100 protein-coding genes and 2 pseudogenes (1 of these 102 cut by a window edge) are annotated in these 114,289 nt (G+C 70.6%); 71 read left to right on the plus strand and 31 right to left on the minus strand.

Annotated features, from left to right (window positions below; genetic code table 11):
* The 3 genes from NMN56_RS09645 to NMN56_RS09655 all read left to right on the plus strand — a co-directional run.
* Positions 1 to 1,188: vitamin B12 dependent-methionine synthase activation domain-containing protein (locus NMN56_RS09645; RefSeq protein WP_283742480.1), on the plus strand; the 1,188-nt coding region annotated here is incomplete at its 5' end.
* A gap of 98 nt (positions 1,189 to 1,286) precedes the next feature.
* The gene (locus NMN56_RS09650) at positions 1,287 to 1,991 is read left to right on the plus strand and encodes an HAD family hydrolase (RefSeq protein ID WP_274038763.1); all 705 of its coding nucleotides are present in this window, start codon (positions 1,287 to 1,289) and stop codon (positions 1,989 to 1,991) included.
* 410 nt (positions 1,992 to 2,401) lie between these two features.
* Entirely contained in the window at positions 2,402 to 4,003 is a 1,602-nt protein-coding gene (locus tag NMN56_RS09655; protein ID WP_274038764.1) for an ABC transporter substrate-binding protein, read from the plus strand.
* Positions 4,004 to 4,041: 38 nt separating this feature from the next.
* Here NMN56_RS09655 and NMN56_RS09660 read toward each other — a convergent pair whose 3' ends face one another.
* Positions 4,042 to 4,722, minus strand: a complete 681-nt coding sequence (locus NMN56_RS09660) for a response regulator (protein WP_274038765.1) — start codon at positions 4,720 to 4,722, stop codon at positions 4,042 to 4,044.
* Positions 4,723 to 4,765: 43 nt separating this feature from the next.
* A complete protein-coding gene (locus NMN56_RS09665) occupies positions 4,766 to 5,752 on the minus strand; it encodes a RecB family exonuclease (protein ID WP_274038766.1) in 987 nt (328 codons plus the stop codon).
* 67 nt (positions 5,753 to 5,819) lie between these two features.
* Here NMN56_RS09665 and NMN56_RS09670 point away from each other — a divergent pair, with 67 nt between their 5' ends.
* The 3 genes from NMN56_RS09670 to NMN56_RS09680 all read left to right on the plus strand — a co-directional run bounded on the left by NMN56_RS09670 (position 5,820) and on the right by NMN56_RS09680 (position 9,212).
* The gene (locus NMN56_RS09670) at positions 5,820 to 7,448 is read left to right on the plus strand and encodes a site-2 protease family protein (protein WP_274038767.1); all 1,629 of its coding nucleotides are present in this window, start codon (positions 5,820 to 5,822) and stop codon (positions 7,446 to 7,448) included.
* A 61-nt stretch (positions 7,449 to 7,509) separates the two neighbouring features.
* Positions 7,510 to 8,415, plus strand: a complete 906-nt coding sequence (locus tag NMN56_RS09675) for a tRNA (adenine-N1)-methyltransferase (protein ID WP_274038768.1) — start codon at positions 7,510 to 7,512, stop codon at positions 8,413 to 8,415.
* 233 nt (positions 8,416 to 8,648) lie between these two features.
* Positions 8,649 to 9,212, plus strand: a complete 564-nt coding sequence (locus NMN56_RS09680) for a hypothetical protein (RefSeq protein WP_274038769.1) — start codon at positions 8,649 to 8,651, stop codon at positions 9,210 to 9,212.
* 48 nt (positions 9,213 to 9,260) lie between these two features.
* Here the strand turns inward: NMN56_RS09680 and NMN56_RS09685 are convergent.
* Positions 9,261 to 9,508 (minus strand): annotated as a pseudogene (locus NMN56_RS09685) (ferredoxin); the annotation flags it as partial.
* Between the two features lie 274 nt (positions 9,509 to 9,782).
* Here NMN56_RS09685 and arc point away from each other — a divergent pair.
* From arc to prcA, 6 genes are all read left to right on the plus strand, one after another.
* Positions 9,783 to 11,549: a proteasome ATPase gene (gene arc, locus NMN56_RS09690; RefSeq protein WP_274038770.1), complete on the plus strand. Its 1,767-nt coding sequence runs from the start codon at positions 9,783 to 9,785 to the stop codon at positions 11,547 to 11,549.
* Between the two features lie 238 nt (positions 11,550 to 11,787).
* On the plus strand, positions 11,788 to 13,299 hold the full coding sequence (gene dop / locus NMN56_RS09695) for a depupylase/deamidase Dop (RefSeq protein WP_347178583.1): 1,512 nt from the start codon (positions 11,788 to 11,790) through the stop codon (positions 13,297 to 13,299).
* A 144-nt stretch (positions 13,300 to 13,443) separates the two neighbouring features.
* Positions 13,444 to 13,662, plus strand: coding sequence for a ubiquitin-like protein Pup (locus NMN56_RS09700; RefSeq protein WP_274038771.1), 219 nt, complete (start codon positions 13,444 to 13,446; stop codon positions 13,660 to 13,662).
* Between the two features lie 353 nt (positions 13,663 to 14,015).
* Complete coding sequence (locus tag NMN56_RS43015) at positions 14,016 to 14,273, plus strand: endonuclease VII domain-containing protein (protein WP_347178584.1); 258 nt, start codon at positions 14,016 to 14,018, stop codon at positions 14,271 to 14,273.
* Complete coding sequence (gene prcB, locus NMN56_RS09710) at positions 14,225 to 15,070, plus strand: proteasome subunit beta (RefSeq protein WP_274038773.1); 846 nt, start codon at positions 14,225 to 14,227, stop codon at positions 15,068 to 15,070. The genes NMN56_RS43015 and prcB overlap by 49 nt, the downstream gene beginning before the upstream one ends.
* Before the next feature lie 31 nt (positions 15,071 to 15,101).
* The gene (prcA, locus tag NMN56_RS09715) at positions 15,102 to 15,863 is read left to right on the plus strand and encodes a proteasome subunit alpha (RefSeq protein WP_274038774.1); all 762 of its coding nucleotides are present in this window, start codon (positions 15,102 to 15,104) and stop codon (positions 15,861 to 15,863) included.
* Positions 15,864 to 15,981: 118 nt separating this feature from the next.
* Here prcA and NMN56_RS09720 read toward each other — a convergent pair whose 3' ends face one another.
* Positions 15,982 to 17,028, minus strand: a complete 1,047-nt coding sequence (locus tag NMN56_RS09720; protein ID WP_274038775.1) for a LacI family DNA-binding transcriptional regulator — start codon at positions 17,026 to 17,028, stop codon at positions 15,982 to 15,984.
* Between the two features lie 101 nt (positions 17,029 to 17,129).
* On the opposite strand from NMN56_RS09720, the gene NMN56_RS09725 reads away from it, so the two are divergent.
* The 12 genes from NMN56_RS09725 (at position 17,130) to NMN56_RS09780 (ending at position 30,897) form a co-directional block, all read left to right on the plus strand.
* On the plus strand, positions 17,130 to 18,449 hold the full coding sequence (locus tag NMN56_RS09725; RefSeq protein WP_274038776.1) for an MFS transporter: 1,320 nt from the start codon (positions 17,130 to 17,132) through the stop codon (positions 18,447 to 18,449).
* Positions 18,450 to 18,458: 9 nt separating this feature from the next.
* A complete protein-coding gene (pafA, locus tag NMN56_RS09730; RefSeq protein WP_274038777.1) occupies positions 18,459 to 19,820 on the plus strand; it encodes a Pup--protein ligase in 1,362 nt (453 codons plus the stop codon).
* Positions 19,821 to 20,004: 184 nt separating this feature from the next.
* A complete protein-coding gene (locus tag NMN56_RS09735) occupies positions 20,005 to 20,988 on the plus strand; it encodes an FKBP-type peptidyl-prolyl cis-trans isomerase (RefSeq protein ID WP_274038778.1) in 984 nt (327 codons plus the stop codon).
* 58 nt (positions 20,989 to 21,046) lie between these two features.
* Positions 21,047 to 21,421: an FKBP-type peptidyl-prolyl cis-trans isomerase gene (locus tag NMN56_RS09740; RefSeq protein WP_274038779.1), complete on the plus strand. Its 375-nt coding sequence runs from the start codon at positions 21,047 to 21,049 to the stop codon at positions 21,419 to 21,421.
* A 115-nt stretch (positions 21,422 to 21,536) separates the two neighbouring features.
* On the plus strand, positions 21,537 to 22,529 hold the full coding sequence (locus tag NMN56_RS09745) for a helix-turn-helix transcriptional regulator (RefSeq protein ID WP_274038780.1): 993 nt from the start codon (positions 21,537 to 21,539) through the stop codon (positions 22,527 to 22,529).
* 16 nt (positions 22,530 to 22,545) lie between these two features.
* The gene (locus NMN56_RS09750; RefSeq protein WP_274038781.1) at positions 22,546 to 23,508 is read left to right on the plus strand and encodes a helix-turn-helix transcriptional regulator; all 963 of its coding nucleotides are present in this window, start codon (positions 22,546 to 22,548) and stop codon (positions 23,506 to 23,508) included.
* Between the two features lie 33 nt (positions 23,509 to 23,541).
* Positions 23,542 to 23,772, plus strand: coding sequence for a hypothetical protein (locus NMN56_RS09755; protein ID WP_274038782.1), 231 nt, complete (start codon positions 23,542 to 23,544; stop codon positions 23,770 to 23,772).
* Positions 23,773 to 24,008: 236 nt separating this feature from the next.
* Positions 24,009 to 24,302 (plus strand): Sec-independent protein translocase subunit TatA, encoded by a 294-nt coding sequence (tatA, locus tag NMN56_RS09760; RefSeq protein WP_274038783.1) that lies wholly within the window; start codon positions 24,009 to 24,011, stop codon positions 24,300 to 24,302.
* A gap of 51 nt (positions 24,303 to 24,353) precedes the next feature.
* Positions 24,354 to 25,313: a twin-arginine translocase subunit TatC gene (tatC, locus tag NMN56_RS09765; RefSeq protein ID WP_274038784.1), complete on the plus strand. Its 960-nt coding sequence runs from the start codon at positions 24,354 to 24,356 to the stop codon at positions 25,311 to 25,313.
* A gap of 152 nt (positions 25,314 to 25,465) precedes the next feature.
* Entirely contained in the window at positions 25,466 to 28,285 is a 2,820-nt protein-coding gene (locus tag NMN56_RS09770) for a DEAD/DEAH box helicase (RefSeq protein WP_274038785.1), read from the plus strand.
* Between the two features lie 120 nt (positions 28,286 to 28,405).
* Positions 28,406 to 29,539: an epoxide hydrolase family protein gene (locus NMN56_RS09775; protein ID WP_274038786.1), complete on the plus strand. Its 1,134-nt coding sequence runs from the start codon at positions 28,406 to 28,408 to the stop codon at positions 29,537 to 29,539.
* Between the two features lie 182 nt (positions 29,540 to 29,721).
* A complete protein-coding gene (locus NMN56_RS09780) occupies positions 29,722 to 30,897 on the plus strand; it encodes a phosphatidylinositol-specific phospholipase C1-like protein (protein WP_280842580.1) in 1,176 nt (391 codons plus the stop codon).
* Between the two features lie 243 nt (positions 30,898 to 31,140).
* Here NMN56_RS09780 and NMN56_RS09785 read toward each other — a convergent pair whose 3' ends face one another.
* Together NMN56_RS09785 and NMN56_RS09790 are read right to left on the minus strand one after the other, a co-directional pair.
* The gene (locus tag NMN56_RS09785) at positions 31,141 to 31,989 is read right to left on the minus strand and encodes a siderophore-interacting protein (RefSeq protein ID WP_274038788.1); all 849 of its coding nucleotides are present in this window, start codon (positions 31,987 to 31,989) and stop codon (positions 31,141 to 31,143) included.
* 66 nt (positions 31,990 to 32,055) lie between these two features.
* Positions 32,056 to 32,961, minus strand: coding sequence for a 5'-3' exonuclease (locus tag NMN56_RS09790; protein WP_274039346.1), 906 nt, complete (start codon positions 32,959 to 32,961; stop codon positions 32,056 to 32,058).
* Between the two features lie 315 nt (positions 32,962 to 33,276).
* On the opposite strand from NMN56_RS09790, the gene NMN56_RS09795 reads away from it, so the two are divergent.
* The 4 genes from NMN56_RS09795 (at position 33,277) to NMN56_RS09810 (ending at position 39,870) form a co-directional block, all read left to right on the plus strand.
* Entirely contained in the window at positions 33,277 to 34,389 is a 1,113-nt protein-coding gene (locus NMN56_RS09795) for a quaternary amine ABC transporter ATP-binding protein (protein WP_274038789.1), read from the plus strand.
* Complete coding sequence (locus NMN56_RS09800) at positions 34,382 to 36,994, plus strand: ABC transporter permease/substrate binding protein (protein ID WP_274038790.1); 2,613 nt, start codon at positions 34,382 to 34,384, stop codon at positions 36,992 to 36,994. The genes NMN56_RS09795 and NMN56_RS09800 overlap by 8 nt, the downstream gene beginning before the upstream one ends.
* A 211-nt stretch (positions 36,995 to 37,205) precedes the next feature.
* Entirely contained in the window at positions 37,206 to 39,005 is a 1,800-nt protein-coding gene (locus NMN56_RS09805; protein WP_274038791.1) for a BCCT family transporter, read from the plus strand.
* A 139-nt stretch (positions 39,006 to 39,144) separates the two neighbouring features.
* Positions 39,145 to 39,870 carry a helical backbone metal receptor gene (locus NMN56_RS09810; protein WP_274038792.1) on the plus strand — a complete coding sequence of 242 codons (726 nt, stop codon included), beginning with the start codon at positions 39,145 to 39,147 and terminating at the stop codon, positions 39,868 to 39,870.
* Here NMN56_RS09810 and NMN56_RS09815 read toward each other — a convergent pair.
* Positions 39,836 to 40,924, minus strand: coding sequence for a TDT family transporter (locus tag NMN56_RS09815; RefSeq protein ID WP_274038793.1), 1,089 nt, complete (start codon positions 40,922 to 40,924; stop codon positions 39,836 to 39,838). The two genes, NMN56_RS09810 and NMN56_RS09815, sit on opposite strands and share 35 nt — an antisense overlap.
* Before the next feature lie 119 nt (positions 40,925 to 41,043).
* Here NMN56_RS09815 and NMN56_RS09820 point away from each other — a divergent pair, with 119 nt between their 5' ends.
* Complete coding sequence (locus NMN56_RS09820; protein ID WP_274038794.1) at positions 41,044 to 41,988, plus strand: LysR family transcriptional regulator; 945 nt, start codon at positions 41,044 to 41,046, stop codon at positions 41,986 to 41,988.
* Here NMN56_RS09820 and NMN56_RS09825 read toward each other — a convergent pair.
* From NMN56_RS09825 to NMN56_RS09835, 3 genes are all read right to left on the minus strand, one after another.
* Positions 41,958 to 42,695: a gamma-glutamyl-gamma-aminobutyrate hydrolase family protein gene (locus NMN56_RS09825; protein ID WP_274038795.1), complete on the minus strand. Its 738-nt coding sequence runs from the start codon at positions 42,693 to 42,695 to the stop codon at positions 41,958 to 41,960. The genes NMN56_RS09820 and NMN56_RS09825 overlap by 31 nt on opposite strands.
* A gap of 47 nt (positions 42,696 to 42,742) precedes the next feature.
* Positions 42,743 to 44,209 (minus strand): ethanolamine permease, encoded by a 1,467-nt coding sequence (gene eat / locus NMN56_RS09830; protein WP_274038796.1) that lies wholly within the window; start codon positions 44,207 to 44,209, stop codon positions 42,743 to 42,745.
* Positions 44,210 to 44,544: 335 nt separating this feature from the next.
* Positions 44,545 to 45,288: a FadR/GntR family transcriptional regulator gene (locus NMN56_RS09835; protein ID WP_274038797.1), complete on the minus strand. Its 744-nt coding sequence runs from the start codon at positions 45,286 to 45,288 to the stop codon at positions 44,545 to 44,547.
* A gap of 106 nt (positions 45,289 to 45,394) precedes the next feature.
* Here NMN56_RS09835 and NMN56_RS09840 point away from each other — a divergent pair, with 106 nt between their 5' ends.
* The 5 genes from NMN56_RS09840 (at position 45,395) to NMN56_RS09860 (ending at position 51,415) form a co-directional block, all read left to right on the plus strand.
* On the plus strand, positions 45,395 to 46,762 hold the full coding sequence (locus NMN56_RS09840; RefSeq protein ID WP_274038798.1) for a glutamine synthetase family protein: 1,368 nt from the start codon (positions 45,395 to 45,397) through the stop codon (positions 46,760 to 46,762).
* Positions 46,763 to 46,908: 146 nt separating this feature from the next.
* Positions 46,909 to 48,264, plus strand: coding sequence for an aldehyde dehydrogenase family protein (locus NMN56_RS09845; RefSeq protein ID WP_274039347.1), 1,356 nt, complete (start codon positions 46,909 to 46,911; stop codon positions 48,262 to 48,264).
* Complete coding sequence (locus tag NMN56_RS09850; protein ID WP_274038799.1) at positions 48,261 to 49,052, plus strand: 3-oxoacyl-ACP reductase; 792 nt, start codon at positions 48,261 to 48,263, stop codon at positions 49,050 to 49,052. Before NMN56_RS09845 ends, NMN56_RS09850 begins: the two co-directional genes overlap by 4 nt.
* A gap of 109 nt (positions 49,053 to 49,161) precedes the next feature.
* Positions 49,162 to 50,457, plus strand: a complete 1,296-nt coding sequence (locus tag NMN56_RS09855) for an HAD family hydrolase (protein ID WP_274038800.1) — start codon at positions 49,162 to 49,164, stop codon at positions 50,455 to 50,457.
* A 55-nt stretch (positions 50,458 to 50,512) separates the two neighbouring features.
* A complete protein-coding gene (locus NMN56_RS09860; protein ID WP_274039348.1) occupies positions 50,513 to 51,415 on the plus strand; it encodes a DUF2510 domain-containing protein in 903 nt (300 codons plus the stop codon).
* 172 nt (positions 51,416 to 51,587) lie between these two features.
* Here NMN56_RS09860 and NMN56_RS09865 read toward each other — a convergent pair whose 3' ends face one another.
* Complete coding sequence (locus tag NMN56_RS09865) at positions 51,588 to 52,802, minus strand: amino acid deaminase/aldolase (RefSeq protein WP_274038801.1); 1,215 nt, start codon at positions 52,800 to 52,802, stop codon at positions 51,588 to 51,590.
* A 593-nt stretch (positions 52,803 to 53,395) separates the two neighbouring features.
* Here NMN56_RS09865 and NMN56_RS09870 point away from each other — a divergent pair.
* Both NMN56_RS09870 and mycP read left to right on the plus strand, forming a co-directional pair.
* Positions 53,396 to 54,619 carry a hypothetical protein gene (locus NMN56_RS09870; RefSeq protein ID WP_280842581.1) on the plus strand — a complete coding sequence of 408 codons (1,224 nt, stop codon included), beginning with the start codon at positions 53,396 to 53,398 and terminating at the stop codon, positions 54,617 to 54,619.
* Positions 54,616 to 55,884, plus strand: a complete 1,269-nt coding sequence (gene mycP / locus NMN56_RS09875) for a type VII secretion-associated serine protease mycosin (RefSeq protein ID WP_274038803.1) — start codon at positions 54,616 to 54,618, stop codon at positions 55,882 to 55,884. The genes NMN56_RS09870 and mycP overlap by 4 nt, the downstream gene beginning before the upstream one ends.
* A 256-nt stretch (positions 55,885 to 56,140) precedes the next feature.
* On the opposite strand, the gene NMN56_RS09880 is transcribed toward mycP, so the two are convergent.
* Complete coding sequence (locus NMN56_RS09880) at positions 56,141 to 57,001, minus strand: serine hydrolase (RefSeq protein WP_274038804.1); 861 nt, start codon at positions 56,999 to 57,001, stop codon at positions 56,141 to 56,143.
* A gap of 57 nt (positions 57,002 to 57,058) precedes the next feature.
* On the opposite strand from NMN56_RS09880, the gene NMN56_RS09885 reads away from it, so the two are divergent.
* On the plus strand, positions 57,059 to 57,802 hold the full coding sequence (locus NMN56_RS09885) for an SseB family protein (protein ID WP_274038805.1): 744 nt from the start codon (positions 57,059 to 57,061) through the stop codon (positions 57,800 to 57,802).
* A 133-nt stretch (positions 57,803 to 57,935) separates the two neighbouring features.
* Positions 57,936 to 58,700 (plus strand): MIP family channel protein, encoded by a 765-nt coding sequence (locus NMN56_RS09890; protein ID WP_274038806.1) that lies wholly within the window; start codon positions 57,936 to 57,938, stop codon positions 58,698 to 58,700.
* Between the two features lie 133 nt (positions 58,701 to 58,833).
* Here the strand turns inward: NMN56_RS09890 and NMN56_RS09895 are convergent, their stop codons facing one another.
* Positions 58,834 to 59,205, minus strand: coding sequence for a DUF1844 domain-containing protein (locus NMN56_RS09895; RefSeq protein ID WP_274038807.1), 372 nt, complete (start codon positions 59,203 to 59,205; stop codon positions 58,834 to 58,836).
* Positions 59,206 to 59,552: 347 nt separating this feature from the next.
* Between NMN56_RS09895 and infC the strand changes: the two genes are divergently transcribed.
* The 8 genes from infC to NMN56_RS09935 all read left to right on the plus strand — a co-directional run bounded on the left by infC (position 59,553) and on the right by NMN56_RS09935 (position 68,883).
* The gene (gene infC / locus NMN56_RS09900; protein ID WP_274039349.1) at positions 59,553 to 60,179 is read left to right on the plus strand and encodes a translation initiation factor IF-3; all 627 of its coding nucleotides are present in this window, start codon (positions 59,553 to 59,555) and stop codon (positions 60,177 to 60,179) included.
* 108 nt (positions 60,180 to 60,287) lie between these two features.
* Entirely contained in the window at positions 60,288 to 60,482 is a 195-nt protein-coding gene (gene rpmI / locus NMN56_RS09905) for a 50S ribosomal protein L35 (protein ID WP_274038808.1), read from the plus strand.
* 80 nt (positions 60,483 to 60,562) lie between these two features.
* Positions 60,563 to 60,946: a 50S ribosomal protein L20 gene (gene rplT, locus NMN56_RS09910; RefSeq protein ID WP_274038809.1), complete on the plus strand. Its 384-nt coding sequence runs from the start codon at positions 60,563 to 60,565 to the stop codon at positions 60,944 to 60,946.
* Positions 60,947 to 61,119: 173 nt separating this feature from the next.
* Positions 61,120 to 61,920: a TrmH family RNA methyltransferase gene (locus NMN56_RS09915; RefSeq protein ID WP_274038810.1), complete on the plus strand. Its 801-nt coding sequence runs from the start codon at positions 61,120 to 61,122 to the stop codon at positions 61,918 to 61,920.
* A gap of 79 nt (positions 61,921 to 61,999) precedes the next feature.
* A complete protein-coding gene (locus NMN56_RS09920; protein WP_274038811.1) occupies positions 62,000 to 63,160 on the plus strand; it encodes a sensor histidine kinase in 1,161 nt (386 codons plus the stop codon).
* 174 nt (positions 63,161 to 63,334) lie between these two features.
* Positions 63,335 to 64,480 carry a phenylalanine--tRNA ligase subunit alpha gene (gene pheS / locus NMN56_RS09925; protein WP_274038812.1) on the plus strand — a complete coding sequence of 382 codons (1,146 nt, stop codon included), beginning with the start codon at positions 63,335 to 63,337 and terminating at the stop codon, positions 64,478 to 64,480.
* On the plus strand, positions 64,480 to 67,059 hold the full coding sequence (gene pheT, locus NMN56_RS09930) for a phenylalanine--tRNA ligase subunit beta (protein WP_274038813.1): 2,580 nt from the start codon (positions 64,480 to 64,482) through the stop codon (positions 67,057 to 67,059). The genes pheS and pheT overlap by 1 nt, the downstream gene beginning before the upstream one ends.
* Positions 67,060 to 67,401: 342 nt before the next feature.
* Positions 67,402 to 68,883 (plus strand): MFS transporter, encoded by a 1,482-nt coding sequence (locus NMN56_RS09935; RefSeq protein ID WP_280842582.1) that lies wholly within the window; start codon positions 67,402 to 67,404, stop codon positions 68,881 to 68,883.
* A 207-nt stretch (positions 68,884 to 69,090) separates the two neighbouring features.
* Here the strand turns inward: NMN56_RS09935 and NMN56_RS09940 are convergent, their stop codons facing one another.
* The 3 genes from NMN56_RS09940 to NMN56_RS09950 all read right to left on the minus strand — a co-directional run bounded on the left by NMN56_RS09940 (position 69,091) and on the right by NMN56_RS09950 (position 71,501).
* Positions 69,091 to 69,963 carry a 3-hydroxybutyryl-CoA dehydrogenase gene (locus NMN56_RS09940; RefSeq protein WP_274038815.1) on the minus strand — a complete coding sequence of 291 codons (873 nt, stop codon included), beginning with the start codon at positions 69,961 to 69,963 and terminating at the stop codon, positions 69,091 to 69,093.
* Between the two features lie 153 nt (positions 69,964 to 70,116).
* Positions 70,117 to 70,308 carry a DUF1918 domain-containing protein gene (locus NMN56_RS09945; RefSeq protein ID WP_274038816.1) on the minus strand — a complete coding sequence of 64 codons (192 nt, stop codon included), beginning with the start codon at positions 70,306 to 70,308 and terminating at the stop codon, positions 70,117 to 70,119.
* A gap of 116 nt (positions 70,309 to 70,424) precedes the next feature.
* Positions 70,425 to 71,501, minus strand: coding sequence for a DMT family transporter (locus NMN56_RS09950; RefSeq protein WP_274038817.1), 1,077 nt, complete (start codon positions 71,499 to 71,501; stop codon positions 70,425 to 70,427).
* On the opposite strand from NMN56_RS09950, the gene NMN56_RS09955 reads away from it, so the two are divergent.
* Positions 71,500 to 72,957: an aminotransferase-like domain-containing protein gene (locus NMN56_RS09955; protein ID WP_274038818.1), complete on the plus strand. Its 1,458-nt coding sequence runs from the start codon at positions 71,500 to 71,502 to the stop codon at positions 72,955 to 72,957. The genes NMN56_RS09950 and NMN56_RS09955 overlap by 2 nt on opposite strands.
* Before the next feature lie 148 nt (positions 72,958 to 73,105).
* Entirely contained in the window at positions 73,106 to 73,672 is a 567-nt protein-coding gene (locus NMN56_RS09960; RefSeq protein ID WP_274038819.1) for a histidine phosphatase family protein, read from the plus strand.
* Positions 73,673 to 73,690: 18 nt separating this feature from the next.
* Here the strand turns inward: NMN56_RS09960 and NMN56_RS09965 are convergent, their stop codons facing one another.
* Positions 73,691 to 74,758, minus strand: coding sequence for a DUF6461 domain-containing protein (locus NMN56_RS09965; RefSeq protein ID WP_274038820.1), 1,068 nt, complete (start codon positions 74,756 to 74,758; stop codon positions 73,691 to 73,693).
* Positions 74,759 to 74,863: 105 nt separating this feature from the next.
* Here NMN56_RS09965 and NMN56_RS09970 point away from each other — a divergent pair, with 105 nt between their 5' ends.
* Entirely contained in the window at positions 74,864 to 76,213 is a 1,350-nt protein-coding gene (locus NMN56_RS09970) for an acyltransferase family protein (RefSeq protein WP_274038821.1), read from the plus strand.
* Here the strand turns inward: NMN56_RS09970 and NMN56_RS09975 are convergent.
* From NMN56_RS09975 to NMN56_RS09985, 3 genes are all read right to left on the minus strand, one after another.
* Complete coding sequence (locus tag NMN56_RS09975) at positions 76,177 to 77,190, minus strand: aldo/keto reductase (RefSeq protein ID WP_430542514.1); 1,014 nt, start codon at positions 77,188 to 77,190, stop codon at positions 76,177 to 76,179. The two genes, NMN56_RS09970 and NMN56_RS09975, sit on opposite strands and share 37 nt — an antisense overlap.
* Before the next feature lie 227 nt (positions 77,191 to 77,417).
* Positions 77,418 to 78,119, minus strand: coding sequence for a class I SAM-dependent DNA methyltransferase (locus NMN56_RS09980; RefSeq protein ID WP_274038822.1), 702 nt, complete (start codon positions 78,117 to 78,119; stop codon positions 77,418 to 77,420).
* Between the two features lie 130 nt (positions 78,120 to 78,249).
* Entirely contained in the window at positions 78,250 to 79,179 is a 930-nt protein-coding gene (locus tag NMN56_RS09985) for an ArsR/SmtB family transcription factor (protein ID WP_274038823.1), read from the minus strand.
* Between the two features lie 335 nt (positions 79,180 to 79,514).
* On the opposite strand from NMN56_RS09985, the gene NMN56_RS09990 reads away from it, so the two are divergent.
* A complete protein-coding gene (locus NMN56_RS09990; protein ID WP_274038824.1) occupies positions 79,515 to 80,990 on the plus strand; it encodes an FAD-binding oxidoreductase in 1,476 nt (491 codons plus the stop codon).
* Positions 80,991 to 81,076: 86 nt separating this feature from the next.
* Positions 81,077 to 82,375 carry a GDSL-type esterase/lipase family protein gene (locus NMN56_RS09995; RefSeq protein WP_274038825.1) on the plus strand — a complete coding sequence of 433 codons (1,299 nt, stop codon included), beginning with the start codon at positions 81,077 to 81,079 and terminating at the stop codon, positions 82,373 to 82,375.
* 182 nt (positions 82,376 to 82,557) lie between these two features.
* Here NMN56_RS09995 and NMN56_RS10000 read toward each other — a convergent pair whose 3' ends face one another.
* Entirely contained in the window at positions 82,558 to 83,667 is a 1,110-nt protein-coding gene (locus NMN56_RS10000; protein WP_274038826.1) for a cation diffusion facilitator family transporter, read from the minus strand.
* A gap of 86 nt (positions 83,668 to 83,753) precedes the next feature.
* Between NMN56_RS10000 and NMN56_RS10005 the strand changes: the two genes are divergently transcribed.
* Positions 83,754 to 84,113, plus strand: coding sequence for an ArsR/SmtB family transcription factor (locus tag NMN56_RS10005; protein WP_274038827.1), 360 nt, complete (start codon positions 83,754 to 83,756; stop codon positions 84,111 to 84,113).
* Between the two features lie 224 nt (positions 84,114 to 84,337).
* Here NMN56_RS10005 and NMN56_RS10010 read toward each other — a convergent pair whose 3' ends face one another.
* A complete protein-coding gene (locus NMN56_RS10010; protein ID WP_274038828.1) occupies positions 84,338 to 85,156 on the minus strand; it encodes a maleylpyruvate isomerase family mycothiol-dependent enzyme in 819 nt (272 codons plus the stop codon).
* A gap of 245 nt (positions 85,157 to 85,401) precedes the next feature.
* Between NMN56_RS10010 and NMN56_RS10015 the strand changes: the two genes are divergently transcribed.
* On the plus strand, positions 85,402 to 85,869 hold the full coding sequence (locus NMN56_RS10015) for a hypothetical protein (RefSeq protein WP_274038829.1): 468 nt from the start codon (positions 85,402 to 85,404) through the stop codon (positions 85,867 to 85,869).
* 222 nt (positions 85,870 to 86,091) lie between these two features.
* Here the strand turns inward: NMN56_RS10015 and NMN56_RS10020 are convergent, their stop codons facing one another.
* Together NMN56_RS10020 and NMN56_RS10025 are read right to left on the minus strand one after the other, a co-directional pair.
* The gene (locus NMN56_RS10020) at positions 86,092 to 86,961 is read right to left on the minus strand and encodes an SDR family oxidoreductase (RefSeq protein WP_274038830.1); all 870 of its coding nucleotides are present in this window, start codon (positions 86,959 to 86,961) and stop codon (positions 86,092 to 86,094) included.
* Positions 86,958 to 87,557: a TetR/AcrR family transcriptional regulator gene (locus NMN56_RS10025; RefSeq protein ID WP_274038831.1), complete on the minus strand. Its 600-nt coding sequence runs from the start codon at positions 87,555 to 87,557 to the stop codon at positions 86,958 to 86,960. The genes NMN56_RS10020 and NMN56_RS10025 overlap by 4 nt, the downstream gene beginning before the upstream one ends.
* A 244-nt stretch (positions 87,558 to 87,801) precedes the next feature.
* Here NMN56_RS10025 and argC point away from each other — a divergent pair, with 244 nt between their 5' ends.
* The 5 genes from argC to NMN56_RS10050 are packed head-to-tail and all read left to right on the plus strand — an operon-like array spanning position 87,802 to position 92,752.
* The gene (gene argC / locus NMN56_RS10030; protein WP_274038832.1) at positions 87,802 to 88,830 is read left to right on the plus strand and encodes an N-acetyl-gamma-glutamyl-phosphate reductase; all 1,029 of its coding nucleotides are present in this window, start codon (positions 87,802 to 87,804) and stop codon (positions 88,828 to 88,830) included.
* Positions 88,827 to 89,978, plus strand: a complete 1,152-nt coding sequence (argJ, locus tag NMN56_RS10035; RefSeq protein WP_274038833.1) for a bifunctional glutamate N-acetyltransferase/amino-acid acetyltransferase ArgJ — start codon at positions 88,827 to 88,829, stop codon at positions 89,976 to 89,978. The genes argC and argJ overlap by 4 nt, the downstream gene beginning before the upstream one ends.
* Positions 89,975 to 90,982, plus strand: coding sequence for an acetylglutamate kinase (gene argB / locus NMN56_RS10040; protein WP_274038834.1), 1,008 nt, complete (start codon positions 89,975 to 89,977; stop codon positions 90,980 to 90,982). The genes argJ and argB overlap by 4 nt, the downstream gene beginning before the upstream one ends.
* Positions 90,979 to 92,172 carry an acetylornithine transaminase gene (locus tag NMN56_RS10045; RefSeq protein ID WP_274038835.1) on the plus strand — a complete coding sequence of 398 codons (1,194 nt, stop codon included), beginning with the start codon at positions 90,979 to 90,981 and terminating at the stop codon, positions 92,170 to 92,172. The genes argB and NMN56_RS10045 overlap by 4 nt, the downstream gene beginning before the upstream one ends.
* A gap of 52 nt (positions 92,173 to 92,224) precedes the next feature.
* The gene (locus NMN56_RS10050) at positions 92,225 to 92,752 is read left to right on the plus strand and encodes an arginine repressor (protein WP_274038836.1); all 528 of its coding nucleotides are present in this window, start codon (positions 92,225 to 92,227) and stop codon (positions 92,750 to 92,752) included.
* Positions 92,753 to 92,838: 86 nt separating this feature from the next.
* Here the strand turns inward: NMN56_RS10050 and NMN56_RS10055 are convergent, their stop codons facing one another.
* Both NMN56_RS10055 and NMN56_RS10060 read right to left on the minus strand, forming a co-directional pair.
* Positions 92,839 to 93,858 (minus strand): bile acid:sodium symporter family protein, encoded by a 1,020-nt coding sequence (locus NMN56_RS10055; protein ID WP_274038837.1) that lies wholly within the window; start codon positions 93,856 to 93,858, stop codon positions 92,839 to 92,841.
* A gap of 109 nt (positions 93,859 to 93,967) precedes the next feature.
* The gene (locus tag NMN56_RS10060) at positions 93,968 to 94,864 is read right to left on the minus strand and encodes an SCO6745 family protein (RefSeq protein WP_274038838.1); all 897 of its coding nucleotides are present in this window, start codon (positions 94,862 to 94,864) and stop codon (positions 93,968 to 93,970) included.
* A gap of 71 nt (positions 94,865 to 94,935) precedes the next feature.
* Between NMN56_RS10060 and NMN56_RS10065 the strand changes: the two genes are divergently transcribed.
* The 7 genes from NMN56_RS10065 to NMN56_RS10095 all read left to right on the plus strand — a co-directional run bounded on the left by NMN56_RS10065 (position 94,936) and on the right by NMN56_RS10095 (position 103,237).
* On the plus strand, positions 94,936 to 95,310 hold the full coding sequence (locus NMN56_RS10065) for a DUF488 domain-containing protein (RefSeq protein ID WP_274038839.1): 375 nt from the start codon (positions 94,936 to 94,938) through the stop codon (positions 95,308 to 95,310).
* A gap of 512 nt (positions 95,311 to 95,822) precedes the next feature.
* Positions 95,823 to 97,016, plus strand: a complete 1,194-nt coding sequence (locus NMN56_RS10070) for an argininosuccinate synthase (RefSeq protein WP_274038840.1) — start codon at positions 95,823 to 95,825, stop codon at positions 97,014 to 97,016.
* A 287-nt stretch (positions 97,017 to 97,303) separates the two neighbouring features.
* Entirely contained in the window at positions 97,304 to 98,728 is a 1,425-nt protein-coding gene (argH, locus tag NMN56_RS10075) for an argininosuccinate lyase (RefSeq protein ID WP_430542516.1), read from the plus strand.
* Between the two features lie 121 nt (positions 98,729 to 98,849).
* The gene (locus tag NMN56_RS10080) at positions 98,850 to 99,821 is read left to right on the plus strand and encodes an aldo/keto reductase (protein WP_274038842.1); all 972 of its coding nucleotides are present in this window, start codon (positions 98,850 to 98,852) and stop codon (positions 99,819 to 99,821) included.
* An 88-nt stretch (positions 99,822 to 99,909) separates the two neighbouring features.
* Positions 99,910 to 101,010, plus strand: coding sequence for an alpha/beta fold hydrolase (locus tag NMN56_RS10085; protein WP_274038843.1), 1,101 nt, complete (start codon positions 99,910 to 99,912; stop codon positions 101,008 to 101,010).
* A 113-nt stretch (positions 101,011 to 101,123) separates the two neighbouring features.
* Positions 101,124 to 101,675, plus strand: coding sequence for a TetR/AcrR family transcriptional regulator (locus NMN56_RS10090; RefSeq protein ID WP_274038844.1), 552 nt, complete (start codon positions 101,124 to 101,126; stop codon positions 101,673 to 101,675).
* Positions 101,672 to 103,237 carry an MFS transporter gene (locus NMN56_RS10095; RefSeq protein ID WP_274038845.1) on the plus strand — a complete coding sequence of 522 codons (1,566 nt, stop codon included), beginning with the start codon at positions 101,672 to 101,674 and terminating at the stop codon, positions 103,235 to 103,237. The genes NMN56_RS10090 and NMN56_RS10095 overlap by 4 nt, the downstream gene beginning before the upstream one ends.
* 19 nt (positions 103,238 to 103,256) lie before the next feature.
* Here the strand turns inward: NMN56_RS10095 and NMN56_RS10100 are convergent, their stop codons facing one another.
* Positions 103,257 to 103,829 carry a TetR/AcrR family transcriptional regulator gene (locus tag NMN56_RS10100; RefSeq protein WP_274038846.1) on the minus strand — a complete coding sequence of 191 codons (573 nt, stop codon included), beginning with the start codon at positions 103,827 to 103,829 and terminating at the stop codon, positions 103,257 to 103,259.
* Between the two features lie 121 nt (positions 103,830 to 103,950).
* Here NMN56_RS10100 and NMN56_RS10105 point away from each other — a divergent pair, with 121 nt between their 5' ends.
* Positions 103,951 to 105,042: an NADH:flavin oxidoreductase/NADH oxidase gene (locus NMN56_RS10105; protein ID WP_274038847.1), complete on the plus strand. Its 1,092-nt coding sequence runs from the start codon at positions 103,951 to 103,953 to the stop codon at positions 105,040 to 105,042.
* A 43-nt stretch (positions 105,043 to 105,085) separates the two neighbouring features.
* On the opposite strand, the gene ngcE is transcribed toward NMN56_RS10105, so the two are convergent.
* Together ngcE and NMN56_RS10115 are read right to left on the minus strand one after the other, a co-directional pair.
* Entirely contained in the window at positions 105,086 to 107,746 is a 2,661-nt protein-coding gene (gene ngcE, locus NMN56_RS10110) for an N-acetylglucosamine/diacetylchitobiose ABC transporter substrate-binding protein (protein WP_274038848.1), read from the minus strand.
* A 168-nt stretch (positions 107,747 to 107,914) separates the two neighbouring features.
* Entirely contained in the window at positions 107,915 to 108,625 is a 711-nt protein-coding gene (locus tag NMN56_RS10115) for a lysophospholipid acyltransferase family protein (protein WP_280842603.1), read from the minus strand.
* A gap of 244 nt (positions 108,626 to 108,869) precedes the next feature.
* Between NMN56_RS10115 and NMN56_RS10120 the strand changes: the two genes are divergently transcribed.
* The 3 genes and pseudogenes from NMN56_RS10120 (at position 108,870) to NMN56_RS10130 (ending at position 111,420) form a co-directional block, all read left to right on the plus strand.
* Positions 108,870 to 110,048: a glycerophosphodiester phosphodiesterase gene (locus NMN56_RS10120; protein WP_274038850.1), complete on the plus strand. Its 1,179-nt coding sequence runs from the start codon at positions 108,870 to 108,872 to the stop codon at positions 110,046 to 110,048.
* A 142-nt stretch (positions 110,049 to 110,190) separates the two neighbouring features.
* Positions 110,191 to 110,700, plus strand: a pseudogene (locus NMN56_RS10125) (RNA polymerase sigma factor); the annotation flags it as partial.
* 144 nt (positions 110,701 to 110,844) lie between these two features.
* Positions 110,845 to 111,420 (plus strand): GNAT family N-acetyltransferase, encoded by a 576-nt coding sequence (locus NMN56_RS10130; protein WP_274039351.1) that lies wholly within the window; start codon positions 110,845 to 110,847, stop codon positions 111,418 to 111,420.
* Between the two features lie 168 nt (positions 111,421 to 111,588).
* Here the strand turns inward: NMN56_RS10130 and NMN56_RS10135 are convergent, their stop codons facing one another.
* Positions 111,589 to 112,020: a hypothetical protein gene (locus NMN56_RS10135; protein ID WP_274039352.1), complete on the minus strand. Its 432-nt coding sequence runs from the start codon at positions 112,018 to 112,020 to the stop codon at positions 111,589 to 111,591.
* A gap of 4 nt (positions 112,021 to 112,024) precedes the next feature.
* A complete protein-coding gene (locus NMN56_RS10140) occupies positions 112,025 to 112,396 on the minus strand; it encodes a hypothetical protein (protein WP_274038851.1) in 372 nt (123 codons plus the stop codon).
* 71 nt (positions 112,397 to 112,467) lie between these two features.
* On the opposite strand from NMN56_RS10140, the gene NMN56_RS10145 reads away from it, so the two are divergent.
* A complete protein-coding gene (locus NMN56_RS10145) occupies positions 112,468 to 113,121 on the plus strand; it encodes an HAD-IA family hydrolase (protein WP_274038852.1) in 654 nt (217 codons plus the stop codon).
* Positions 113,122 to 113,607: 486 nt separating this feature from the next.
* On the plus strand, positions 113,608 to 114,289 hold the 5' portion of the coding sequence (locus NMN56_RS10150) for a methionine ABC transporter ATP-binding protein (protein WP_274038853.1). It continues 410 nt past the right edge of the window; only the first 682 of its 1,092 coding nucleotides appear in the window; its start codon is at positions 113,608 to 113,610; the stop codon falls past the right edge of the window.

Genomic DNA, 114,289 nt, shown 5'->3' on the forward strand with positions numbered 1-114,289 from the left:
GCGATTCTGGATGCGGCGGCCGAGCATCGTGCGGATGTGATCGGGATGTCGGGGCTGCTGGTGAAGTCCACGGTGATCATGAAGGAGAATCTGGAGGAGCTCAACCAGCGCAAGATGGCCTCCGATTTCCCTGTCATCCTCGGTGGTGCGGCTTTGACCCGCGCCTATGTCGAGCAGGATCTCCACGAGGTCTACGAAGGAGAAGTCCGCTACGCCAAGGACGCCTTCGAGGGCCTGAGCCTCATGGACACGCTCATGGACGTCAAGCGCGGTGTCCCCGGCGCCGAACTGCCCCCGCTCAAGCAGCGCAGGGTGGCCAAGCGGGACATCCAGATCCCCGAGCCCGAGGCCAACGACGGCTCCGTGCGTTCCGATGTCGCCGTCGATAACCCGGTGCCTGAGCCGCCGTTCTGGGGGACGCGGGTGATCAAGGGGATCGGGTTGAAGGAGTACGCGTCCTGGATCGATGAGGGTGCGCTGTTCAAGGGGCAGTGGGGGCTGAAGGAAGCGCGTAAGGGTGGTGGGCCCTCGTACGAGGAGCTGGTCGAGGCGGAGGGGCGTCCGCGGCTGCGGGGGTGGCTGGAGCGGCTGCACACCGAGAACCTGCTGGAGGCGGCCGTGGTCTATGGCTACTTCCCCTGCCAGTCCAAGGGCGATGATCTGATCCTGCTGCACGAGGACGGCTCGGAGCGTACCCGCTTCACCTTCCCGCGCCAGCGGCGCGGGCGGCGGCTGTGTCTGGCCGACTTCTTCCGCCCCGAGGAATCGGGGGAGCGGGATGTGGTGGGGCTGCAGGTCGTGACGGTGGGGTCGAGGATCGGGGAGAAGGCAGCGGAGCTGTTCGCCGCGGATGCCTACCGGGATTATCTGGAGCTGCACGGGCTGTCGGTGCAGCTGGCCGAGGCGATGGCGGAGTTCTGGCACGCGCGGGTGCGCTCGGAGCTGGGGTATGCGGGAGAGGATCCCCAGCAGATGGCGGGGATGTTCGATCTGGCCTATCGGGGGGCGCGGTTCTCGCTGGGTTACGGGGCGTGTCCGAACCTGGAGGACCGGGCGAAGATCGCGGAACTGCTGGAGCCCACCCGTATCGGGGTGGAGCTGTCCGAGGAGTTCCAGCTCCACCCCGAACAGTCCACCGACGCCATCGTCATCCACCACCCCGAAGCCAAATACTTCAACGCACGCTGATATCGACCGACGTACACTGTTCGGTCCGGTACAGGCCGGTTGTCCCTTCCCGCAGGGGAAGGGGCGACCGGCCTTCTCGTCCCTCTGGAGGTATGCGGATGGACAGCTCGCTCCCCGCTGTCGGCACTCTTACGGCGGAAGGGCCGCCCGCCCTGCAAGCCGTGCTGCTCGACATGGACGGCACCCTGGTCGACACCGAGGACTTCTGGTGGAGCGCGGAGGTCGAGGTCTTCGCCGAGCTGGGCCATGTGCTGCGCGAGGAGTGGCGCACGGTCGTCGTGGGCGGGCCCATGTCGCGCAGCGCGGGGTTCCTCATCGAGGCCACGGCGGCCGACATCGCGCTGGAGGAGCTCAGTACGCGGCTCAACAACAAGTTCGTCGAGCGCCTCGAAGCCGGCGTACCGCTGATGCCAGGAGCCCGCAGGCTGCTCGCCGAGCTGGCGGCGCACCGGATCCCGGCAGCACTCGTCTCCGCCTCCCACCGCAGGGTCGTCGACCGGATGCTGGGCTCGCTCGGCCGCGAGAACTTCGCCCTCACCGTGGCGGGGGACGAGCTGGCCCGTACCAAGCCTCACCCGGACCCGTACCTCACCGCGGCACGCCGGCTGGGCGCCGATCCCGCGCGCTGTGCGGTGCTGGAAGACACCGTCACGGGTGTCGCCGCGGCCGAGGCGGCAGGCTGCCGTGTGGTCGCGGTGCCTTCCATCGCGCCCATCCCGGCCAAGTCGGGCCGCACGGTGGTCAGTTCGCTCGAAGAAGTCGATCTTCCCTTTCTCCGATCCCTGGTCATGGTTCCGCACTGAACGGGCCTCCTCCATGATCAGGAAGGGCGTTATTCCGGCCGCGCGATAAAGGGATCAACTGAGGGCACCGGTACGCTTATTTTCCGTGACCGGGAATCGCGAATTCGGGTGTCCGGTACGAGAGTTGCCGCCGTGATGTTCGTCACGCGCCCGCCTCTCGACAGAACTCCGGTCGTGTGGTGTGCCGGTGACGATACGTGGGATTCGGGTTCCCTTGTGTCCACATTGGTGGAACGACGCGGGATACGTTCCCACGTCCGGATTGCGGACAGGAAGCTTTCGGTTTCTGTGGGTGAAACCGCCTACCTGACCTGCCCTTCCTGACCCACCACGACAGGCGATTAATGTCAGTCCCACCGGCCTATTCCACCTCTGAAGCAAACCCCGGCCGGACGAGGAGATCGTCGACCATGAACCGTAAAACTGTGGTGCTGCCCGTGCTGGCCGGGCTACTCGCGCCCGTTCTCGCCGCCTGCGGGTCCGAGGGAAGCGGGAACGGCGATGGCGACCCCATCGTCGTCGGCACGACGGACCACTTCGTGGCCAGCAAGGACACACCGGCGCCCTTCGACCCCGCCGCGGCGTACGACGTCGCGGCCTGGAGCGTCATGCGGAACACCCTCCAGACGCTCGTACGGCTGCCACGCAGCGGTACCGAACCCGAGATGGACGCCGCCCGTAAGTGCGGCTTCACCGACGCGCAGAACGAGCAGTACCGCTGCACCCTGCGCAAGGGCCTCACGTTCTCCAACGGCCATGAACTCGAGGCCAAGGACGTCGAGTTCTCCCTCAAGCGCCTTCTGCGCATCAAGCACGTCGGCGGGCCTTCCTCGCTCTTCGCCAACCTCGACAAGGTCGAGGCGACCGGAGCGCGCCAGGTCGTCTTCCATCTGAAGAAGCCCGACGCGACGTTCCCGTACAAGCTCAGCACTCCTGCCGCCGCCATCGTCGACAGCGAGACCTACCCCGCGAATGCCCTTGCCAAGGGATTCAAGATGACCGGCTCGGGCCCCTACGCGCTCGACGACTTCGACTCCAAGGACGGTAAGGCGACGCTGAGCAAGAACCCGCACTACAAGGGCGGGTTGGAGTTGCACAACAGCAAGATCGAATTGCGGTTCTTCGACAGCGCACGCGGTATGGAGAAGGCTCTCAAGGCCGGCGACATCGACGTGATGGGCCGCACCATCTCTCCCGAACAGGTCCAACGCCTCGGCAACGCCAAGGACAAGGGCATCGAACTCGTCGAACAGCCGGGCCAGGAGATCCGCTACCTCGCCTTCGACACGGACGCGCCGATCACCGGCAAGAAGGCCGTCCGGCAGGCGATGGCACAGATCGTCGACCGCCAGAAGATCGTCAGGGACGCCTACAACCGCAGCGCCGAGCCGCTCTACAGCCTCGTTCCCGCGGGACTGCCCTCGCACCGCAACTCGTTCTTCAACACCTACGGCGGAGAACCCGACGCCGCGGCGGCCAAGCGCACCCTCGCCAAGGCCGGCATCGACACCCCGGTGAAGCTCACGCTCACCTACACCACCGACCACTACGGCGAGGCCACAGCCAAGGAGTTCGCCACCCTCAAGAAGCAGCTCAACGGCAGCGGCCTCTTCGACGTCGACACCAAGGGCGTCAAGTGGGACAGCTTCCGCCCCGCGGCCACCAGCGGCAAGTACGAAGTCTACGGCTACGGCTGGTACCCCGACTTCCCCGACGCGGACAATTTCATCGCGCCGTTCTTCGAGAAGGACAACTTCCTCGGCTCGCCCTACAGCAACAGGGAGATCCGCGAGAAGCTGCTGCCGCAGACCCGCCGCCAGACCGAGCGTGGCAGCACCACCAACGCGTTCGGCCGCGCCCAGGACATCATCGCCGAGGACGTCCCCGTTCTCCCGCTCTGGCAGGGCAAGCAGTACCTCGCCGCGCGTGACGACATCACGGGCGTCGAATGGGCGCTCAACTCCGCTTCCGTGCTGCAGTTCTGGGAGCTGGGCCGAGGCGCCGAAGGCTGATCAGCCCACCCGGCCGGGAATACCGCAACGGCGGCGCCTCAGCTGCTTCCCGGGGCTCCCGGCCGGACCAGCCCGCTCTCGTACGCGTACACAGCGGCCTGTACGCGGTCGCGCAGCCCGAGCTTCGTCAGTACGTGACCCACGTGCGTCTTGACCGTCGTCTCGCTCACGAACAGGTCCGCCGCGATCTCCGCGTTCGACAGCCCCCGCGCCACCAGCTTCAGCACCTCGACCTCACGCTCGGTCAGCTGGTGCAGCGTGTCCGGCATCGGGTCCTCGCCGGAGGGCAGCTTCCCCGCGTACTTGTCCAGCAGCCTGCGCGTGATGCTCGGTGCCAGCATCGCCTCGCCCGCCGCCACCACCCGGATGGCCTGCACCAGCTCGCCGGCGGGCGCGTCCTTCAGCAGAAAACCGCTCGCCCCGGCACGCAGCGCCTCGACGACGTACTCGTCCAGGTCGAACGTGGTCAGGACCAGCACCTTCGCGGGACCGTCCTTCGCGGGGCCCGTGATCCTGCGGGTGGCCTCCACCCCGTCCATCCTCGGCATCCGGATGTCCATCAGCACCACATCGGGCTGGAGCGCCCGCACCTGGTCCAGCGCCTGAAGACCGTCCCCGGCCTCGCCCACCACCGCAAGATCCTGCTCGGCCTCCAGAATCATCCGGAAGCCGGTACGCAGCAGGGGCTGGTCATCGACCAGCAGTACGCGGATTGCCACGGAAACTCCTTCGTGGGGCGGCAGCGGAAAGCCCCATTCTTGCCTAATCCCGGGGAGCGGGGTCCGCTGCCCCATCCGGAGACGGCGTCACACCCTCCCCGGCAGGCCGCGGCTCAGGCAGCCTCGGCTGGATCATCAGCGGATACGGCGGGGGAGTGCCACCGAACTCGGGGCAGCGCGCCTGGTGGTCGCACCAGTCGCACAGCCGGCTGGGCTTCGGCCGCCAGTCACCCGTCTCCGTCGCCCGCGTGATCGCGTCCCACAGCGCCAGCAGCTTCCGCTCCACGCCCCGCAGGTCGTCCTCGTTCGGGTCGTACGTGAGTACGTCACCGCTGCCGAGGAACACCAGCTGGAGCCGCCGCGGCACGACGCCGCGCAGCCGCCACAGGACCAGCGCGTAGAACTTCATCTGGAACAGCGGTCCGTCGGCGTACTCCGGCCGCGGGGCCTTCCCCGTCTTGTAGTCGACGATGCGGACCTCGCCCGTGGGGGCGACGTCGATCCGGTCGATGATCCCGCGCAGCCGCAGCCCCGACTCCAGCCGCGCCTCGACGAACAACTCCCGCTCGGCGGGCTCAAGACGCGTCGGGTCCTCCAGCGTGAACCAGCGCTCGACCAGTTCCTCGGCCTCCGTCAGCCAGCGCGCGAGCCGCGCGCTGTCCACGGCGGCCTCAGGCCCGGAGCCCGAACCCCCGGCTTCCGGTGCACCGTCCGCCGGGGGTTCGGCTTCGGGGTCCCCGGTGGCCGTCTCCTTGGCGAACAGCTGTGCCAGCTCAGGGCGTTTGGCCAGCAGCCGTTCCCATTCGCCGGCCACCAAGGAGCGCGCACGCGGCGCACTGCGCTCGCCGGCGGGAGCGTCGAAGAGTCTCTCCAGCACGGCATGCACCACCGTGCCCCGGGTGGCAGCGGCTGAAGGCTTCTCCGGCAGTTTGTCGATCACCCGGAAGCGGTAGAGCAGCGGGCACTGCATGAAGTCGGACGCGCGCGAGGGCGACAGCGAGGTCGGCGGTGTGGCCGCGCTGGTTCTCATGGGGAAAGACCCTACGGCCCGCCACTGACAACAGACACTTACCATCGACGGCAGACCCTCGCACTGCATGATCGTCAGGACCGCGCAGCGCAGCGGGGTACGAGGCAGCAGCAGAGGGGAACCCGTGGCGGACACGGACAATGACGGGAAGCCGCGGACCGACGGCTCAGACGAAGAGAGCGGCGACGAGCGCCGCTCATCAGCCACACCCCCACACGCCCCCCACGCCCCTCAGGACTCCCCGAAGCACCCGGAGGAGCCCACGGAACCCACCCGACCGACCGGGCCCGCTGAACCGGCGAAGCCCGCCGAGGCCGGACCCGAGCCGGAGTCCGAGATCGAGCGCTCAGAGCCCGAGCCCGAGGAGCCTGAAGCCGTACGGGAGCCCGAGGCCAAGGAGCCCGAGCCCGAGGCCAAGGAGTCCGAGCCGGAGGAGTCCAGGCCCTCCCTCTCCAAGGACGAACAGCCGGTCGCCCCGCCCGAAGCAGCCGACCCCACCGCGAACCTCGGCAAGACGGGCAGCGGCAAACCCGTACGCCCCCGGGAGAGCGGCGGCGGCATCCTCATGGGCCGCCCCTTCGGCGTACCCGTCTACGTCGCCCCGTCCTGGTTCCTCGTCGCGGCCCTCATCACCTGGGTCTTCGGCGGCCAGCTCGACCGTGTCCTGCCTGACCTCGGCGGCGCCCGCTATCTGCTCGCGCTCTTCTTCGCCGTCGCCTTCTACGCCTCGGTCCTGGTGCACGAACTGGCCCACACCGTCGCGGCGCTCCGCTTCAAACTCCCCGTACGCCGCATCCAGCTGCAGTTCTTCGGCGGCGTCTCCGAGATCGAGAAGGAGTCCGAGACCCCCGGCAGGGAGTTCGTACTCGCCTTCGTCGGGCCCCTGCTCTCGCTCGTGCTCGCGGGAGTCTTCTTCGCCGGCATGCAGGCCGTCGAGCCGCGCACCGTCCCCGGCGTGCTCCTCGCGGGGCTCATGGTCTCCAACCTCATCGTCGCCGTCTTCAACCTCCTCCCCGGCCTTCCGCTCGACGGCGGACGCATGCTCCGCGCGGTCGTCTGGAAGATCAGCGGCAAGCCCATGACCGGCACCATCGCCGCGGCCTGGACGGGCAGGGCCCTCGCCATCGCCGTCCTCATCGGGCTGCCCCTCGCCACCCACGCCGGCGGTCTCGCCAACGGTGGCGTCAGCGGCATGGACTCCCTCACCGACGCGCTACTGGCCGCGATCCTCGCCGCCATCATCTGGACCGGAGCGGGCAACAGCCTCCGCATGGCCCGCCTGCGCGAACGCCTCCCCGACCTGCGGGCCCGCACCCTCACCCGCCGCGCCGTCCCCGTAGAGACCAGCACACCCCTCTCCGAGGCCCTGCGCCGAGCCAACGAGGCGGGCGCGCGCGCCCTCGTCGTCGTCGACGCCAGGGGCGACCCGCTCTCCCTCGTCCGCGAGGCCGCCATCGCAGGAGTCCCCGAACACCGTCGCCCCTGGGTCGCGGTGAGCACCCTCGCGCAGGACCTCAAGGAGGGCATGCGCGTCCCCGCCGAGCTGGCGGGAGAAGACCTCCTGGAGTTCCTCCGCGCCACCCCCGCCACCGAATACCTCGTCGTCGAGGAAACAGGCGAGATCTACGGCGTCCTGTCGACCGGCGACGTCGAACGCGCCTTCGTCGCCGCCATGGGCAAGCAGCCCGCCACGTAGCCAGGACCGGCATCCGGGCCCACCGGGCGGCAGCACCCCCGGGACCAGCTACGCTGTCCACATGTCCGAACCGACCGGTGCCGCCCGCCGTCGCGGCCCCTTCAAGGTCGGGGACCAGGTCCAGCTCACCGACCCCAAGGGACGCCACTACACGATCACCCTCGAAGAGGGCAAGAGCTTCCACACGCACAAGGGAGCCTTCCCCCACGACGAGCTGATCGGCGCCCCAGAGGGCAGTGTCGTCCGCACCACGGGAAACGTCGCCTACCTCGCGCTGCGCCCCCTGCTCCCCGACTATGTCCTGTCCATGCCGCGCGGAGCCGCCGTCGTCTATCCGAAGGACGCCGGCCAGGTCCTCGCGATGGCCGACATCTTCCCCGGCGCACGCGTCGTCGAGGCAGGCGTCGGCTCGGGCTCCCTCAGCACCTTCGTCCTCCGCGCCATCGGCGACCAGGGCATGCTGCACTCCTATGAGCGCCGTGCCGACTTCGCCGAGATCGCCCAGCGGAACGTCGAGCGCTACTTCGGCAGCCCGCACCCCGCCTGGACCCTCACTGTCGGCGACCTCCAGGACAACCTGTCCGACACCGAGGTCGACCGCGTCATCCTCGACATGCTCGCCCCATGGGAGTGCCTGGAGGCCGTCTCCAAGGCCCTCGTCCCCGGCGGCATCCTGTGCGCCTACGTCGCCACCACCACACAGATGGCACGCATGGTCGAGTCACTGCGCGAGTTCGGCACCTTCAACGAACCCCAGGCGTGGGAAACGATGGTCCGCAACTGGCACGTGGAAGGTCTCGCCGTACGCCCCGACCACCGCATGATCGGGCACACCGGCTTCCTCCTCACCGCCCGCCGCCTCGCCGACGGAGTCGAACCGCCACTGCGCCGCCGCCGCCCCGCCAAGGGCGCCTACGGCGACGACTACACGGGGCCCGGCAGCCAGTCCGGCGGTCGCGCGAGCTGAGCCGGCGCTCCCACGGACGAGCACCGCAGAGACGCACCACGGAGACGCACCACAGGCGCACAGCACCACACAGGACTGCCCCGCACCCGGAACAGAACCCGGGTGCGGGGCAGTCCTGTTGAGGCTCCGCGCCGCGGGACGCCGGTGGGGACCCGGCCGTTCCCCGCCGATGTGACATATGGCACGATGCTGAGCACCTCCTCGCACCCCGCCACACACAGGAGTCGCCCCGCGTGACGCAACTGCCCCACACCCGTACCCGTACGGTGCACTGGCTCGCGACCACCGCCGCGCTTGCCGCCGTACTCGGCGCCTCCGCCCTCCTCCAGCCGGCCGACGCGACGGCCAACCCCGCGGAGAGCACGGCACGGGCCAGCGGCGCACCCGATCCCGGAGCCGCGCACTACCCCATGGACTGCGGCGGCGCCTCCGCCCGCACGGACGTACTCGACAAGGGGACAGCGGACTTCGACGGAGACGGGCTCGCCGAGACGGTCGCCGTCGTCCGCTGCAAGGCGGAGGGCGGCACTCCGCCCAGCGCCGTGTTCGTCCTCGCGCACCCCGCGCACAAGGGCGCCCCGCCCCGGATCGTCGCCACACTCGTGCGGCAGAAGGAGCGCATGTCGGTCAAGGACTTCACGACGGGCGCCGGCACCGTCTCCGCCACCCTCCTCGGCTACTCCTCGCCCGACGTACCGCGCTGCTGTCCCGACAAGCAGCGCAAGGTCAAGTGGGAATGGAAGAACGGGAAGTTCGCGCTCACTCCCGCACCCGTCGCCGGCAGCGTCAGCGTCTGAGCCCGCCGTCAAGCGGGTCAGGCACGACGGCGGCCAACCGCCTCGCCCCGCCTCGGGACCGTGCGTGCCGACCTTGTCCGAAACTCGACGTACGGGGACGCGGTCCCCTGGGCACTCCTTGGCAGAGTCCGCCACATCACGCGACAGCGGAAGCGGAACGGCCGTGGCCGCACGGGGCTCCTGGAGCACCCGTCGGCCGCGCCCTTGACGTCAGCGGGCCCGTCGGTGTCCAGCTCGAAGACCTCAGGAGCGCCATGTGCGCATACCCCGTCCCCGGTGCGAGGATCCAGGCCGATCCGGCCCTCGGACGATCCGTCCTGTGCGCCCTTCCAGCTGCCCGGCGACCCCGCGCTCGTGACGAAATAGGGCCGCCCTTGAAGGGTGTTGAACATCTTGAGGATGCAACCGGTCGCTTTCAGATGGTGATGGGTGGGTATTCCCCAGTCGTGAGGGAGTGCGCAAGGGTGAAGATCGGACACAGTCCGACCGTCTTTGTGATCTAGGGGTTTCAACCCGCACCAGCACAGGTAGGGTCGAAGCGTCCAGCTCCCCCTGGAGGAGGTGAGGACCGTGGCAGCCCACGACGACGACATCAACCGCGGCATCCGGCCCGGTCGGGGTTCCGAAGACCCGTCCGGGCAGATCGCCTATCTTGAGCAGGAAATCGCCGTCCTGCGCCGCAAGCTCGCCGACTCTCCGCGGCACACTCGTATTCTCGAGGAGCGGATCGTCGAGCTGCAGACCAACCTGGCCGGCGTGTCCGCCCAGAACGAGCGGCTCTCCAACACTCTCCGTGAAGCGCGCGACCAGATCGTGGCCCTCAAGGAAGAGGTCGACCGCCTGGCACAGCCGCCGGCGGGCTTCGGTGTCTTCCTGCAGGCCAACGAGGACGGCACGGCGGACATCTTCACCGGGGGCCGCAAGCTCCGGGTGAACGTCAGCCCCAACGTCGAGCTCGAAGAGCTGAAGCGCGGCCAGGAGCTGATGCTCAACGAGGCGCTCAACGTGGTCGAGGCCATGGAGTTCGAGCGCGCCGGCGACATCGTCACCCTCAAGGAAGTCCTTGAGGACGGCGAGCGCGCCCTGGTCGTCGGTCACACCGACGAGGAACGCGTGGTCCGGCTCGCCGAACCCCTGCTCGCCGCCACACTGCGCGCCGGCGACGCACTGCTCCTGGAGAGCCGCTCCGGATACGTCTTCGAGGTCGTACCGAAGAGCGAGGTCGAGGAACTCGTCCTCGAAGAGGTCCCGGACATCGACTACACCAAGATCGGTGGACTGGGCGGCCAGATCGAGCAGATCCGGGACGCCGTTGAGCTTCCGTATCTCTACCCCGACCTCTTCCGTGAGCACGAACTGCGCCCGCCCAAGGGCGTTCTGCTCTACGGACCCCCCGGCTGCGGCAAGACGCTCATCGCGAAGGCCGTCGCCAACTCCCTGGCCAAGAAGGTCGCCGAGGTGACCGGTCTGCCCCAGGGGAAGAGCTACTTCCTCAACATCAAGGGCCCGGAACTCCTCAACAAGTACGTCGGTGAGACCGAGCGGCACATCCGCCTGGTCTTCCAGCGCGCACGTGAGAAGGCGAGCGAGGGCACCCCCGTCATCGTCTTCTTCGACGAGATGGACTCCCTCTTCCGCACCCGTGGCTCCGGAGTCAGCTCGGACGTGGAGAACACCATCGTCCCGCAGCTGCTCTCCGAGATCGACGGCGTGGAGGGCCTGGAGAACGTCATCGTCATCGGCGCCTCCAACCGCGAGGACATGATCGACCCGGCGATCCTCCGCCCCGGCCGCCTCGATGTGAAGATCAAGATCGAGCGCCCCGACGCCGAGGCAGCAAAGGACATCTTCTCGAAGTACCTCACCGCGAACCTCCCGCTGCACTCCGACGACGTCTCCGAGCACGGCGGCAGCGCAGCAGCCGCGGTCGAGGCCATGATCCAGTCGGTCGTGGAGCAGATGTACGCGGAGTCCGAGGAGAACCGCTTCCTGGAGGTCACCTACGCCAACGGCGACAAGGAAGTCCTCTACTTCAAGGACTTCAACTCCGGCGCCATGATCGAGAACATCGTCGGCCGCGCCAAGAAGATGGCCATCAAGGCGTTCCTCGATCACAACCAGAAGGGCCTCCGCGTCTCCCATCTGCTCGCCGCCTGCGTCGACGAGTTCAAGGAGAACGAGGACCTGCCGAACACGACCAACCCCGATGACTGGGCCCGTATCTCCGGCAAGAAGGGCGAGCGGATCGTCTACATCCGCACACTCGTCACCGGCAAGCAGGGCGCGGACACCGGCCGTTCCATCGACACGGTCGCCAACACCGGTCAGTACCTGTAGCGAGGATCCAGTCCGGCTGCGGGTCCCGCGAGGGCACCCGCAGCCGGATTGTTTCCCGGAGCGCCATTCCGCAGAAGGAAGTCCGCAGAGTGATCTCCCCACTTCAGCCTGTGCGTCATAGGCTCTTCCGTACCGCCGCGACGCGCAGTGCGGACGAGGGGATCGCACACGGGCCGGATGCGCAGCGGGACTTGAACGGTGGTCCAACGGCTGGCCGCCGTCAGGCAAGGAGGGCCGCATGACCGTACGGCGAGTAATGGGCATCGAGACCGAGTACGGCATCTCCGTGCCCGGGCACCCCAACGCCAATGCCATGCTCACCTCGTCCCAGGTCGTCAACGCGTACGCGGCGGCGATGCACAGGGCGCGTCGCGCCCGCTGGGACTTCGAGGAAGAGAATCCGCTGCGGGACGCCCGCGGCTTCGACCTCGCACGTGAGGCAGCCGACTCAAGCCAGCTCACCGACGAGGACATCGGCCTGGCGAACGTCATCCTCACCAATGGCGCACGGCTGTACGTCGACCACGCCCACCCCGAGTACAGCGCACCGGAAGTCACCAACCCACGCGACGCCGTGCTCTGGGACAAGGCCGGCGAGCGCATCATGGCCGAGGCGGCGGAGCGCGCTGCCGACGTCCCCGGCACGCAGCCCATCCACCTCTACAAGAACAACACCGACAACAAGGGCGCCTCTTACGGCACGCACGAGAACTACCTGATGAAGCGGGAGACCCCGTTCTCCGACATCGTGCGCCACCTCACGCCGTTCTTCGTCTCCCGTCAGGTCTTCACCGGAGCCGGCCGCGTCGGGCTCGGCCAGGACGGCAGTGAGCACGGCTTCCAGCTCAGCCAGCGTGCCGACTACTTCGAGGTCGAGGTCGGCCTGGAGACCACCCTCAAGCGCCCGCTCATCAACACCAGGGACGAGCCGCACGCCGACGCGGAGAAGTACCGCCGGCTGCACGTGATCATCGGCGACGCCAACCTCTCCGAGGTCTCCACCTATCTCAAGCTCGGCACCACCTCGCTCGTACTCTCCATGATCGAGGACGGCTTCATCGCCGTTGACCTCGCCGTCGACCAGCCTGTGAAGACCCTCCACCAGGTCTCGCACGACCCGTCGCTGCGGCGGTTGATCACGCTGCGCAGCGGTCGCACACTCACGGCCGTACAGCTTCAGATGGAGTACTTCGAGCTGGCACGGAAGTACGTCGAGGAGCGCTGGGGCGCCGACGCGGACGACCAGACCAGGGACGTGCTCACCCGATGGGAGGACGTGCTCAACCGGTTGGAACGCGATCCCATGGACCTCAGTGACCAGCTGGACTGGGTCGCCAAACGCTCGCTCATGGAGGGTTACCGCCGCAGGGACAACCTCGGCTGGGACGCGGCCAGGCTGCACCTCGTGGACCTCCAGTACGCCGATGTGCGCCCCGACAAGGGCCTCTACAACCGGCTGGTGGCGCGCGGCAAGATGCAGCGCCTGCTGACCGACGAGGAGGTCACCAGGGCGGTCACCAAGCCGCCCGAGGACACCCGGGCCTACTTCCGGGGCCGCTGCCTGGAGCAGTACGCCGACGACGTGGCCGCCGCTTCCTGGGACTCCGTCATCTTCGATCTCCCCGGCCGTGACTCCCTGCAACGTGTACCGACGCTGGAGCCGCTGCGCGGGACGCGCGACCACGTCAAGGAACTGCTGGACCGCTGTCGTACGGCGGAAGAGCTGGTCAAGGTACTTTCGGGCAGCTGATTCGCGGCTGCGCCGTGCCCGGTCCGGGAATCATCGAGGTGGTTCCCGGACGTTGTACCAACAGAGGGGCCGATGTCAGTCCCTGCTTGTAGGGTCTGATCTTGTACGTTCCGCGTACCCACCGAACCGAGCGGGGTGAGGGAAATGGCGACCAAGGACACCGGCGGCGGACAGCAGAAGTCGACGCGCCAGACCGAGGAGACCGAGGAGCAGGCGCAGGACGCGCAGGTTTCCGAGGACCTCAAGGAGCGCCAGGAGGCACTGTCGGACGACGTGGACTCCGTGCTGGATGAAATCGATGACGTACTCGAGGAAAATGCCGAGGATTTCGTGCGCTCATTCGTGCAAAAAGGCGGACAGTAACGGACATGTCCGGCGCTCGAAATGCGAAGTATTGCGCGAAGTGTGAGAGCACTCTCCCGATGACTTCTTTCGCGGCGGACAAGAACCGCAGCGACGGACGACAGTCGCGGTGCCGGAAGTGCGTGGCGGAATACTCTGCCGCGCACTACCGGCGTCGCCGGGCAGCTCTCGGCAAGAAAGTACGGGAGAAAGTAACTGTCCCCGCAGGGCATAAGCTCTGTCGTATCTGCGACAAGATCAAGCCGCATTCCGAATGGCACCGGAACGCGACTGCCACGGATGGCCTCTCGACACGGTGTAAGGCGTGCCGAGCGGAGCAGGGGCGGGCCAGGCATCTCAAGCGTCAGTACGGCATGACGATTGAGGAGCGACAGGCGCTCGTCGACGGTCAGTTCGGGATCTGCCCGATCTGTCTCAAGCCGGAGCCGCAGCATGTGGATCACGACCATGTGACGGGTAGGGTCCGGGGCGTACTGTGCTTCAGTTGCAATGCGGCACTGGGGCAGTTGAAGGACCGGCCGGACGTCATGCGCCGGGCCATCGCCTACGTGGAAGGAAACGTGTGGAAGCCAACACCCGTAGCACCGGGCGTCTACCTGCTGCCTTCCTGACGCCAGGATCGTCGTCGTTCATGGACTTTCTGTCCGACCACGCCCCGGGACAGCTCCCGGGGAACCGGCCGCTGCCTCCCGTCGAGGGTGCCGTTCAGGTGCCGCACGGCACGACCATCGTGGCCGTGACCTTCCCCGGTGGGGTGGTTCTCGCGGGTGACCGGCGGGCGACGATGGGCAACGTCATCGCGCAGCGGGATGTGGAGAAGGTCTTTCCGGCCGATGAGTACTCCGCCGTGGGAATCGCGGGCACGGCGGGTCTGGCCGTGGAGATGGTGAAGCTGTTCCAGCTGGAGCTGGAGCACTTCGAGAAGGTCGAGGGCTCCACGCTCTCTCTGGAGGGCAAGGCGAACCGCCTCTCGACGATGATCCGCAGCAATCTCGGAATGGCGCTTCAGGGACTGGCGGTTGTCCCGATCTTCGCTGGTTACGACGTGGACCGTCAGCGGGGCCGCATCTTCTCGTACGACGTCACGGGCGGTCGCTCGGAGGAGCTGGGCTTCGCCGGCGTCGGTTCGGGTTCGGTCTTCGCGCGGGGAGCCCTCAAGAAGCTGCACCGCGACGATCTGACGGAGGAGCAGGCGGCGACGGCCGTTCTCCAGGCGCTCTACGACGCGGCGGACGACGACTCGGCGACCGGTGGTCCCGACATGGCCCGCCGTATCTACCCGATCGTCATGTCGATCACCGAGGACGGAATCCGTAGGCTGCCCGATGACGAGGTCGCGGAGCTCGCCAGGACAGTGCACGAGGGCCGTCTCCAACTGCCCAACGGGCCGCAGGCCCCTGTCTCCTAGGACCCAACGGACAGGAAGGGACGGATAGCCGGTGTCGACGCCGTTCTATGTCTCACCTCAGCAGTTCATGGCCGACCGCGCGGAGTACGCCCGGAAGGGCATCGCGCGCGGGCGCAGCGTGGTCGTGTTGCAGTACGCGGACGGCATCGTGTTCGTCGCCGAGAACCCCTCTCGCGCACTGCACAAGGTCAGTGAGATCTACGACCGGATCGCTTTCGCGGCGGTCGGTAAGTACAACGAGTTCGAGAATCTCCGTATCGGCGGCGTCCGGTACGCCGATCTGAGGGGTTACACGTACGACCGTGAGGATGTCACGGCGCGTGGTCTCGCGAATGTCTACGCCCAGACGCTGGGCACGATCTTCTCGGCGAACGCGGAGAAGCCGTACGAGGTCGAGCTGATCGTCGCCGAGGTGGGGCCCGCTCCGGAGGACGACCAGATCTACCGGCTGCCGCATGACGGTTCGATCGTGGACGAGCACGGTTCGGTCGCTGTGGGCGGTAATTCGGATCAGATCGGTACCTACATGGACCAGCGGCACCATGAGGGCATGTCGCTGGGCGAGGCGCTGAAGCTGGGTGCCGAGGCGCTGGGCAGGGACAACAACGGGGGTGAACGCGCGCTGGCGGCCGAGCAGTTGGAGGTCGCCGTGCTGGACCGTGACAGGCCGCAGATGCGCAAGTTCCGCCGGATTCCCGGCAGTCAGGTCGCGAGTCTTCTGGAGGAGACGCCGGACACGGCGGCTCCGGCGGAGGAGTCGTCCACCGACGAGGGTTCCGACACCTCCGAGTAGTTCTTTTCTTACGGCTCTCTTTGTTTCCGGGCGTCGGCCCGGCCGGGTTTCCGGCCGGGCCGACGTTTCGTGTGTCCGCTGCCGCTGTGCGTGCGTCAGCCTCGGGAGGGCCGCCGTGTCAGCGTGCGGCGGTGGCGGGCGGCCCGGTGGAGGTGCGGGGGACCAGCGTCACGGGGAGCAGTTCGGTGTCCGCCTGGCGGCCGTCCAGGACCGCGAGCAGTGCGCGCATGCCGGCCGCTCCGGCCTCGGCTGCGGGGAGGTGGACGGTGGTGAGTTCGGGTTCGACGGCTGTGGCGAGTGCCAGGTCGTCGAAGCCGGTGACGGAGACGTCTTCCGGTACGCGCAGGCCGAGCCGTCGGGCGGCCTTGAGGGCGCCGGTGGCGAGGAGGTCGTCGTCGCAGACGACGGCGGTGGGCGCGGGGGCGGTCGTGCCGGTGAGGGCGCGGGTGGTGGCTTCGAGCCCGCCGGCGACGCTGAGGGGCGCGTGTTCGGTGCGTACGACGGAGCCGCCTGTGCCGTGGAGCGCCTGGTGGAGGCTGTCGGCTCGGGTGGTGAAGGTCCAGGAGTCGATGGCGGAGGCCACGTGGGCCAGGTGCCGGTGGCCGAGTGAGAGCAGGTGGCCGGCGATCTGGCGCATGCCGTGTGCGATGTCGAAGTTGACGGTGGCGTCGGACCCCGGGTCGTCGCTGTCGAGCATGACGAGGGGGAGCCCTTCCCCGCGCAGCGCGCTCAGCGCGCCCGGGGCCATGGAGGAGGCGATCACGCCGTCGAGCGCGGCACTGGCGGAGGCGAAGGGGACGGGCGCGGCCGTGACGCCTTCGGGGGAGGGGTACAGGAGGAGCCCGAAGTCGTGGTCGGAGGCGATGCCGACGGCGCCCTGGTGGACGGCGGCGAAGAACTCGTTGGTCAGCGCGGGAACGACGAGGAGCGCCGTGCGGGTGCGGCCGAGCCGCAGATGGCGTGCGGCGAGGTTCGGCCGGTAGCCCATCTCGCGGGCCGCTTCGCGTACCTTCTGCGCCGTCCGTGCGGAGACGCGGCCCTCCCATTTGCCCCCGAGGACGAGGGAGACGGTGGCCTGGGAGACGCCGGCCGCGCTCGCCACGTCGTGCCCTGTGGGGCGGGTACGTCCGGGGGTTCCGGGTCCGCCGGGGCGGGCTTCTGGCACGTCTGCTCCTTCACCGTGGCTCGCTGCGCATGGTACGTATAACGGCGGTGGTTATACGTACAACTCCCGGGGGAGCCCTCCGGGCGGAGGGGAGTGGGCGGATGACGAGAGGCTATGCGGAGCTGCTGCGGGCCAAGCACGCGATGCGGTTGCTCGGAGGCACGCTGGTGGGCAGGCTGCCGAACGCGACGGGGCCCATCGCCATCGCACTGTTCGTCCGTGCCGAGGGCGGGAGCATGGCGCTCGCCGGGGTGTTGTCGGCCCTGTACGGGCTCGCGACGGCGTTCGGGCAGCCGATGCTGGGGCGGCTGGTCGACCTGTACGGGCAGCCGCGTGTGATGTTCCCGGCTGCGGTGCTCTCCGCGCTGGGCGCGGCCACGCTGGCGCTGTCCGGGGTGGGGTCGCTGCTGGTCGCCTACGGCGCCGTGCTGGCCTTCGGGCTGTTCACGCCGCCGCTGGAGGGCGGGCTGCGGGCCCTGTGGCCGAGTGTGCTCAAGCGGGAGGAGCGGGTGCACGCGGCGTACGCGCTGGATGCGGTGGCGCAGGAAGTGATGTTCGCCGCGGGGCCGTTGCTGGTGACGCTGCTGGTGGCGCGGTGGGACGAGACGGCTGCGCTGCTGGTGGTGAACGCACTGGGCGTGCTGGGCGCCCTCTCCGTCGTCGTGTCGCCGCCGTCGCGCGCGTGGCGTTCCTCGCCGCGTACGGCGCACTGGCTGGGGGCGCTGCGGTCCCCGGGGCTGAAGGCGCTGCTGGCCGCTTTCTTCTTCGTGGGGCTCGCGTTGGGGACGTTCGCGCTGGCGGGAGTGGCCTATGCGCAGGACCACGGGGACAAGCTCATATCGACCTATCTGCTGGCGGGGCAGGGTGCGGGGGCCCTGGTCGGCGGTGTGCTCTACGGGGCACGCCAGTGGCCCGGTGTGTACGAGGTGCGGCTGCGGGTGCTGGTGGGGCTGTTCGCCGCGGGGAACCTCCCGCTGGTGCTGGTGCCCGGCATGCCGGTGATGGTGGTGCTCGGCGGTCTCTCCGGGCTCTTCCTGGCGCCCGCATTGGCGTGTGCCTTCGTGGTGGTGGACCGCCATGCGCCCACCGGCACGGTGACGGAGGCGTTCTCGTGGCTGGTGACCACGTTCGGGGTGGGCGCCGCGGCCGGGACGGGGGCGGTGGGCAGCGTCATCGAGTGGGGCGGTTCTGGCGCCGGGTTCGGGCTGGCGGGGGCCGGCGGTGTGGCGGCGCTCGCGGTGATGCTGGCGACGACGCGGGTGCTGAGGCCGCCCGGCGGCGCCGTCCCCGAGGCGGCCGGCGCGGTCCGGGAGCCCGCTCCCGCCGCAGGTCCCGGGGGTGCCCCAACCCCGTTGACGGGTGCCGAAAATGATCGCAACGGTGCCGCCGAACCCGGTTTCAGATCCGGCCATCAGGCGTAATGTTCAGTCATGGACCGCCGAATCTTCGGGCTGGAGAACGAGTACGGCGTCACATGTACGTTCCGGGGACAGCGGCGGCTGTCCCCCGACGAAGTGGCGCGGTACCTCTTCCGCCGTGTTGTGTCATGGGGCCGCAGCAGCAATGTGTTCCTGCGGAACGGCGCGCGCCTCTACTTGGACGTGGGTTCGCACCCGGAGTACGCCACTCCGGAGTGCGACAACGTGACCGAGCTGGTCACCCACGACAAGTCCGGCGAGCGCATTCTTGAGGGCCTCCTCGTCGATGCCGAACGCCGCCTGCACGAGGAAGGAATCGCGGGCGACGTCTATCTCTTCAAGAACAACACCGACTCGGCCGGAAACTCCTACGGGTGCCACGAGAACTATCTTGTGGCGCGGCACGGGGAGTTCTCACGCCTGGCGGACGTACTGATTCCGTTCCTTGTCACCCGACAACTCGTATGCGGCGCCGGCAAGGTGCTCCAGACGCCGCGTGGAGCCGTCTACTGCGTCAGCCAGCGCGCCGAGCACATCTGGGAGGGCGTCAGCTCGGCGACGACCCGTTCGCGACCGATCATCAACACCCGGGACGAGCCGCACGCCGACGCGGAGCGCTACCGCAGGCTGCACGTCATCGTCGGGGACTCGAACATGTCCGAGACGACGATGCTGCTCAAGGTCGGCGCGACCGATCTCGTGCTGCGCATGATCGAGGCGGGCACGGTGATGCGGGACCTCACCCTGGAGAACCCGATCCGGGCGATCCGTGAGGTCAGTCACGACATCACGGGCCAGCGCAAGGTGCGTCTGGCCAGTGGCAGGGAGGCGTCGGCGCTGGAGGTGCAGCAGGAGTACTTCGACAAGGCTCTGGACTTCTGCGACCGCCGCGGCATCCGGTCGGGCCGGGTTGAGCAGGTGCTGGAGCTGTGGGGGCGCGCGCTGGAGTCGATCCGCTCCCAGGAGCTGGACAAGATCAACACCGAGATCGACTGGGTGATGAAGTACCAGCTCATCGAGCAGTACCGGAACAAGAACAACATCACCATGTCCCATCCCCGTATCGCGCAGATAGATCTCGCGTACCACGACATCCACCGCCGCAGGGGCCTCTACTACCTGCTGGAGCGGAACGGCAAGGCCGCCAGGATCTGCAACGACCTCAAGATCTTCGAGGGCAAGTCGGTGCCCCCGCAGACCACCAGGGCGCGGCTGCGGGGCGACTTCATCCGCAGGGCGCAGGAGCAGCGCCGTGACTTCACGGTGGACTGGGTGCATCTGAAGCTCAATGACCAGGCGCAGCGCACGGTGCTGTGCAAGGACCCGTTCCGCTCGGTGGACGAGCGGGTGGAGAAGCTGATCGCCGGCATGTGACACACGCGGATGCGAGTGTCGGGCGCGGGCGGTCCGGGTGGATACGGGCCGTTCGCGCCTTCCTCGTCAGCACAGGTTGACCGGGGTCAGGGCCGTTTCCGTGTCGCAGGTGGCGGGGGTGCAGGGGCGTAGTCGTAGGGTGTCAGAACTGCCCGGACACCCCCTACACCCACGAGTGGGACACATGCTGCATCTCTCCGGGGGTTCGAACCCCCGTACCTCCCGCGTTTCCCGGCCCCTCTCCCGGAAGTTCGCGCGCGCCTCGGCCGCCGCGCTGGCCGTGCCGCTGTTGGTCGTCTCGGCCGCTGCCTGCGGTTCCGAGGACGGTTCGAGCTCCGACTCCAAGGGCGGCCTGCCCAGCGTCAGCGGTCAGCTCGGCAAGAAGCCCAAGATCGAGAAGGGGCAGGGCGACCAGCCCGACAAGCTCGGCGTGAAGGTCCTCAAGCAGGGCGACGGGCAGAAGGTCCAGAAGGGCGACGCTGTCAACGCGCACTACGTCGGCCAGCTCTGGAAGGGCAAGGAATTCGACAGCAGCTGGAAGCGCGGCACCCCTGCCACGTTCCAGATCGGCAACGGCAAGGTGATCAAGGCCTGGGACGAGGCGCTGGTCGGCAAGAAGATGGGCAGCCGCGTCGAGATCGTCGCGCCGCCCGGTAAGGCGTACGGCAAGCAGGGCCAGCCGCCGACGATTCCCGCCAATTCCACGCTGGTCTTCGTTGTCGACCTGAAGAAGATCATGCCGAGCCAGATCGATGGCAAGCCCGTTGACAAGCCGCAGAACCCCGACCTGCCCAAGGTCAGCACCAAGATCACGAAGAACAAGGCGCCCTCTGTCGAGATGCCCAAGGACAAGTCGGCTCCGGACAAGCTGATCAGCGAGCCGGTCGTGGAGGGTGACGGCAAGGCCGCCACCGAGAAGAGCACGATCCTCGCCAACTTCACGGCGAAGCAGTGGAAGACCGGCAAGCAGCTCGACAACACCTGGGCGCAGGGCGGACCGCAGGAGTTCCCCGTCTCGCAGATCCCGGGCTGGAAGGAAGGGCTCAAGGGTGCCAAGGCGGGCAGCCGCGTGGTGATCTCCGTGCCGCCGGAGACCTTCCCCAAGGAGCAGCGGAAGCAGTTCAAGGACGGCGTCGTCTTCTCGGTGGACGTCCTTGACGTGAAGTGACCGCTTCCGTGGCAGACTGGCGCGGTTGTCCCCAAGATTCGTTCGTAGGAGCAATTTCGTGAGCATCGACAAGCCCGAGGTCGACTTCCCTGAAGGCGAGGCGCCGACCGACCTGGAGATCCAGGACCTGTGGGAGGGCGATGGCCCCGAGGCCAAGGCCGGGGACAATGTCTCCGTGCACTACGTGGGTGTCTCGTTCTCCACCGGTGAAGAGTTCGACGCGAGCTGGAACAGGGGCAAGCCGCTCCAGTTCCAGCTGGGTGCCGGACAGGTCATCGAGGGCTGGGACAAGGGTGTGCAGGGCATGAAGGTCGGCGGTCGTCGCCGTCTGACGATCCCGGCCCGCCTGGCCTACGGGGAGCGCGGTGCCGGCGGCGGACGGATCAAGCCGAACGAGTCGCTGATCTTCGTCTGCGATCTCATCGCCGTCTGACGGACACGGAACCACCGGGAGCCCCGCCCACGGCGGGGCTCCCGGCTTTTGCCGTCCGCTCCGCGGGCGGTACGGTCGACAGCCGGAACAGCAGCAGAGAGGGCACGAGGAACCCATGGCGATTGCCAAGGCCGAGCGGCTGATGAATCTGGCGCTGTGCCTCCTGGGTGCCCGGCGTCCGCTCACCAAGCGTGAGCTGCGCGACTCCATCGAGGCGTACGTCGAAGCCTTCGGGTCAGGCGAGGGGCACACCGGCAGCGAGGAGTCCTTCAGCCGGATGTTCGAGCGGGACAAGGACGACCTGCGCGAGCTGGGCCTCGTCATCGACACCGTGGAGAACCTCGACGGCGAGACCGGCTATGTGGCCCGGCGCGACAGCAACACCCTGCCGCCCGTCACCCTCGACGCAGCCGAGGCCACGGCGCTGGGCCTCGCGGCCCGCGTCTGGCAGCAGGCGAGGCTCGCCGCTGCCGCCAGCGGAGCGCTCCAGAAGCTGCATGCCGCCGGCGGCATGCCGGGTGTGAGCGTTGCCGAACAGGACGGGGAGCGGCGGCACAGCACGCTGGAGCCCCATATCCCCGCGCGGGAGGCGGCGTTCGAGCCGCTGATGCTGGCATGCCGCGACCGGCGGCCCGTCGTCTTCGACTACCGCAAGTCCAACGCCGCACGTGCCGAGAAGCGCCAGGTCGAGCCGTGGACGCTGGAGTGCTGGCGCGGCCACTGGTACCTCGCCGGCTACGACAGGGACCGGGGCGCCGAGCGCGTCTTCCGGCTCTCGCGCATCACGGGCGCCGTGCGCTCACGTGCGGCGGCCTTCACCGCGCCCGTCCCCGACCAGGTGACGGTGCGCGAGACGGTGGAGCGCTGGGCAGGCGAGGGCGCCACCAGCAGCGCCCGTATCCGGCTGCGCGCGGGCTCTGGCTACCCGCTGCGGGCCAGGGCGCTGTCGACCAGGGAACTGGGCGACGGCTGGGACGAGTTGGAGATCCCCTACGGTCATGGACTCGACGCCTGGCTGGTGGAGTTCGGGCCCGATGTGATCGTGCTGGAACCCGCTGAGCTACGGGCCGACGTGGTCGACCGGCTGCGCGCCGTGGCCAAGGGCTGAGGGGGAGGAACGCCATATGGCCGGCAACGCCATCGACCAGACCCGCAGGATGCTCTCGCTGGTCACCTACCTGCGGGACAGGCCGGGTGCCCGGGTCGACGAGGTCGCACGGGCCTTCGCGATCACCGCTGACGAGCTGATCTCCGACCTGAACGTGCTGCCCATGTGCGGGACCAGCTTCCGCGGCGGCGACCTGCTGGAGATCGACACCGACGGCGAGCGCATCTGGTGGCGCAACGCGGACGCGCTGGGCAGCGACACGGCCCAGCCGCTGCGGCTGGCAGCGGACGAGGCCACCGCGCTGCTGGTGGCGGCGCGTGCCGTCGCCACGCTGCCGGGGCTGCGCGAGAGCGACCGCGACGCGCTCCAGCGGGCAACCGCCAAGCTGGAGACGGCGGCGGGGGAGAGCGCGGGCGCCAGCTCGCGGCTGTCGGTGACCTTCGAGTCCGAGGGCGGCGTCTTCGCCGATGTCGACCGCGCCATCGCCGAGCGGCGCAGGCTGTGGCTGCGCTACTACTCTCCGGCACGCGACGAACTGACCGATCGCGAGGTGGACCCGATCAGGCTGTTCGCTGTCGGGCACACCTACGTGGAGGCGTGGTGCCGGCTGTCGGAGGCGCGGCGTACCTTCCGCCTCGACCGGATCGCCGAGATCAAGCTGCTCGACGAGCGCTCCGACCCGCCCCCGATCGAGCCCCGGGACCTGAGCGCCGGGCTCGTACAGCCCGCCGCCGGCGACCCTGAGGTCGTCATCGAGGTGGGCCCCGGCGGGCGTTGGGTCGCGGAGTACTACCCGTACGACAGCGCTGAGGAACTGCCCGACGGCGGGCTGCGGATCACGCTGCGTACGCCCGACCCGGCCTCGCTGCGCCGACTGGCGCTGCGGCTCGGCAAGGACGGGCGGATCACGTCGCCCCCCGAGCTGGACGACAGCGCGCGGGAAGCGGCGAAGAAGGCGCTCGCCGCCTACGGGGAGTGAGAGCGGGCTCTACGAGCCACTAGGCTGCTCCCCATGTTGTGGCCGATGTTCTTCCTGGTCCTGGCCTTCTGCGGGATCGCCGTACTCGGGGTGCTCGCTGTCCGGGTGGGGCTGGAGGTGCGCCGTTTCTCCCGTGCGGTCGGTGACAGTTCGGAGCGGATCACCAGGGCCGCTGAGAATCTGGAGCGTGCCGCCGTACCGCTCGCGGCGCGTGCCCCGCGTGTGCCGTCCTCCAGCGAGACACAAGCTCCTTACGAGACATAGGAGACGCGAAGGCGGTCTGCTGGTATGGACAGCGGAGGGGTAGGCTGCCTGGCGTGCCGTGTCGACGGCGGCTGGAGCACGCAATCGGGAGGATGCACGGGGATTGCCTGGTGTTCACTCCACAGGGTTACGATCGCTGCCAGTACGTCAGCTCGACGCGGTATGTCAGCACGACGCAGGCAGCCAAACACACGGCAGGCAGGACACACGCCGCCCCGGCGAGAAGGTAGTGGCACATGATCGGCAATCTGAGGCCCATGGAAATTGTCCTGATCATCCTTGTCATCCTGCTGCTGTTCGGAGCCAAGAAGCTTCCGGACATGGCCCGTTCGCTGGGCAAGTCGGCCCGCATCCTCAAGAGCGAGGCCAAGCAGATGAAGAAGGAAGGCGGCTCGACCGCCGAGGGCGAGGCGGAGGCCAAGTCCGGTGAGGCGCAGCAGTCGGCGCCCAGGACCATCCAGGCAGCCCCCGGTGACACGGCGACCGCGCGTCCCGTCACGGAGCCGGACCAGCAGCAGAAGAGCAGCTGAGACACGCAGCTGACCAGGATGCCGCCGACACTTCGAGACTGAGGACGAGGGTTGCTCAAGTCCGCCCGTAACCAGGGTAAGCGGGAAAGAGATCCCGAGGGCCGGATGCCCCTCGCGGATCATCTGCGTGAGCTGCGCAACCGCTTGATGAAGTCCGTGCTGGCGATCCTTGTCGTCACCATCGTGGCGATGGTCTATTACAAGCAGATCGCCGACTTCCTGATGGACCCCGTCCGCGACTCGGTGGGCTGCACGAAGGGCTTCGGCGAGGCCGCCAAGGAAGGCGAGACCTGCGCCGAGATCACCATCAACGGCCTGATCGCGCCCTTCACGATCATGCTCAAGGTGGCCCTCACGGCGGGCGTCGTCGTCGCCTCGCCGATCTGGCTCTACCAGCTGTGGGGCTTCCTCGCCCCCGGCCTGCACAAGCACGAGAAGAAGTACGCGCGCTCCTTCGTCGGAGTCGGCGTGCCGCTGTTCCTCGCGGGTGCCTGCCTGGCCTACGTCGTCCTGCCGACGGCTGCCAAGACCTTGCTGGACTTCAGCCCCGAGGGCACGGGCAACCTGATCCCGCTGGACGACTTCCTCGACATCGTCACCCGTCTGGTGATCGTCTTCGGGCTCGCCTTCGAACTGCCGCTGCTGCTGGTCCTGTTGAACCTCGGCGGCATCCTCAGCGGGAAGCGTCTGCTGGGCTGGTGGCGAGGGATGGTGCTGGGCATCACGATCTTCGCGGCCGTCGCGACACCGACAGGTGACCCGCTGACGATGTGCGCGCTGGCGGCGCCCATCGTCCTGCTCTACTTCGGTGCCGTCGCCATCTCGCTCTTCAACGACCGCCGCCGCAGGCGCGCCAGCCCGTACGCGGGCCTGGACGACGACGAGGCGTCCACGCTCGACGACGTTCCGGAACCCGTCGCCTCCACCGACTCCGTACCGGCGCCGCGCTCCGTCTCCGACGACGGCGCGGGCGGACCGAACCGGATGAACGGTTACGACGACGCCACCTGAGCGGCCCCCTTACGCAGCTGAGCAGCCGGTCACCCGCTGCCCTCTCCTGCTGACCCCGCGTATGCGCGGAACGCTCTGACCATGGGTTTTGGGCCATGTGCCGGTAAAGATCGTGAGTTCTGTCAGACGTGGCCGGTACGCTCGTAGACACGATGACCGAGGACCTGTCCCCAGCAGAGCGATACTCGGCGGCCCGTCGGCGTGCGGCCGACCAGGCCACCGCCCTCGCTCCCTTCCGTGACATGTACGACTTCGATCTCGATCCGTTCCAGATCGAGTCGTGCCAAGCCCTCGAAGCAGGAAAGGGAGTGCTGGTCGCGGCGCCGACCGGCTCAGGCAAGACCATTGTGGGCGAGTTCGCCGTCCACCTGGCCCTGACGCAGGGCCGCAAGTGTTTCTACACCACCCCGATCAAGGCGCTGTCGAACCAGAAGTACGGCGACCTGGTCAAAAGATACGGCGCCTCCAAGGTCGGTCTGCTGACCGGCGACAACAGCGTCAACTCCGAGGCCCCCGTCGTCGTGATGACGACCGAGGTGCTGCGGAACATGCTCTACGCCGGGTCCAAGTCCCTGCTGGGGCTGGGCTACGTCGTCATGGACGAGGTGCACTACCTCTCGGACCGCTTCCGGGGCGCCGTGTGGGAGGAAGTCATCATCCACCTCCCCGAGTCGGTGGCCCTCGTCTCGCTGTCGGCCACGGTCTCGAACGCGGAGGAGTTCGGTGACTGGCTGGACACCGTGCGCGGTGACACCGAGGTGGTCGTCTCCGAGCACCGGCCCGTTCCGCTGTGGCAGCACGTGCTCGCGGGCCGGCGGATGTACGACCTGTTCGAGGAGTCGGGGGAGAAGCGCGAGGTCAACCCCGACCTCGTGCGCATGGCCCGGATCGAGAACAGCAGGCCGGGCAACCCCAGGGACCGCCGCGGAGGCGGCCGTCCGAAGCGGGAGGCCGACCGGGAGCGTGAGCGCCGCCAGCGTGCCCGTACGTGGACGCCGAGCCGTCCTGAGGTCATCGACAGGCTGGACTCCGAGGGCCTGCTGCCCGCCATCACGTTCATCTTCAGCCGCGCGGGCTGCGAGGCCGCCGTCCAGCAGTGCCTGTACTCGGGCCTGCGGCTCAACGACGCTCCCGCGCGTGCCAGGGTCCGGGAGATCGTCGAGGAACGCACCGCCGACATCCCCGACCAGGACCTGCACGTGCTGGGCTACTTCGAGTGGCTGGAGGGCCTGGAGCGCGGTATCGCAGCGCACCACGCGGGCATGCTGCCGACCTTCAAGGAGGTCGTCGAGGAGCTGTTCGTACGGGGCCTCGTGAAGGCGGTCTTCGCGACCGAGACCCTCGCCCTGGGCATCAACATGCCGGCGCGCTCGGTGGTGTTGGAGAAGCTCGTCAAGTGGAACGGCGAGCAGCACGCCGACATCACGCCCGGCGAGTTCACGCAGCTCACCGGCAGGGCCGGGCGGCGCGGCATCGACATCGAGGGGCACGCCGTCGTGCTGTGGCAGCGCGGCATGGACCCCGGAGCGCTCGCGGGGCTCGCGGGAGCGCGTACGTATCCGCTGCGTTCCTCCTTCAAACCGTCGTACAACATGGCGGTCAACCTCGTCGCGCAGTTCGGCAGACACCGCTCGCGGGAGCTGCTGGAGACCTCGTTCGCGCAGTTCCAGGCGGACCGCTCCGTCGTCGGCATCTCGCGGCAGGTGCAGAAGAACGAGGAGGGCCTTGAGGGGTACCGCGCCTCGATGACCTGCCACCTCGGCGACTTCGAGGAGTACGCGCGGCTGCGGCGCGAACTGAAGGACCGCGAGACGGAGTTGGCCAAGCAGGGCGCGGCGCAGCGCCGAGTGCAGGCAGCCGCGGCGCTGGAGAAGCTCAAGCCCGGCGATGTCATCCACGTGCCCACGGGCAAGTACGCGGGCCTCGCCCTCGTGCTGGACCCCGGCGTCGGCTCCGGGCGCGGCCCGGGCCACCGCAGGGGGTACGACCGGCACTCGGAGCCCGAGGGGCCGCGCCCGCTCGTGCTGACCGCGCAGCGGCAGGTCAAGCGGCTGGCCGCGATGGACTTCCCGGTGCCTGTCGAGCCGCTGGACAGGATGCGCGTCCCCAAGTCGTTCAACGCGCGCAGCCCGCAGTCCCGCCGGGACCTCGCCTCCGCGCTGCGGACGAAGGCCGGGCACCATGTCGCGCCCCGGCACCGCAAGGAGCGCTCGGAGGCGGCTGACGACACCGAGATCACGCGGCTGCGCGCCGAGATCCGCCGGCACCCGTGCCACGGCTGCGACGAGCGGGAGGACCACGCACGCTGGGCCGAGCGGTATCAGCGGCTCAAGCGGGACACGCGGCAGCTGGAGCGGCGCATCGAGGGGCGTACGAACACGATCGCGCGGACCTTCGACAGGGTGTACGCGCTGCTGAGCGAGCTGGACTACCTCAGCGGCGACCATGTCTCCGAGGACGGCCGGGTACTGGGGCGGCTCTACGGAGAGCTGGACCTGCTGGCCTCCGAGTGCCTGCGGGACGGGGTGTGGGAGGGCCTGCCGCCGGCCGAACTGGCCGCCTGTGTCTCCGCTTTGGTGTACGAGTCGCGCAGCGCCGACGACGCGCTGCCGCCCAAGCTGCCCGGTGGCAGGGCCCGTACGGCGCTCAGCGAGATGGTGCGGATCTGGGGCCGGCTGGACGCTCTGGAGGAGGACCACCGCATCACCGCTGCCGAGGGCGTCGGCCAGCGCGAGCCCGACCTGGGATTCGCCTGGGCGGCGTACCGCTGGGCCGAAGGCCACGGGCTCGACGAGGTGCTGCGCGAGGCGGACATGCCGGCGGGCGACTTCGTGCGCTGGTGCAAGCAGGTCATCGACGTGCTGGGCCAGTTGGCCGCCGCAGCGCCGGATGTCGGCACCGTGCCGAAGAACGCGCGTAAGGCGATCGACGGCATGCTGCGGGGAGTTGTCGCCTACTCCAGCGTCGGCTGACGCGCCTGCGCCGGAGGGCGTACGTGGGTGCCTGCGTGGACGGGGCATCGTATGCGCGTGAAGTCGCCGGGGGAGCCCTTGCGGACGGTAGCTGTCCGCAAGGGCTTCTACCGTGCTGCCATGACCTCACAGATCCGGCCCTTCCGTATCGACGTCCCGCAGACCGACCTGGATGATCTGCGCGAGCGCCTGGCCCGTACCCGCTGGCCGCGTGAGCTGCCGGGCGAGGGCTGGAGCAGGGGTGTGCCCGGCACATGTCTGCGCCGGCTGGCGGCGCGGTGGCGCGACGGTTTCGACTGGCGTGAGCGGGAGGCGGAGCTGAACCGCTTCCCGCAGTTCATGACCGGGATCGACGGCCAGGACGTGCACTTCCTGCACGTACGTTCGCCCGAGCCCGACGCGCTGCCGCTCGTGCTCACCCACGGCTGGCCCAACTCCTTCGTGGAGTTCGCCCGTCTCATCGGACCGCTGACCGATCCCCGGGCACACGGTGGGGACCCGGCGCAGGCGTTCCACGTCGTCGTGCCCTCGCTGCCGGGGTTCGGCTTCTCCGCGCCGCCCGCTGAGGAGGGCTGGAGCGCGCGGCGCGTGGCAGAACTGTGGGCCCGTCTGATGCGGCGCCTGGGGTACGAGCGCTACGGCGCCCAGGGTGACGACTTCGGGGCCTACGTCGCACCTGAGGTGGCCGCTGCCGACCCCGCGCGGGTGGCCGGGGTGTACCTCATCGGCGGGCTCGGTTTCCCCACGGAGGAGGACCTGCCGGAGCTGACGCAGGAGGAACGGGCCTCCTACGAAGCGCTCATGGGCCAGGACTGGATGCACGGGGTCGACCACCACGCGCTGCTGCGCGCGGCCCCGCAGACCTTCGCGTACGGCTGGCACGACTCGCCCGTGGGGGCACTGGCGTGGATGGCGCAGAAGTTCCACGAGTTCAACGCCTCGGGCAAGCCGCTCGACGAGGCCGTCGACACGGACCTGTTCCTGACCAACCTGAGCCTCTACTGGCTGACGGGCACATTCGGTTCGTCGGCGTGGCCGTACTACGAGAGCGCCGGGTTCGCCTGGCCCCGGGGCAACCGCGCGGCGCCGACCGGCGTCTACAGCGGGCCTCCCGGCATCCGCCGCCTCGCCGAACGGCACACCGAGATCCCGCACTGGCCCACCGGCAACCCCGGGGGGCACCACTTCCTGGCCATGGACCGGCCGGACGCGCTGGCTGCCGACATACGCGCGTTCTTCGCCAGGGTGCGCTGAGCCGCGGGCACCGAACCGCGCCGAGCCGTGGGCGCCGGGGGCACGCGGTGTTGACGGGTGGTGCGCCGGGCGGGATGTTCAGCGGTGCGTCAACTGCCGGGCACGTACACGCCGTACGGGCCCGGCAGCGTTTCGTGTGGCGCGCGGCCTCCCGCGCGTCCCGTACCCGACAGGGGGCCGATGTGCGTACGAAGAGCAGATCCCTGGTCCGCCGCTGGGCCTCGGCCGTGTTCGCGGTCGCCGCTGTCGCGGCGCTCTCGTCAGCCGCGCAGGCACAGCCAGAAGGAGCCGCTCATGGCGGCGATCCCGCACGGGACCTGCGGCTCACGCAGGTTCAGTCGATGGCCACGCACAACAGCTACCACCGTGAGGCGTCCTTCGCCGAGCAGCAGATCATGTCCCAGCACGATCCGAACTGGCAGACGCTGCTCTACAGCCATGCCTCGCTGCCCGTACAGTTCGAGCGCCAGCGTGCGCGGGGCATCGAGCTGGATGTCTTCCCCGACCCCCAAGGCGGCCTGTACGCCGACCCGTTGATCCGTAAACAGGCCGGGCTGCCCGCGCTTTCCGACCCCGACTGGAAGAAGCCCGGCTTCAAGGTGCTGCACTGGGCGGACTTCGACTACCGCACCACCTGCGTGACGCTGCGCGGCTGTCTGCGGCAGGTCAAGGAGTGGTCCGACGAGCAGCCGGGGCACGTGGCCGTGCCGATCCTGCTCGAACTCAAGCAGACCGACCCGCGCCTGGAGGAGCGGGGCGGTGCCAAGAGCCCGCCCTGGGACACCGCGATGCTCGACGCGCTCGACGCGGAGATCCGCACCGTCTTCCCCGACCGCGATACGGTCACGGCCGACGACATCCGGCGCCCGGGCAAGAGCCTGGAACGTTCAGTTCTCGAACGGGGCTGGCCCAAAGTACGGGATACCCGGGGCAAGACCATGTTCTTCATGGACAACGATGCACAGGGCATTCAGGACGCGTACCGCGCGGGGGGTCGCGAGAGCCTTCAGGGGCGGGTGCTGTTCACGGACTCCGAACCGGGGCGCGCGGACGCGGCGTTTATGAAAGTGAACGATCCGACCGGCGCGAACAAGGCGGTGATCCGGGATCTGGTGAAGCGCGGCTACTACGTGCGGACCCGTTCCGACGTGCCGCTCGCACAGGCCACGTCCGGTGACACCGCGATGCTGCGGGACGCGCTGTCGTCCGGGGCGCAGATGGTGAGCACGGACTTCCCCGTTCCGGGGCTCGCGGCGCGGTACGGGTCCGACTACGTGGCGGAGCTGCCGCGTACCGACGCCGCCGTGCGCTGCAACCCCGTCACGGTGCGTACATGCCCGCGGGGCGCGCTGGAGTGAAGTGCCGCGGGGCGAGCCGGACTTCGGCCGGCCCCGGATGCACGTTCCGGGCGAACGCCGGGTGCGGCGGGGGAGGGGCGCGAGGCCGCACGAGCCCGCCTGCGCACGAGCCCGCCTCCGCGCGAGGCCCGCGCAGAACGAAGCCGCCTCGCGGGAGGCCCGCAGTACGGGGGCGTCTCGCGAGGCGGCACACGGGGACGAGGGACGAGGGCGGCACCCGGGGAGAAGGCACGCACGGGACCGTCAGGCGACGGCCTGTGCCTCCTGCTCGGCTTCGACCTGTGCGTTCCAGTCCCGCTTGGCGGCCTGCCAGCCGTCCTCGTCGGAACCGAGGCGCCAGTAGCCGGAGATGGACAGCTGCTCGCGGGGGATGCCCTGGTCCAGGCGGAGGAAGCGGCGGAGTTCCTTGACGAAGCCGGCCTCGCCGTGGACGAACGCGTGCACGCGCCCGGGCGGGAAGTCGAGGCCGAGGACGGCGGCGGTCAGCTTCTGTCCGACCGGTGTGTTCCCCCGGTGCAGCCAGACCACCTCGGCGCCGAGGGGAACGTCGAGCGGCTGCTCCTCCTCGGGGCCCGCGACCTCGATGAAGGCGCGCACGGGTGCTCCCGCGGGCATCCGGGCGAGCGCCGCGGCGATGGCGGGCAGCGCGCTCTCGTCGCCGGCGAGCAGGTGCCAGTCGGCGTCGGGGGAGGGAGCGTACTCGCCGCCCGGGCCGAGGAGGCGCAGGGTGTCGCCGGGACGTGCGTCGCGTGCCCACGGGCCCGCGAGACCCGAGTCGCCGTGCACGACGAAGTCGACGGTCAACTCCCGTGCGGAAGGCTCCCATTCACGCACGGTGTACGTACGCGTCGCGGGCCACTGGTCGCGGGGCATGTCGGCCCTGATCTGGGCGATGTCGAAGGGCTCGGGGTAGGAGACACCGGGCACGGGGAAGAGGAGCTTGACGTAGTGGTCGGTGCAGTCACCGGCCGTGAAGTTCGCCAGGCCCTCACCGCCGAGGACGACCCGCACCATGTGGGGGGTCAGCTGCTCGGTGCGCACCACCTGGGCGTGATGGAGCTGGGGCTTCTTTCGAGCCGGACGGTCTGCCACGAGGGCCTCCCTGAGCACTTCGGTGTCGTCGCCATCTATTCAGTTAGGCATGCCTAACCTAACAGATCATGCGGCCAGGGTGGAGAGAAGACGGCTCAGCGAACCGCCCAGGCCCCAGCGTTCGGCGAGCTTCTCCAGCGCCGCCGGGTCGCGCGGCGCGGTCGGCAGCGCCGGGTCGAAGGCGGGCAGCTCCACGTCGTCGGCGACCCGCACGACCTTCGGCGCTACGGCGAGGTAGGGGCGTGCCTCCTCGAACCTCTTGCGCTGCGCCGGGGTGATCCGCGAGGTGGGGTCCCCGACGGCCGCCACGATCCCGGCGAGATCCCCGTACTCCGTGAGCAGCTTGGCCGCGGTCTTCTCGCCGACGCCACGCACCCCGGGCAGCCCGTCGCTCGGGTCGCCGCGCATGAGGGCGAGGTCCACATAACCGGCCCCGTCGACGCCGTACTTCTCGCGGAGCGCTGCGCCGTCGTAGATGTCCAGGTTGCCCACGCCCTTCACGGGATAGAGCACCCGCACGGCGCGGGCGTCGTCGACGAGCTGGAAGAGGTCGCGGTCGCCGGTCACGACATCGACCGGTCCCGTCGCACGTGCGGTGAGCGTGCCGATCACGTCGTCCGCCTCGTAACCCGCGGCTCCCACGCGGGCGATGCCCAGTGCGTCGAGCACTTCGTCGATCACCGGGACCTGGGGGGAGAGCGCGTCGGGGATCTCCTCCGTGTCGGGGTCTTCCTGGGCTTCTTCGGCCACGCGGTGCGCCTTGTACGAGGGGATCAGCTCGACCCGCCACTGGGGGCGCCAGTCGAAGTCCATGCAGGCAACGAGCTGGTCGGGGTGGCGGTCCTGGACCAGGCGCGCGATGAAGTCGAGCAGTCCGCGCACGGCGTTGACGGGGGTGCCGTCGGGCGCGCGGACGGTGTCGGGGACTCCGAAGTACGCGCGGAAGTAGAGCGAGGCGGTGTCGAGGAGCATCAGACGGTTACCGTCCGTGTCCGCGTGGGGCGTTGGGTTCGCTGTGTGCATCGTCACGGACCGATGATGCCGCACGGCACCGACAGCGGGACCGGCCCGTGATTCCCGGCCCTGGGTGGCCGGCGTTTCCGGATTCGCGGTTATGAACAGCGTCACGAACGGTTTGAGATCGCGATCTCTGAGCAGGAGCCCCCTCGGTGAAGCCTGGTGTAGGGTGCACTTTTCTGGTATGCGCCGTTTGAGTGTTTTATATGCACCGCTCCATCAACAGCGTGCGGGGATGCCGGTCAACTGTTGTCAATCCAAGAGGTGAATGTGTCCAGGCTGAGAGCTGAACACTTGTACAAGGTGTTCGGGAGGAGATCAGACCAGGCCGTATCCCGGCTGGAGGCCGGTGCCGACCGTGACGAGTTGCGTGCACAGGGCACCACAGCGGCCGTGATCGACGCCTCCTTCGAGGTCGAAGAGGGGCAGATATTCGTGGTCATGGGGCTCTCCGGCTCCGGTAAGTCCACGCTGCTGCGTATGCTCAACGGCCTCCTGGAGCCCACCTCCGGACGCGTCCTGTTCGACGGTGACGACGTGACGGCCCTCAAGCCCCGCGAACTGCGTGCGGTACGGGCCCGGAAGATCAGCATGGTCTTCCAGCACTTCGCACTCTTCCCCCACCGCAGCGTCATGGAGAACGCCGGATACGGGCTGGAGGTGCAGGGCGTACCTCGCGAGGAGCGCGAGGAGCGCGCCACAGAGGCACTGCATCTGGCCGGGCTCAAGGGCTGGGAGAACTCCTGGCCCGACGAGCTGTCCGGCGGTATGCAGCAGCGCGTCGGCCTCGCCCGCGCGCTCGCCACCGACGCTGACCTGCTGCTGATGGACGAGTCCTTCAGTGCGCTCGACCCGCTGATTCGGCGGGACATGCAGGACCAGCTCCTGGAGCTGCAGAAGACGCTGAAGAAGACCATCGTCTTCATCACCCACGACCTCAACGAGGCCATGCGTCTCGGCGACCGTATCGCCGTGATGAAGGACGGCAGGATCGTCCAGAACGGCACTGCCGAGGACATCCTCGTCCGCCCGGCCACCGACTACGTCGCCTCCTTCATCCAGGACGTGGACCGCTCGCGGGTGCTCACCGCCGGTTCGATCATGGAGGACACCAAGTCCGACAGCGCCGCGATGCAGAGCGGCGGCGAGCTGGAGGACGCCTCGACCGTCACGGCCGAGACCCCCATCGCCGAGCTGTTCACGCCGTTCTCCAACAGCGAGGACGCGATGATCGTCACGGACGAGTCGGGCACCCCTGTGGGCGTCATCGACCGGGAGCGGCTGTTGTCGGCGCTGGCCGAGGAGCCCCAGGTGAACGGCATCGCGGAGCCGAACGACACCGAGCGTGGTCCGGACGCAGCCGGGGTGACCGCACGTGCCTGAGTTCCATCCCGGTAACTGGGTCGAGAGTGCTGTCGACTGGCTCCAGGTGCACTTCTCGGTTCTGTTCGACTTCATCAACAAGGTCCTGACGGGCCTGTACGACGGCATCAACGCGGTGCTCGGCGGCGCTGAGCCGCTGCTGTTCGCCGCGATCCTCGCCGTGATCGCCTTCTGGCTGCGCGGGCTGCTCGCCGCTGTGGCCACCCTGATCGGATTCGCTCTGATCGACTCGTTCGGCTTGTGGAACGAGGCGATGCAGACGCTTTCGCTGGTGCTCGCCGCAGCGGTGATCACCATCGCGATCGCCGTACCGCTGGGTGTCTGGGCCGCGCGCAACAAGGCGTTCAGCACCTTCATGCGGCCGGTGCTCGACGTGATGCAGACGATGCCCGCCTTCGTCTACCTCATCCCCGGCGTCATGTTCTTCTCCGTCGGCACGACCCCGGGTCTGCTGGCGACGATCGTCTTCTCCATGCCGCCCGGCGTGCGCATGACGGAGCTGGGCATCCGGCAGGTCGACGGGGAACTGGTCGAGGCCGCCGAGGCGTTCGGCACCAGCCCCAAGCACACGCTCACGCGCGTGCAGTTCCCGCTGGCGCTGCCGACGATCATGGCCGGTATCAACCAGGTCATCATGCTGGCGCTGTCCATGGTCGTCATCGCCGGTATGGCCGGTGCCCCCGGCCTCGGTGAGAGCGTCTACGCGGCCGTCACCCAGGTGCAGGTCGGGCTCGGTGTCGAGTCCGGTATCGGCGTGGTCATCCTCGCCATGTACCTGGACCGCATGACCGGTGCCCTCAACGCCCGTGTCTCGCCGCTCGGCCGCCGCGCGGCGGCCAAGGCCACAGCGGCGCTGGGCCGTATGCGCTTCGTGCGCTACCGCCCCGGTACGGCCGTCGCCCTCTGCGGTGTCGTCGTCCTGGCGCTCGTCGCGGGCGGTATGAACCTCGCGGGTACGGGTGACAGCAAGACCACCGCCTCCACCGACGTGGGCAAGGGCAAGAAGCTCAACATGGGCTACATCCCGTGGGACGAGGGCATCGCGACCTCGTACCTGTGGAAGGAGATGCTGGAGGAGCGCGGCTACAAGCCGGACCTCAAGCAGCTCGACGCCGGTCCGCTCTACTCCGGTATCGCCAAGGGCGACGTCGACTTCCAGACGGACGCCTGGCTGCCCACCACGCACAAGCAGTACTGGGACAAGTACCACTCCAAGATGGAGAAGCTGGGCGACTGGTACGGCCCGACCTCCCTTGAGCTGACCGTTCCCTCGTACGTCAAGGGCGTGAAGTCCCTTGAGGACCTCAAGGGTCAGGGCAAGAAGTTCAAGGGCAAGATCATCGGCATCGAGTCCAGCGCCGGCGAGATGAAGATCCTCAAGGACAAGGTCCTCAAGGACTACGGCCTGGAGGGCGAGTACAAGGTCGTCTCCTCCAGCACCTCCTCGATGCTGGCCGAGCTGAAGCGCTCCATCCAGAAGCACGAGCCGGTGGTCGTCACGCTCTGGTCGCCGCACTGGGCGTACAACGCCAACGACCTGACGAAGCTCAAGGACCCCAAGGGTTCCTTCGGCAAGGGCGAGAAGCTCTACAGCGTGGGCCGTAAGGGCTTCTCGAAGGACGAGCCGACGGTCGCCAACTGGCTGAAGAACTTCAAGATGTCCGAGAAGCAGCTCACCTCCCTGGAGGACCAGATCCAGGGCGCTGGCCAGGGCAAGGAGCAGGACGCCGTCCGCAAGTGGCTCAAGGATCACCCCGGCTTCCTGGACAAGTTCGCCCCCGTACCGGGCGGCGAGAAGGAGAAGGGCAAGGACGCGGGCAAGCCGGTCAAGATGGGCTACTTCCCCTGGGACGAGGCCATCGCGACCACGTACCTGTGGCAGAACATCCTTGAGGACCGCGGCTACAAGCCGAACGTGAAGCAGCTCGACCCCGGTCCGCTGTACACGTCCATGGCGCAGGGCCAGACGGACTTCCAGACCGACTCCTGGCTGCCGACGACGCATGAGCAGTACTGGAAGAAGTACAGATCGAAGCTCACGGACGTCGGTGCCTGGTACGGGCCCACCTCGCTGGAGCTGTCCGTGCCCAAGAGCGTCAAGGGCATCGACTCGCTGGCGGACCTGAAGGGCAAGAGCGACAAGTTCGGCGGCAAGATCACCGGTATCGAGTCCAGCGCGGGCGAGATGAAGGTGCTCAAGTCGGTCCTGAAGGAGTACGGCCTGGACAAGGAGTACAAGGTCGTCTCCTCCAGCACCTCCTCGATGCTCTCGGAGGTCGACCGCTCCGTGAAGCAGGGCAAGCCCGTCCTGGCCACCACGTGGTCGCCCCACTGGGTCTACAGCAAGTACCCCATGAAGAAGCTCAAGGACCCCAAGGGTGCCTGGGGCAAGGGTGACAAGATCCACGTGACCGCCAAGAAGGACTTCGGGAAGGACTTCCCCGAGCTGAACGGCTGGCTGAAGAACTTCAAGATGTCCGAGAAGGACCTCGGTTCGCTGGAGGCGGCGATCCAGAAGGGCGGCAAGGGCAAGGAGAAGCAGTCCGTTCGCAAGTGGATGGACAAGCGGCCCGGTCTCGTCGACGAGCTGGCTCCGGTCAAGTAAGGCGCAGGCACGGCCGTCCCGTACGACGGACAGCGGACCCCCGCACTCACACACGTGAGGGCGGGGGTCCGCTTCGTGTAACAGCCCGTTGCCGGTCGGAAATCTTTCTGTGACGAGTGATCCTGCTTGTTCGGGGAAGGCGCGCCAACCCGAGCCGGGTGTGTTCCTGGCTCCGTCGTCAACTGCCCCTGACCGCAGAAAGGTTGAGTGCGTGGCCACGCAACCGAAGGCAAACCCACCGAACGAGCAGGACCTGCAGGAGGTGACGGGGATCGGGCGGTTGTCTGCCTCGGTCTCGTTCCGGGTCTTCGTACCCGCCGCTGTGATCATCCTGGCTTTCGTCCTCTACGCCGTGCTCGGCCAGGAGGACGCGGCGAAGCAGGTGGCCAGCGTCCAAGAGGGCATCGGGGACAAACTGGGCTGGTACTACATGGCCCTGACCTCCCTGTTCGTCGTCTTCGTCCTCTGGATCGGCCTGGGCCGGTTCGGGCGGATCAAGCTGGGCAAGGACGACTCGAAGCCGGAGTTCTCCACCGGCTCCTGGTTCGCGATGCTCTTCGCGGCCGGCATGGGCATCGGTCTCGTCTACTGGGGAGCGGCCGAGCCCCTGAACTTCTTCACCGCGCCCAAACCGGGCACGGGTTCCGGCGACGCGGCCAAGTCCGAGGCCGCGATGGTGCAGACGTTCCTGCACTGGGGCGTCCACCCCTGGGCGATCTACGTGGTCGTCGGGCTCGCCGTCGCGTACGCGGTGCACCGCAAGAACCGGCCCGTCTCGATCCGCTGGGCGCTGGAGCCGCTGCTCGGCGACCGGGTCAAGGGCTGGTGGGGCGATGTCATCGACATCATCGCCGTCGTGGGCACGCTGTTCGGCGTGGCGACCTCGCTCGGTCTTGGTGTGATGCAGATATCCAGCGGCCTCGGCTTCCTGGACTGGGTCGACAGTCCCGGCAAGCCGCTGCTGGTCGTCCTGATCGCCGCCATCACCGGTCTGGCCACGCTCTCCGTGGTGACCGGTATCGGCAAGGGCATCAAGTGGCTGTCGAACATCAACATGGTTCTGGCCGCCGTCCTGCTGCTGTTCGTGGTCGTCGCCGGTCCCACGCTGTTCATCGCCAACGGCTTCGTCCAGAACCTCGGCGGGTACTTCCAGAACCTCCTGCGGCTGAGCTTCGACACGGGCGCCTCCCAGGGCGACGACGGCACCAGCTTCGTGAACACCTGGACCGTCTTCTACTGGGGCTGGTGGATCTCCTGGGCGCCCTTCGTCGGCGTCTTCATCGCCCGTATCTCGCGGGGCCGTACGGTGCGCGAGTTCGTCTGCGGCGTGCTGCTCGTGCCGACACTGCTGACGTTCTTCTGGTTCGCGGTCTTCGGCGGCACCGCCGTGCAGGGGCAGTCGTCCGGCAAGGAGGACTACCTGGTCGACGGGGCCGTCAGTACGGACAACGCGCTCTTCCAGGTGCTGGAGACGCTGCCGGGCGGCACCTTGTTCGCGGGTATCGCCATCCTGCTGATCGTGCTGTTCTTCGTCACGTCCTCCGACTCCGCCTCGTTCGTGGTGGACATGCTGTCCTCCGGGGGTGCTCTCAACCCGCCGGTGTGGAGCCGGGTGTTCTGGGCGCTGATGGAAGGAGCCGTGGCCGCAGCGCTCTTGCTCGCCTCCGACCTGGCCAGCGCGGATTCGCTCAACACACTGAAGACATCCGCGATCATCATCGCGCTGCCGTTCAGCGTCATCATGATCGGCATGTGTCTTGCCACCGCGATCGCCTTCACGCGTGAGCGCCACGCGTACATGGCGGCCGAGCGTGCCGCCGAGCACGACCGGCTGGTCGACCATGCCGTCGCGCTGATCGAGGACGGCGGCAACGAAGCGGATGGCGGCCCGCCGAAGGAGAAGGCGGCGGTCGGCGCGGCGGGAGAGCCCGCTGTGGGAGAAGGCGAGGTGCGGAAGGAAGACGCCACGGACAGGCTGTCGAAGGAGACACCGCCGGAACCCAACGGCTAGCGTTTCACCCCGAGTTGCTCACTGCTGTGCGGTGCCGGATCGCCCTCCGGCACCGCACAGTGCCGTTCGCGGCCGGTTCGCCGTGCCCGGACTGTGCGCGGCCGGTCGGGCGTGCCAGGGCGGTGCGTATCGTGCCCGTATGACCTCGACCGTTGTTTCGCTCGTGCCCTCGCTCACGGAGGCCATCGCGGTCACCGCACCCGGGTTGCTGGTGGGCGCGACCGACTGGTGCACGTATCCCGGGGACCTGGACGTCGTACGGGTACGGGGCACGAAGAACCCGGACGTGGAGCGGATCGCCGGGCTGGCTCCGGATCTCGTGGTGGCCAACGAGGAGGAGAACAGGCCGCAGGACCTGGAGGCGCTGCGCGCTGCGGGGCTGCGGGTGATGGTGACCGAAGTGCGGGGCATCGAGCAGTCGTTCACGGAGTTGGAACGGGTGCTGACGCAGGGGTGCGGGGTGCGCAGGCCCGGGTGGCTGGACGAGGCGGAGACCGCGTGGCGCGAGGCGCGGGCCGAGTTCGACGTACGGGCCGTGGTGCCGGTGTGGCGCAGGCCCTGGATGGTGCTGGGGAGGGACACGTTCGCGGGAGCCCTGCTGGCACACCTCGGCGTGCGCAACGTGTACGCCGCGCACGCCGAACGCTATCCGCGTGTGCCCATCGGGGAGTTGGCGGCCGAGGGGAGCGCCGATGTGGTGGTGCTGCCGGACGAGCCGTACGCGTTCGCGGCTGACGACGGGCCCGAGACGTTCCCCGGCATGCCGGCCGCGCTCGTCAGCGGGCGCCATCTCACGTGGTACGGGCCTTCGCTGAGCGAGGCCCCGGAGGTCATCGGCGCGGCGCTCCGAGCAGCGCTCCGCTGAAGAGCCCGCCGGCCGTGCGTACGGCGGCTGCGGCCCAGGCGAGGATGAGCCCGGCGTAGAGCGCGACCGACAGCCAGGTGAGCGCGTCGAGTCCGGTGTGCTTCGCCAGGGAGGCGGCGCCGGTCACGCAGGTGCCGACGGGGAAGGTGAAGGCCCACCACGTCATGCCGAAGCCCATGCCCTGCCGGGTGGCGCGTACGACCATGGCGACGGAGAGCCCGAGCCACAGGAGGGCGAACCCGATCACCGGGACTCCGTAGAGCACGGCCAGCGCGGAGAAGGTGCCGGGTGCGGCGTCGGCGAGGTTTCCCAGCGCGGTGGTGGACTGGCCCAGCGGGCCGAGCACGAGGAAGAGGGTCGGCGTCAGCATGAGGGGCAGCGGGCCGTGGTGGGCGAGCCGGGAGAAGACGACGGGCAGGATCACCAGCGTCATCAGAAGGCTCGCGCCGAACATGGCGAAACAGCCCAGCAGCAGCGCCGAGCGGGCCTGGCCGTCGGGCATGTGGGCCGCGAGGGGCGGGCCGACCGCCGCCGAGACCATGGGCGCGACGATGGGCAGCAGCCATACGGGGGTCGCTGTGCCCGGTTCGATGGTGTGCCGGGTGACCATCAGATAGGGCACGGCGATGGCGGCCAGCAGGCCGACGAGGGTGCCGGCCGACCACAGCACGATGTCGATGCCGAGGCCACCGGGAACCTGGAGGGCCAGCGCACCCGCGCCGACGGCGAGCATGGCCATCGACAGGCAGCCGTAGAACGGCGCGACGGCCGGGTCCAGCAGGTGTGCGCGTGCCTGGTCCGTGTGGCGCGTCCAGTGGCCCGTGCGCGCCACGAGCAGGACGGCGAGCATCACGGCCGACAGCGTCCACACGGCCACGAGCGGGGCGCGCGGAACGTGTACGGGCAGTGCGGCTCCGGCGTTCCCGATGATCGCGGTGCCCATCACGGCCGCGTACCAGTTCGGGCCCAGGGCGCGCAGCCTGGCCGGGGCGAGGGGCTGGGGGACGGGTTCGGCGGGGGGTGCTTCGGGGACGGCGTGCGCGGAAACGGTCATGGGACCACGCTCCGCCCGCACCGACCCTCCCACCAGGGACCCTGTCCCTATGAGGGCATAACCTGGTCCTATGACTCAGCGGGAGAGGCAGTCGGCAGGCGCGGCCATCAGGGAATCCGATGCGTGAGGGCGGTGACGGGCGTGCGGGCGGGGGGCATCCGCCCGGGCTCGCGCACCGTGTGCCCGACCTGGGCGCGCTGGAGCTGCTGCTCGCCGTCGCCCGGCTGGGCAGCCTGGGGCGCGCGGCACGCGAGACGGGCGTGAGCCAGCCGGCGGCCAGCGGCCGTATCCGCTCCATGGAACGCCAGCTGGGCATCACACTGCTGGAGCGCTCACCGCGCGGCTCGCGGCTGACGGCGTCCGGAACCCTGGTGACCGACTGGGCCAGGCGCATCGTGGAGTCGGCCGAGGCGTTCGAGGCGGGCGTCGGCGCGCTGCGTGACCGCCGTGACTCGCGGCTCAGCGTCGCCGCCAGCATGACCATCGCGGAGTATCTGCTGCCCGGCTGGCTGATCGCGCTGCGCACGCAGCTCCCCGACACGGCCGTCTCGCTGCGCGCGGGGAACAGCGCCGCCGTGGCACGCGTCCTGCTCGACGGCGAGGCGGACGTCGGTTTCGTCGAGGGCCTGGGCGTACCCGCGGGGCTCGACGGTACGGTCATCGCGCACGACAGGCTGCTGGTCGTCGTGGCGTCAGGGCACCCGTGGACGCGGCGGCGCGAGCCGGTCGGACTGGCCGAACTGGCCGCCACCCGGCTGGTGTTGCGCGAGCCGGGCTCCGGCACCCGGCAGGTGCTCGACTCGGCGCTCGCAGGCCACGGCGGTCTGGCGCCGCCGCTGCTCGAACTCGCCTCCACCACCGCCGTCAAGGCGGCGGCCGTCAGCGGCGCTGGTCCCGCCGTGCTGAGCGAACTGGCCGTGGGAGAGGAGCTGTCGGGGCGCCGACTGGTGGAGGTGCCGGTCGAGGGGCCTGCGCTGAGCCGTGCGCTGCGTGCCGTATGGCCGCGCGGCTCGCGGCCGACGGGGCCAGCGCGTCAGCTCCTGTCGCTCACCCGGTCACGCTGAGCGCTTCCTCTCGCCTTCGCCTCGGCCGTGAGGGCCTCCATCAGGCGCGGGTCGTCGCCTGCTTCGGGGTGCCACTGCACGGCCAGTACGAAGCTGTCCTGGTCCGGGAGTTCGAGCGCCTCGACGGTGCCGTCCTCGGCGTGCGCGCTCGCCACCAGGCCCTCGCCGATCCTGTCGACGGCCTGGTGGTGGTACGTCGGCACGCTCACCGCTTCCGGCAGCACCCGCGCGAGCCTCGTACCGGCGACGGGCTCGACCGTGTGCGTGCTGAAGACGCCGGGTGCGCCGCGATGTGCCGCCGTGCCGGGCAGGTGCTGGACGAGGGTGCCGCCGAGGGCGACGTTCAGCACCTGCATGCCCCGGCAGACGCACAGCAGGGGAGTGCGCTGCCGCAGGGCCTCGCGGGTGAGGGCCAGCTCCCACGCGTCCCGTTCGGGATGGGCGGGTCCCGTCTCGGGCGCCCTGGGCGCTCCGTAGCGTGCCGGATCGACATCGGGGCCGCCCGCTGTGACGAGCGCGTCGAGGCGTGCGACGGTGTCGGCCGCCGCCGTGGGGTCCTCGTCAGGGGGGAGGAGCACGGCGCGGGCGCCCGAGCGCTGAGCCATGCGGTGGTAGCCGGCGGGCAGGAGCGCGGCCGGCAGGCGCCAGTCGCCCCAGCGCGCCCCGGGTTCGAGATAGGTGCTGATGCCGATCAGCGGGGGTGCCATGTGTCCTCCATGCTGGTGCGGTTTCTCCCGGGACTGAGCACACGTGCTCAGTCCCGTAGTTCCGCCTCCGCCTCGGCCAGGGCCGCGAACTCCTCCTCGGGCGCGGCGGCGACGAGGTGATGCCGACTGTAGAAGGTGAAGTAGGCGACCGCGACGACGTAGAGCACGAGTGCGATACCGGCCGCCTTGGGGTCGACGAGGAACGTCGCGACCACCGCCGCACAGGCGAGCACGAACGCCACGGAGGAGGTGACGACGCCTCCCGGAGTGCGGTACGGGCGGGGCAGATCGGGCTCGCGGCGGCGCAGGACGAGGTGGGAGAGGGACATCAGCACGTAGGAGACGGAGGCACCGAAGACGGCGATGTTCAGCATGCGTGCCCCGTCACCCGTGGCAGCCGCGAGGCCGAAGCCGATCGCGCCGGGCACGACGAGCCCGAGATAGGGCGCCTTGCGGCTGCTGGTCAGGGAGAGGAATCGCGGGAGGTATCCGGCGCGGGAGAGGGCGAAGAGCTGGCGGGAGCCCGCGTAGATGAGGGAGAAGAAGGACGCCACGAGCCCGGCGAGCCCCGCGTAGTTGACGATGCGGCTGAGCGTCGTCGGATCGCCGCCCGTCGCGGCCTCCAACGCGGCGACCAGCGGGTTGTCCGCATCCTTGATCGCGTCCGACCCGGCGGCGCCGGCTGCGGGGAGCAGCGTGAGCAGGGCGAGCAGCACCAGGATGCCGATCGCGAGGCCCATGGCCCTTGGCAGGGTGCGTGCGGGGTCCCTGGTCTCCTCTGCGGCGAGCGGCACGCCCTCGACGCCGAGGAAGAACCACATGCCGAACGGGAAGGCGGCCCAGATCCCCAGCAGCCCGAGCGGCAGCCATGAACTGGAGCCGAGCGCCGAGGACTTGACGGCGACGTCGTTGAGGGAACCGGCATCGAAATGGGTGAGCGCACCGATGGCGAAGACCAGCAGCGCGGCGACAGCGATCCCGGTGACGACGAAGCTGAAGCGCAGGGCCTCGCCGACGCCCCACAGGTGGATGGAGATGAAGACGATGAAGCAGGCGAGGTAGACGGGCCAGCCCGACTCCAGCCCGAACAGGCCGAGGGATTCGACGTATCCGCCGATGAAGACGGAGATCGCGGCGGGCGCCAGGATGTACTCGATGAGGATGGCCGTACCGGTCAGGAAGCCGCCCCAGGTGCCGAGCGCACGCCGCGCGAAGCCGTAGCCGCCACCGGCGGTCGGGAGGATCGAGGCCAGTTCGGCGAGGGAGAAGACCAGGCAGGCGTACATCGTGCCCATGAGCACGGTGGCGATGGCGAGCCCTCCGAAGCCGCCCTCCGCGAGGCCGAAGTTCCACCCGGCGTAGTCGCCCGAGACGACGTAGGCGACGCCGAGCCCGGTGAGCAGCAGCCAGCCCGCCGAGCCGCGCTTGAGGGAGCGGCGCTGGAGGTACTCCTCCTCGGGCGCACTGTGCGTCCCGTGCGGGAAACCGGGCGGGGCATCTTTCTCCACGGACATGCGCCACTCCTGCCTCTCGGCCATTGGTGTGGCCACATACCTTTGCGGTGCCGCACCGCACGGCGCAACCCCCTTGCGTGCACGAAGTGTTACTCCGGGGGTGCCCCGAAGGGGCGCGGGGCTGTGTCATGTGCGGCTCCGCCGCGTGGGCGCGACCAGCGACGAGGGGGGTGCCCCGAAGGGGCGCGGGGAACTGCGCGACCGGCCACGACGCGCCCGCAGTCGGCAACGCACAGGCAGGGGCACGCACAGAAGCCCCGACGAGGGGCAAGGGCAGAAGTCCGACGGCGCACGGGGCAGCCGGAAAACGGGTGCCCTCTCCCGGAGAGGCACCCCTACGCGAGGAACCCGCGCAACAGCGCAGCCGTACCCGCACAGTGCTCGCGCGCGATGGCGCGCGCCGCCTCACCGTCCCCGTCCAGCACGGCGACCACCATCGCGCCGTGCTGCCGCTGCGCGTGCTCCAGGTTCCGTACGAGCAGCGGAATACGGTTGAGCAGTTCGTTGAGCGTGGCGCGTACGGCGGCGTACTGCGCGGTCAGCGACGGAGACCCCGCCAGTTCCACGAGCGTGAGGTGGAAGAGCGTGTCGTGCCTGCGGTAGCCGTGCAGCGCGGCCTCATGCGTGGCGTCCAGTGCCGCGCGCAGCCGCCCGGCCTCGCCGTCCGACAGGCCGCGCGCGGCGCAGAGTTCGGCGGCGCCCGCCTCCAGGACCTCGCGGAAGCGCAGCGTGTCGTCCAGGTCGAGGGACGCGGCCTGGACGCGCAGCCGTTCCCCGTCGTCCGTGGGCCCGTGGTGCGCGCGGACGAACGTGCCGCCGTACCGTCCGCGCCTGCTCTCCACGATGCCCTGCTCGGCCAGCACCCTCAGCACCTCGCGCAGGGTGACCCTGCTGATGCCCAGGCGCTCAGCCAAATCCCGCTCGGCGGGCAGCCGTTCGCCCTCGGCGACCAGGCCGAGGCGCACGATCTGGAGTATCTGTTCCAGTGCCTCCTCGAAGCCGTTGCCCGCGCGTACCGTACGCAGCACCGTGGCGAGCCTGTCGTCGCCGGCGGCTTCGCCCGCTCGGCCCTCCCGCATGGGCCGCCCCCTTCCCTCTCCCTGGCCTTCCGGTCGCATGGCCTTCCGTTTCAAAGGTCTTGGTGACTACCTTATGGCTTCCGGCGGACCTACAGGAGGCCCACTCGTGGCAGACCGCACGCCCCCGCTCGCCGTCAGCGAGCTGCGCAGACTTGTCGAGGCCGGGGAGATCGACACCGTCGTCCTCGCCTTCACGGACATGCAAGGACGCCTCCAGGGAAAGCGGTTCGCCGCACCCTTCTTCCTCTCCGACGTCCTCGACCACGGCGCCGAGGGGTGCAACTACCTCCTCGCCGTCGATGTCGACCTCAACACGGTCGACGGATACGAGATGGCCTCATGGGAGCGCGGATACGGGGACTTCGCGCTGCACGGCGACACCGCCACCCTGCGCCGCCTGCCCTGGAACCCGGGCTCAGCCATGCTCACCGCCGACCTCGCCTGGCTCGACGGCTCACCGGTCGCCGCCTCGCCCCGCCAGATCCTCCGGCGCCAGCTCGACCGCCTCGCCGAACGCGGCTGGAGCGCCCACGTGGGCACCGAGCTGGAGTTCATGGTCTTCCAGGACACCTACGAGCAGGCATGGAACGGCGCCTACCGCTCCCTGACACCGGTCAACCAGTACAACGTCGACTACTCCATCCTCGGCACCGGACGCGTCGAGCCCCTGCTGCGCCGTATCCGCAACGAGATGGCCGGCGCCGGCATGACCGTCGAGTCGGCCAAGGGCGAGTGCAACCTCGGGCAGCACGAGATCGCCTTCCGCTACGACGACGCGCTCACCACCTGCGACCAGCACTCCCTCTACAAGACCGGGGCCAAGGAGATCGCGGCACAGGAGGGCCAGGCGCTCACCTTCATGGCGAAGTACGACGAGCGCGAGGGCAACTCCTGCCACATCCACCTCTCGCTGCGCGACGCGGCGGGCCACCCCGTCCTGGCCGACGAGGCGGGCCCGTACGGCATGTCGCCGCTGATGCGGCACTTCCTGGCCGGACAGCTCGCCGCCATGCGGGAGTTCACACTGCTCTACGCGCCCAACATCAACTCCTACAAGCGCTTTCAGCCCGGCTCCTTCGCACCCACGGCCGTCGCCTGGGGCCCCGACAACCGCACCTGCGCGCTGCGCGTCATCGGCCGCGGCAGGGGGCACCGGCTGGAGAACCGCGTACCGGGCGGCGACGTGAACCCGTACCTCGCCGTAGCCGGAATGATCGCCGCGGGACTCCACGGCATCGACAACGAGTTGGAGCTGCCCGAACCCTGCACAGGCAACGCGTACACGGGCGACGCCGCACACGTCCCCTTCACCCTGCGGGAGGCGGCGGAGCTGTGGGGTGCGAGCGCACTCGCGCGCGACGCCTTCGGTACCGAGGTGGTGGACCACTACCTCAACATGGCCACCGTGGAGCAGAACGCCTTCGACGCGGCCGTGACGGACTGGGAGCGGTTCCGCTCCTTCGAACGCATGTGAGGCACATTCCGTTGACCGAACAGCAGCCGAACGAAGAGCAGTTGAACGAAGAGCAAGAGCGACAGCGGCAGCAGAAGCAAGTGCAGCCGCAAGAGCAACAGCAACAGCAGCAGCAACCGGCGCAGCACGCTCAGCCGGACGAGCACCTGGTCGTCAACCCCGCGACCGAGGAACTGGTCGCCAAGGTTCCCGCGACCACACCCGGCGAGGTGCACGCCGCCGTCGTACGGGCCACGGCGGCGCAGACCGCGTGGGCCGCGCTCGCCCCCGCCGACCGTGCCAGGACGCTGCGCCGCTTCGCCGCCGTCGTCGACGCGCACAGCGAGGAACTCGCCGTGCTGGAGGTCGCCGAGGCGGGCCACCCGCTCGGCAACGCGCGCTGGGAGGCGGGCAACGTACGCGACCTGCTCGACTACTCCGCCGGCGGAGTCGAACGGCTCACCGGCAGCCAGATCCCCGTCGCCGGTGGCGTCAACCTCACCTTCGCCGAACCGCTGGGCGTCGTCGCGGTCATCGCGCCCTGGAACTTCCCCATGCCCGTCGCCGCCTGGGGCACGGCCCCCGCGCTGGCAGCGGGCAACGCCGTGCTCCTCAAGCCCGCCGAGACCACGCCGCTGACCGCGCTGAGGCTGGCCGAACTCGGCCTGGAGGCCGGGCTGCCCGAGGGGCTCTTCCAGGTGCTGCCCGGCGAGGGGCCCGTCACGGGCACGGCGCTGGTCGAACACCCCGGTGTGGCCAAGGTCGTCTTCACGGGGTCCACCGCCGTCGGCAAACAGATCATGGCCCGCTGCGCCGCCTCCGTGAAGCCCGTGACCCTCGAACTCGGCGGCAAGAGCCCCAACATCGTCTTCGCCGACGCCGACCTGGAACGCGCTGCCGCAGCCGCCCCAGGCTCGTTCCTGGACAACACGGGCCAGGACTGCTGCGCCCGCAGCCGCATCCTCGTACAGCGGAGCGTCTACGACCGGTTCCTCGCGCTGCTGGAGCCCGCCGTGCACGCCTTCACCGTCGGTGACCCGGCCGACGAGGCCACCGCCATGGGCCCCCTCGCCTCGGCACGCCAGCGTGCCCGCGTCCGCTCCTACGTTCCCGAGGACGCGCCGGCGCTCATCAGGGGCCGGGCGCCCGAAGGCCCCGGGTTCTGGTACCCGGCGACCGTGCTGGAGGCGGCGCCGGGGGAGCGGGCCGCCGTCGAGGAGGTGTTCGGGCCCGTCGCCGTCATCGCTCCCTTCGAGGACGAGGCCGACGCCGTACGCCTCGCCAACGACACCGAATACGGCCTCTCCGGCTCCCTGTGGACCCGCGACGGAGCCCGCGCGCTGCGTGTCTCGCGTGCCGTCGCGGCCGGGAACCTCTCGGTCAACTCGCACAGCAGCGTGCGCTATTCGACCCCGTTCGGCGGCTACAAGCAGTCCGGGCTCGGCCGTGAGCTGGGCCCCGGAGCGCTCGCCGCCTTCACCGAGACCAAGAACGTCTTCATCAGCACGGAGGAGAGCCAGTGACGGACACCGAGAACGCCCCCGTCTGCCGCCGCCTCGTCGGCCGTACGGCCGTCATCACAGGAGCGGGCAGCGGCATCGGCCTCGCCACGGCGCGCAGGCTCGCCTCCGAAGGCGCGCACGTGATCTGCGCCGACGTGGACAGCGTGCGCGGCAAGGCAGCGGCCGAGGAGACCGGCGGCCTCTACCTCGCGACCGACGTCACCGACCCCGATCAGGTCGAGGCGCTCTTCCGCACCACGCACGAGACATACGGCTCCGTGGACATCGCCTTCAACAACGCGGGCATCTCGCCGCCCGACGACGACTCCATCCTGGAGACGGGGCTCGACGCCTGGCAGCGCGTCCAGCAGGTCAACCTCACCTCCGTCTACCTGTGCTGCAAGGCGGCGCTGCCCTACATGCGCGAGCAGGGGCGCGGCTCCATCATCAACACCGCCTCGTTCGTCGCCGTCATGGGAGCCGCGACATCCCAGATCAGCTACACCGCTTCCAAGGGCGGGGTGCTCGCCATGTCGCGCGAACTGGGCGTGCAGTTCGCGCGCGAGGGCATCAGGGTCAACGCGCTGTGTCCGGGGCCCGTGAACACGCCCCTGCTCAAGGAACTGTTCGCCAAGGACCCCGAGCGCGCTGAGCGGCGGCTCGTCCATGTGCCGGTGGGCCGTTTCGCCGAGCCCGAGGAGATCGCCGCGGCCGTGGCCTTCCTCGCGAGCGACGACGCGTCGTTCGTGAACGCGGCGGAATTCCTCGTCGACGGCGGCATCGCGGGCGCGTACGTGACACCGCTGTAGCCCCGGGCGTAGCCCCGACACGTCAGCGGGGCGGGGCGCCGGATGATTCCTGTGATTGTCGATGTAGCGTGCACACGGTCAACGTCGACAATCCCAGGAGGGGTGCCACATGCGCAGTAGATCCGTCCTGACCGGCCTCACCATGGCGGCGGCGCTCGCCGCCACCCTCACGGCGGCCCCCGCCCAGGCCGGCCCGCAGCACCAGCACCCCGGCCACGGCCATGGGTGCCCGCAGCTCTCGAAGGAACTGCCCTGGCACGCGGACAACCGCGCCAAGCTCCAGCGCACCATCGACGAACGCGGCACGTGCTCGCCGGGCTGGCGAGGCGGCAAGCACCGCCCGGTCGCCGCCTTCGACTGGGACAACACCATCGTCAAGAACGACTCGACCGACGCCACGATCGCCTGGGCGCTGCGGCACGACAAGGTCCTGCGTCCCAAGAGCTGGGCGGCCACCAGCGAGTGGCTCACCCCCGCGGCCGACCGCGCGCTCACCGAGGCATGCGGGACAGAGGTGCCGGCCGGTGAGCCCCTGCCCACCTCCACCAACGCCGCGTGCGCCGACGAGATCCTCCAGGTGCGCGGCGAGGCGGAGACGATGAGCGGCGAGAAGGCGTTCGCGGGGGACTGGAACCACCGCCGCACGGTCCCCGAGTACGCCTGGGTGCCGCAGCTCTTCGCCGGTCACACGGTGTCCGAACTGCGCGCGTACGCGCGTGCCGCCCGCGACGAGGCGCTGGCGGCCCCGGTGGGCGCCGAACAGAAGGTCGGCACGCACACCGTCCCCGCCTACAGCCGCTACTACGAGCAGCAGAAGGACCTGGTCCGTACGCTCCAGAAGGCCGGGTTCAACGTCTACATCGTCTCGGCAGGCTCGGAGCCGGTCGCCGAGGAGTGGGCCAAGGGTGTCAATATCGACCGGCGGCACACCGTCGCCATCCGCAGCGTCCTCAAGCACGGCAGGATCACCACCTCCATGGAGGGCTGCGGCGACGTCCCCGCCGGCAAGGGAGAGGCGATCCCGTACATCGACGGCAAGCGCTGCGTCATCAATCAGGAGATCTTCGGCATCAAGGGTGCCAAGGCGTGGCAGAAGCAGGCACCTTCGCACCGGATCGCGATCGGCGGCGGTGACGCCGACACCGATGTGACCTTCGTGGGCGACGCCACCGGCACCCACCTCGTGCTCAACCGCAACAAGCCCGAGATCATGTGCCGTGGCTACGACGACGCGGACGGACGCTGGGCCGTGAACCCGATGTTCATCGAGCCGCTGCCCCGCAAGAGCGAGCCCTACCCCTGCGCGACCGAGGGCTTCACACGCCCCGACGGCACCCTGGGGCCCGTGCGCCGCGACGACGGGTCGGTCATCCCCGACCAGCGGGACACCGCGTACGGAGCCTGACGCACCGACCCCGCTGCATGTCGTACACGTGTTGCCATAGGGTGCGACCGTGACCATGACGACCCCTCCCGGCTGGTATCCCGATCCCGGGCAGATGCCCCAACTCCCGCCCCAGGAACGCTGGTGGGACGGCAGCACATGGACCGGGCACACCCGACCCGCCGTGGGCGTGCCCCCGATGCCGTCGTCCCCACCGGGCGGCGGCGCGGGGCGCGGGCCCCTCATCGCGGGCATCGTGGGAGGGGTCGTGCTCATCGCCGCTGTCGTCGTCGCCGCGGTGCTCTTCCTCGCTCCGGGCGACGACTCGGGGAACGACAAGCCGGAGGCCGGGTCCAAGTCCAGCCAGCCGGCGCCCGAGGACGCCCCGGGCGGGCAGGACGACGGAACGCCGTCCGAGCCGCCGTCCCAGGACGGCGAGGTCGTCCCCAGCCCTGAACTCGGCGTCGGTGTCCCCGTGCCCGAGGGCTGGGAACAGCCCCGCCCGGACTCGCCGTTCATCAGCAGCGAGAAGGAGTACGCGTGCCCCAAGCCGCAGTCCGTACGCTGCGTGCGCGGTGGCGCCAACCTGCTGCCGGTCTCCAGCGGCTGGGAAGGCGAGGCGGAACTCAAGGAGGCCACGGAACTCCAGGTGGCCAAGAACGCCAAGCAGTCGTACGACAAGAAGGCGTACGGCGGCATCACCTCCCACAAGGTGACCGAATCCGGCAAGGTCACCGTCGCCGGCCGGCCCGGCTACCGCATCCGCTGGCGCATCAACAACAAGGTGGGCCCGGACGCGTACGTGGAGAGCGTCGTCTTCCGCTCACCCCACCTCCCTGAGGAGATACTGACCCTCTGGAGCAGCGTCGACGTGGCCGAAGGGGCGCCTCCCACCTCCGACCTGGACGACATGCGCGAGGGCATGGTCAAGACCGAGCTGGGCGAGGGCGGAACGGGCAGCGACGGCGAGTCGGTCTGAGACAAGGGGGTCCGGAGCCGGTCCGGGACACGGGGCCGGTCCGGGGGCCCGGAGTCGATCGGTCTGTGGCCCGGAGCCGGTCCGAGGCGCGGTCCGGTCCGATGGGGAGTCGAGCTGTGCGTGCGCGCGGGGCAGCGGGCCGCGTGCGCACGGTGGCACCCGGGCCGTGCCCTCACAGGAAGGTCATGCCCTCGCCCCTGTACGTCGGCACCGTCTCCTTCACCTGTCCGCCCTCGACCAGGTGGAGCCGGTCGAAACGCTCGCACAGCTCACCGGACTTGGCGTGCCGGAACCACACCTTGTCCCCGATGAGCAGGTCGTCGGCAGGCTGCCCCCGCAGCGGCGTCTGCACCTCGCCCGGCCCCTCCAGCGGGTCGTAGCGCAGGCCCGCCGGCAGGTACGGCTGCGGCAGCCGGTCCTCGCCCGCAGCGCCCGAGGCGGGATAGCCGCCGCCCAGCACCGTGACGAAACCGACCCCGGGCCTGCGTACCACCGGCTGCGCGAACAGCGCCGCTGGACGGCCCGTGAAGGACGTGTAGTTGTCGAACAGGCGCGGCAGATAGAGGCCCGAGCCCGCGGCGATCTCCGTGACGGCCTCCTCGGCCGCCGTGTGCTGCACGCTTCCGGTGCCGCCCCCGTTCACGAACTCCAGGTCGGGCTCGACAGCGCGCACGGCACGTACGGCCGCGCCGCGCCGCGCCGCCAACTCGCGCCTGGCAGCCGCCTGCATCAGCCGTATCCCACGCGAACGCAGCGCGGCACCCGGCACCGCGTCCCCCACGCCCGCCACATGGGCCTCGTACGCCATCACGCCCACCAGCCGGAAGCCGGGGCGCCGCCGCACGGCACGCGCCAGCTCCGCGAGGTCGGCGGGGGAGTGCAGGGGCGAACGGTGCGCTCCGATACGTACGCGCCCGCCCAACAGCCGCAGTGAGGTGTCCAGTTCGAGGCAGACCCGGATCTCCTCGCTCCCGCCGTCCCGTGCAGCGTCGATCAGCGCGAGCTGCGCGGGGTCGTCGACCATGACGGTCACGGCGCCCGCCAGCTTGGGGTCGGAGGCCAGCTCGGCGTAGCAGGCGCGGTCGGCCGACGGGTAGGCCAGCAACACGTCCCGCACCCCGGAACGGGCCAGCCACAGCGACTCGGCGAGCGTGTAGCTCATGACTCCGCTGAAGCCGTCCATGGCCAGCACCCGGTCCAACAGGGCGCGGCAGCGCACCGACTTGCTCGCGACGCGTACGGGCTTGCCGCGCGCGCGGCGCAGTACGTCGGCCGCGTTGGCGTCGAACGCCTCCAGGTCGACCAGGGCGAGAGGCGCGTCCAGGTGGGCGGTCGCACGGTCATATCGTGCGCGGTCAGCGGCGAGATCGGCAGTCGTATCGAACACCCTCGCAGCTTGCCAGAGCCGCGCGTTCCGGCACAGCCCCAAGAGGCCGCGCGCGGGCACCGAACGGGACGCACACGGGCCCCGCGTGCGGGGCGCAGCGGCGCGTCCCGGCACCTCGGCCGGGTTGCCGTCCCTCCCCGTGCGCACCGTAGAGTGACGCAGCACGCCGTGACGGGATGGCACGCGGCGTGCTGTCCGAAACCGGCCTGCCCCGAAAGGCATTCGTGCGGGGTGGCACCGCGCGGGAGGGGGTGCACATGAGCACTGACGCCGACCGCACCGGCGTTCGCGTTCCCCCCAGCACACCGCCAGGCCGGCCGCCCGTTCCCGCCGCTCCTCCCCGCCCCACCGCTCCTCCCCATCCCGCCGTCCCTCCGCGCCCGAGCGTTCCCCCGTGGCCCGCGTCCCCGCCCCCCACGGCCGAACAGCACGACGGCGACGGCGCATCCGGTCCCGAGCCGGAGGCGGAGCCGACCCCGGAAGACGAGTCCAGCACACACATGCGACATTCCAGGGAAGCGGAGGACACCCGGCAGGCGCCGGTCCCCGCCCCCCGCGACCCCTCGCGTCCCTCCCGCCCCTCGCATCCCCCGGTGCCGACCCTGCCGCCGCAGCCCGCACCGCCGACGGGCGAACCCCTGACAGCCCCCCGGCTCCCCGCACGCCCCCCAGGACCGGTACGCCCGGAGCGCCGACGGGAGGAACAGGCGGAGGACGGCACCCAGAGTCCCGCGCGCCCGGAGAAGTCCGCGCCCTCCGAGAAGTCCGCGCGTCCGGAAACCCACGAGAGCCCCGAGCAGAGCCCCGAGCCGGACGGCCCCGAACCGGCGGACGACGCGGCCGTGTTGGAGCCCGTACAGCAGTCGTACCCCGCCGACTCCATACGGCCGCCGCACCCCCTCTCGCGCCCCGCACCGCCACTGGGCCCGCCACCGGCGCCTCCCTCGCCCGTGGCCACGCCCGGCACGTCCCGCGATCCGAACGTGCCCGTGCAGCGCGCCGTGCCGCCGCCCGTCGCACCGCCGTCGGGACGCGCCCAGCTCAGCGCGCGTACGGTCGCAGCGGCTGCCTGTCTCGTCCTCGGTGTGGGGCTGCTCGGCGGTGCGGGCGCGGGTGCCTGGCTGACCGGCGACTCGGGTGAACGCCCCGCCGCCGGCCGGGGGTTCGACGAGGCCCGTACGGCCTGGCGCGACGTGCCGGTCGACAAGCTGTTCCCCCGCCATCTCACCGGCAAGGGCGCCGGGCCGGGAGCGGCCGACCGCCGCTGGACGCGGGTGGCCGTCGCGCCCGACAGCGGCTGTGCGCACGCCTTCGACCCGCTGCTCACCAAGGCACTCTCGCCGGTCGGCTGTTCCCGCCTGGTACGCGCCACCTACGCCGACGAGACGACCAGCAGCGTCACCACCGTCGGACTGCTGTTCACCAAGGCGGACCAGGAAGCGATGCGCGACCTGCGCAAGCGGTTCGCCGCCGAGAACCTCACCGAACGGACCGACCTGATGCCCCGCCCGTACGCCGCACGCGGCACCGTCGCGGCCGACTTCGGCGACGCGCAGCGTGCGAGCTGGACCGTGCATGTGCTGTCCGACGCTCCCGTCGTCGTCTACTCCGTCACCGGCTTCGCCGACGGACGGGTCGTCAGCGATCCCCAGTCGGCCGCCGACGCGACCCGCAAGGGTGAGACCTCGGCGCCCGCGCAGGCCGGGCTCGGCAACGACGCACAGGGCATCGCCGACCGCGTCGAACGCGGACTGCGCGAGGGCTCGACGGACTCCGGGGACCCCGGGAAGAAGCCGGGCCGGGAGGACAGCCGGTGAAACCGCGTACCGCACCCCGTTCGCTGGCCGTCCTGCTGTCGGCCCTCCTCGCGCTCGCACCCGTCACAGCCGGCACGGCGCACGCCCAGGGCGAGGGCGTCCAGGCGCAGGAGTGGGGGCTCAAGGCCCTGGAGGCCAAGGCCGCCTGGAAGACCACCAAGGGCAAGGGCGTCACCGTCGCCGTACTGGACACCGGCGTCGACGCGAGCCACCCCGACCTGCGCAGGAACGTCGGCGAAGGCAAGGACCTCGTGCGCATGGGCGCCACCAAGGGCGACCGCGCCTGGGCCAGGCACGGCACTGCCATGGCCGGGATCATCGCAGGTCACGGCCACGGTGAGAGCGGCAGCGACGGCGTGCTCGGCGTGGCACCCGAGGCGCGGATCCTCCCCGTACGGGTTCTGCTGGAGGACACCGACCCGCAGCGCAAGAAGGCCCGTGACGAGCGCGGCAGCGCCCTGGCAGACGGCATCCGCTGGGCCGCCGACCAGGGCGCCGACGTCATCAACCTGTCCCTCGGCGACGACAGCAACTCCGCTCACCCGGAAGCAGGCGAGGACGCCGCCGTCCGCTACGCGCTCGGCAAGGGCTCGGTCGTCGTCGCCTCCGCGGGCAACGGCGGCGAGAAGGGCGACCACGTCTCCTATCCCGCCGCCTATCCGGGCGTGATCGCGGTCGCGGCCGTCGACCGCTACGACGCACGCGCCGCCTTCTCCACCCGCCGCTGGTACGCGACCGTCGCAGCGCCCGGCAAGGACATCGTCATCGCGGACCCCGACCGCACCTACTACGAGGGCTGGGGCACCAGCGCCGCCGCCGCCTTCGTCTCCGGCGCCGTCGCGCTCGTCCGCGCCGCGCACCCCGACCTGAGCCCCTCGCAGATCAAGGAGCTGATCGCGGACACCGCCAGGAACACCCCGGAGGGCGGGCGCAGTGACGCGGTCGGCACCGGCGTCGTGGACCCGGCAGCCGCCATCGAGATGGGCACGCACGTCAAGGCCCGCAAGCAGCGGCCCACTCCGGGCGACTACCACCAGCAGTACTTCGGCGCAGGACCCGCGACGGACGGCGGCAGCCCCGGCTGGTTCGCCGCCGTCGCCGCCGTCGTCGGCGCCCTGCTGATCGCCGCTGCCCTCGCCGTCTGGCGCGGCTTCACCCCCCGCGGCCTGCGGTCGCTACGCGCACTGCCGACCGGCAGGAGACACCGCGACCGAGCCCAGGAACCGGACCCCACCCCACCGTTCACCCCGGACACGGGCCCCTGACCCCGTCCCCTCCGCAAGTACCCGCCACACCGCCTTCTGAGCGCCTCCGGTTCCCCGGGCCCCGCCGACGAGAGCCCCCGCGCCCCGCTGTCCCCGGAGCCCCGTGTCCGGTGGAACCCGGGAGTCCGAGTCCAGAGCCCGAGTCCCGGTCCAGAGCCCGAAACACCGAGTCGGAGCCGGAGTCCCGAGCCCGAGTCCGAGTCCGGAGTCCCAGGGCCCGCGGGCCTCAGGTGGCTCTCCCCCGAGGCCGAGGCCCTCAGGCGAGCCCGCCGAGACCGCCGAGCCCCGCTCCCGCCGGGCACCCTGGCTCCACAGAACCGGCAGCCCCACGGGGGCCCGAGCGGAGTACCCGTACCGCGGCGCGTGCCGCCTCCTCCACCGTTTCGATGCCGCGCGCCCGGGTGGAGTGCCCGTCGGAGAGCACGGCCAGCAGGTACGTGCGCCCGCAGGCCCGCACCCGGCCGACGCTGTTGATCGCCCAGAGCCCCGTCGCCGTACGCGGCAGCCACCCGTTCTTCAGCTCAGCCGCCGCCGTACCGTCCCCCGCCGCCGAGATCCCCCACCGCTGCGTCTCGACCACCCGGCCCATCAACTCCCTCATGTAAGCCCGCGCTTGGGGCGCGAGCGGTGAGCCCTCGCCGTGCACAGCGCCCAGCAGCGCGAGCTGGTCGGCCGCCGTGGTGCGGCTCAGCCCCCAACGGCCGGTGCGGTCCGGGTCCGTGCGGCGGGGGCCCAGGCGCAGATTGGCCGCGGCGAGCCCGGGGGCGCCCCCGATCGCCGTCCACAGCGCGTTGGCCGCTTCGTTGTCGCTGCGCTCGATCATCGCCGCGGCCAGCGCACGCTCCTCACAGGTCACCGCCAGCCCCTCCGTACGGGCCCGGAGGAGCAGCGCCGCGAGGATGTTCACCTTCATCACGCTCGCGGCGACGAACAGCCCTCCGCCCCACCACACGGCATGCCCGTGCCCCAACTCCCGTGCGGCGACGGCCAGTCGCCCCTCCCCGTCACGCTCCACCGGGGCGAGCGCAGCGCCCAGCCCCGCATCGGGCGTCCCGTCCACCATGGGGGACCAGCTCCCCCAGCTGTCCCCGTCCACCACGCTCGTCCCACCGGCCATGCCCCGACGCTAGGCCCTCGCCCAGGGCCGCGGAACAGCGCGGGATACCCTCGGTCCGTGGCGCTCAAGAACATCCCCGAATCGGCGTTCGCCGGTGACGACGGCACGGCGGACCCCGCACTCGCCCAGGCACTCGCGGCCTGGCACGCCGGCCCCTCGCACTCCACCGAAGCGCGCGTCCTCGAAGCGCTCGCCGGCGCCCGGCTGCTCGTGCCCATGGTGGCCGTCCTCACCGAGTCCGAGACCGGCGAGAACGGGCTGCGCCGCGACAAGACCAGCGAGATGGCCGTTCCCACCCTCAACGCACCCGGCGACCGCCGTGCGCTGCCCGCCTTCAGCTCCACCGGGGCCCTCGCGGAATGGCGCCCGGAGGCCCGTCCGGTCGCCGTCGGACTGCCCCAGGCACTCCAGGCCCTCGTACACGAACAGGCCAACGCGCTCGTCCTCGACATCGCGGGACCCGTGACCTACGAGCTGAGCGGCAGCGCGCTCTACGCGGCAGCCGAGGGCCGTACGGACCCGAGGCCGCTGGCCGACCCCACCGTGACCGGGGCACTGCGCGCCCTCCTCGCAGCCGAGCCCGCCGTACTCGGCGCCCACCTCACACCCGGCGGCGAGGGCTCCGACGGCACCCTCGCGCTGGCCCTCGCCCCCGAGGCCGACGTCACCGAAGCGGCCCAACGCCTCGCCGGGGCGCTCGCCGGGGACGAAGCGCTGCGCTCCCGGCTCGTCGGCGGACTGGACCTCGCACTCCTCCCGCCGGGCAGCGCCCTGCCGGAGCGGGCCCTTTACCGCCGCTGAACCGCACCCGACCTGCGAGGAACGTGCCCGGCACCCCGCCCGACATGCGGGGTCGTCCCGCGCGTCGGACACTCAGGAAGTGCGGAGGAGATCACCCTCCGGGAGCCTTCTACGACCCCTACGGGAGGTCGACATGCAGGTCAAGCAGTTCCAGCCGGACTCAGCTCAGCTGAGGTCCCTGGAGGACAAGCCCCAGCCGCTCGCCGCCGAGTTCCTGGGAACACTGCTGCTGGTCTTCTTCGCCGTCGGCGCCGCCGTGCTGGCGGGGGAGTACATCGGCACCCTGGGCATCGCACTGGCCTTCGGCTTCACGCTGCTGGCCCTCGCGTACTCGATCGGCCCGATCTCGGGCGCCCACGTGAACCCGGCCGTGACGCTCGGCATGCTCCTCGCCCGGCGCATCGATCTGGAGATGGCGGTCAAGTACTGGATCGCGCAGATCGTGGGCGGTATCGCGGGCGCGGCGCTGCTCTTCCTCGTCGCCAAACAGGTGCCGGGACTCCAGACCAGCGAGACCTTCGGCAGCAACGGCTTCGGCGACCGCTCCGCGCTGCACATCAACGCGGCCGGCGCGTTCATCGCCGAACTCGTCCTGACGTTCCTGCTGGTCTACGTGGTGCTCGCGGTGACCCACAAGGTGGCCGTCGTCGGCTTCGACGGGCTGCCCATCGGTATCGCGCTCGCCACGATCCACCTGATCGGCATCCCGGTCACCGGTACGTCCGTGAACCCGGCGCGCAGCATCGGCCCCGCCATCTTCGCCGGCGGCGCCGCGCTCACCCAGCTGTGGATGTTCATCGTGGCCCCCCTCGTAGGAGGCGCCCTGGCCGCCGTGGTCCACTCGATCACCCACCCCCAGCCCAACACCCAGCCCGCCAAGGAACCAGACGTCGGCTGACACCCCAGAAGGCTCAGCCCTGCCTTGCCGCGCTCGCACCGTTCGGCCCTCTCGGGCTTCGTGCGGCTGCGCCGGACTCCGTCCGTCGCGCGGGGGTGAGGCAGAGGACTCAGCCGGGGATGAGGCGGAGGACTCAGCCGTACACGGGTCCCGTGTACTTCTCGCCGGGGCCCTGGCCGGGCTCGTCCGGGACGGTGGAGGCTTCGCGGAAGGCGAGTTGGAGGGACTTGAGGCCGTCACGGAGGGGAGCGGCGTGGTACGTGCCGATCTCGGTGGCGCTCGCGGTGATCAGGCCGGCCAGGGCCTGGATCAGCTTGCGGGCCTCGTCCAGGTCCTTGTGCTGCTCGCCTTCCTCGGAGAGCCCGAGGTTGACGGCGGCGGAACTCATCAGGTGCACCGCAACGGTGGTGATCACCTCGACAGCAGGCACATCCGCGATGTCGCGGGTCATGCTGTCGAAGTCAGGACTCTGGCCGGAGGATCCGGCGGCTGCGGCGTCGCTCATACGGGTCAGCCTAAGCCCCCCGCATTCCCGCACGGGCGTGCGGGCACAGAGGGAACAGCCCGTGCGAGCCCTGGTATGCTTGGAAAACGACCGGCTGAAGACTGTCCTCCGAGACGGACTCCAGCCCGCAAGTGGAGGCTCCGATCTCCCACCTGGCGGCTGTCCAAGCCGCGGGTCAATGGTCAGGCTGCGCCCCGCGGTGACCCGTGGCGGTGCTCCCGGTCTGTGAGGAGCCCCGCCTGCGTCCTGTCCGGGGCGTTTTTGCGTCTCGGTGCGGTGGTCACACGTATACAGACTCATGCGCGGCCGTCACCCAGACCGCCACGCGGTGTACCCGAGGAGGCCCCATCAGCGCCGAGCCCCGCATCAACGACCGGATTCGTGTCCCCGAGGTGCGACTCGTCGGTCCCAGTGGCGAGCAGGTCGGCATTGTGCCGCTTGCCAAGGCCCTGGAGCTTGCGCAGGAGTACGACCTCGACCTCGTCGAGGTGGCGGCGACCGCCCGTCCGCCCGTGTGCAAGCTCATGGACTACGGAAAGTTCAAATACGAGTCGGCCATGAAGGCCCGTGAGGCGCGCAAGAACCAGGCGCACACGGTCATCAAGGAGATGAAGCTCCGGCCGAAGATCGATCCGCACGACTATGACACCAAGAAGGGTCACGTCGTCCGGTTCCTCAAGCAGGGTGACAAGGTCAAGATCACGATCATGTTCCGCGGTCGTGAGCAGTCCCGCCCCGAGCTGGGCTTCCGACTGCTTCAGCGGCTCGCGGACGATGTCGCCGACCTGGGCTTCGTGGAGTCCAACCCGAAGCAGGACGGCCGAAACATGATCATGGTTCTCGGTCCTCACAAGAAGAAGACCGAGGCCATGGCCGAGGCCCGCGAGGCGCAGGCCGCCCGCAAGGCGGGGCGCCAGCAGGAGAACGCTTCTGCCGAGGAGCCCGCCGAGGAGCAGGAGCCTGCCGAGGCGTGAGCCCCTCCCGGGGCACCCGCCCCGGCCATAACCCCTACACGAACCAGTTGGCGCTTCCGTACGCCCTCCGGCAGCACGGAGGCGCCACGACGAGGAGAGAACGGCGACATGCCGAAGAACAAGACGCACAGTGGTGCCCGCAAGCGCTTCAAGATCACCGGTACGGGCAAGGTGATGCGCCAGCGCGCCGGTCGCCGCCACCTTCTCGAACACAAGCCGTCCACGCTGACGCGCCGCCTTGCCGGTAAGACCGAAGTGGCCCCGGCCGACGCCAAGAAGATCAAGAAGCTTCTCGGCAAGTAAGACCCCGCACGACCGGGTCCCATTCGTTCCGGGTCTGAGCGGCGGACCTCCGCCCAGGCCCCTGTACAAGGAGTTATCAAGTGGCACGCGTCAAGCGGGCAGTCAACGCCCACAAGAAGCGCCGGGCGATCCTGGAGCAGGCCAGCGGCTACCGCGGGCAGCGTTCGCGCCTGTACCGCAAGGCGAAGGAGCAGGTCACCCACTCCTACGTCTACAACTACAACGACCGTAAGAAGCGCAAGGGCGACTTCCGGCAGCTGTGGATCCAGCGGATCAACGCCGCGGCCCGCGCCAACGGCATCACGTACAACCGCTTCATCCAGGGCCTCAAGGCCGCCTCCATCGAGGTCGACCGCAAGATCCTCGCCGACCTCGCGGTCAACGACGCTGCCGCCTTCACGGCGCTCGTCGAGGTTGCGCAGAAGGCCCTGCCGAGCGACGTCAACGCGCCCAAGGCTGCGTGACCAGCAGTCGGCCGAACGTTCTGGCCGACGTGCCGGCGATGTCGCCGGACCCCTCGCCGTCGTGGTTTCTCGCCGCGGCGGCGAGTTCTTGTTGAACGGCACGTAGTTGAAAGGCGAGGCCCGCCGGGCGGTGTAGGCGGGCCCGACGGGCGGAGAGAGAGCGACCCCTTCCCATGGCACCCGAGTTGACCTCCCTGCGCTCGCCCCGCGTCGTGGCGGCGCGCAAGTTGGCGAAGCGGAGCTTCCGGGGCAAGGAACGCCGGTTCCTCGCCGAGGGCCCGCAGGCCGTGCGGGAGGCGCTCGGCCATCTCGTCGAGGTGTATGTGACGCCCGAGGCGGCCGAGCGGCACGCGGATCTGCTCGAAGCGGCGCGCGTTCCGGTGCTGACCGCCTCCGAGGAGGTCGTCGCCGAGATGTCCGACACCGTCACACCCCAAGGCGTCGTCGGGCTGTGCCGCTTCCTGGACCGGCCGTTCCAGGAGATTCTCGCCGGCCGCCCCCTGCTGGTCGCCGTGCTCGCCAATGTGCGCGACCCCGGTAACGCGGGCACCGTGCTGCGCTGCGCCGACGCAGCGGGCGCCGACGCCGTCGTCCTCACCGACGCTTCCGTCGACATCTACAACCCCAAGGCCGTACGCGCGTCGGCAGGTTCGCTCTTCCACCTGCCCGTCGCCGTCGGCGTACCCGTCGAAGAGGCGGCGCGTGGGCTGGCAGAGGCGGGGGTGCGTGTGCTCGCAGCCGATGGCGCGGGCAGCCGCGACCTCGACCAGGAACTGGACGACGGGGCCATGGGCGTGCCCACGGCCTGGGTCTTCGGGAACGAGGCGTGGGGCCTGCCGGAGGAGACCCGTGCGCTGGCCGACGAGGTGGTGCGGGTGCCGCTCCACGGCAGGGCGGAGAGCCTCAACCTGGCGACCGCCGCCGCCGTGTGCCTGTACGCCTCGGCGCGCGCCCAGCGCGCCCGCCGAGGGTGACGCGCGGTCACGCCGAGCTAGTAGGGTGTCGGCCCGGGGCGCTGAGCACCAACAGCGCAGAAGGAGGGGCGGAACGGGGATGGACGTGAGGGCTTGCGACGGCCGTACGTGTGAGGCCGTGCCCGGTGACGCTCCCGCACCCCCGCTCCCTGCCCAGGGGCAGGCCCCGCTCGTGGGCGGCCCCGAAGGGCTCGACCCGGACGATCTTCCTGACGGGCTCGTCGTCGCCGACTGTGCGGGGCGCGTCGTGTGCTTCAACGCCGCAGCGGCCCGCCTCACCGGATACGAGCCCGCCGAAACGCTCGGCCTCTCCCTCCAGGCCGCGCTGCCCCTCGAAGACCTCGACGGCTGCCGCTGGTGGCAGCTCACCGACCCGTACGGCGGCCTGGCCATCCGTAACGGCCACCCCGAACGGAATCTGCTGCTCCCCGGCGGGCGCGAGGTGCTCGTCTCCGCGCGCTACGTACGCCGGGGGCCCCGGGGGCCCGTGAACCGGGTCGTGGTCACTCTGCGTGGCACCGAGGCCAGGCGCCGTACCGAGCGTGGCCACGCCGAGCTGATCGCCACCGTCGCGCACGAACTGCGCTCACCGCTCACCTCCGTCAAGGGCTTCACCGCAACGCTGCTGGCCAAGTGGGAGCGCTTCACCGACGACCAGAAGCGGCTGATGCTGGAGACCGTCGACGCCGACGCGAACCGTGTCACCCGGCTCATCGCGGAGCTGCTGGACATCTCCCGTATCGACTCGGGGCGGCTGGAGGTGCGCCGTCAGCCTGTGAACATGCCGGCGGCCGTGCACCGTCACATCGAGGCGCATCTCGCCGCGGGGCAGCCCGCCTCACGCTTCGTGACCCGCGTCGCCGACGGGCTGCCCGACCTGTGGGCCGACCCCGACAAGATCGACCAGGTGCTCGGCAACCTCCTGGAAAACGCGGTGCGGCACGGCGAGGGAACTGTCACCATCGAGGTCGAGCCTTCTTCGTCCCCGCGCGAGCCAGGCGGGACGGGAACGGCCGTCACGGTCAGCGACGAGGGGCCAGGCATCCCGGAGGAGTCCATGAGCCGCGTGTTCACCCGCTTCTGGCGTGGCAGCAGGCGTGGCGGCACGGGCCTCGGCCTCTACATCGTCAAGGGAATCGTCGAGGCGCACGGCGGCGTCATCACCGTCGACCGGGGGCCGGCGGGTGGCGCACGCTTCCGATTTATCCTGCCCGTGAGCGCCCCGGCCTTCATGGCCTGAGGACCGCGCCCACGGGCTTCTCCGGACAGCGAGAGTTGTTCGTGTACATCCGCTTACGACCGTCCAGGCGAGCCCCTTTAGACTCGACCTTTGGCACGCAGCCGTGGGGTACAGAGCGCAGCCAGGGGGCACCTCCCAGCGAGAGCTGGGGGCCAATCGGAAACACGGGAAGACATGTCGGCACCCAATAAGTCGTACGACCCTGTCGAGGTCGAGGCACTGAAACCGGAAGAGATCGACCGGGCCAGGGACGAGGCGCTCGCCGCCATCGCCGCTGCCGGCGATCTCGAAGCGTTGCGCGAGGTGAAGGTGGCCCACGCGGGCGACCGTTCCCCGCTCGCCCTCGCCAACCGCGAGATCGGCGCGCTCCCCCCGCAGGCCAAGGCGGACGCGGGCAAGCGCGTCGGCCAGGCGCGGGGCGCGGTGAACAAGGCACTCAAGGCCCGGCAGGAAGAGCTGGAGCGGGAGCGCGACGAGCGCGTACTGGTCGAGGAGGCAGTGGACGTCACGCTGCCCTACGACCGTGTGCCGTCCGGCGCCCGCCATCCGATGACCACGCTCTCCGAGCGCATCGAGGACATCTTCGTCGCCATGGGCTACGAGGTCGCCGAGGGCCCGGAGGCCGAGGCGGAGTGGTTCAACTTCGACGCACTCAACCTCGACCCCGACCACCCGGCGCGCTCCATGCAGGACACGTTCTTCGTACGGGGCCAGGAAGACCAGGGCGCCGCGGGGAGCGGGTCAGGGGACGACAGCGGGGTCGTACTGCGTACGCACACCTCGCCCGTGCAGATCCGTTCGCTGCTCGCCCGTGAGCTGCCTGTCTACGTCATCTGCCCCGGCCGCGTGTACCGCACCGACGAGCTGGACGCCACCCACACCCCGGTCTTCACCCAGGTCGAGCTGCTCGCCATCGACGAGGGGCTGACCATGGCCGACCTCAAGGGCACGCTCGATCACATGGTCGGGGCGCTCTTCGGCGAGGGGCTCGGCACCCGGCTGCGGCCCTCGTACTTCCCCTTCACCGAGCCGTCGGCCGAGATGGACATGGTGTGCTTCGTGTGCCGGGGCAAGTCCGTCGGTGACCCGGCCAACCCCTGCCGCACCTGCGGCAGCGAGGGCTGGATCGAGCTGGGCGGCTGCGGCATGGTCAACCCGCGGGTGCTGACCGCCTGCGGTGTCGACCCGGAGCGCTACAGCGGGTTCGCCTTCGGCTTCGGCATCGAACGGATGCTGATGTTCCGCCACAACGTCGAGGACATGCGAGACATGGTCGAGGGTGACGCGCGCTTCACCCGGCCGTTCGGGATGGAGATCTGATGCGGGCCCCGCTTTCGTGGCTCCGGGAGTACGTGGACCTGCCGGCCGCCGAGTCAGGACGCGATGTGGCCGACCGGCTGATCGCGGCCGGCCTTGAGGTCGAGACCGTCGAGCAGACCGGTGCCGGGCTCAAGGGCCCGCTCGTCGTCGGCAAGGTCCTCGCCATCGAGGAGCTGACCGGGTTCAAGAAGCCCATTCGCTACTGCCAGTTGGACGTGGGCACGGCCGGGACACGTCCGGGCGAGCCGCAGAACGTCATCTGCGGCGCCACCAACTTCGCCGTCGGCGACAAGGTCGTCGTCGTCCTGCCGGGTGCCGTGCTGCCGGGCGGCTTCGAGGTCGGCGCGCGGAAGACCTACGGCCATGTCTCCGAGGGCATGATCTGCTCCGAGCGTGAGCTGGGCATGGGCGAGGACCACGACGGGATCATGGTCCTGCCGCCCGAGTACGAGGTCGGCACCGACGCGATCGAGCTGCTCGAACTCGTGGACGAGGTCCTCGACATCGCCGTCACACCCGACCGCGGCTACTGCCTCTCGATGCGCGGCCTCGCGCGCGAGACGGCCACCGCCTACGGCCTGCCGCTGCGCGACCCCGCGCTGCTGGACGTGCCCTCGCCGAACTCGTACGGCTACATCGTCAAGGTGGCCGACCCGATCGGCTGCGACCGGTTCACGGCCCGTACCGTCACGGGGCTGCGCCCCGAGGCGCACTCGCCGATCTGGCTGCGGCGCAGGCTCCAGAAGGCCGGGATGCGTCCGGTCTCGCTGCCCGTCGACATCACCAACTACGTGATGCTGGAACTGGGTCAGCCGCTGCACGCCTACGACCGCTCCCGCATCGACGGGCCCATCGGGGTACGCCGTGCCGAGCAGGGCGAGAAGCTCACGACCCTGGACGGCTCCGACCGTGTCCTGGACGCCGAGGACCTCGTCATCACCGACAACCGCGGGCCCATCGGCATGGCGGGCGTCATGGGCGGTGCCAACACCGAGATCGCCGACGTCACAGCCGACCCGCAGTCCGGCGAGGTCACAGGCACCACCGATGTCGTGATCGAGGCCGCGCACTTCTCCTCGGTCTCCGTCGCCCGCACGGCACGCAGGCACAAGCTCTCCTCGGAGGCGTCCCGCCGCTTCGAGCGCGGTGTCGACCCCGAGGCGACGGCAGCGGCGGCGCAGCGCACCGTCGACCTGCTGGTGCTGCTCGCGGGCGGCACGCCCGAGGCCGGCGTCACCGAGATCAGGACGCCCTCGGGCCCGCACACCATCCGTATCCCGGCCGACCACCCGGACAAGGTCGCGGGTGTCACCTACGGCCGCGAGACCGTCGCACGCCGCCTCCAGCAGGTGGGCTGCGACGTCTACGGGGATGTCGCGCGGAGCGCGTCCATGGGCGGTGGTGGCCGGGCGGCTGCCGGGCCGGACGAGCTGACCGTGACCGTGCCGTCGTGGCGGCCCGACCTCACGGACCCGAACGACCTGGCCGAAGAGGTCATCAGGCTGGAGGGCTACGAGAACCTGCCCTCCACGCTGCCCCGCCCGCTCCCGGGCCGTGGCCTGACCGAGCGGCAGCGGCTGCACCGCCGTGTGGGCAGGGCCCTGGCGGGTGCGGGCCATGTCGAGGCGCTGTCGTACCCGTTCGTCGGTGACGCCGTCTTCGACGCGTTCGGGCTGGACAGCGGCGACGCGCGCCGCCGTACGCTCCAGCTCGTCAACCCGCTCTCCGACGAGGAGCCGGGCCTGCGCACCACCCTGCTGCCCGGGCTGCTGAGCGCGCTGCGCCGCAACGTCGGACGCGGCAGCCAGGACCTGGCGCTCTTCGAGACCGGGCTCGTCTTCCTGCCGACAGGCAACGAGAAGACGCCGCCGCGGCTGCCCGTGGACGGCCGTCCGACGGCTGACCAGCTCGCCTCGCTCGACGAGGCGCTGCCGGCCCAGCCCCGGCACATCGCCGCCGTCCTCGCGGGCGCCCGCGAGCAGGCCGGCTGGTGGGGCAGCGGCCGGCAGGCCGAGTGGGCCGACGCGATCGAGGCCGCGCGTACGGTCGCCCGCGAGGCGGGGGCCGAACTCGCCGTCGAGAGCGCCCGGTTCGCGCCCTGGCACCCGGGAAGGTGCGCCGCGTTCTACGCGGACGTGGACGGCACCCGTACCCTCGTCGGGCACGCGGGTGAGCTGCACCCGCGCGCCCTGAAGGCGCTCGGTCTGCCCGAGCGGACGTGCGCGATGGAGCTGGACCTCGACCTGGTCGAGCGCGCGGGTACCGGACGGGTGCGGGCGCCGCACGTGTCCACCTTCCCGGTGGCCACCCAGGACGTGGCGCTGGTGGTGGACGCCTCCGTTCCGGCCGCGACCGTGGAGAGCGCGCTGCGCGCCGGCGCCGGCGAACTCCTCGAATCCCTGCGGCTGTTCGACGTCTTCACCGGCGAGCAGCTCGGTGCGGGCAGGAAGTCGCTGGCCTACGCGCTGCGGTTCCGCGCGAGCGACCGTACGCTCAAGGCCGAGGAGGCTTCGGCCGCCAGGGACGCCGCCGTCGCCAGCGCTGTCGAACGCACGGGCGCCGTGCTGCGCGGCGCCTGACGGCCCCTCGCCCCACGCGCCGCGACATCCCCTGAGGGGCACCCGTCACACACGGGTGCCCCTCACGCGCGTCCGGCCCCATGTACGTGTGTGCGCGGAGCCGCGGGGGAACGTCTCCGGTCACGTCGCCGGACGTGGTGCCGGGGCTCGCACGTCGGAGCGAGCACCGGCACGGACGAGCCGCGCAGCGGGCGGCCGATGCTCATGCTTTCGGGTGAGAGGGGGGCGCGGTCGCCCTTACGTGAGGTGGAGGTGGATACGGGTGACGGGGTGGCAGCAGATTCCTCAGACCGTACGACGAACGCCCCTATCCGTAGCCTGATCCCCGCGCGGATCGACCGTATGCCGTGGTCCGGGTTCCACACCAAGATGATCGCGGCCCTGGGATGCGCGTGGATCCTGGATGGGCTGGAGATCACCGTCGCCAGCTCGGTGACCTCGGTGCTCACGCATGAGAACACCTTGGGGCTGAGCTCCAGCGAGGCGGGCCTGATCGCCACCGTCTACCTCATCGGGCAGGTGACGGGGGCCCTGTACTTCGGGCGCATGGCCGACAGGTTCGGGCGCAGAAAGCTCTTCCTGCTGACCTTCGCCGTCTATCTCTTCGGCAGTGGCCTCACGGCCTTCACCTTCGGCCAGGGGCCAGGGTGGGACGCGTACCTCTACATGACGCGCTTCGTCGCGGGCATGGGAATCGGAGGGGAGTACGCGGCGATCAACTCGGCGATCCAGGAGATGATGCCCGCGCGCTTCAGAGGCCGGGTCGACCTCCTGGTCAACGGCACGTACTGGGCCGGCGCCATCGTCGGTACGGTCGCCGAGCTGTACATCCTGAGCACCTTCGACGAGTCGATCGCCTGGCGGATCGGTTTTCTGCTCGGCCCGGTGCTGGGCGTCTCCGTCCTGTTCGTACGCCGTCATCTTCCCGAGAGTCCCCGCTGGCTGATCATGAACGGGCGGGAGAAAGAGGCCGAGGAGGCCATCGCGAGGATCGAGCAGGCGGTGCTCAAGCACGGCGGGACGCTGCCGCGCGTGGACCAGCGCCAGGCCATCGAGATCCGCGAGACCGAGCACTCCACGTATCTGACGCTGCTGCGGGTGCTGTTCAAGCAGTATCCGCAGCGTGCCGTGCTGGCGTCCTCGCTGATGATCACGCAGTCGTTCCTCTACAACGCGATCTTCTTCACGTACACGCTGGTGCTGACCAAGTTCTACGGGGTCGCCGACGAGCGGGCTCCGATGTATCTGATGGCGTTCGCCGCAGGCAACCTCGCGGGGCCGATCGTGCTCGGGCCGCTGTTCGACATCGTCGGGCGCCGGTGCATGATCGCGGGCACCTATCTGTTCTCGGGGTGTGCGCTGGCGGTGACCGCGACGCTGTTCCAGTTCGGGGTGCTGACGGCCCTCACACAGACCGTGGCCTGGTGCGTGATCTTTTTCTTCGCCTCGGCGGGCGCCTCATCCGGCTATCTGACGGCCGGTGAGATCTTCCCGCTGGAGGTGCGGGGCAAGTCGATCGCGCTCTTCTTCGCCATCGGCCAGGCGGCCGGCGCCTCGGGGCCTTATCTCTACGGCTGGCTGATCGGCGACGGCACCGACAGGAGCCGCCTGTTCATCGGGTTTCTCGTCGGGGCCGCGATCATGATCCTGGGGGGACTCGCGGCGGTGTTCCTGGGAGTCGACGCCGAGCGCAGGCCCCTCGAATCCGTCGCCAAACCGCTCTCGGTCGTACGGAACTCGGTCAAGAGCGCGACCCAGGACACCGTGAAGAGGCTCAAGAAGACCGACGACGACACACCCCCGGCGGGGACGAGACCGGTGTGAGCCGGGCGCCCGGGACCATGAACAGGCACCCGATGCCGTCGTCAGCCATTGAGGCGAAGGCCGCCACCGGCAACTCCGGTGGCGGCCTTCGCCGTTCCGCCGGCCGCGCTGTCGGGCGGCGGCCGGGGGTGCTGTTTCTGTGTTTCCGTATTCCTGTGGTGCCGCGGTGCTGTGTTTCCGTGGTGCCGCTGTGCCGTGGGGTCGCGGTCAGTCGTACGAGTAGAAGCCCGCGCCGGCCTTGCGGCCGAGGCGGCCCGCGTCGACCATCCGCTGGAGCAGTGGGGGAGCGGCGTAGAGGGGTTCCTTGAACTCGTCGTACATGGAGTCGGCGACCGAGGCGACCGTGTCGAGGCCGATGAGGTCGGAGAGCTTGAGCGGGCCCATGGGGTGCGCGCAGCCCAACTCCATGCCGTTGTCGATGTCTTCGCGGCTGGCGATGCCCGACTCGAACATCCGGATCGCGGAGAGCAGGTAGGGGATCAGCAGTGCGTTGACGACAAAGCCTGAGCGGTCCTGGGCGCGGATCGTGTGCTTGCCCAGGATCCCGCCGACCACGGCCTCGGCGCGCTTGATGGTCTCCTCGCCGGTGGTGAGCGCCGGAATCAGCTCGACCAGGCGCTGTATCGGTGCCGGGTTGAAGAAGTGGATGCCGATGACCTGGTCGGGCCGCGAGGTCGCGACGGCCAGCTTCACCAGCGGGATGGATGAGGTGTTGGACGCCAGGATGGCGTCGGGCCGGGTCACGACCTGGTCGAGCACCTGGAAGATCTCGGTCTTGACCTGTTCGTTCTCGATCACGGCCTCGATGACGAGGTCACGGTCGGAGAAGTCCCCCAGATCGGTGGTGAAGGTCAGCCGCTCCAGGGTGGTGTCGCACTCCTCCTGAGTGATCTTGCCCCGTTCGGCGGCCTTGCCGAGCGAGTTGGCGAGCCTGGTACGGCCGAGTTCCAGGGCCTCGCCCGTGGTCTCCGCGACCATCACATCCAGTCCGGCCCGCGCGCACACCTCCGCGATACCCGCACCCATTTGGCCACAGCCCACGACTCCGACGCGTTTGACGTCGGCTACAGAGTCCGTCACCTCGTGCCTTTCGCTGATCTTCCGGGGTCCCCAGCGGACAGGTCCCGGGCCGTTGGTGACGTCGGGGCGTGCCGCTTTGCCGCCCGACGTTACCTGTGAGGGAACGGCGGACGGCGGGCGGGTGCGAAAGGTCACGAATGCGTGGGACCCGCTTCAGGCCCGTTCGGGGCGCTGGACGACGGAGTCGGGGCCAGGGGACAGCACCGCCTCGTGGCCGTCGTCGAAACGTACGCGGTACGGAGGCTCGCCGTTGGTGCCCAGCACCTCGACGATTTCCGCCACCCTGTCGTGTTGGCCCACGACCCGTCCGTGCATCAGCAGGCGGTCGCCCGTGTTCGCTCGCATCAGGAGAGCCCTCCTGTTCGCAGGTGCGATGTCGGCATAGCCATGCCGTCTGTCCGTGCCGTAAAGGCGTTCGGTCCGGGCACGATTCTACGGTGTGCGGGCCCGATCGGAGAGGTTCAGGCACGGGTGCGCTGGACGACCGCGATGCACACCAGCACCGCGACAGCGGCGGCGGGCGCGGCGGGGGAGAGGTGCTCGCCGAGCAGCAGTACGGACCACACCAGGGTGAGGAGCGGCTGGCTCAGCTGCACCTGGCTCGTACGGGCCACTCCGGCCAGGCCCATCGCGCGGTACCAGAAGAGCAGGCCGAGGAACTGCGAGCCCACCGCGTTCCACAGCAGCCCGGTCACGGAGTGCGCCGTGAGCTGCACAGACTCGTGCAGCAGCGCGATCACGGAGCCCACGGCGGCCAGCGGCAGACAGGCCACCAGGGCCCAGCCGATCACATCCAGTGCCGGCATCTCCCGCGCCAGCCGGCCGCCCTCCGCGTATGCGGCGGCGCACAGCAGCAGCGCGCCGCACAGGTAGAGGTCGCCCCGCGTGGGCGTACCGCCGCTCTGCTGGAGCGCGAAGGCGACCACAACGGCGGCGCCCGCGAGCGCCGCGACCCAGAAGAGCCGGGAGGGCCGGGAGCCGCCGCGCAGCGTGGAGTAGACGGCGGTGGTCAGCGGCAGCAGCCCGACGACGACGGCCGCGTGCGCTGTGGTCGAGGTCTGGAGTGCCAGCGTGGTCAGCAGCGGGAAGCCGATCACCACCCCGGAGGCGGCGATGGCCAGGCCCACCCAGTGCCGCCTGGCGGGAAGCGGCCTGCGCAGTACGGCGAGCGCACCGCCCGCGACCAGCCCGGCGAGCAGGACCCGCAGCGCGGTCGCCGACCAGGGCCCGAAGCCCTCCAGCGCCCAGGCCGTCGCGGGGAAGGTGAGGGAGAAGAAGGCGACGCCGAGGACGGCGAGCAGGACGCCGGGCCGCGCGGCCGGGGTGGTGGACGCGGGCCGTTCCGTGGGGGAGGCCCGCTCCGTGTGCGCCGTACGGGCGTCCGGGTCTGTGGCCGTCGTGGTGCCGGCCGGTGCCGCGTTCCGTGCGGGGAGGGCTTCTGGCGTGGCCGGTGCCGCTTCCGTGCCGGAGGCGGGGGGTGCGGCTGTGGCCGGGGCCGCTATCGCGCCGTGCGCAGTAGCGCTATCGTGTGCTCTCATGTCAGAGCGTAGCAGTGTGGCTGAACTGGCCGCTTCCCTGCGGGGAGAGCTGGACCGCTACTCACCGGGGGAGAAGCTCCCGTCGAGTCGCTCCCTGGTGGAGCGGTTCCGGGTCAGCCCCGTCACCGTCTCCCGCGCCCTGGGCGCGCTCGTCGCCGAGGGGCTGGTCGTGACCCGGCCGGGAGCGGGCGCCTTCCGCGCGGAGGCGGTGCCCGCGCACACCGCGCTCCGTACGGCCGGGGACACCTCGTGGCAGGAGGTGGCACTCAGCGCCGATCCGTCCGGCGACCAGGTGCCCCGCAGCGTGGACATCAGCGGCGTGCTCGCCACCCTGGACTCCCCGCCGGCCGGCGTCATCGAACTCAACGGCGGCTACCTCCCGCCGAGCCTCCAGCCCGAACGCGCGCTCTCCGCCGCGCTCGCCCGCGCGGGGCGCCGTCCAGGGGCCTGGGGGCGCCCGCCCGTCGACGGGGTCGCCGAGCTGCGCGGCTGGTTCGCGCGCGAGATCGGCGGCCCCGGGGGCGCTGTCGCCGCCAACGACGTGCTCATCACGGCCGGCGGGCAGAGCGCCCTCACCACCGCGCTGCGCGCGCTGGCTCCGCCCGGCGCCGCCGTACTCGTGGAGTCGCCCACCTATCCCGGCATGCTCGCGGCGGCGCGCGCCTCCGGGCTGCGCCCCGTACCGGTGCCCGTGGACACCGACGGGGTGCGGCCCGATCTGCTCGCCGATGCCTTCAGGGCCAGCGGGGCCCGTGTGTTCGTGTGCCAGCCGCTGTTCCAGAACCCCACGGGCGCCGTGCTCGCGGGCGACCGCCGCCGCGAAGTCCTGCGGGCCGCGCGGGAGGCGGGTGCCTTTGTGGTCGAGGACGACTTCGCGCGGCACCTGGCGCACGAGGACGCGGGCCCGCTGCCGGCTGCGCTGCGCGCCGAGGACCCCGACGGGGTGGTCGTGCACGTGTGTTCATTGACCAAGGCCGCCTCGGCGAGCATGCGGGTGGGCGCGCTGGCGGCTCGTGGTCCGGTGCTGGAGAGGCTGCGCGCCGTGCAGATCGTGGACAGCTTCTTCGTGCCCCGGCCGCTTCAGGAAGCGGCGCTCGAACTTGTGGGGGCGCCCGCCTGGCCCCGCCATCTGCGTGCGGTCGCCGCTGCTTTGCACGCGCGCCGTGAGGTCATGTGCGCCGCTATGGCGCGTGAGCTGCCGGGACTGCCTCTCGCGCACGCGCCGCGTGGGGGCTATCACCTGTGGCTGCGGCTTCCCGACGGTACGGACGAGACGACGCTCGTCACCGCCGCGCTGCGTGCGGGGGTCGCTGTGGCTCCCGGGCGCCCGTACTTCGCTGCCGAGGTGCCCGCGCCTCATCTGCGGCTCACCTTTGCGCCCGCCGCCGCCGAGGGTGACATCGTCGAGGGGGTACGGCGGTTGCGGGTGGCCTGCGAGGACGTGGTGCCCGGGTAGCGCGGCCCCCGCCGGGTTCGGGGTGTGCCGTTGTGGGGCCTCGCTCCGGGGTGGGGGCGCCCTCCCCTCACGGGGTGACCCCCGCTCCTCGGGCCCTGGGGGCGCTCGGACTCTCGAACGTACGGGCTGGTCGCTCTACGATCACGGGATGCACGTTCGTCTTACGTTGCTGGCAGCCGCGCGCAGTTCCTCGCTGCTCGATGTGCGCTTCGACGACGACCGTCCGCTCGACGCCGCCGGCTGGCACGAGGTGCTCAGGCGGGTGCCCTCGCTCTCTCATCTGGCGGCTGCAGAGCTGCGCTACTGCTCACCGTCGGCGCGGTGCCGGGAGACAGGCAGCGTGCTCGGTCTCACGCCGCTTGCCCAACCGGCCCTGCGCGACTGCGACATGGGGCGCTGGCGTGGACGGACACTCCAGGAGGTCACGGCCTGTGAGCCGCAGGCCGTTGACCTGTGGCTCAGCGATCCGCGTGCGGCGCCGCACGGGGGTGAGTCGCTGCTCACCTTCATCCAGCGTGTCGGTGGCTGGATCGACACCCGTCCCGTGTCCGACGGCGGCTGGGCGGTGGGCATCACCGAGCCGTCCGTGCTGCGGGCGGCGCTCTGCTACGTACTCAAGGCGCCGCCCCACGCGTACTGGCACATCGACGCGCGTCCCCTCACGGCCCTCACCGTCACGGGGTGCTCGGGCCAGTGGCATCTGAGCCTGGAGTGACCTCGCCGTGTGCGGGTCTCAGCCGGGTGTGCCCCGTCTCGCGGCGTCGTAGAGGGCGTGGAGCAGCCAGAAGCGGTCCTGGGCCGCCATGGCAGCGGGGGTCGGGGCAACGGTCTCCGTCGCCGGTCGGGGCGTCATCGCCGCCACGAGGTGGAACATCGGAGGCGGTCCCTCGACGCGTGCCCCGGCCTCGCGAGCCAGCAGGTCACCGAGCGTCTGCCACACCTCGGCGGCGCGCCGGTCCTCGCCGCCGGGCCCTGGCGCGCGGGCTGCGGCGGCGCGTGCCGCCAGTTCGGTGCGGAGGGAGTCGCGGCCCTCGGGGGGACCGCAGCCGTCCAGTACGGCCAGTGCGAGCGTGCACAGCGCTTCGTCGGCCAACTCGTTGTACCGCGCGGCCAGTTCGGCCCCGTACCGTTCCATCTCCGGCACCGTTCCCGGCTCCAGGCGTGCGAGGTAGCCGGCGAAGGGCTCCTCCGCCAGGAGCGGTGAGTCCTCCAGTGCCTGTGGCAGCATCGCGCGCGGTACCTCCTCGATCGCGGTGACCAGGTGTGTGCCACGGGCCCAGGCGGTGTCCAGCCGTGCGCCCGTCGCGCGTACCACAGCGGCCAGGCCCGCGCCCCACCCCTCGCCCAGCGCGAGCCCTGACAGATGCGGGTCCCATGCCTCGGGGTGCGTTCCGTGCCGGTGTTCCGGCATCAGCATCTCGAAGGCCGAGAGGACGAAACCGTCCTCGGCCAGGGAGAGCCGGGAGAGCGCGTCGATGTTCCAGTACGCGCTGGCCGCACGGCCACCGAGCCGGGACAGCGGGCGCAGCACCTCCTCGCGCGAGCCCTGGAAGCCGTTGTACTCCACCACGACGACGGCGGAACCCGCCCTCGCCACGGCGATATGGGCCAGGTCGTCGTCGGGGAGCTCCTCCGCCAGCTCCTCGTCGAGCACGCGCGCCTGCGCGCGGTCCGGGTCGCCGCCGAAGAGCCGGATCACTTCCGCCTCGGTCGCTCCCGTCACCGCCGTCACACAGGCGGCCTCGTCCAGACCCAACTCCTCAAGAAGTCCCTCGTAGTCCGTACCAGTGCCGTCAGTCATGGCGACGAGTATGGCTTCCCCGGGCTTGTGGGAGCAGGGTGGTGACCGCCCCGGGGTCGGAGGTCCGGTGAGCCGGTGGGGGAACAGGCCGATGGGGGAGACGTCATGGCGGGGGAACGGCGAAGTGAACTGGACGCGCTGCGCGCACTGGTGGTCGTGGGGCTGGTCTTCTTCCACTCGGCGCTGGTCTTCGACAGCCGCGACGACTACTACGTGAAGAACGCGCAGACCACGGACGCGACCATGATCGTCGGTGGTCTTGGCGTCGTATGGGCGATGCCGATGCTGTTCCTCGCGGCCGGGCTCGGCGCGCGGTACTCGCTGCGCGCGCGTGGTGTCGCGGGGTTCGTACGCGAGCGGCTGCTCAGGCTGGGAGTGCCGCTGCTGTTCGCGGAGTTGACGATTCTGCCGCTGCCGCAGTGGCTGCGCGAGCGGGCGGCGGAACCGGATCACCACGAGTCCTACGTCGCCTTCCTGCCCCGCTTCTATGACGTGCGTCTGGATCCGGGCGCCTTCCCTTTCGTCGTGCAGGGGGAGCACTTCGAGACCGGGCACCTGTGGTTCGTCGTGCTGCTGCTCGCCTTCTCGTTGCTGCTCGCGCCGCCGGCACACTGGCTGCCCCGCGAGCGGATGCGCGCGCTGGGTGAACGGGTCGCCGCCGCCGTCGAGCGTCACCGGGGCGCCTCGCTGCTGCCCGCGCTCGCGTTCGCCGCGCTCTGTGCGCTGGTGGGCCTGGAGGAGGAATACGGCGGCTGGCACCGCTGGGCGTATCTGCTCTTCTTCTGCTCCGGGTTCGTACTCGCCTGCGACGACAGGTACCGCGCCGCCATGCGCCGCGACGCGGTACGGGGCCTGGTCTTCGGCCTGGTCCTCTTCGTCGCCTGCCTGCCCGGATTCATGGCGGCCGACGACCCGTTCACCGACATGACCCCGCTGGCGGCCCTCTCCCGCACCGGCTACGGGGCTGCGGGCTGGTGCTGGCTCGTCGCCATCCTCGGCCTGCTGGACCGCAGGGCCCAGCGGCGTGCCCGCGAGAAGGAGCAGGCCGAGGGCGGCACGGCGGAGGAAGGGAACACGGGGCGTGCCCCGGTGGCGGGCGGGGCGGCGAACAGCGCTGCGGCGGAGGGCGGTTCAGCGGTGGGCGGCCCGGCGGCGCACGGCAGGGCCCGGAGGCTGTACGCCGTCCTGGGCCCCGCCGTCCTGCCGCTGTACGTCCTGCACCAGCCGATCGTGGTCGCCGTCGCCTACGGAGTCGTCGGCCTGCGGGCCCCGATGCCGGTCAAGTACGCGGTGATCGTCGCCGCTTCGCTGACGCTGACGGTCCTCGCGTACGACCTGCTCGTACGCCGCACGCGCCTCACCCGCTTCCTCTTCGGCATGCGCCCCGTGCCCCGCGCCGAGCCCGAACCGCCGGGACCTCAGCGGTCGATGAAGGCGAGGCTGCCCTCGTCGTAACGGGTCCCGGCGACCTCGCCGCGCGGCGCGGCCTCCTCGATCGCGGCCAGCTCGGCGGGGGAGAGGGCGAGGGCGAGCGCGGCCACGTTCTCCTCCAGGTACTTCTGCCTGCGGGTGCCGGGGATCGGCACCACGTCCTCGCCCCTGTGCTGCACCCAGGCCAGGGCCAGCTGCCCCGCCGTCACGCCGCGCTCGCCCGCCAGCTTCTCCAGCTGCGCGACGATCGCGAGGTTGCGCGAGAGGTTGCCGTCGGCGAAGCGGGGCTGACCCCTGCGCATGTCCGACTCGGGCATGTCCTCGACCGAGGTGTACCGCCCGGTCAGGAAGCCCCGGCCCAGCGGCGAGAACGGCACGAGCCCGACGCCCAGTTCGCGGCAGACCGGCGCGATCTCGTCCTCCAGCTCCCGTGTCCACAGCGACCACTCGCTCTGGAGCGCGCTGATCGGGTGCACGGCGTGCGCCCTGCGGACGGTGTGCGCGCTCGCCTCCGACAGGCCCAGGAAGCGCACCTTGCCCTCGGCGACCAGCTCGGCCATCGCGCCCACGGTCTCCTCGATGGGCACATCGGGGTCCACGCGGTGCTGGTAGTAGAGGTCGATGTGGTCCGTACCGAGCCGCCGCAGCGATGCCTCGCACGCCTGCCGAACGTAGGCCGCGTCGCCCCGGATGCGGGTCGGCTCGCCGAGCTTGTTGGCGAAGCCGAACTTGGTGGCGATCACGGCCTCGTCCCGACGGCCCGCGACGGCGCGGCCGACCAACTCCTCGTTGTGGCCGGCGCCGTAGAAGTCGGAGGTGTCCAGCAGGCTGACCCCGAGGTCGAGGGCGCGGTGCACAGTGGCGACGGATGTCTCGTCGTCCGCAGGACCGTAGGCGTGGCTCATGCCCATGCAGCCGAGCCCCTGCCCTGAGACGGTCAGATCGCCCAGGTGGCGGGTGGGAAGGTTCATGCGGATGTCTCCAGTGCTCGTCACGTCCATGACGCTACGAGCTGGAGTGCGCTCCAACGCAAACGGGGCGGATGCCCCAAGTGCCTTGTGCGCGCCCCGTACACCCCGTAGGTCCCGCGTGTCCCGCGTGTTCGATCGCCCGGCGTCCGGCGTCGGGCGGTCATGTGCCCTGCGTCTGCGTGCGCTCTGCGGTCCTGTGCCCTGCGGTTCTGAGCCCTGTGCCCTGCGTCCTGTGCCCTGCCTGTGTCCCGTGCGGTTCAGCTGTCCTTACGCCATACCAGCGCCGCCGAGATCGGGTGGTTGCGGTACTTCTCCCACTTCGGCTTCAGCGCGAGCCAGCGCTCGTCGATGAGGCCCTCGCGCATCTCCGCGAGCCGCCATCCCGCGCCGATCCCCGCCGTCACATGGTCGCTGAGCAGGTGCACATGTGTGCTGATGGCGATGTGCTCGCCCGCCTCGTCGGTGAAGTGCGTGGGCATGCCCGAGGTCATGATGAAGTGCGGGTGGAAGGCGACGACCACACACGCGGCGCCCGGAGCCGCCAGCTTCCACGCCTCGTCGTAGAAGGGCCGCAGCTCCGGCAGGTGCTCGTCGATGAGCGAGGCGATCACCAGGTCGTACGCACCGGCCTCCAGACCCGTGTCCCGAACGTCGCCCTCGAACAGCCTGTCGTGCCGGCCCTTGGACCGTGCCACCTCCAGCATCTCGGGCGTGAGGTCGACGCCGTCGATCGCGCCGACGCCCTGCTGCCGCAGCCAGGCCGCCGTGCGCCCCGTGCCGCATCCGAGGTCGGCCGCGCGACGCACCCCGCCCCACTGGGGCACGGTCAACTCGTCCAGGAGCGCGAGGTCCATCGCGTCCTCGACCGTCTCCTCGTATGTGCCCACCCAGCGTCCGTAACCGGTGGCCACATCCACGGTGCGGTAGCCGCGAGCGTCGAAATCAGAGAAATCCAGCATGCGGGCGAGTATCACCGCCGCCGGGCGCGTACGGCGATCGGTTTTCCCGGGGAGCGGGGGTCGGGGGTCGGGTCGGGGGTCGGGTCCTGGTCGGAGTCCGGGTCCAGGACCGGGGGCGGGGACGGGCAGGTCAGCCCTGTTCGCCCTCGGTGGGGAGGCCGTCGGCCGTCAGCGTCCCGCCGGTCTCCAGCAGGGTCTTCAGGTCCGACAGGATGCGCGGCCAGCCCTCGCCGACCATCTCGCGCACGGTGCTTCCTGGCTCGAAGCCCTCGTGGGTCACGGTCAGTTTGACCAGGCGGCCAACGGGTTCGAGGTCGAACGTCACCTTCGAGCGGCGTTCCGAGGACAGCTTCAGATACACCTCGTCGTCCAGCCCGACCGAGCGCGCGAACTCCGGCGTCATCGTGTGCCAGGTGTAGGACAGGCGGCGGGGCGGCTCGGAGGCCAGGACCACCTGCTCGGGGTCGTCGATGGTCACCCCCTCCTGCTCCCAGGTGACCTTCGCGCCCGGTACCCAGTCCGAGGCGAAGCTGACGCCCCAGTAGAGCCGGGTGAACGCCGGATCGGTGAGTGCCTGCCACAGGCGCTCGGGCGTGGTCCGGATGTACGTCGTGTACACGAAGGCGGGCGCCTCGGCTCCGCCCCTCGTACTGCCCGCCTCCGCCTCGCGCGCACCCGGGGCGCCTTGGGTGTCCTGGGTGTCCTGGCCGGTCCGTGTGGTCTGTGTGTCCTGTGTGGGCTCGTGCGACATCGGTTCCTCCTCCAGCGCCGCCTTGAGGTCGGCGAGCGCTCGCGCGCGTTCGCGGTCGTACTGGCTGATCCAGCGGTCGGCGATGGCGTTGATCGGTACGGCGTTGAGATGGTGCAGCTTCTCGCGGCCCCGCCATACGGTCGTCACGAGCTGGGCCGCCTCCAGGATCGCCAGGTGCTTGCTGACGGACTGCCGTGCCATGTCCAGCCCGGCGCACAGCTCGCGCAGGGTCTGCCCGTCACGGGCGTTCAGGCTGTCGAGCAGCCTGCGCCTGTTCGCGTCCGCCAACGCCTTGAATACCTCGTCCATGCCTCGCCGTCCCCGAAATGCAGCCATCTGGCTGCGTTAAATTTAGGCAGCCACGCGGCTGCATGTCAATGCGAGGCCCTGACCTGCATGGATGGGGGGCCGCCGCTGGGGATTCACGAGGCGGCGTGGGGTCGGCGAAGTCGGTCGCCGGAGTCGGTCGGGGGTCGGTCGCGGGGGTCGGTCGCCGGGGTCGGGCGCGTGCCGGCCGTGGAGCCGGTCGCGGGGGTCGGCCGCGGCTTCGGTCGTGGAGCCGGTCGCTGAGGTCGGCCGGCCTCGGTGCCGGGGGCCGATTCGTTCAAGACGGGCGCGGGCACGGCGGCCTACGGTCTGCCCCCATGAACCACCCTTCCGACCGCCCCGGCCCCCACCCTTCCGACCGCCCTCGCCGCTCCGCCGCGTCGCGCCGTCCTGACGTGGCCGGCCCCTCCGACGTGTCCGACCCCTCCGACGTGTCCCGACCTTCCGGCCTCTCCGGCCTCACTGGTCCCGCGTACGAGCCGGGGGACGCGGGGTACGAGGCCGAGGTCGCCCCGCTCAACCGCGCGGTCGTCCAGCGGCCGGCGCTCGTCGTGGGTGCCGCGTGCGCTGAGGACGTCGCCGCCGCCGTGCGGTATGCCGTCGGCACGGGGCGTGCCGTCTCCGTGATGGCCACGGGGCACGGCCCCTCCGTCGCCGCGAGCGGTCATGTGCTGATCACCACCCGGCGCATGGACGCCGTACGGGTCGACCCGGAGGCGCGTATCTGCGTGGTCGGCGCGGGGGCACGCTGGCGTGACGTGCTCGCGCGTACGACCCCGCACGGCCTCGCGCCGCTCAACGGGTCCAGCCCCGCCGTCGGCGCGGTCGGCTACACGCTCGGCGGGGGCGTGGGGCTGCTCGGCCGCCGCTTCGGCTATGCGGCCGACCACGTGCGCAGCCTCGATGTCGTGACCGCCGACGGCCGTACGCGCCATGTGACGGCTGCCGACGACCCGGATCTGTTCTGGGCGCTGCGCGGGGGCAAGGGCAACTTCGGGGTCGTCGTGGCCATGGAGACCGACCTGTTCCCCGTCGCCAGGTTCTACGGCGGCGGTCTCTACTTCGACGCTTCACACGGGCCCGAGGCCCTGCGTACCTACGTCGAGTGGACGCGCAAGGTACCCGAGGAGATGTCCTCCTCGGTGCTGCTCATCCGCTACCCCGACCATCCCTCCTCGCCCGCGCCCCTGCGCGGCCACTTCGTCACCCACGTACGTGTCGCGCACACCGGCCCGCGCGACGAGGGCGAGCGGCTGGTCGCACCGCTGCGCGGCGTGGGGCCCCGGCTGCTCGACACCGTCGCCGAGACGCCGTACTCCGCGATCGGCACCGTCCACCACGAACCCACGGAGGAGCCGTACTCCGCGTTCGACCGCGCCACCACGCTCGGGCCGCTCGACCGTGCGGGCGCCGAGGCGCTGCTCTCCCTCGCGGGGCCTTCGGCGGGTGCGCCGTACATCGTCGAACTCCGGCACCACGGGGGCGCGTACGGGCGCGTTCCGCGTGTGCCTTCGGCGGTCGGCGCCCGGGAAGCGGAGTTCACCCTCTACTCGGGTACGGGGCCCGGTGAGGAGGAACGCGCGGCCCAGCTCGCCCTGTTCGAGAAGATGCGCCCGTGGGGCGCGGGCGCCGCGTTCCTCAACTTCAGCGGCCCCGACCAGTCGGCGCCCGGAATCGTCGCGACCGCCTACGCGCCCGGCGACCATGCCCGCCTCGTACGTCTCAAGCAGCGGTACGACCCCGGAAACGTCTTCCGCGTCAACCACAACATCCGGCCGGGCGGGCCGGGATGAGTACGGGCCATGCCATGCCGGCCCGGACAAGCACGGACCGGGGGAAGCCCGTGTGCAGCCATGGGTCCGGGTGACAGGCTGAGATCATGAACGCGCAACATGACTCCTCCCCGGGCTCCTCCGCTCCGGGCCCGTCCGCTTCGGGCTCCTCCGCTCCGGGCCCGTCCACCCCGGGCCCGTCCACCCCCGGCCCCTCCGGCACGCGTTCGGAGGTGGATTGGATCACCACGCCTCTCACGGCGGATCTCCTGCGCGGTGCGCTCGAACTCGAACACACCGAGCACGGAGTGCTGCCGCACCGGCTGCCCGCGTGGGCACGTGCCCAGTGCGCCGACGGGCAGCTGGCCATGGCGGAGGCCCAATCGGCGGGCGTGCGGCTGGTGTTCCGTACCCGGGCCACGGTTGTCGAGCTGGAGGCGCTGCGCACCCAGAGCGTCTACGAGGGAGCCCCACCCCGTCCCGACGGCCTGTACGACCTGATCGTCGACGGCGCCCTGGCCGGGCAGGCCAGTGTGCCGGGCGGCAATGTGCTGTGGACGGACATCGCCACCGGCTCCACCGGGAGCCGGCGGGGGCCGGCGGGCACCGTCCGGTTCCCCGGCCTTCCGGACCGCGTCAAGGACGTGGAGATCTGGCTGCCGCACACCGAGATCACCGAGTTGATCGCGCTGCGCACCGATGCGCCCGTCGAACCCGTACCGGACGCGGGTCTCAAGCGGTGGCTGCACCACGGAAGTTCGATCAGCCACGGCTCCAACGCCGCGAGCCCCAGCACCACCTGGCCCGCGCTGGCGGCGTCGTCCGGCGGCGTGGAACTGACCAACCTGGGGATGGGCGGCGGCGCCGTGCTCGATCCGTTCACCGCCCGCGCCATGCGCGACACCCCCGCCGACCTGATCAGCGTCAAGCTCGGCATCAACCTGGTCAACAGAGACCTGATGCGTGAGCGTGCCTTCGGCCCCGCGGTACACGGTTTCCTCGACACCCTGCGCGAGGGTCACCCCACCGTTCCGCTGCTGGTCGTCTCGCCCATCCTGTGCCCCATACACGAGGACACCCCTGGCCCTGTCGTTCCGGACTTCGACGCTCTCAGCGAGGGACAGCTCCGGTTCTTGGCCTCGGGTGACCCCGCCGAGCGTGCGGTGGGGAAGCTGACGCTGAACGTCATCCGGGACGAGCTGGCCCGCATCGTGGAGCAGCGGCGAGCCGATGATCCGCACCTGCACTACCTCGACGGCCGCGAGCTGTACGGCGAGGCCGACTTCGCCGAACTGCCGATGCCCGACCAGCTCCACCCGGAGGCCGCCGCGCACCGCCGCATGGGCGAGCGCTTCGCCGCCCTGGCCTTCGGCGCCGGCGGACCCTTCGCGGCCGGGCCCGACTGAGAAGCGCGCCCGCGCCCGCCGCCTCCCACGAAGTGCGCTGCCCGAGCCTCCTGTACCGGCTCCTGTAGCGGCCCTCCCGTACCGGCTCCTGCAGCGGCCCTCCCGGCGCGCTCCACCGGGCTGTCCGTACCGGTAACAGGGCTATCCGTACAGGTAGCCGTTGTGCGGTCGCCGTCCGCGCCTCAGGCGAGGGCGGTGTGGTGGGTCAGGAGGTGGTGCGGGTCCGGCTGTCCTTCGTCGGGGGCCGCGTCGGCGTGGATATGTGCTGCGGTCAGCTTGGGCACGGCGTGCAGCAGCGCGTGTTCGGCCTCGACGGCGACCTGGTGCCCGGCCCGTACGGTCAACCGGCCGTCGACCACGATGGCGACCTCGGCGCGCAGCCGGTGGCCGATCCAGCGCAGCCGCAGCTCGCCCACCTCCCGAACGCCGGGAACGGTGCGCAGGGCCGCCTCGGCGGTGTCGACCAGCGCGGGGTCGATGGCGTCCAGCACGCGCCGGAACACCTCGCGGGCCGCGTCCCGGAGGACGAACAGGATCGCCGCGGTGATCAGCAGGCCCACGATCGGGTCGGCCAGGGGCCAGCCGAGCGCCGCGCCACCGGCGCTGAGCAGGACGGCGAGTGAGGTGTAGCCGTCGGTACGCGCGTGCAGTCCGTCGGCGACCAGGGCGGCCGACCCGATCTCGCGTCCGACGCGCGTGCGGTAGCGGGCCACCCACTCGTTCCCGGCGAAGCCGACTACGGCCGCGGCGGCCACCACCCAAAGGTGTTGCATCTCGCGCGGGTTGAGCAGCCTGTCGACCGCTGTCCAGGCGGCGAAGAGCGCCGAGGCGGCGATGGTGGCCACGATCACGATGCCCGCCAGGTCCTCTGCCCTCCCGTAGCCGTAGGTGAAGCGGCGGGTGGCAGCGCGGCGGCCCAGGACGAAGGCGATCCCCAGCGGAACGGCGGTCAGCGCGTCGGCCGCGTTGTGCACCGTGTCGCCGAGCAGCGCGACCGAACCGGAGAGGACCACGATCACCGCCTGGGCGAGCGCGGTCACCCCCAGCACGGCCAGCGACACCCACAGCGCCCGCATCCCCCTTGCCGAGGACTCCAGCGCCGCGTCGACCTTGGCGGTGGACTCGTGCGAGTGCGGCCTCAGCACATGGCCCAACCGGTGCCGTACGCGGGCCAGGCGCCCGGCGTCGCCGTGCTGCCCTGTGCCGCTCCTGTGGCGATGCGCGGGAGAACCGTGCGGGTGCCCAGGAGAACCAGGGTGCTGGTCGGGAGAACCGTGCGCGTGCTGGACCATCGTTCCTCCTCGTGCCGGTGCGAGCGGGGGCGGCGTCCGCGGTGGTCGTGGTGGACACGGTGCCGCACGCGACCCATTATGTGCGTATGAGCGCACGCATGCACCTATCAACTGCGCACGATGCGCACCCGCACAACCCGGGCGAGCAACAGTTCGCCCTCGCGGCCGAACTTCTGGCCCTGCTCGGCGACCGCACCCGCCTGGCACTCCTCCATGCCCTGGCGCAGTCGGAAGCCGACGTGAGCACGCTCACCGAGAGCTGCGGGGCCCAGCGGCCCGCCGTCAGCCAGCACCTCGCCCGCCTGCGGATGAGCGGCCTGGTCGCCACCCGCAAGGAGGGGCGCCGCGTCGTCTACACCCTCGCGGACGGCCACCTGCGCCGCGTCGTCGACGAGGCACTGAGCCTGGCCGACCACCAGCTCACCCACCGCCCCCCGCACGACTGACCGGCGGGCGCCCTTCCCGCGACGGGGCGGCACTGCACCCACGTCGCCGCTGCCCGTCTCCCGGAGCGCTTCCGGGACCGGCCCGGTCCGGCAGGTGTCATCTGCTGCGGCAGCTCACGCCGTGTACGCACGGGGGAGGGGGAGAGGAGGACGCCTCTGGCGTCTCCTGCCTACGGACGTTTACCGCCGCCCGCCTACGAACGTCTACTGCCGCCCGCTGACGCCTACTTACGGAGCCAGAAGCCGGAGCGTTCCAGCCACAGGGTCAGCAGCTCCTCGTCCCCGTACACCTCGATCGAGGTGTCGGCCGGCGTGCGGCGGCCGTAGAGGAGCAGAACGAGGTCGGTGAGCGGCGCGCGCACCGTCACCGCTGCCTTGTCGTGTGCGTGGCTCCAGGTGACCGGTTCGCGGGTGAGGTCGACCAGCCACTCGGCGTCCGTGTCGCTGGCGTGCAGTTGCAGCGTGCGCCCCGGGCCGGTGAGCGGCGCCGCACCGGGCCCGGCGGCCTTCAGGACGCGAGGCAGCGCGCCGAAGCCCATCCACTCGTCCAGCGCGTCCCGGCCCAGCTCCTCGCGTACGGCGAACTCGCGCACGGCGAAGGGACCTGCGCCCGTGGCGAAGGCGGCATCGGCGGCGTGCACGGTCGTCTCGTGCGTCATACGCCGGGCCCAGAACCGCGCGGTACCGCCCGGCGCGACCGTCCACACAGCGGCGTCGGGACCCGCCTCGCGCAGCGCCCCGGTCAGCTCGGCCGCACCCACGGCCAGCCAGTCGTCCAGCGCGGCGGGGCTCTCGGGGCCGGGCGAGGAGACATCGTCGACCAGGTCGTGCGGGACCGGCTCCGTGGCCCGCGTACGAACGATCCGCGCCGCCCACCGATGCGTGCCACCGACGTGCCGCGCCAGCTCGGTGAGCGTCCACCCGGGACAGGCGGCAACGGGCACCGCCCCTGGACCCCCCTCGGCCGACCGCACGGCCGCACGCAACTCGTCGGCCCTGGCGCTGATTTCGGCGCAGTAAACACCGTGACTCACGTCGTCCACCCCCGCACCGTAACCGCGAAGGGCCCCGGACGCCGCAGGGTTTTCTGCTCCTGCCCGGGGGCGGCCCACGGACCTGCGGGACAGGAACTGATCAGTTCTCCGGCGCAACAGGCCGGCCAGGCAGGGGTGTATCCGACCAAGGATGATGGTCGAGATGCGGTACTTCGCGACGCCGTTGGAGGCGAACGGGCCCTGCGCTGTGGCCTGTTCGATGGGGCACCTGCCGGTGTCGTAGCCTTGCCGCGATGTCCTTCATCGCCAGAATGTGCGAACGCCACACCGCGAAGCTCACCTGGGTCGTCGTGCTCGGTGTGGCTGTCTCGGTTCTCGTGGGTGACTCCCTCTGGCGTTGGGCGGCCGGTCTCGGCCCGGGGGTCGGCTTCGCCTTCGGCGCGTTCTGCGGCAGCGGCATTCTCTGCTGCTGGGCGCTGGCCTCAGCCGCACTGAGACGGCGGCAGTGGGTGCGCTGCACCGGCGCGGCAGCCCTCGGCTGTGTGGCGTTCCTCGCTCTGGCCTGCCTGGTCCCTGGGCGCAACAGCCGCCTCCTCGGTTCCCTCGGCATGGCGAGCGACCGGCGCATGTGGGTGGAGGAGAACCCGGCGGTCTGGGGAGCGATCGGGATCGGCCTGGCACTCGGTGCGCTGGCCGTCTGGTGCGTCGCGCCCCGCCACGCCACGGGCCGGCGGCGGCGCCCCGCCCCGGCCAGGGAATAGCCGACGGGGACCTCGCACACCGAAGGGCCGATGGTGCAGGCGAGGACGGTCATGCCGCGGGTGCCTCCAGGCGGACGGTCACGCCGTCGCTGTCTCGGGTCAGGCGGTCACGCCGTTGCTGTCGTCGGGCCGACGGTTACGCCGTCGCTGTCTCGGGGCAGACGGTCACGCCGTCGCTGTCTCGGGTCAGGCGGTCACGCCGTCGCTGCCTCCCGGCCAGACTCATGCCGCGGCTGTCTTCGGATAGTGGCGGCGCAGGTTGGCGGCAAGGATGAGGTCGAGCGCGCGGTCGGGCAGTATCCGGGTCAGGCGGGTGATCAGGGCGGCATCCCGGCCGGCGGTGTAGCGGGTGCGCGGTCTGCGGGTGGTCACGGCCTTCGCGATGACCCGGGCTGCGGCGTCGGCTGTCAGGCCCGATGCGGTGCCCGAGGCCATCAGGCTGTTGTTGGCCTTGACGAGGCCGCCGTAGCGCTCGTCCTGCTCCGGTGTCATCCGGGCGGCCAGTTGGTTCGCCGTCACGACCCCGCGGGCGGCGATCTCTGTGCGGACACCGCCGGGCTCGACCACGACCACCTGTACGCCCAGCGGCGCGACCTCTCGGCGGAGCGAGTCGCTGACCGCCTCCAGCGCGAACTTCGCACCGGCGTACGCGCCATATGTGGCCATGGCGACCTTGCCACCGACCGAGCTGATGTTGATCACACGGCCCTTGCTGCGCAGCAGCGCGGGCAGCAGTGCCTGGGTGACGGCGATGTGGCCGAACAGGTTGACCTCGAACACGCGGCGCCACTCCGGAAGCGGAAGGGCTTCGGCCGGGGCGTTCACCTGGATCCCGGCGTTGTTGACGAGCGCGTGCAGCGGGCGCTGATCGTCGGTGACTCGGGCGGCGAGTGCCGCCACGTGCTCGGGCTCGGTGATGTCGAGGAGGAGCGGCTCGATGCCGGTCGATCGGATGGCGTCGGCGTCCCGGTCGCGCCGCACACCGGCCAGGACGTGGAATCCCTGGCGGGCCAGTTCGCGAGCTGTTGACGCACCCATGCCCGTGGAGGCTCCGGTGACGACGACCAGCTTCTGGGTTTCGGGTGATGTCATGGCGTGTCCAACCGTGAGGGGGTCTGCTCGGGCGGGCCGAGGACCAGGGTGATCGCGACCTGGATGTGCCGGGGGCGGTCTTCGGGCGGGACGGTGAGGTGCTTGACGCCGGCCGCGATGGCGAGCATCTGCCAGGCGAGGTCCTCGGCGGAGATGCCTGTGCGCTCCGGTGCCCCCTCCGCGTGGAGAACGGCGGCCAGCGCGTCGACGACGGAGCGCTCCAGATCTCGCATGAGTGAGTCGCCCACCGTGTGTGCCGCGGTGAGGAGTTCGTTCAGTCCCTCGCTGGTCGCCGTCGCGGCGGGCCCGTGCAGGGCGGTGAAGGCGCTCAGCAGCCGCTCGCGCGCCGGCCGGTCCGCTCTGGCGAGTTCCTGGGCGACGGTGGCCTGGGTCCGGGCCACTACGCGCTGGAGGGCGGCGTGGAAGATCTGCTGCTTGTTCCTGAAATGCAGGTACAGGCCCTGGCGGGAGAGACCGGCCGCCGCGGCGAGGTCGTCCATGGACGTCTTCCGCAGCCCGTAGCGCAGGAAGACCGGCACCGCCGCGTCCGCGATCTCCTCACCCCGCGACAGCTCCCGCTCGTCCTTGCCCGTCATGCCTGCACCTGCCCTTCCCGCTCCTGTGCCGTCACCTAGTCAATGTTTACAAGTTAAGGCAAATTTGTCTAGTTGGACAAGTGGGTGGGTGCCGGAGATTGTCGGCCGTCACGCTTGGTCAGGCCGGTTGCGTGACCGACGGGGCAGTCGGGGGGCCGAGACGTACGTGACGTGCGGTGCTCGCATGATTGATTGCATAAAACTGTTGCGCTACGTATAGTCATGCCATCGAGGAGGAGGTCCGATGGCAGTGCGGGTAGCAGTGGCGGGTGCGAGCGGTTACGCGGGGGGTGAGGTGTTGCGCCTGCTTGCCGGGCATCCGGAGGTCGAGGTCGGGGCGCTGACCGCGCACGCGAACGCGGGGCAGCGGCTGGGCGCCGTGCAGCCGCAGCTGGTGCCGTTCGCCGACCGGGTGCTGGAGGCGACGGAGGCGCGGGAGCTGCGCGGGCACGATGTGGTCTTCCTCGCCCTGCCGCACGGCCAGTCAGCCGCCGTCGCCGGGGAGTTGGGCGACTCGGTCCTGGTCGTGGACTGCGGCGCCGACTTCCGGCTGGCGGACGCGGGGGAGTGGGAGCGGTTCTACGGCACCCCGCACGCCGGCACCTGGCCCTATGGCCTGCCCGAGCTGCCCGGGGCCCGCGAGGCGCTGAAGGGGTCCAGGCGCGTCGCGGTCCCCGGGTGTTTCCCGACCGCCGTCTCGCTCGCGCTCGTCCCCGCCTACGCGGCCGGCCTGGCGGAGCCCGAGGCCGTCGTCGTCGCCGCGACCGGTACGTCGGGCGCAGGCAAGGCGCTGAAGCCGCACCTGCTCGGCAGCGAGGTCATGGGTTCCATGAGCCCGTACGGCGTCGGTGGTACGCACCGGCACACGCCCGAGATGATCCAGAACCTCTCTGCAGCCGCCGGACAGCGCGTACGGGTCTCCTTCACGCCGACCCTCGCACCCATGTCACGCGGCATCCTCGCCACCTGCTCGGCCAAGGCCGAGCCCGGCACGACGGTCGAGAGCCTGCGCGCCGTGTACGAGAAGGCGTACCAGGACGAGCCGTTCGTCACCCTGCTCCCCGAAGGGCAGTGGCCGGCCACCGCCTCCGTGCAGGGCTCCAACTCGGTGCACCTCCAGGTCGCCTACGACCAGGAGGCGGACCGGATCGTCGTCGTCAGCGCCGTCGACAACCTGACCAAGGGCACCGCAGGCGGTGCCGTACAGAGCATGAACATCGCCCTCGGTATCGACGAGGGGCTCGGGCTTTCCACGATCGGAGTCGCACCATGAGCGTCACAGCGGCCAAGGGCTTCTCGGCTGCCGGGATCGCCGCAGGGATCAAGGACAGCGGAGGCCCCGACCTCGCGCTCGTCGTGAACGACGGGCCGCGCGCCGAGGCGGCCGGCGTCTTCACCTCCAACAGGGTCAAGGCGGCACCCGTCCTCTGGTCCGAGCAGGTGCTCAAGGGGGGCAGGGTCTCGGCCGTCGTCCTCAACTCAGGTGGCGCCAACGCCTGTACGGGAGCACCCGGCTTCCAGGACACACACGCGACGGCCGAGAAGGCCGCCGGGATCCTGGGCCACAGCGCGGGCGAGATCGCCGTGGCCTCCACCGGGCTGATCGGCCTGCGGCTGCCCATGGACAAGCTGCTGTCCGGCCTCGGCACGGCCGCCGAGCAGCTCTCGGCGCACGGCGGGGAGAAGGCGGCCATCGCCATCAAGACCACCGACACCGTGCACAAGACCGCCGTTGCCGAGGGCGCTGGATGGACCGTCGGCGGCATGGCCAAGGGCGCGGGCATGCTCGCGCCAGGACTGGCCACCATGCTCGTCGTGCTCACCACCGACGCCGACCTGCCCGCGGGGGCGCTGGACGCCGCGCTGCGCGACGCGACCCGTACGACGTTCGACCGGATCGATTCCGACGGCTGCATGTCCACCAACGACACCGTGCTGCTGCTCGCGTCCGGCGCCTCCGAAGTCGTCCCGGACCAGGCCGAGTTCGCCGAGGCCGTACGGAAGGTGTGTGACGACCTCGGCCAGCAGCTCATCCGCGACGCCGAGGGCGCGTCCAAGGACATCAGGATCGAGGTCGTGGGCGCGGCCAGCGAGCAGGAAGCCGTACAGGTCGGCCGTACGATCGCGCGCAATAACCTGCTCAAGTGCGCCCTGCACGGCGAGGACCCCAACTGGGGCCGCGTGCTGTCGGCGATCGGCACCACGGACGCCGTCTTCGACCCGGACCAGCTCAACGTCTCCATCAACGGCGTACAGGTCTGCCGCGCGGGTTCCGTCGGCGAGGACCGGGACAAGGTCGACATGCGGTACCGGGAGATCCGTATCACCGCCGACCTCTCGGCCGGAACGGAGTCGGCGGTCATCTGGACCAACGACCTGACCGCCGACTACGTCCACGAGAACAGCGCGTACAGCTCATGAGCGGTCATCAGCACGGCACCCGCAAGCACACCGCGCTCCCCAAGGCGCAGATCCTCATCGAGGCGCTGCCCTGGCTCACCCGGCACCACGGCCGGACCGTCGTCATCAAGTTCGGCGGCAACGCGATGATCGACGAGGAGCTGAAGGCGGCCTTCGCGCAGGACGTCGTCTTCCTGCGCCACGCCGGCCTGCGCCCCGTCGTGGTGCACGGCGGCGGCCCGCAGATCAGCAGGCAACTCGACGCGCTGGGCCTGGAGTCGGAGTTCAAGGCCGGGCTCCGGGTGACCACGCCCGAGACGATGGACGTCGTACGGATGGTGCTGGCGGGACAGGTGCAGCGCGAGCTGGTCAACCTCCTCAACCAGCACGGTCCCCTCGCCGTGGGCATGACGGGCGAGGACGCGCACATCATGGCCGCGACCAAGCACTACGCCGACATCGACGGCGAGCGCATCGACATCGGGCGCGTCGGTGAGATCCACGCCATCGACACCGGAGCGATCCAGGCCCTGCTCGACGACGGCCGCATCCCCGTCATCTCCTCCATCGCGCGCAGCGCCGACGAGGGCGACGGCGGCACCGGCGTCTACAACGTCAACGCCGACACGGCCGCGGCGGCGCTCGCCGCGGCGCTGGACGCCGAGACGCTGATGGTGCTCACCGACGTCGAGGGGCTGTACGAGGACTGGCCGCACAGCGACGAGGTGATCAGCAGGCTCACGGCGCAGGAACTGGAGAAGCTGCTGCCCGACCTCGCCAGCGGCATGGTCCCCAAGATGGAGGGGTGCCTGCACGCCGTACGCAACGGCGTGCACACCGCCAGGGTCCTGGACGGGCGGGTGCCGCACTCGATCCTGCTGGAGATCTTCACCGACGAAGGCATCGGCACGATGGTCGTGCCCGATGCCGTACCCGAACCACGGACCGCAGCAGGGACCGCAGCAGGGACCGGAGCAGGGAACGCAAACGGGAACGCACCACGGAACGCGGAGGGCAACGCATGATCACCCATTCCAACACCGCCCTCACCCAGCGCTGGCAGGGCGCGTTGATGGACAACTACGGCACCCCGCGCGTCCCCCTCACCCACGGCGAGGGCACCAAGCTGTGGGACGCCGAGGGCAAGGAGTACACCGACTTCGTCGGCGGTATCGCCGTCAACGCGCTCGGCACGGCGCACCCGGCCGTCGTCCGCGCCGTCTCCGACCAGATCGCCACCCTGGGGCACGTCTCCAACCTCTTCCTCACCGAGCCGACCGTCGCGCTCGCGGAGAAGCTTCTGGAACTCGCAGGCCGGCCGGGCAAGGTCTTCTTCTCCAACTCGGGGGCCGAGGCGATCGAGGCCGCCATCAAGATCGGGCGGCGTACCGGGCGTACCCATATGGTCGCCGCCGAGGGCGGCTTCCACGGCCGGACCATGGGCGCCCTCGCGCTCACAGGCCAGCCCGGCAAGCAGGAGCCGTTCCTGCCGCTGCCCGGCGAGGTCACCCACGTCCCCTTCGGCGACATCGAGGCGCTGCGCGCCGCCGTCACCGAGGAGACGGCGCTGCTCGTTCTGGAGCCCGTGCAGGGCGAGAACGGTGTCGTGCCGGCGCCGCCCGGCTACCTCGCGGCGGCGCGCGAGATCACAGCGGCCACCGGAACGCTGCTCGTGCTCGACGAGATCCAGACGGGCATCGGCAGGACGGGACACTGGTTCGCCTGCCAGGCCGAGGGTGTCGAGCCCGATCTGATCACCCTGGCCAAGGGCCTCGGCGGCGGCCTTCCGCTGGGCGCCACCCTCGCCTTCGGCGGTGCGGCCGACCTGTTCACGCCGGGCCAGCACGGCTCCACGTTCGGCGGCAACCCCGTCTCCTGCGCCGCGGGCCTCGCCGTTCTGGAGACCGTCGCGGCCGAAGGGCTCCTCGATCACGTCAAGCGTGTCGGTGCCCGTCTGCGCGAGTCCATCCAGGCGCTGGGGCACCCGATGGTCGATCAGGTCCGTGGTGCGGGGCTGCTGCTGGGTATCGTGCTCACCGGGCCGGTCGCGCCGCGTGTGCAGCAGGAAGCTCAGGACGCGGGGTTCCTGGTGAACGCGGTCGCCCCCGACACCATCCGGCTCGCTCCGCCGCTGATCGTCGGCGAGGAGGAGGCGGACGCACTCGTACGGGCACTGCCCGCCGTCCTCGACGCGGCGGCGGACGGGCCCCGATGAGTGGGAGAGCTGATGAGCCGTTGAGACAGAGAGCCGAAGGGGTAAGCGGACGATGACCGAGGAGCAGCAGGGGGGCCAGGCCGTTCCGCAGACGCGGATGGCCAGGCACCGCCGGATCGTCGACATCCTGAACAGACAGCCGGTCCGCTCCCAGAGTCAGCTCGCCAAGCTCCTCTCCGACGACGGCCTCAGCGTCACGCAGGCGACGCTCTCGCGTGACCTCGACGAACTCGGCGCCGTCAAGATCCGCAACACCGGCGGTGAACTGATCTACGCGGTCCCGGCCGAGGGCGGTGACCCCACTCCCAAGGCGCCGCTGGGGGAGTCGGCGACCGAGGCCCGGATGGCCCGCCTCGCGGGCGAACTCCTCATCTCGGCCGAGGCGTCGGCCAATCTCGTCGTCCTGCGCACTCCGCCAGGCGCCGCCCAGTTCCTCGCCTCGGCGATCGACCAGGCGGGCGTGCACGAGATCATCGGCACCATCGCGGGCGACGACACCCTCCTCCTCATCAGCCGCGCCCCCGACGGCGGCCAGGCACTCGCCGACCACCTGCTGGGGCTGGCGCAGAAGGAACGCTGAGCGCCAACTGCCCTTTTACGGGGGCGGGTTGCGGGACTGCGGGACACGGAGTTGCGGCCCCGTCCCCGTCCCGCCCCTGTCCCCGTTCAGCTCTCGGTGGTGCCTCCGGCGGTGCCCGCGGTGGTGCCCGCGGGTGTGGCGCCTGCCCGGTCGCGCCGGGCCAGCCATGCGGCGGCGAGTGCGCCCGAGACGTTGTGCCAGACGGAGAAGACCGCTGCGGGCAGGGCCGCGAGAGGGCTGAAGTGGGCGGTGGCGAGGGAGGCAGCGAGCCCGGAGTTCTGCATGCCGACCTCGAAGGACATGGCGCGGCTCGCGGGTTCGCCGAGGCCGGCGAGGCGGCCCGCACCGTAACCGAGTGCCAGACCCAGGCCGTTGTGGAGGACGACCGCGAGCAGCACCATCGCGGCGGCCGACTTGATCGCGTCCGCGCTGCCCGCGACGACGACGGCGACGATGACCGCGATCGTCAGCGCGGAGAGCCAGGGGAGCACGGGCAGCGCACGCGTGACCCAGCGCCCCGCGATGAGCCGTACGACCAGCCCGGCGAGCACCGGCAGCAGAACCGTCTTGAGGATGTCGGTGACCATCGAACCCGCGTCGACCGGCAGGTACTCGCCCGCGAGCAGCAGTGTCAGGGGCGGGGTGACCAGGGGCGCTATCACCGTGGAGACGGTGGCGACGGAGACGGAGAGCGCCACGTCGCCGCGCGCGAGGTACGTCACGACGTTCGATGCGGTGCCGCTGGGCGCACAGCCGACGAGGATGACGCCCGCCGCGAGCTGCGGCGACAGGTGCAGCGCGTGCGCGATCAGCCAGCCGAGTCCCGGCATGAAGACGTAGTGCGCGACGAGCCCGAGCGCGACGGCCCACGGGCGCCTGGCGACGCCCTTGAAGTCCTGCGGCGTCATCGTCACGCCCATGCAGAACATCACGACGCCGAGCAGGTACGGCACCGCCTCGCTCCCGCCGGAGAAGGTCCCGGGCGCCAGCAGGCCGAGGGCACCGGCGAGGAGGACGAGTACGGGGAAGAGGGTCACGGCGCGGCGGGCACCGCGCTGTTCAGCCGTGGTGGCGGTCGGGGTGTTGCTCTGCTGATCGGTTCGCACCGTGTGAGGGAACGCCCTGTTGTGCCCTGCACGCAAGGTCGTCTCGGAATGTGACCCTCCGGGACCGGTTACCAGCGCGAGCGGTCGGCCCTTCGCCGTGCGCCCGCTCTCACCTGGGCTTCGGCGCCTCGACGGTCAGGATGCCCAGCGTCGACTCAGCCGGCAGCAGCCCGGAACCGAGCACAGCGCCGAAGAGCGGCCCGTTCAGCTCGGCGAGCCGGGCGCAGCCGTCCTCACCGATCGCCTCGTAGGGCGCGGCGGCCAGTTCGTCGGTCATCCGCTCCACGTCGTCTCGCAGCGCGCGGCCCCGTGCGGTGGCGGCACCGTCCGGCCCGATCAGGCCGCGCGCGGCGAGGCGTTCGCGTGCCGCCGTCCACTCCTGGCCGCTCCAGCCGCGCGAGGCGAAGGTCTCAGCGGGTGCCGCTCCGACGGCGGCGAAGGAGACCAGGGCCTCGCAGCCGTCGAGTCCCGCCGCGAGCAGCGCGGCCAGGTGGCCGTCCCCGCGGTGCTCGCGCAGCACGTTCGCCGCCTGCCACAGGGCCATGTGCGGTTCCTCGGGCCAGGGCAGCGCCGCGTTGGCCGCTGCCAGCGTGCGGCCCGGCAGCCCGCCCGCCGTGACCGCCTCGGCGGCCTTACGGGCGAGGGCGGCGGCCTCGGCGACACCGGGGTCGGCGAGGAGCTGGTCGCCGGCCACGGCGCGCAACGCCCCGTCCACGCCACGGGTGCGCGCCGCCAGCACGTCCTCGGGGGAGGCGGTCTTCCAGGCTGCGGGCACGTGTTCCGCGACCATGCGCGGGCTGAAGGTGTAGAACGCCGCCGTCACCAGCTCGGCCGTCGCGGCTCCGAGCGGCGCGGCGCGCAGGGCGAAGTAGGCGGGCCAGCGCTCCTCCGTCCCGAAGCCGAGCGCGCCGGTCTCGGCGGAGACCTCCGGGGCGAAGTAGACGGAAGCGTAGACGGGTTCGAGCTGGTGCCATGTCTGTCGCGCGAGGCTCGGGAAGTCGGTCATGGCGGTAAGCTATCCGGGCATGTTAACGCCGTCAACATGCGAGTACGCCCCGGGAATCGCACGCTGAACGCATGGCCGAGAAGAAGCGGAAGGTTCGGGTACGGCGCGTCTACGAGGAGCCGGAGCGCGGCGACGGCACACGGGTACTCGTCGACGGGGTCTGGCCGCGCGGGGAATCCAAGGAGAAGGCCGCGCTCGACGCCTGGCAGAAGGATGTGGCGCCGAGTACGGAGCTGCGCAAGTGGTACGGGCACGACCCCGACAAGTACGCGGAGTTCGCCGACCGTTACCGGGCCGAACTGGCCACGGAGGAGGGCGACCAGGCGCTGCGGACGCTGCACGCGCGTGTCCCCGAGGGCGGGACGCTCACGCTGCTGACCGCGACCAAGGATCTCTCGCTTTCGCATGCGCAGGTGCTGGTGGGGGAGCTGGCGCGGTTGGACTGAGTCCTCGGTCGCGCTTGGTGCTGCGGTCACCCTTGACCGCTGTGGTTGGGTCGGCCCGTCGGTTGGGGCGACCCCTTGCGGTCACCCTTGACCGTTGCGGTTGGGTCGGCCCGTCGGTTGGGACGACCCCTTGCGGCCACCCTTGACCGTTGCGGTTGGCCTTGGCCCGTCGCGGTGGGGCCGGCCCGCTGCGGTAGCCCTTGGCCCGCTGCGCTGGGTCGGCTTGTCCTGGGCTGCCCCCGCCTGGCCTGGCGGGTTGAAGTGGGCTGGTGAGGCTGTGCCTGGCCGTGGGGGAGTTCTGTGTCGTATGCGATGTGCCCGCGCACTGTCGTGCGTGATGTGCGGCTCGCGCTGCCTTGCGTGATGCGGCTCGACCTGCCGTGCGCGATGTGCCCGCGCACTGTCGTGCGTGATGTGCCGTGCGCGATGTTGCCGTGCGCGATGTGCGTTGACGAAACATACGGGGGAGTGCATACTTATACCTGTCAGCGCATGTACGTAAGGAGAAGCCCGTGACCGAGCGCGTCGTACTCGCCTACTCAGGCGGCCTGGACACCTCTGTCTGCATCGGCTGGATCGCCGAGGAGACCGGTGCCGAGGTCGTGGCCGTCGCCGTCGATGTTGGCCAGGGCGGTGAGGACCTGGACGTCATCCGAAAGCGCGCGCTGGCCTGTGGTGCGGTCGAGGCCGAGGTCGCGGACGCCAAGGACGAGTTCGCCGAGGAGTACTGCCTCCCCGCGATCAAGGCCAACGGGCTGTACATGGACCGTTACCCCCTGGTCTCCGCCCTCTCGCGGCCCACCATCGTCAAGCACCTGGTGGCCGCTGCGCGCAAGCACGGTGCCAGCACCGTGGCGCACGGCTGCACCGGCAAGGGCAACGACCAGGTGCGGTTCGAGGCGGGCATCTCCTCCCTCGCACCCGACCTGAAGTGCATCGCCCCGGTCCGTGACTACGCCATGACCCGGGACAAGGCCATCGCCTTCTGCGAGGAGAAGGGGCTGCCGATCGAGACGACGAAGAAGTCGCCGTACTCGATCGACCAGAACGTCTTCGGCCGCGCCGTCGAGACGGGCTTCCTGGAGGACATCTGGAACGGGCCCATCGAGGACGTCTACGACTACACCTCGAACCCGGCCACCCCGCGGGAGGCCGACGAGGTCGTCATCACCTTCGAGCGGGGCGTTCCCGTCGCCCTTGACGGCAAGCCCGTCAGCGTTCTCCAGGCGATCCAGCAGCTCAACGAGCGGGCCGGTGCGCAGGGCATCGGGCGGATCGACATGGTCGAGGACCGGCTCGTGGGCATCAAGTCCCGGGAGATCTACGAGTCGCCCGGTGGCATCGCCCTCATCACGGCGCACCAGGAGCTGGAGAACGTCACCGTCGAGCGTGAACTCGCCCGCTACAAGCGGCAGGTCGAGCAGCGGTGGACCGAGCTGGTCTACGACGGCATGTGGTTCTCCCCGCTGAAGCGGGCCCTGGACGGGTTCATCGACGAGGCCAACCAGCATGTGTCGGGTGACATCCGGATGACCCTGCATGGGGGGCGGGCCGTCGTGACCGGGCGGAAGTCCGAGCAGTCGCTCTACGACTTCAATCTGGCGACGTATGACACCGGGGACACGTTCGATCAGTCGATGTCCAAGGGGTTCATTGAGATCTTTGGGCTTAGCAGCAAGATGGCTGCGAAGCGGGATCAGGCGTAGTCGGTTCGCTTTCGGCTCTTGTGTTTGGGGCTTCGCCCCTGTGCCCGTTGTGGTGCCTGTGGTTTTGCCCCAGGTTTCTGTTCTTTTATATGGGGCTTCGCCCCTTTCCCCGTTGGCCTCGCCGGCCGGGCGTCGGGGGGCTCCGCCCCCCGGCAATCCCCCCGCCAAAAGGGGCTCCGCCCCCTCTGCACTCCCCCGCCCCGTATCGGGGCCTGCCCTGAAGTCGTTGTTGTCGTGGCCCAATGGGGGAGTGTGGGGGCTTCTTCCAGTTCAGGAGTAGTGCAGTGGTGAGTGGTAACGAAGAGGTTCGGCTGTGGGGTGGGCGGTTTGCGGATGGGCCCAGTGAGGCGTTGGAGAAGCTGTCCGCTTCGGTGCACTTCGACTGGCGGTTGGCGCCGTACGACATCGCGGGGTCGCGGGCGCATGCGCGGGTGCTGAACAAGGCGGGGCTGCTGACGGCGGACGAGCTGGAGCACATGCTCGTGGGGCTCGATCAGTTGGAGGCCGATGTCGCCGGCGGTGAGTTCGTGGGGACCGTTGCCGACGAGGACGTGCATACGGCTCTGGAGCGCGGGTTGCTGGAGCGTGTGGGGCAGGAGCTGGGTGGCAAGCTCCGTGCGGGGCGGTCGCGGAACGATCAGGTTGCCACGCTCTTCCGGATGTATCTGCGCGAGCACGCCCGTACGCTCGGCGGGCTGCTGGCCGACCTTCAGGGTGCGCTCGTCGGGCTCGCTGAGGCGCACCCGGATGTGGCGATGCCGGGGCGTACGCACTTGCAGCACGCGCAGCCGGTGCTGTTCGCGCACCATGTGCTCGCGCATGCGCAGGCGCTGTCGCGGGACGCCGAGCGGCTGCGGCAGTGGGACGCGCGTACGGCGGTCTCGCCGTACGGGTCCGGTGCGCTGGCCGGGTCCTCGCTCGGGCTCGACCCGGAGGCGGTCGCTGCGGAGCTGGGCTTCGAGCACGGGAGTGCGGCCAATTCGATCGACGGTACGGCCTCGCGGGACTTCGCCGCCGAGTTCGCCTTTGTCACGGCGATGATCGGCGTCGATGTCTCGAAGATCGCCGAGGAGATCATCCTGTGGAACACGAAGGAGTTCTCCTTCGTGACGCTGCACGACGCGTTCTCCACGGGGTCCTCGATCATGCCGCAGAAGAAGAACCCGGACATCGCGGAGCTGGCGCGCGGTAAGTCAGGGCGGCTGATCGGCAATCTGACGGGGCTCATGGCCACGCTCAAGGCGCTGCCGCTGGCGTACAACAGGGACCTTCAGGAGGACAAGGAGCCGGTCTTCGACTCCATCGACCAGCTGGAGATCCTGCTTCCCGCGTTCACGGGCATGATGGCGACGCTCACCGTGCACGGTGAGCGGATGGCCGAACTGGCGCCCGCCGGCTTCTCGTTGGCGACCGATGTGGCCGAGTGGCTGGTCAAGCAGGGTGTGCCCTTCCGCGTCGCGCACGAGGTCGCGGGGGAGTGCGTCAAGGTGTGTGAGAAGAACGGGATCGAGCTGGACCAGCTCAGCGACGAGCAGTTCGCCGCGATCTCACCGCATCTCACGCCGGAGGTGCGCGGCGTCCTGAATGTGCCGGGCGCGCTCGCGGCCCGGAACGGGCGGGGCGGTACCGCGCCCTCGGCGGTGGCTGAGCAGCTCGCGGAGTTCCGTACCGGCCTGGCCGTGCAGCGTGAGTGGGCCGAGGCCAAGCGCTGAGTCAGCGGCACGGATGACACGGGCCCCCGCACCGGTGTGCGGGGGCCCGTGTGTGCGGCCGGTACGGTGGTGCGGCCCCCTGGAGCCGACAGCGCCGGAAGTGTCCGGCCAGGAGATCCCGATGCCCTTCAGCCGACTCGCCTCGGTGACGACACCTACGGCCCACCTCGGAATGGGCCTCGCCGCCGTCGGCCGCCCCGCGTACATCACGCTCGGCCGTGACACCGAACTGCCGGGTGAGCGCACCCCCGAGGAGTTGCGTGCGCGTACCCACGAACTGCTCGACGCCGCCTACGCACAGGGCGTGAGGTACATCGACGCCGCCCGCTCCTACGGCCGTTCCGAGGAGTTCCTCGCCGACTGGCTCGCGGCACGGCCCGAGGTGCGGGACGTGGTGGTCGGCAGCAAGTGGGGCTACACGTATGTGGGGGAGTGGCGCACCGAGGCGGAGGTGCACGAGGTCAAGGACCACGCGCTCGCCGCGTTCGAACGGCAGGTCCGCGAGACACGTGAACTGCTCGGGGAGCGGCTGGACCTGTACCAGATCCACTCCGTCACGCCCGGCAGCCCCGCGCTGACCGACACCGAGCTGCACGCCAGGCTGGCCGGTCTCGCGGCCGAGGGTGTGACGATCGGCTTCAGCACCAGCGGGCCGGCGCAGGCCGACGCGATCCGCGCGGCGCTCGCGGTGACCGTGGAGGGCGAGCCCCTCTTCCGTACGGTGCAGAGCACCTACAACCTCCTGGAGACCTCGGCGGGGGACGCGCTGGCCGAGGCGCACGAGGCGGGCCTCACGGTGATCGTGAAGGAGGGCATGGCGAACGGCAGGCTGGCCGGCCCCCGTGCGCCCGAGGCGCTGCGTGCGGTGGCTCAGGAGGCGGGCACGAGCCCGGACGCGGTCGCGCTCGCCGCCGTGCTGCGGAGGCCATGGGCGGGCGTCGTGCTCTCGGGCGCCGCGACGGTCGCTGAGCTGCACTGCAACCTGCTGGGCGCCGCCGCCGACCTGGACGAGGCCCAACTGGCCCGGCTGGCAAGCCTGGTGGAGGAGCCGGGCGCTTACTGGCAGCGTCGCTCGGAGCTTCCCTGGAACTGAGTTCCCTGGTGGAGCGGCTTTTGCGTGCATGACACATCGGTTTCCGGGCAGGTCACCTGTCGCACATTGACAACTGGGAGACCGAGAAATGAAAAAGGCATCGACAGCCGCAGTGGCGTTCACCTTCTCCGTGGCAGCGGTCGCGGGGGCGGTCGGGTTCACGGCCGGAGCATCGGACGCTGAGGCCAGCAAGCGGCCCAAGCCCGTCGTCCAGGACGAGTTCGACTCCCTGGGTCCGGCGATGCACCAGACCAAGAACGCGGGCCGCACGGTGCACTACAGCGACACCGGCGAGACCGACCGCACCTATGGCGACCCCGTCGTCTTCATGGGCGGCACGGGGACGACGGCCCGCGCCTCCGGGATGACCGAGTTCCTGCGCACCACGCGGGAGAACCTCGGCCAGCGCGTCATATCCGTCGAGCGCAACGGCTTCGGCGACACCGGCTTCGACAAGAAGCTCGGCTTCGACGACTACACCTCGGACGTCAACGCCGTGCTGGACAAGCTCGGTGTACGCAAGGCGTCCGTCATCGCCATATCGGGCGGCGGCCCGTACGCGGCGCACTACGCCGCCGACTCGCCGCAGCGCATCTCCTCGCTCCATCTGGCCGCCGCGCTGCCCCCGTACGGTGAGAAGTCGTCGTACTGCGGCAAGAGCGACAAGGAGCTGAACGCGTACTTCGGTGAGCAGATCCGCGACCCGCGCAAGTGGTGGGGGTTCGCCGAGGACAGCCCCATGCACAAGATCCCCGGCTTCACGGACACGGCGGAGGAGGACGGCGGACGCTCGTACTACCTGCGGGGACAGAAGGGCGACCCCTCAGCGCAGGTGCACGAGCAGAAGCTGTACTGCGAGCGGCCGGGGCCTGACATGTCGAAGCTGAAGGCACCGGTCTACGTCTACACCGGGCTCAAGGACACCACCGTGCCGCCCGCGACCCAGGCCCGCTGGAACGACGCGCTGCCGCAGAAGCCCGTGGTGCGGAAGTACGACGACAGCGGCCACGACGTGCAGTACCGCCACTGGGACCAGATCCTGCTGGACATGGCGGGCTACGCCGACCGCACGCCCGTGTGCACAGGCCACAAGACCCGCGTCCTGTCGGAGAAGGCGGCCGAGCGCGCCCTGAAGAAGGGCGGCACGCTGGGCAGTTGTGCCTGGCGCGGGAAGAGCGCCGCGAAGTAGCGGGAGCCTCACCGGCACCCTTGCGGAGTGGGACTCGGCGCCCTGCCGCCTCTGTGCGGCAGGGCGCTTTCCCTTTTGCGACAACTATGTCTCATCTGGTCTACTGTCGTCTCATGAGCCTGGACCGTGAAGAGCTGCTGAGTACGGCCGCCGATGTGCTGACGCGGAGGCCGACCTCGTCCATGGACGACATCGCCAAGGCCGCGGGCATCAGCCGTGCCACCCTCCACCGGCACTTCGCCGGCCGCGACGCGCTCGTACGCGCCCTCGAACAGCTCGGGCACCAGCGCCTCGACGCGGCCCTGGACGCGGCACGTACGCAGGACGGCGACGCCGCCGACGCCGTGCGCCGCGTCATCGCCCAGGTCGAACCCTTCGCCGGCTTCCTCGCGTTCCTCGTCACCGAGAACCAGCTCTTCGAGCCCGGCGAGCAGCACGAGGGCTGGACCAGGATCGACGAACGGATCGGCGAGCTGTTCCGGCGCGGACAGGCCGAGGGCACCTTCCGCCTCGACCTCACCCCCGCCTGGCTCACCGACGCCCTCTACTCCCTGATCGCCTCCTCGGCCTGGGCCGTACAGGACGGGAGGATCGCGGCCCGCGAAGCGGTGTTCATGACGTCCGAGCTGCTGCTCGGCGGAGCGCTGCGGAGCAAGGACCGATGAGCAGCAGAACCGCAGGTCCCCAGCCAGGCCCCCCGGACGCGGGCCCTCCGCCCTCCTCGCCCCGGCTGCGCTGGCTCGCCCTCGCCGTCCTCGTACTGGCCGTGCTGCTCGTCGGCATCGACGCCACCGTTCTCGGCCTGGCGGCGCCCTTCCTCAGCGAGGACCTGCGGCCCTCCAGCACCCAGCTCCTGTGGATCGGCGACGTCTACTCGTTCGTCATCGCCGGTCTCCTCGTCTCCATGGGCAGCCTCGGCGACCGCGTCGGCCGCAAGAAGCTGCTGCTCACGGGCGCCGTGGCCTTCGGCCTCATCTCCGCGCTGACCGCCTACGCGAGCAGCGCCGAGACGATGATCCTGTGGCGTGCGCTCATGGGCGTCGCGGGCGCGACCCTCATGCCCTCCACGCTCGCGCTCATCCGCAACCTCTTCCCCGACCGGCGCGAGCGCAGCCTCGCCGTGGGCATCTGGGGCGCCATGGCCTCGGCGGGTACCGCCGTCGGGCCTGTGATCGGCGGGTTCCTGCTGGAGCACTTCTGGTGGGGCTCGGTCTTCCTGATCAACCTGCCCGTGATGGCCGTGCTCGTACTCGTCGGCATCAAGCTGCTGCCCGAGTCCAAGAACCCGGCACCCGGCCCCTGGGACCTGCCCAGCGTCGGCCTGTCCATGGCCGGCATCGTCGGGGTCGTCTACGCCGTCAAGGAGGCCGCCGCCTACGGTCCCCGCTGGGATGTCGCGGTCACCGCCGTGGTCGGCGTGCTCGCGCTCGTCTCGTTCGTACGGCGCCAACTGCGCCTGGAACACCCGCTGCTGGACATGCGGCTGTTCCGCAACCGCGGCTTCACCGGTGCCGTACTGGCCGATCTGCTCACCATCCTCGGGCTGTCGGGGCTGGTCTTCTTCCTCAGCCAGTTCCTCCAGATGGTGCAGAGCCGCACGCCCTTCGAGGCCGGGCTCGCCGAACTGCCCGCAGCCATCGGCTCGGTGGTCACGGGGCTCCTGGCGGGCCACATCGCGCGGCGCACCTCCGTACGCGGTTCCGTCTCCGGCGGGCTCGCCGCCGTGGGGCTGGCGCTGGGCGCCTGCGCGTGGCTCCAGGTGACGACCGGATATGTGCTGCTGGGCAGCGTCCTGCTCGTCGTGGGACTCGGTGCGGGCCTGGCCTTCACCGTCACGGCCGACGTGATCCTCTCCAGCGTCCCCAAGGAGCAGGCGGGCGCCGCCTCCGCCGTCTCCGAGACCGCCTACGAGCTGGGCGCCGCGCTCGGCATCGCCCTGCTCGGCTCGGTCGTCACCGGTGTCTACCGCTCCTTCCCCACCCCCTCGGGCGTGCCGGAGGGGGCGGCCGATGAGGCCAGGCACTCGCTGGGCGAGGCCGTCGAGACCGCGCACACCCTGCCGGGCGGTGCGGGCGAGCGGCTGCTGGCGACCGCGCAGGAGACGTTCACGGACGGGCTGCGCCTCGGCGCCGGTGTCGGCTCGGTGATCCTGCTGGCCACCGCGCTGCTCGCCTGGCGGCTGCTGCGCGGGCAGAAGCTGGAGGAGAGCCCCGCCGAACTCCCGTAACCGCGTGCCCGGTTGGTGTTCAGTCGGGCAGGAGGTGGGTGACGAGGGTGCGGGTCCAGTCGGGGGTGAGGGGCTGGTCGGTGAAGACGGCGCGGTAGTAGAGGGGGGCGAGCAGGGCGTCGGTGGCGTGTTCGACGGTGGGGGTGTGGTGGCCGCGTGCCTGGTCGCGTTCGAGCATGGCGCGGAGCTGTTGTTGGCGTTCTGCGGTGCAGGCGCTCGCGCCCTGTTCGCCGGCGGCGCCAATGGTGGCGCGTACCAGGGGCAGGGTGTCGGGGTCGGTGAGGTCCCTGGCCAGGTCGGACGCGTAGCGTTCCAGGTCGCCGCGCAGGCTTCCGGTGTCGGGTACGACGATGTCGCCGGAGAAACGGCTGGTGGCCACGTCGGTGAACAGCTCTCCCACCGAGCCCCAGCGGCGGTAGACCGTGGTGGCGTGCACGCCCGCGTGGGCGGCCACGACCGGGATGGTCAGCGGCTCACCGCCCTGCTCGGCCAGCAGTTCCCCGACGGCCCGGTGGACGGCCGCGCGGATACGCGCCGAGCGGCCACCGGGGCGGCTGCCGGTACGGGACGGAAGCGAAGCCGGAGTGGACATGCACCCAGTATCGCACTGATCACTGCGTTTCAGATGCAGTGATCAGTGCGTTTGTGTTACGTTGAGGTTGTAAACGCAACGATCACTGCGAGGCTTGAGTGCCTCGGGAGGTGAGTACAGCTTGTCCAAGCAAGAGTCCCCGGGGCCCGAGATGCGCCGCCCGCTGCGGCTGCGGGAGGTCACGGTCCCCAACCGGATATGGATGTCTCCCATGGCCCAGTACTCCGCGGGAGCCGACGGAAAGCCGACCGACTGGCACCTGGTGCACTACGGCGCACGGGCGGTCGGCGGTGCGGGCCTGGTCATGGTCGAGGCCACGGCCGTGGGCCCTTCGCAGCGGACCACGTCGGCCGACCTCGGGATCTGGAACGAGGAGCAGGCCGCCGCGCACCGGCGCCTGACCTCGTTCATCGCTGAGCGCGGCGCGGTTCCCGCGATCCAGCTGCTGGCCGCCGGCAGGAAGGGGTCGCACCAGGTTCCCTGGGAAGGCGAGGGGCAGAACGGTCCGGTGAGCGTGGCCGACGGCGGCTGGCAGACCATCGGGCCCTCGGCGGTCCCGCTGGGCGACCTGAGCGTTCCCCGGGAAGCCGACCGTGCCGACATGGACGAGGTCGTCGAGGCATTCGCCCAGGCGGTCCGGATGTCACACCTGGCGGGATACGAGGCCGTCGAGATCCACGCAGCGCACGGCTACATCGTGCACCAGTTCCTGTCCCCGCTCTCGAACCACCGCACGGACGAGTACGGCGGGAGCCTGCAGAACCGGATGCGCCTTCCGCTGCGCGTGGCCCGCGCCGTACGTGAAGCCTTCCCGGCGGAGAAGCCCGTCTTCTTCCGCGTCACAGCGACGGACTGGGCCGAAGGTGGCATCACCCCCGACGAGGCGGCGACGTTCGCCAAGGAGCTGGCGGCAGTGGGCATCGACCTCCTGGACATCTCGTCCGGTGGGGCGGTACGGAGCCGGGAGGCACGCGCGCCCGCGCGGGAAGGGGTGCACGTCGGGTTCGCCGACGCGCTCAAGACGGCATCGGGGCTCGCCGTCGCCCCTGTCGGACAGATCGGCATGCGGCAGGCCGGCGAGCTTGTGGCCGACGGCCGCGCCGACGCGGTGCTGATGGGGCGCCCCCTGCTGCGCGATCCGTACCTTCCCCTGCGCGACCGGCCCGACGACAAGGCGGCCTGGCCGAGGCAGTACCACCGCGCGCTGGTATAGCGCCGGCGCGTTACCCCCGAACCCCCGCGGCGCTACGGGCCTTTCAGTGCCGGCGCCTCGGTGTGGGCGCCTCTCTGGCCGCTGCATCCGCGGCCTTCTGGATCCGGGCGACGGTCTTGGCGGGAGCCGCCTCGCCCAGGACCAGGTCGCGCAGCGCGGGCCCCACCTCGTCCCGCACCAGGTCCGGATACCAGTCGCCCAGCCGGGGGTTGACCAGGTTCCGGCCCGCCGCCTCGTATGCCTCGTGCGCCGACGCCAGGCCCCGCGGCAGGTCCGCCGGGCGCTCGGCGTTGCGCAGGCTGGACAGCGAGGACGCCGAGCGCGTGAAGTCGCGCGCCGCTGTCCCGCTGAGCATCCGCCGCAGCAGTTCCATGCCGCCTTCCGGATTTCCCGCTTCCGCCGGCACGAGGAACGGCTCGCTGGGCCCTGCCCACAGCGTCCCGTACGGCATCGCGTCGGACGAGGTGATCGCCGGTCCAGCGCCCACAGCGGGGGAGAGCTTCTTCTCCTCGGCGAAGGGCCTGGCCTCCTGCTCCAGCCAGGTGCCGTTGGGGATGAACACGGCTTCGCGCCGCGCCCATACCCGCTGTGAGTCGATGTGGTCGTAGCCGGAGCTGCGCCTCGCGACGAGACCGAGCGCCCCCAACTGGTGGTACGCCTCGAACACCTCACGCACCGCGTCGTGCCGCCATGCGCCGCCCTCCAGGTTGTCGATGGCCTCCAGCGCCTTCCTGCCGCCGACCTGGCCGATCGCCGGGAGCACGCAGAAGGTGAGGTACTGCGGGAACCGGCCGGCGAAGATCCAGCCGTCGATGCCCTCCTTCTTCGCCTCGGAGCACAGCGCGAGCATGTCGTCCCAGGTACGCGGATACTCCCAGCCGTGCTCCTCCAGCAGTTCGGGTACGTACCACAGCCCGTACACCGTCTGCGCGTACGAGAGCACATGCACGCCCCTGCGGCCCAGCACGCCGGCCTCCACCGCACCCGGACGCAGCGTCTCCCGCACGGTCTTGGACGGGTCGTCGAGGGAAGGCGCCTCCAACAGGGGCGTCAGGTCCGCGAGTTGGCCGTCCCCCGCGAGTGCGAGCGTGTCCAGAGGCCGGGCGCCCGAGTTGTTGACCAGATCCGGCGGATCGCCGGAGGTCAGACGCGGCTGCACCTCCTTCTGGACGGCAGTCACCTGTCGTGTCTTCACCAGGCCGGCGCCGAACGCCTTCTCGTACGAGCCGCCGGCCTTGTCCACGTACGACGCGGAGACGGCCCCGTTGAAGAGAACGGCGGACACGCCCGCGCCGCTCCGTACCCCGAGCGGGTTGGCCGGCCCCTTCCGTACGCCCTTCGCCCCGCCGCCGCCCGCACCCGGACGCAGCGCCCAGTACACCCCGCCGCCCGCCCCCGTCGCACCCAGCGCCGAGAGCCCGGCCAGCGCCCGTCGCCGCGAGAGACCACGGCGCGGCGCCGCGCCTCCGGGAGGGGCGGACCGACTCGCGGGGGCGGCCGGAGCGGGGGCGGGCGCCGGAGCCGTCGTTGCTGCCGGGGCGATGGGGCGAGTGGGCGCCGGGGGAGCGGACGCGGCTGGTGGCGGGGCCTCGGCGGCGGGTGCTTCCGGTGTGGCCTCGGCGGTGAACACCTCGGCCTCGCGCTGTACGACCGAGCCGGAGTTGGAATCCGCGTACGCATCCGGGCCCGGGCCCGAGTCCGAGCCCGAGTCCGAGCCCGCATCCGGACCGGAGCCCGAGCCCGCCCCCGGCCGCTCTCTCCCGTCCTGGTCCCCGCCATGTCCGGGCCCGGGCATGGGCGCAGGCGGGTCGTTCGTTCCTCCGTCGCTCTCCAGGATGTCCGACGCCAGCGTCAGCAGCGCCCGCGTGACCGGTACGGGGAGCCAGCCCGTGTACGGTCCTGCGGGGCCGTGGCGGTCCTCGATGCGCGTGAGCGAGGGCCGTGACTCCGGGTCCCTGGCCAGGCACTCCCGCGCCAACTCCCGCAGCCCGGGCGGCAGATGGTCCACCCTTGGCTCCTCGTGGACCGTGCGGTACATCAGGACCTGCGGGTCGGCCGAGCCGTACGGGCCCCGGCCGGTGAGCGCGTGGACCACCACGCCGCCGAGCGCGAACACGTCGGTGGCGCCCGAGACGGGCGGGCCGTCCGAACTGACCTGTTCGGGCGCCATGTAGCCCGGTGTTCCCAGGGCCATACCGGTGTGGGTGAGCGCGCTGTGCGCGGCGGAGTGCGCGATGCCGAAGTCGATGACGCGGGGCCCGTCGGCTGCCAGCAGCACATTGGAGGACTTGAGGTCGCGGTGCACCAGGCCGCGCGCGTGCAGCGCGGTGAGGGCGCGTGCGAGCCCGGCGGCCAGCAGGCGGACCGTATCGGCGGGCAGCGGGCCATGATCGGTGACCGCGTCGGTCAGCGAGATGCCGGGCACATAAGCGGTGGCCATCCACGGAGGGTCGCCGTCCGGTTCGGCGTCCACGACGGGGGCGACAAACGGACCGCCGACCAGCCTGGCCGCTGCCACCTCGCGCGCGAAGCGCCTGCGGAAGTGCGGGTCGTCGGCGAGCTCGGGCCGCGCCGTCTTGACCGCGACCGTACGGCCCCCCGCTGAACGTGCGAGATAGACCCGGCCCATCCCGCCACCGCCGAGCACTCCCACAAGCCGGTACGGACCAAGCCGCTCCGGATCGCCCGTGGTCAGCGACCTCACCCGAAACCTCCCCCTGAGCCCCGCCACGGATCATGGCGCAGGCGTCAGTATCACCCAACAGCGCGCCGGGCGGGGGCAGTCGGGGCGGGCCCGGGGCGGGCAGAGCGACGGACCGTACGGGAGGACGGGGCGGGGGAGGGGCCGGCTACGCGGTCGCGCGGTGTGCGCTTACGCCGCCTTCGCCTTCGTGGCGTAGATGTCCACGTACTCCTGGCCGGAAAGGCGCATCACGTCGCTCATGACCTCGTCGGTCACGGCCCGCAGCACATAGCGGTCGCGGTCCATGCCCTCGTAGCGGGAGAAGTCCAGCGGCTCACCGAAGCGGACGGTGATACGGCGCCCGCCGCCGATCTTCGGCAGGCCCTTGCCGCCTGGCTGCACCTCGTCGGTGCCGATCATCGCGAACGGCACGACCGGTGCGCCCGTCATCAGCGCCAGCCGCGCGATGCCGGTACGGCCCCGGTAGAGGCGGCCGTCGGGGGAGCGGGTGCCCTCGGGGTAGATGGCGAAGACCCTGCCCTCTTCCAGCACGCGGTTCCCTGTCATCAGCGCGGCCACTCCACCGCGCCCGCCGTCACGGTCGACGGGGATCATGCCGACCCCGGTGAAGAACCAGGCCATCAGGCGGCCCTTGAGGCTCTTGCCCGTGACGTACTCGTCCTTGCCGAGGAAGAACGCCTGGCGCCGGATGACCAGCGGCAGGATCATCGAGTCGATGAACGTGAGGTGATTTCCCGCCAGGATCACAGGCCCTGAGCCCGGGATGCGCTCAGCCCCTTCGATCTGCGGCCTGAACAGCACGCGAAGAAGCGGGCCGAGCACTGCCTTGATCAGCCGGAAACGGGACAACGGACCCTCCGCCCAGTCGGTATCGGTCATGCGCACGGGTGCGCAGATGAGGACGATACTCGCCGCTACTGGTGAGTTGCACACCGGGTTCATTGCACCGTTACGACGAGTTGACGCGGATTCCCCCCGTATTGCTCCGTGCCTGCCCTCCACCGGTCGCGTGTTTCCCCTGTGTTCCGACTTATGTCTCCCACTTGTCGAACAGCCGGACCTACGATCAAGCAGTCGTTTGGCAGGTGCCGGACACCGGCGCCACGGAGTTGAAGGAGAGCGCATGGGTCAGGAGCAGCAGCCCGGACGGAGAACCCTGCTCGGGGCGGCGGTGCTCGGCGCTGCGGCCACCGGCGCCGTCGCACTGGGCCCCGCCGGTACGGCACACGCGGCGGGCCCCGCACAGGCGGCGGCAGGGAAGGACCGCGGCAGCCCTGACCACGGACGGTTGCCCGTACCCGCCGTCGTCGCGCACCGAGGCACCAGCGGATACCGCCCCGAGCACACCCTCGGCTCCTACCAGCTCGCGCTCGACATGGGTGCCGACGTCATCGAACAGGACCTCGTCCCCACCAAGGACGGCCACCTGGTCTGCCGTCACGAGAACGACATCACCGCGACCACCGACGTCTCCGAGCACCCCGAGTTCGCCGGCCGCAAGACCACCAAGAAGGTCGACGGCGCCGAACTGACGGGATGGTTCACCGAGGACTTCACGCTCAAGGAGCTGAAGACGCTGCGCGCCAAGGAGCGCATCCCCAAGCAGCGCCAGCACAACACCCTCTACGACGGCCGCTGGGACGTACCCACCTTCGAGGAGGTCCTCGACTGGGCCGAGGAGCAGGGCAAACGGCGCGGGCGCCGCGTCTGGCTGCACATCGAGACCAAGCACCCCACCTACTTCCGCAAGCTGGGCCTCGGTCTGGAGAAGCCGCTCGCCCGCCTCCTGCGCAGATACGGACGGCACAGGGCCGGCTCACCGAACTTCGTGCAGTCCTTCGAGCCCTCCAGCATCCAGAAGCTGGCCGAACTGCTCGACTGCCCCGGCGTCGTGCTGCTGTCCGGACTCGCCTCGCGGCCCTGGGACTTCGTGGAGGCGGGCGACCCGCGTACCGTCGCCGACCTCGTCAAGCCGGACGGGCTGAAGTGGATCGCGCGCTTCGCACGGGGCATCGGGCCCACCCTCGACCTCGTCATCCCCCGCAAGCCCGACGGCACCCTCGGCGAGGCCACCACCCTGGTACGGGACGCGCACGCGCAGAAGCTGGTCCTGCACCCCTACACGATGCGCAACGAGAACTCCTTCCTGCCCGTCGACTTCCGCAAGGGCAGCGACCCCAACGCGTACGGGGACGCCTTCGGCGCCTTCCGGCGGTACTTCGAGACCGGTATCGACGGGATCTTCTCCGACAACTGCGACACCGCGCTCCTCGCGGCCGAGGACTTCCGCGCCAAGAAGTGAGCGGGAAGAGGTACGGCGCGAACGGGACGAGGTACGGCGTGAGCGGGAAGCCCGGGTGAGCGGGCCGTACGGCATCTACGCCAACGGGTGAAGCGCCGCCCGTGCCGCAACCACGGTGCGGGCGGCGCGCGTGCAGCGCCACATGACCTCACACGCCACCCTGGGCCCCCGCCTGCTCGCGCTGCTGGACGCCGAGTGCGCGGCGGAGGCGGCGGCGCACCCGGGTACCGAGGCCGCCGACCTGCGGCAGGGCGTGTGGCTGCGCTGGTTCGAGCACGTACGGCGGCACGGCCCTCCCGCGCGTCCCGCGGCGTGGCTGCGCGCCGCCGTACGTACCGAGGTGCGGCCCGCGCGCAGGAGGCAGCGGCGCGAGGTGCCGATAGGGCCCCCGCACGTGCCGCGGCAGCGCCGGGTGACGGTGACGGCGGCGGACGGCAGGGGCGACACCGCCTCCGAGACCGAAGCACCGTTGCTGGCCGACGAGCGCCGCCGCGACCTCGCGGTCGCCGTCGCGCTGCTGCCCAGCCGCTGCCCCTCCGTACTGCGGGCCCTCCTCGCCGGAGAGGACCTCACCTACCCGGAAATCGCACGGGAGTTGGGTATCTCACAGGGCAGCGTGGGTCCCCTCCGTTCCCGATGTCTGGAATGCCTGCGCAGAATGCTCAGGGCGGAGGTTGCACCCCCTGAACTCCGGGGAATGGTGCCAGAGGCAACCGGCGTCACCAGGGCAGACAGCACGGGCGCGACACCCTCAGACCCGCGCGCCCGCGCACACGATTTGGGGAGGCATGCGCGCATGGGCATGAGCGTGACCATCTCTGCGGCGAACGAGCACGACGCCGAACAGATACTGAAACTCCAGTACCTCTGCTTCCAGAGCGAGGCCGAGCTGTACGGCGACTACCGCATCGACCCGCTCGTCCAGACCCTCGACGACTTCCGGGCCCAACTGACGCGCGGCTGCGTCGTGGTGGCCCGGCTCGGTGAGGAGATCGTCGGCTCCGTGCGCGGCTCGGTCGACGAGGACGGCACGGCCGCGATCGGCAGGCTCTGCGTCCACCCCCGCCTCCAGGGCCATGGCCTCGGCGGCCGTCTGCTCACCGCCGTAGAGGCCCGCCTGGCAACGGAGTTCGGCGCCAAGCGGTACCGGCTCGTCACCGGGAACCGCAGCGAGGGGAACCTGCGGTTGTACCGCAGGTCCGGGTACGCGCCGGTGGGGACCGAACGCGACCGTCAGGTCACGCTTGTCGCCATGGCCAAGGACGTGGGGGCCTACGCGACGAGCGTTGCCATGCCCTCGGCCGAGCGGGAGCCCGCGGCTGTGTCGGCGGCTGCGCCTTCGTCCGTGCCCGAACCGCAGCGGAGCAAGTGAGGCGAACGACTGTGGGGCGCCCCGGGGACGGGGCGCCCCTGTCTGCGCTGTGCGGGCTGCGAGTTCCCCCTGGCTCCTCGAACAGGGAGGCGCCCCCATGGCTTGGAGCGCCCGCGCGCCGGAGCCGTATATAGGGCACGGTCCCGCGCCCCTCCGGGACTCGCCGGGCTACGCGAGGGCCGTGCTGGTGGCCGCGCGGGTGCGGCGGAGCCACAGCAGGCCCGTCACCGGGAGGATGACGGGGATGAAGAGGTACCCCATCCCGTAGTCCGACCAGACCGTGGCATCGGGGAAGGCCGAGGGCTCGACCAGCGTCCACGTTCCTACCGTGAGCACGCCGAGCAGTTCGACGGCGCAGCACGCGAGTGCGGCCTTGCGGGCTCCTTCACCGCCCTTGACCAGCGCGACGGTGATGAACGCGTAGACGAGCGCGGCGACGGCCGACAGCACATAGGCGAGCGGCGCTTCGTCGAAGCGCGTGGTGAGCTGTACGAGCGAACGCGAGGCCGCGCCCACGGTGAAGATCCCGTACAGCGTGACCAGCAGCTTGCCGGGTCCGCTGCTGATTCCGCCGCCGCTGCCGCCGCTCTTGGCCGCCATCGCGTCACGCACCGGTGCCGCCTCCCCAGATGTCATGGAGCCGCACCTGCAGCACCGCCAGCACCAGGGCGCCCGCGACGACCGTCAGCGAGCCCCACTTGGTGCGTTCCGTCAGTGAGATCAGCCCGACCACCGGTACACACGCCACAACTCCGGCGAGGTACGAGACGAAGATCACCGAGCCGTCGGCGGCCGTCTCGCCGTGCGCCAGCCGCACGATCCCCACCACGAGCTGTACCAGCGCGAGCACCGTCACCACGGCCATGCCGATGAAGTGCCAGTCCTTGGTCGGCTGGTCGCGGAACGCCGCCCAGCCGCACCACGCGGCCAGCGCGAGCGCGGCCACGGCGAGCGTGACGGTGAGCGGGGTGAGCATGGACAGGAGTCTAAGAGAGCGCGTACGCCCGCCCACGTGCGCCCCCGTCACCCCACGTACGCTCGGGCCCCATGAAGATCGACGCCCCCGTGACCCTGCTGTTCGACAACGACGGCACCCTGCTCTCCTCCATGGAGTCCGTGATCCGCTGCTGGACCACCTGGGCCCGCGAGTACGGGATCAGCGCGGAGGACTTCGCCGCCGTCGGGCTGCACGGCCGCCCGGCAGCCGAGATCGTGCGTGACCTGGTTCCCGCCGAGCGGGTGGCCGAGGCGCTGCACCGTATCGAGCGCCTGGAGATCGAGGACGTGGCGCAGGGCGGCGTCGTCCAGCTGCCGGGCACCGCCGCGCTGCTGGCCTCGCTGCCCGAGGGGAGCTGGGCCGTCGTCACCTCGGCGACCCGCGAACTGGCCGACGCCAGGCTGCGCCGGGTCGGTATCGAGGCACCCCTGGTGATCGCGGCCGACGACATCACGCGCGGTAAGCCCGACCCCGAGCCGTATCTGCTCGCCGCCTCCAAACTGGGCGCCGACCCGGCACGCTGCGTGGTCTTCGAGGACGCACCCGCCGGCCTGGAGTCGGGCCGCAGGGCCGGTATGTGGACCGTGGGGTTGGCCACAACCCACAGCGCCGACGAGCTGCGCGCCGACGCCGTCGTAGAGAACCTCGCGGCCGTGTCCGCGCAGGTCACAGGGGATGGAGTGGCGGTCACCGCCGGAGCCTGAGGCCGGGGTGCGCGCAGGGGCCGGCCGCCGGCGGGCCACCGCTTCAGTCCACGGCGGTGTCCGTCATGCGGACAGTTCTCTCCGGTCTTCGCGCGCCTTCTGCTTTACTGGGCACCATGAACACGACGAGCTGCCGCACCCTTGCGACCGAGGCGAAACTGACGCCCGGTGCTCGTTGTATGTGCGACTGGCCGCGCTCCACGCGGCGAATGTGTGCCCGCTGAGGGCCCCCGCCTGAGCTGACCGAGGCGACTCGCGCCCCGAAGCGAGTCCCGGAACCGCGCCTCCGCGGAGACGGAGAGCGAACGTCGCACGACGCAGCCCCCGCACCGCCACCACGGCATGCGGCCCGGCGCTGCCGCGACGGCGCGGCACCTCGGAGAGCTGCAGCACGCCACGGAACGGACCGCCCCGAGCTGCGCGCTGTCCGCGCGCCCGGCCTGGGCATACGGCAGTCCACACACACCCACCAACAACGGAAACACTGTGATTACGACACAGGACCTGACGAAGGTCTACCGCACCCGTGACCGCGAGGTCACCGCCCTCGACGGCGTCAACCTGCACGTCCGCGAGGGCGAGGTCTTCGGCGTCGTCGGCCAGAGCGGCGCCGGGAAGTCCTCACTCATCCGCTGCGTCAACCTCCTCGAACGCCCCACATCCGGCACCGTCACCGTCGACGGACAGGACCTCACGGCCCTCGCGGGCAAGGGGAACGACAAGCGTGCCGGACGCGAGCTGCGCGCGGCGCGCGGCCGTATCGGCATGGTCTTCCAGCACTTCAACCTGCTCTCCTCGCGCACCGTGCTCGGCAACGTCGAACTGCCGCTGGAGATCCTCGGCCACTCCGGCCAGGAGCGCACCCGTAAGGCCAGGGAACTGCTCGACCTCGTCGGCCTCGCCGACAAGGCGAACACCCACCCCGCGCAGCTCTCCGGCGGTCAGAAGCAGCGCGTCGGCATCGCACGCGCGCTCGCCGGCGACCCGAAGGTGCTGCTCTCCGACGAGGCCACCTCGGCGCTCGACCCCGAGACCACCCGCTCCGTGCTCCAGCTCCTGCGGGACCTCAACAAGCAGCTCGGCCTGACCGTGCTGCTGATCACGCACGAGATGGAGGTCGTCAAGGCCGTCTGCGACTCGGCCGCGCTCATGAAGAACGGCCGCTTCA

The sequence above is a fragment of the Streptomyces iconiensis genome, assembly GCF_028657195.3.
GTDB lineage: Bacteria > Actinomycetota > Actinomycetes > Streptomycetales > Streptomycetaceae > Streptomyces > Streptomyces iconiensis.

Bases quoted from the DNA above. Each gene is read 5' to 3' on its own strand.
- NMN56_RS09650 (WP_274038763.1), top strand. From the start codon at position 1,287: ATGGACAGCTCGCTCCCCGCTGTCGGCACTCTTACGGCGGAAGGGCCG.
- NMN56_RS09655 (WP_274038764.1), top strand. From the start codon at position 2,402: ATGAACCGTAAAACTGTGGTGCTGCCCGTGCTGGCCGGGCTACTCGCG.
- NMN56_RS09665 (WP_274038766.1), bottom strand. From the start codon at position 5,752: ATGAGAACCAGCGCGGCCACACCGCCGACCTCGCTGTCGCCCTCGCGC.
- NMN56_RS09670 (WP_274038767.1), top strand. From the start codon at position 5,820: ATGATCGTCAGGACCGCGCAGCGCAGCGGGGTACGAGGCAGCAGCAGA.
- NMN56_RS09675 (WP_274038768.1), top strand. From the start codon at position 7,510: ATGTCCGAACCGACCGGTGCCGCCCGCCGTCGCGGCCCCTTCAAGGTC.
- dop (WP_347178583.1), top strand. From the start codon at position 11,788: ATGACCGTACGGCGAGTAATGGGCATCGAGACCGAGTACGGCATCTCC.
- NMN56_RS09700 (WP_274038771.1), top strand. From the start codon at position 13,444: ATGGCGACCAAGGACACCGGCGGCGGACAGCAGAAGTCGACGCGCCAG.
- NMN56_RS43015 (WP_347178584.1), top strand. From the start codon at position 14,016: ATGACGATTGAGGAGCGACAGGCGCTCGTCGACGGTCAGTTCGGGATC.
- NMN56_RS09725 (WP_274038776.1), top strand. From the start codon at position 17,130: ATGACGAGAGGCTATGCGGAGCTGCTGCGGGCCAAGCACGCGATGCGG.
- pafA (WP_274038777.1), top strand. From the start codon at position 18,459: ATGGACCGCCGAATCTTCGGGCTGGAGAACGAGTACGGCGTCACATGT.
- NMN56_RS09735 (WP_274038778.1), top strand. From the start codon at position 20,005: ATGCTGCATCTCTCCGGGGGTTCGAACCCCCGTACCTCCCGCGTTTCC.
- NMN56_RS09745 (WP_274038780.1), top strand. From the start codon at position 21,537: ATGGCGATTGCCAAGGCCGAGCGGCTGATGAATCTGGCGCTGTGCCTC.
- NMN56_RS09750 (WP_274038781.1), top strand. From the start codon at position 22,546: ATGGCCGGCAACGCCATCGACCAGACCCGCAGGATGCTCTCGCTGGTC.
- NMN56_RS09755 (WP_274038782.1), top strand. From the start codon at position 23,542: ATGTTGTGGCCGATGTTCTTCCTGGTCCTGGCCTTCTGCGGGATCGCC.
- tatA (WP_274038783.1), top strand. From the start codon at position 24,009: ATGATCGGCAATCTGAGGCCCATGGAAATTGTCCTGATCATCCTTGTC.
- NMN56_RS09770 (WP_274038785.1), top strand. From the start codon at position 25,466: ATGACCGAGGACCTGTCCCCAGCAGAGCGATACTCGGCGGCCCGTCGG.
- NMN56_RS09775 (WP_274038786.1), top strand. From the start codon at position 28,406: ATGACCTCACAGATCCGGCCCTTCCGTATCGACGTCCCGCAGACCGAC.
- NMN56_RS09790 (WP_274039346.1), bottom strand. From the start codon at position 32,961: ATGCTCCTCGACACCGCCTCGCTCTACTTCCGCGCGTACTTCGGAGTC.
- NMN56_RS09810 (WP_274038792.1), top strand. From the start codon at position 39,145: ATGACCTCGACCGTTGTTTCGCTCGTGCCCTCGCTCACGGAGGCCATC.
- NMN56_RS09815 (WP_274038793.1), bottom strand. From the start codon at position 40,924: ATGACCGTTTCCGCGCACGCCGTCCCCGAAGCACCCCCCGCCGAACCC.
- NMN56_RS09820 (WP_274038794.1), top strand. From the start codon at position 41,044: ATGCGTGAGGGCGGTGACGGGCGTGCGGGCGGGGGGCATCCGCCCGGG.
- NMN56_RS09825 (WP_274038795.1), bottom strand. From the start codon at position 42,695: ATGGCACCCCCGCTGATCGGCATCAGCACCTATCTCGAACCCGGGGCG.
- eat (WP_274038796.1), bottom strand. From the start codon at position 44,209: ATGTCCGTGGAGAAAGATGCCCCGCCCGGTTTCCCGCACGGGACGCAC.
- NMN56_RS09835 (WP_274038797.1), bottom strand. From the start codon at position 45,288: ATGCGGGAGGGCCGAGCGGGCGAAGCCGCCGGCGACGACAGGCTCGCC.
- NMN56_RS09855 (WP_274038800.1), top strand. From the start codon at position 49,162: ATGCGCAGTAGATCCGTCCTGACCGGCCTCACCATGGCGGCGGCGCTC.
- NMN56_RS09860 (WP_274039348.1), top strand. From the start codon at position 50,513: ATGACGACCCCTCCCGGCTGGTATCCCGATCCCGGGCAGATGCCCCAA.
- NMN56_RS09880 (WP_274038804.1), bottom strand. From the start codon at position 57,001: ATGGCCGGTGGGACGAGCGTGGTGGACGGGGACAGCTGGGGGAGCTGG.
- NMN56_RS09890 (WP_274038806.1), top strand. From the start codon at position 57,936: ATGCAGGTCAAGCAGTTCCAGCCGGACTCAGCTCAGCTGAGGTCCCTG.
- NMN56_RS09895 (WP_274038807.1), bottom strand. From the start codon at position 59,205: ATGAGCGACGCCGCAGCCGCCGGATCCTCCGGCCAGAGTCCTGACTTC.
- rpmI (WP_274038808.1), top strand. From the start codon at position 60,288: ATGCCGAAGAACAAGACGCACAGTGGTGCCCGCAAGCGCTTCAAGATC.
- NMN56_RS09915 (WP_274038810.1), top strand. From the start codon at position 61,120: ATGGCACCCGAGTTGACCTCCCTGCGCTCGCCCCGCGTCGTGGCGGCG.
- NMN56_RS09920 (WP_274038811.1), top strand. From the start codon at position 62,000: ATGGACGTGAGGGCTTGCGACGGCCGTACGTGTGAGGCCGTGCCCGGT.
- pheS (WP_274038812.1), top strand. From the start codon at position 63,335: ATGTCGGCACCCAATAAGTCGTACGACCCTGTCGAGGTCGAGGCACTG.
- pheT (WP_274038813.1), top strand. From the start codon at position 64,480: ATGCGGGCCCCGCTTTCGTGGCTCCGGGAGTACGTGGACCTGCCGGCC.
- NMN56_RS09935 (WP_280842582.1), top strand. From the start codon at position 67,402: ATGCCGTGGTCCGGGTTCCACACCAAGATGATCGCGGCCCTGGGATGC.
- NMN56_RS09945 (WP_274038816.1), bottom strand. From the start codon at position 70,308: ATGCGAGCGAACACGGGCGACCGCCTGCTGATGCACGGACGGGTCGTG.
- NMN56_RS09955 (WP_274038818.1), top strand. From the start codon at position 71,500: ATGTCAGAGCGTAGCAGTGTGGCTGAACTGGCCGCTTCCCTGCGGGGA.
- NMN56_RS09950 (WP_274038817.1), bottom strand. From the start codon at position 71,501: ATGAGAGCACACGATAGCGCTACTGCGCACGGCGCGATAGCGGCCCCG.
- NMN56_RS09960 (WP_274038819.1), top strand. From the start codon at position 73,106: ATGCACGTTCGTCTTACGTTGCTGGCAGCCGCGCGCAGTTCCTCGCTG.
- NMN56_RS09965 (WP_274038820.1), bottom strand. From the start codon at position 74,758: ATGACTGACGGCACTGGTACGGACTACGAGGGACTTCTTGAGGAGTTG.
- NMN56_RS09970 (WP_274038821.1), top strand. From the start codon at position 74,864: ATGGCGGGGGAACGGCGAAGTGAACTGGACGCGCTGCGCGCACTGGTG.
- NMN56_RS09975 (WP_430542514.1), bottom strand. From the start codon at position 77,190: ATGGACGTGACGAGCACTGGAGACATCCGCATGAACCTTCCCACCCGC.
- NMN56_RS09980 (WP_274038822.1), bottom strand. From the start codon at position 78,119: ATGCTGGATTTCTCTGATTTCGACGCTCGCGGCTACCGCACCGTGGAT.
- NMN56_RS09985 (WP_274038823.1), bottom strand. From the start codon at position 79,179: ATGGACGAGGTATTCAAGGCGTTGGCGGACGCGAACAGGCGCAGGCTG.
- NMN56_RS09990 (WP_274038824.1), top strand. From the start codon at position 79,515: ATGAACCACCCTTCCGACCGCCCCGGCCCCCACCCTTCCGACCGCCCT.
- NMN56_RS09995 (WP_274038825.1), top strand. From the start codon at position 81,077: ATGAACGCGCAACATGACTCCTCCCCGGGCTCCTCCGCTCCGGGCCCG.
- NMN56_RS10000 (WP_274038826.1), bottom strand. From the start codon at position 83,667: ATGGTCCAGCACGCGCACGGTTCTCCCGACCAGCACCCTGGTTCTCCT.
- NMN56_RS10005 (WP_274038827.1), top strand. From the start codon at position 83,754: ATGAGCGCACGCATGCACCTATCAACTGCGCACGATGCGCACCCGCAC.
- NMN56_RS10015 (WP_274038829.1), top strand. From the start codon at position 85,402: ATGTCCTTCATCGCCAGAATGTGCGAACGCCACACCGCGAAGCTCACC.
- NMN56_RS10020 (WP_274038830.1), bottom strand. From the start codon at position 86,961: ATGACATCACCCGAAACCCAGAAGCTGGTCGTCGTCACCGGAGCCTCC.
- NMN56_RS10025 (WP_274038831.1), bottom strand. From the start codon at position 87,557: ATGACGGGCAAGGACGAGCGGGAGCTGTCGCGGGGTGAGGAGATCGCG.
- argC (WP_274038832.1), top strand. From the start codon at position 87,802: ATGGCAGTGCGGGTAGCAGTGGCGGGTGCGAGCGGTTACGCGGGGGGT.
- argJ (WP_274038833.1), top strand. From the start codon at position 88,827: ATGAGCGTCACAGCGGCCAAGGGCTTCTCGGCTGCCGGGATCGCCGCA.
- argB (WP_274038834.1), top strand. From the start codon at position 89,975: ATGAGCGGTCATCAGCACGGCACCCGCAAGCACACCGCGCTCCCCAAG.
- NMN56_RS10045 (WP_274038835.1), top strand. From the start codon at position 90,979: ATGATCACCCATTCCAACACCGCCCTCACCCAGCGCTGGCAGGGCGCG.
- NMN56_RS10050 (WP_274038836.1), top strand. From the start codon at position 92,225: ATGACCGAGGAGCAGCAGGGGGGCCAGGCCGTTCCGCAGACGCGGATG.
- NMN56_RS10060 (WP_274038838.1), bottom strand. From the start codon at position 94,864: ATGACCGACTTCCCGAGCCTCGCGCGACAGACATGGCACCAGCTCGAA.
- NMN56_RS10065 (WP_274038839.1), top strand. From the start codon at position 94,936: ATGGCCGAGAAGAAGCGGAAGGTTCGGGTACGGCGCGTCTACGAGGAG.
- NMN56_RS10080 (WP_274038842.1), top strand. From the start codon at position 98,850: ATGCCCTTCAGCCGACTCGCCTCGGTGACGACACCTACGGCCCACCTC.
- NMN56_RS10085 (WP_274038843.1), top strand. From the start codon at position 99,910: ATGAAAAAGGCATCGACAGCCGCAGTGGCGTTCACCTTCTCCGTGGCA.
- NMN56_RS10090 (WP_274038844.1), top strand. From the start codon at position 101,124: ATGAGCCTGGACCGTGAAGAGCTGCTGAGTACGGCCGCCGATGTGCTG.
- NMN56_RS10095 (WP_274038845.1), top strand. From the start codon at position 101,672: ATGAGCAGCAGAACCGCAGGTCCCCAGCCAGGCCCCCCGGACGCGGGC.
- NMN56_RS10100 (WP_274038846.1), bottom strand. From the start codon at position 103,829: ATGTCCACTCCGGCTTCGCTTCCGTCCCGTACCGGCAGCCGCCCCGGT.
- NMN56_RS10115 (WP_280842603.1), bottom strand. From the start codon at position 108,625: ATGACCGATACCGACTGGGCGGAGGGTCCGTTGTCCCGTTTCCGGCTG.
- NMN56_RS10120 (WP_274038850.1), top strand. From the start codon at position 108,870: ATGGGTCAGGAGCAGCAGCCCGGACGGAGAACCCTGCTCGGGGCGGCG.
- NMN56_RS10130 (WP_274039351.1), top strand. From the start codon at position 110,845: ATGGGCATGAGCGTGACCATCTCTGCGGCGAACGAGCACGACGCCGAA.
- NMN56_RS10135 (WP_274039352.1), bottom strand. From the start codon at position 112,020: ATGGCGGCCAAGAGCGGCGGCAGCGGCGGCGGAATCAGCAGCGGACCC.
- NMN56_RS10140 (WP_274038851.1), bottom strand. From the start codon at position 112,396: ATGCTCACCCCGCTCACCGTCACGCTCGCCGTGGCCGCGCTCGCGCTG.
- NMN56_RS10145 (WP_274038852.1), top strand. From the start codon at position 112,468: ATGAAGATCGACGCCCCCGTGACCCTGCTGTTCGACAACGACGGCACC.